Origin of the sequence: Acinetobacter sp. YH12131, from assembly GCF_013418635.1 — a bacterium.
Taxonomy (GTDB): domain Bacteria; phylum Pseudomonadota; class Gammaproteobacteria; order Pseudomonadales; family Moraxellaceae; genus Acinetobacter; species Acinetobacter towneri.
Genome location: NZ_VPBQ01000001.1, coordinates 461,373 through 561,945, shown reverse-complemented (window position 1 = coordinate 561,945; position 100,573 = coordinate 461,373). Strand labels below are relative to the sequence as shown.

At 38.2% G+C, this 100,573-nt stretch carries 74 protein-coding genes, 4 tRNA genes, 13 pseudogenes and 1 other annotated feature (1 of these 92 running past the window's edge); of the genes and pseudogenes, 22 read left to right on the top strand and 69 right to left on the bottom strand.

The window, feature by feature from the left end; all coding sequences use genetic code 11:
• The 8 genes and pseudogenes from FTU66_RS02675 to FTU66_RS13600 form a co-directional block, all read right to left on the bottom strand.
• Positions 1-1,169: BapA prefix-like domain-containing protein (locus FTU66_RS02675; protein WP_180112247.1), on the bottom strand; the 1,169-nt coding region annotated here is incomplete at its 3' end.
• A gap of 47 nt (positions 1,170-1,216) precedes the next feature.
• Positions 1,217-1,600, bottom strand: a complete 384-nt coding sequence (locus FTU66_RS13610) for an OmpA family protein (protein WP_373683963.1) — start codon at positions 1,598-1,600, stop codon at positions 1,217-1,219.
• Positions 1,601-1,963 (bottom strand): hypothetical protein, encoded by a 363-nt coding sequence (locus FTU66_RS13605; RefSeq protein ID WP_257222038.1) that lies wholly within the window; start codon positions 1,961-1,963, stop codon positions 1,601-1,603. It lies immediately after the preceding gene.
• Between the two features lie 305 nt (positions 1,964-2,268).
• Positions 2,269-2,616, bottom strand: a complete 348-nt coding sequence (locus tag FTU66_RS02665) for a PD-(D/E)XK nuclease family protein (RefSeq protein ID WP_180112246.1) — start codon at positions 2,614-2,616, stop codon at positions 2,269-2,271.
• 58 nt (positions 2,617-2,674) lie between these two features.
• Positions 2,675-3,040: pseudogene (locus tag FTU66_RS02660) on the bottom strand (IS30 family transposase); the annotation flags it as partial.
• A 5-nt stretch (positions 3,041-3,045) separates the two neighbouring features.
• Positions 3,046-3,312, bottom strand: a pseudogene (locus FTU66_RS13765) (transposase); the annotation flags it as partial.
• Positions 3,288-3,588, bottom strand: a pseudogene (locus FTU66_RS13760) (transposase). The pseudogenes FTU66_RS13760 and FTU66_RS13765, both read right to left, overlap by 25 nt.
• Before the next feature lie 25 nt (positions 3,589-3,613).
• The gene (locus tag FTU66_RS13600) at positions 3,614-3,895 is read right to left on the bottom strand and encodes a transposase (protein ID WP_180112245.1); all 282 of its coding nucleotides are present in this window, start codon (positions 3,893-3,895) and stop codon (positions 3,614-3,616) included.
• Between the two features lie 56 nt (positions 3,896-3,951).
• Between FTU66_RS13600 and FTU66_RS02645 the strand changes: the two are divergent.
• Positions 3,952-4,240 (top strand): annotated as a pseudogene (locus tag FTU66_RS02645) (transposase); the annotation flags it as partial.
• 148 nt (positions 4,241-4,388) lie between these two features.
• Here FTU66_RS02645 and FTU66_RS02640 read toward each other — a convergent pair.
• The 4 genes from FTU66_RS02640 to FTU66_RS02625 are packed head-to-tail and all read right to left on the bottom strand — an operon-like array spanning position 4,389 to position 17,878.
• Positions 4,389-6,683, bottom strand: coding sequence for a dynamin family protein (locus FTU66_RS02640; RefSeq protein ID WP_180112244.1), 2,295 nt, complete (start codon positions 6,681-6,683; stop codon positions 4,389-4,391).
• 14 nt (positions 6,684-6,697) lie between these two features.
• Entirely contained in the window at positions 6,698-10,777 is a 4,080-nt protein-coding gene (locus FTU66_RS02635) for a dynamin family protein (protein WP_180112243.1), read from the bottom strand.
• Between the two features lie 15 nt (positions 10,778-10,792).
• A complete protein-coding gene (locus tag FTU66_RS02630) occupies positions 10,793-13,846 on the bottom strand; it encodes a tetratricopeptide repeat protein (protein WP_180112242.1) in 3,054 nt (1,017 codons plus the stop codon).
• Between the two features lie 9 nt (positions 13,847-13,855).
• Positions 13,856-17,878: a dynamin family protein gene (locus FTU66_RS02625; protein WP_180112241.1), complete on the bottom strand. Its 4,023-nt coding sequence runs from the start codon at positions 17,876-17,878 to the stop codon at positions 13,856-13,858.
• Between the two features lie 403 nt (positions 17,879-18,281).
• Here FTU66_RS02625 and FTU66_RS02620 point away from each other — a divergent pair.
• Positions 18,282-19,068, top strand: a pseudogene (locus tag FTU66_RS02620) (integrase core domain-containing protein).
• Positions 18,557-18,670 (top strand) — a sequence feature (AL1L pseudoknot). Its footprint overlaps the pseudogene before it by 114 nt.
• A gap of 40 nt (positions 19,069-19,108) precedes the next feature.
• Here FTU66_RS02620 and istA read toward each other — a convergent pair.
• The 22 genes and pseudogenes from istA to FTU66_RS02510 all read right to left on the bottom strand — a co-directional run.
• A pseudogene (gene istA / locus FTU66_RS02615) lies at positions 19,109-19,786 on the bottom strand (IS21-like element ISAba8 family transposase); the annotation flags it as partial.
• Positions 19,787-19,872: 86 nt separating this feature from the next.
• Positions 19,873-19,998 (bottom strand): annotated as a pseudogene (locus FTU66_RS02610) (transposase); the annotation flags it as partial.
• Positions 19,999-20,032: 34 nt separating this feature from the next.
• Complete coding sequence (locus FTU66_RS02605; RefSeq protein WP_005090826.1) at positions 20,033-20,467, bottom strand: hypothetical protein; 435 nt, start codon at positions 20,465-20,467, stop codon at positions 20,033-20,035.
• A 17-nt stretch (positions 20,468-20,484) separates the two neighbouring features.
• Positions 20,485-20,847, bottom strand: coding sequence for a hypothetical protein (locus FTU66_RS02600; protein ID WP_227515218.1), 363 nt, complete (start codon positions 20,845-20,847; stop codon positions 20,485-20,487).
• A 57-nt stretch (positions 20,848-20,904) separates the two neighbouring features.
• Positions 20,905-22,137 (bottom strand): beta-ketoacyl-ACP synthase, encoded by a 1,233-nt coding sequence (locus tag FTU66_RS02595; protein ID WP_127799697.1) that lies wholly within the window; start codon positions 22,135-22,137, stop codon positions 20,905-20,907.
• Positions 22,137-22,862, bottom strand: coding sequence for a 3-ketoacyl-ACP reductase FabG2 (locus FTU66_RS02590; protein WP_005090831.1), 726 nt, complete (start codon positions 22,860-22,862; stop codon positions 22,137-22,139). Before FTU66_RS02590 ends, FTU66_RS02595 begins: the two co-directional genes overlap by 1 nt.
• On the bottom strand, positions 22,859-23,296 hold the full coding sequence (locus tag FTU66_RS02585) for a hypothetical protein (protein ID WP_005090833.1): 438 nt from the start codon (positions 23,294-23,296) through the stop codon (positions 22,859-22,861). The genes FTU66_RS02590 and FTU66_RS02585 overlap by 4 nt, the downstream gene beginning before the upstream one ends.
• Positions 23,293-24,489: a beta-ketoacyl-[acyl-carrier-protein] synthase family protein gene (locus FTU66_RS02580; protein WP_104221728.1), complete on the bottom strand. Its 1,197-nt coding sequence runs from the start codon at positions 24,487-24,489 to the stop codon at positions 23,293-23,295. The genes FTU66_RS02585 and FTU66_RS02580 overlap by 4 nt, the downstream gene beginning before the upstream one ends.
• A complete protein-coding gene (locus FTU66_RS02575) occupies positions 24,482-25,039 on the bottom strand; it encodes a DUF3261 domain-containing protein (protein WP_114392602.1) in 558 nt (185 codons plus the stop codon). The genes FTU66_RS02580 and FTU66_RS02575 overlap by 8 nt, the downstream gene beginning before the upstream one ends.
• Positions 25,029-26,330 (bottom strand): NAD(P)/FAD-dependent oxidoreductase, encoded by a 1,302-nt coding sequence (locus FTU66_RS02570; protein WP_178319151.1) that lies wholly within the window; start codon positions 26,328-26,330, stop codon positions 25,029-25,031. The genes FTU66_RS02575 and FTU66_RS02570 overlap by 11 nt, the downstream gene beginning before the upstream one ends.
• 18 nt (positions 26,331-26,348) lie before the next feature.
• Positions 26,349-28,673, bottom strand: coding sequence for an MMPL family transporter (locus tag FTU66_RS02565; protein WP_180112240.1), 2,325 nt, complete (start codon positions 28,671-28,673; stop codon positions 26,349-26,351).
• Complete coding sequence (locus tag FTU66_RS02560; RefSeq protein ID WP_234115011.1) at positions 28,648-29,235, bottom strand: outer membrane lipoprotein carrier protein LolA; 588 nt, start codon at positions 29,233-29,235, stop codon at positions 28,648-28,650. The genes FTU66_RS02565 and FTU66_RS02560 overlap by 26 nt, the downstream gene beginning before the upstream one ends.
• Positions 29,236-29,296: 61 nt before the next feature.
• The gene (locus FTU66_RS02555; protein ID WP_005090845.1) at positions 29,297-29,716 is read right to left on the bottom strand and encodes a thioesterase family protein; all 420 of its coding nucleotides are present in this window, start codon (positions 29,714-29,716) and stop codon (positions 29,297-29,299) included.
• A gap of 9 nt (positions 29,717-29,725) precedes the next feature.
• On the bottom strand, positions 29,726-31,258 hold the full coding sequence (hutH, locus tag FTU66_RS02550; protein WP_178319148.1) for a histidine ammonia-lyase: 1,533 nt from the start codon (positions 31,256-31,258) through the stop codon (positions 29,726-29,728).
• Positions 31,259-31,263: 5 nt separating this feature from the next.
• Entirely contained in the window at positions 31,264-32,178 is a 915-nt protein-coding gene (locus FTU66_RS02545) for an acyltransferase (protein ID WP_127799709.1), read from the bottom strand.
• Positions 32,179-32,195: 17 nt separating this feature from the next.
• On the bottom strand, positions 32,196-32,930 hold the full coding sequence (locus tag FTU66_RS02540) for a glycosyltransferase family 2 protein (RefSeq protein WP_070153995.1): 735 nt from the start codon (positions 32,928-32,930) through the stop codon (positions 32,196-32,198).
• 13 nt (positions 32,931-32,943) lie between these two features.
• Positions 32,944-34,605, bottom strand: a complete 1,662-nt coding sequence (locus FTU66_RS02535; protein ID WP_131261655.1) for an AMP-binding protein — start codon at positions 34,603-34,605, stop codon at positions 32,944-32,946.
• Between the two features lie 78 nt (positions 34,606-34,683).
• On the bottom strand, positions 34,684-35,238 hold the full coding sequence (locus FTU66_RS02530) for a septation protein IspZ (protein ID WP_005090850.1): 555 nt from the start codon (positions 35,236-35,238) through the stop codon (positions 34,684-34,686).
• On the bottom strand, positions 35,235-35,483 hold the full coding sequence (locus FTU66_RS02525) for an acyl carrier protein (protein WP_005090852.1): 249 nt from the start codon (positions 35,481-35,483) through the stop codon (positions 35,235-35,237). Before FTU66_RS02525 ends, FTU66_RS02530 begins: the two co-directional genes overlap by 4 nt.
• A 9-nt stretch (positions 35,484-35,492) precedes the next feature.
• Positions 35,493-35,753 (bottom strand): phosphopantetheine-binding protein, encoded by a 261-nt coding sequence (locus FTU66_RS02520; RefSeq protein ID WP_005090854.1) that lies wholly within the window; start codon positions 35,751-35,753, stop codon positions 35,493-35,495.
• Positions 35,746-36,549 carry a 1-acyl-sn-glycerol-3-phosphate acyltransferase gene (locus FTU66_RS02515; protein ID WP_151730684.1) on the bottom strand — a complete coding sequence of 268 codons (804 nt, stop codon included), beginning with the start codon at positions 36,547-36,549 and terminating at the stop codon, positions 35,746-35,748. Before FTU66_RS02515 ends, FTU66_RS02520 begins: the two co-directional genes overlap by 8 nt.
• Positions 36,543-37,163, bottom strand: a complete 621-nt coding sequence (locus FTU66_RS02510; protein ID WP_151730686.1) for a beta-ketoacyl synthase chain length factor — start codon at positions 37,161-37,163, stop codon at positions 36,543-36,545. The genes FTU66_RS02515 and FTU66_RS02510 overlap by 7 nt, the downstream gene beginning before the upstream one ends.
• A gap of 205 nt (positions 37,164-37,368) precedes the next feature.
• On the opposite strand from FTU66_RS02510, the pseudogene FTU66_RS02505 reads away from it, so the two are divergent.
• A pseudogene (locus tag FTU66_RS02505) lies at positions 37,369-38,232 on the top strand (IS3 family transposase); the annotation flags it as partial.
• On the opposite strand, the pseudogene FTU66_RS02500 reads toward FTU66_RS02505, so the two are convergent.
• Together FTU66_RS02500 and FTU66_RS02495 are read right to left on the bottom strand one after the other, a co-directional pair.
• A pseudogene (locus FTU66_RS02500) lies at positions 38,231-38,613 on the bottom strand (transposase); the annotation flags it as partial. The pseudogenes FTU66_RS02505 and FTU66_RS02500 overlap by 2 nt on opposite strands.
• Positions 38,614-38,776: 163 nt before the next feature.
• Entirely contained in the window at positions 38,777-39,442 is a 666-nt protein-coding gene (locus tag FTU66_RS02495) for a flagellar biosynthesis protein (protein ID WP_070153988.1), read from the bottom strand.
• A 326-nt stretch (positions 39,443-39,768) separates the two neighbouring features.
• Here FTU66_RS02495 and FTU66_RS02490 point away from each other — a divergent pair.
• Positions 39,769-40,044: pseudogene (locus FTU66_RS02490) on the top strand (integrase core domain-containing protein); the annotation flags it as partial.
• Between the two features lie 245 nt (positions 40,045-40,289).
• Here FTU66_RS02490 and FTU66_RS02485 read toward each other — a convergent pair.
• The 15 genes and pseudogenes from FTU66_RS02485 to FTU66_RS02415 all read right to left on the bottom strand — a co-directional run bounded on the left by FTU66_RS02485 (position 40,290) and on the right by FTU66_RS02415 (position 67,931).
• Positions 40,290-40,775: a hypothetical protein gene (locus FTU66_RS02485; protein ID WP_178319146.1), complete on the bottom strand. Its 486-nt coding sequence runs from the start codon at positions 40,773-40,775 to the stop codon at positions 40,290-40,292.
• Between the two features lie 143 nt (positions 40,776-40,918).
• A complete protein-coding gene (locus tag FTU66_RS02480) occupies positions 40,919-47,212 on the bottom strand; it encodes a DEAD/DEAH box helicase (protein WP_178319145.1) in 6,294 nt (2,097 codons plus the stop codon).
• Between the two features lies 1 nt (position 47,213).
• On the bottom strand, positions 47,214-50,582 hold the full coding sequence (locus FTU66_RS02475) for an STY4851/ECs_5259 family protein (protein ID WP_178319144.1): 3,369 nt from the start codon (positions 50,580-50,582) through the stop codon (positions 47,214-47,216).
• 131 nt (positions 50,583-50,713) lie between these two features.
• The gene (locus FTU66_RS02470) at positions 50,714-53,776 is read right to left on the bottom strand and encodes a type I restriction endonuclease subunit R (RefSeq protein ID WP_180112239.1); all 3,063 of its coding nucleotides are present in this window, start codon (positions 53,774-53,776) and stop codon (positions 50,714-50,716) included.
• Positions 53,764-55,806, bottom strand: a complete 2,043-nt coding sequence (locus FTU66_RS02465) for a DUF262 domain-containing protein (RefSeq protein WP_180112238.1) — start codon at positions 55,804-55,806, stop codon at positions 53,764-53,766. The genes FTU66_RS02470 and FTU66_RS02465 overlap by 13 nt, the downstream gene beginning before the upstream one ends.
• A 3-nt stretch (positions 55,807-55,809) precedes the next feature.
• A complete protein-coding gene (locus tag FTU66_RS02460) occupies positions 55,810-57,207 on the bottom strand; it encodes a DUF262 domain-containing protein (RefSeq protein ID WP_178319141.1) in 1,398 nt (465 codons plus the stop codon).
• Between the two features lie 39 nt (positions 57,208-57,246).
• Positions 57,247-58,425, bottom strand: a complete 1,179-nt coding sequence (locus tag FTU66_RS02455) for a DUF4268 domain-containing protein (RefSeq protein WP_178319140.1) — start codon at positions 58,423-58,425, stop codon at positions 57,247-57,249.
• Positions 58,426-58,482: 57 nt separating this feature from the next.
• A complete protein-coding gene (locus tag FTU66_RS02450; protein WP_180112237.1) occupies positions 58,483-59,778 on the bottom strand; it encodes a restriction endonuclease subunit S in 1,296 nt (431 codons plus the stop codon).
• Between the two features lie 8 nt (positions 59,779-59,786).
• Positions 59,787-62,153: pseudogene (locus FTU66_RS13710) on the bottom strand (N-6 DNA methylase).
• A 166-nt stretch (positions 62,154-62,319) separates the two neighbouring features.
• Positions 62,320-62,583, bottom strand: coding sequence for a DUF4258 domain-containing protein (locus FTU66_RS02440; RefSeq protein ID WP_178319137.1), 264 nt, complete (start codon positions 62,581-62,583; stop codon positions 62,320-62,322).
• Between the two features lie 12 nt (positions 62,584-62,595).
• On the bottom strand, positions 62,596-63,870 hold the full coding sequence (locus FTU66_RS02435; protein ID WP_168418602.1) for an N-6 DNA methylase: 1,275 nt from the start codon (positions 63,868-63,870) through the stop codon (positions 62,596-62,598).
• A gap of 10 nt (positions 63,871-63,880) precedes the next feature.
• Positions 63,881-64,480 (bottom strand): restriction endonuclease subunit S, encoded by a 600-nt coding sequence (locus FTU66_RS02430; protein WP_168418603.1) that lies wholly within the window; start codon positions 64,478-64,480, stop codon positions 63,881-63,883.
• Positions 64,481-64,633: 153 nt separating this feature from the next.
• A complete protein-coding gene (locus tag FTU66_RS02425) occupies positions 64,634-65,641 on the bottom strand; it encodes an HNH endonuclease domain-containing protein (protein WP_178319136.1) in 1,008 nt (335 codons plus the stop codon).
• Positions 65,634-66,218 (bottom strand): class I SAM-dependent methyltransferase, encoded by a 585-nt coding sequence (locus FTU66_RS02420; RefSeq protein WP_180112236.1) that lies wholly within the window; start codon positions 66,216-66,218, stop codon positions 65,634-65,636. The genes FTU66_RS02425 and FTU66_RS02420 overlap by 8 nt, the downstream gene beginning before the upstream one ends.
• Positions 66,219-66,296: 78 nt before the next feature.
• Positions 66,297-67,931: an HNH endonuclease gene (locus FTU66_RS02415; RefSeq protein WP_168369582.1), complete on the bottom strand. Its 1,635-nt coding sequence runs from the start codon at positions 67,929-67,931 to the stop codon at positions 66,297-66,299.
• Between the two features lie 585 nt (positions 67,932-68,516).
• Here FTU66_RS02415 and FTU66_RS02410 point away from each other — a divergent pair.
• A complete protein-coding gene (locus FTU66_RS02410; protein ID WP_180112235.1) occupies positions 68,517-69,266 on the top strand; it encodes a metallophosphoesterase in 750 nt (249 codons plus the stop codon).
• A gap of 369 nt (positions 69,267-69,635) precedes the next feature.
• On the opposite strand, the gene FTU66_RS02405 is transcribed toward FTU66_RS02410, so the two are convergent.
• The gene (locus FTU66_RS02405) at positions 69,636-70,331 is read right to left on the bottom strand and encodes an IS1 family transposase (RefSeq protein ID WP_180112234.1); all 696 of its coding nucleotides are present in this window, start codon (positions 70,329-70,331) and stop codon (positions 69,636-69,638) included.
• Between the two features lie 81 nt (positions 70,332-70,412).
• Between FTU66_RS02405 and FTU66_RS02400 the strand changes: the two genes are divergently transcribed.
• Both FTU66_RS02400 and FTU66_RS02395 read left to right on the top strand, forming a co-directional pair.
• Positions 70,413-70,790 carry a TM2 domain-containing protein gene (locus FTU66_RS02400; RefSeq protein WP_178319131.1) on the top strand — a complete coding sequence of 126 codons (378 nt, stop codon included), beginning with the start codon at positions 70,413-70,415 and terminating at the stop codon, positions 70,788-70,790.
• Positions 70,791-70,853: 63 nt separating this feature from the next.
• Positions 70,854-71,786 (top strand): IS5 family transposase, encoded by a 933-nt coding sequence (locus FTU66_RS02395; protein WP_180112233.1) that lies wholly within the window; start codon positions 70,854-70,856, stop codon positions 71,784-71,786.
• A gap of 343 nt (positions 71,787-72,129) precedes the next feature.
• On the opposite strand, the gene FTU66_RS02390 is transcribed toward FTU66_RS02395, so the two are convergent.
• The 4 genes from FTU66_RS02390 to FTU66_RS02375 all read right to left on the bottom strand — a co-directional run bounded on the left by FTU66_RS02390 (position 72,130) and on the right by FTU66_RS02375 (position 78,783).
• On the bottom strand, positions 72,130-75,534 hold the full coding sequence (locus tag FTU66_RS02390; protein ID WP_180112232.1) for a site-specific integrase: 3,405 nt from the start codon (positions 75,532-75,534) through the stop codon (positions 72,130-72,132).
• Positions 75,531-77,825 carry a hypothetical protein gene (locus FTU66_RS02385; RefSeq protein ID WP_010111316.1) on the bottom strand — a complete coding sequence of 765 codons (2,295 nt, stop codon included), beginning with the start codon at positions 77,823-77,825 and terminating at the stop codon, positions 75,531-75,533. Before FTU66_RS02385 ends, FTU66_RS02390 begins: the two co-directional genes overlap by 4 nt.
• Before the next feature lie 23 nt (positions 77,826-77,848).
• Positions 77,849-78,361: a hypothetical protein gene (locus FTU66_RS02380; protein ID WP_010111314.1), complete on the bottom strand. Its 513-nt coding sequence runs from the start codon at positions 78,359-78,361 to the stop codon at positions 77,849-77,851.
• A 215-nt stretch (positions 78,362-78,576) separates the two neighbouring features.
• The gene (locus tag FTU66_RS02375) at positions 78,577-78,783 is read right to left on the bottom strand and encodes a helix-turn-helix domain-containing protein (RefSeq protein WP_010111312.1); all 207 of its coding nucleotides are present in this window, start codon (positions 78,781-78,783) and stop codon (positions 78,577-78,579) included.
• A gap of 721 nt (positions 78,784-79,504) precedes the next feature.
• Here FTU66_RS02375 and FTU66_RS02370 point away from each other — a divergent pair.
• Together FTU66_RS02370 and FTU66_RS02365 are read left to right on the top strand one after the other, a co-directional pair.
• A pseudogene (locus tag FTU66_RS02370) lies at positions 79,505-80,040 on the top strand (IS21 family transposase); the annotation flags it as partial.
• A pseudogene (locus FTU66_RS02365) lies at positions 80,025-80,429 on the top strand (transposase); the annotation flags it as partial. The pseudogenes FTU66_RS02370 and FTU66_RS02365, both read left to right, overlap by 16 nt.
• 345 nt (positions 80,430-80,774) lie before the next feature.
• Here FTU66_RS02365 and FTU66_RS02360 read toward each other — a convergent pair.
• A tRNA-Ile gene (locus tag FTU66_RS02360) sits at positions 80,775-80,851 on the bottom strand.
• 138 nt (positions 80,852-80,989) lie between these two features.
• The gene (locus FTU66_RS02355; protein WP_154320842.1) at positions 80,990-81,133 is read right to left on the bottom strand and encodes a hypothetical protein; all 144 of its coding nucleotides are present in this window, start codon (positions 81,131-81,133) and stop codon (positions 80,990-80,992) included.
• 306 nt (positions 81,134-81,439) lie between these two features.
• On the opposite strand from FTU66_RS02355, the gene FTU66_RS02350 reads away from it, so the two are divergent.
• Together FTU66_RS02350 and FTU66_RS02345 are read left to right on the top strand one after the other, a co-directional pair.
• A complete protein-coding gene (locus tag FTU66_RS02350) occupies positions 81,440-82,018 on the top strand; it encodes a 1-acyl-sn-glycerol-3-phosphate acyltransferase (protein WP_180112231.1) in 579 nt (192 codons plus the stop codon).
• 99 nt (positions 82,019-82,117) lie between these two features.
• A complete protein-coding gene (locus FTU66_RS02345) occupies positions 82,118-82,867 on the top strand; it encodes a YebC/PmpR family DNA-binding transcriptional regulator (protein WP_070155957.1) in 750 nt (249 codons plus the stop codon).
• Positions 82,868-82,952: 85 nt separating this feature from the next.
• Here the strand turns inward: FTU66_RS02345 and FTU66_RS02340 are convergent, their stop codons facing one another.
• Positions 82,953-83,423 carry an Lrp/AsnC family transcriptional regulator gene (locus FTU66_RS02340; RefSeq protein WP_004971430.1) on the bottom strand — a complete coding sequence of 157 codons (471 nt, stop codon included), beginning with the start codon at positions 83,421-83,423 and terminating at the stop codon, positions 82,953-82,955.
• Between the two features lie 489 nt (positions 83,424-83,912).
• Here FTU66_RS02340 and FTU66_RS13585 point away from each other — a divergent pair, with 489 nt between their 5' ends.
• Positions 83,913-84,368, top strand: coding sequence for a hypothetical protein (locus FTU66_RS13585; protein WP_257222033.1), 456 nt, complete (start codon positions 83,913-83,915; stop codon positions 84,366-84,368).
• On the top strand, positions 84,274-85,098 hold the full coding sequence (locus FTU66_RS13580) for a hypothetical protein (RefSeq protein WP_257222032.1): 825 nt from the start codon (positions 84,274-84,276) through the stop codon (positions 85,096-85,098). The genes FTU66_RS13585 and FTU66_RS13580 overlap by 95 nt, the downstream gene beginning before the upstream one ends.
• Before the next feature lie 79 nt (positions 85,099-85,177).
• On the opposite strand, the gene FTU66_RS02330 is transcribed toward FTU66_RS13580, so the two are convergent.
• On the bottom strand, positions 85,178-85,942 hold the full coding sequence (locus tag FTU66_RS02330) for a glutathione S-transferase family protein (protein WP_004971433.1): 765 nt from the start codon (positions 85,940-85,942) through the stop codon (positions 85,178-85,180).
• Between the two features lie 268 nt (positions 85,943-86,210).
• On the opposite strand from FTU66_RS02330, the gene ychF reads away from it, so the two are divergent.
• The gene (ychF, locus tag FTU66_RS02325; protein WP_004971435.1) at positions 86,211-87,302 is read left to right on the top strand and encodes a redox-regulated ATPase YchF; all 1,092 of its coding nucleotides are present in this window, start codon (positions 86,211-86,213) and stop codon (positions 87,300-87,302) included.
• Positions 87,303-87,429: 127 nt separating this feature from the next.
• On the opposite strand, the gene FTU66_RS02320 is transcribed toward ychF, so the two are convergent.
• Positions 87,430-87,921, bottom strand: coding sequence for a hypothetical protein (locus tag FTU66_RS02320; RefSeq protein ID WP_026438320.1), 492 nt, complete (start codon positions 87,919-87,921; stop codon positions 87,430-87,432).
• A 119-nt stretch (positions 87,922-88,040) separates the two neighbouring features.
• Between FTU66_RS02320 and FTU66_RS02315 the strand changes: the two genes are divergently transcribed.
• From FTU66_RS02315 to dapC, 5 genes are all read left to right on the top strand, one after another.
• Positions 88,041-88,778, top strand: coding sequence for an AzlC family ABC transporter permease (locus FTU66_RS02315; RefSeq protein ID WP_171062558.1), 738 nt, complete (start codon positions 88,041-88,043; stop codon positions 88,776-88,778).
• A complete protein-coding gene (ygaH, locus tag FTU66_RS02310; protein ID WP_004971441.1) occupies positions 88,775-89,122 on the top strand; it encodes an L-valine transporter subunit YgaH in 348 nt (115 codons plus the stop codon). Before FTU66_RS02315 ends, ygaH begins: the two co-directional genes overlap by 4 nt.
• A 181-nt stretch (positions 89,123-89,303) precedes the next feature.
• The gene (gene purT, locus FTU66_RS02305; protein ID WP_180112230.1) at positions 89,304-90,521 is read left to right on the top strand and encodes a formate-dependent phosphoribosylglycinamide formyltransferase; all 1,218 of its coding nucleotides are present in this window, start codon (positions 89,304-89,306) and stop codon (positions 90,519-90,521) included.
• A gap of 27 nt (positions 90,522-90,548) precedes the next feature.
• Entirely contained in the window at positions 90,549-93,215 is a 2,667-nt protein-coding gene (glnD, locus tag FTU66_RS02300) for a [protein-PII] uridylyltransferase (RefSeq protein ID WP_178865516.1), read from the top strand.
• Between the two features lie 20 nt (positions 93,216-93,235).
• A complete protein-coding gene (gene dapC, locus FTU66_RS02295; protein ID WP_180112229.1) occupies positions 93,236-94,405 on the top strand; it encodes a succinyldiaminopimelate transaminase in 1,170 nt (389 codons plus the stop codon).
• Between the two features lie 73 nt (positions 94,406-94,478).
• Here dapC and FTU66_RS02290 read toward each other — a convergent pair whose 3' ends face one another.
• Together FTU66_RS02290 and msrB are read right to left on the bottom strand one after the other, a co-directional pair.
• Positions 94,479-94,958 (bottom strand): glutathione peroxidase, encoded by a 480-nt coding sequence (locus tag FTU66_RS02290; protein ID WP_096902294.1) that lies wholly within the window; start codon positions 94,956-94,958, stop codon positions 94,479-94,481.
• Positions 94,955-95,374 carry a peptide-methionine (R)-S-oxide reductase MsrB gene (msrB, locus tag FTU66_RS02285; protein WP_096902313.1) on the bottom strand — a complete coding sequence of 140 codons (420 nt, stop codon included), beginning with the start codon at positions 95,372-95,374 and terminating at the stop codon, positions 94,955-94,957. Before msrB ends, FTU66_RS02290 begins: the two co-directional genes overlap by 4 nt.
• 153 nt (positions 95,375-95,527) lie before the next feature.
• Here msrB and FTU66_RS02280 point away from each other — a divergent pair, with 153 nt between their 5' ends.
• Both FTU66_RS02280 and gloB read left to right on the top strand, forming a co-directional pair.
• Positions 95,528-96,763: a pyridoxal phosphate-dependent aminotransferase gene (locus tag FTU66_RS02280; RefSeq protein WP_168419418.1), complete on the top strand. Its 1,236-nt coding sequence runs from the start codon at positions 95,528-95,530 to the stop codon at positions 96,761-96,763.
• Between the two features lie 209 nt (positions 96,764-96,972).
• A complete protein-coding gene (gloB, locus tag FTU66_RS02275) occupies positions 96,973-97,704 on the top strand; it encodes a hydroxyacylglutathione hydrolase (RefSeq protein ID WP_180112228.1) in 732 nt (243 codons plus the stop codon).
• A 41-nt stretch (positions 97,705-97,745) separates the two neighbouring features.
• On the opposite strand, the gene FTU66_RS02270 is transcribed toward gloB, so the two are convergent.
• Positions 97,746-98,018: a hypothetical protein gene (locus FTU66_RS02270; protein WP_096902295.1), complete on the bottom strand. Its 273-nt coding sequence runs from the start codon at positions 98,016-98,018 to the stop codon at positions 97,746-97,748.
• A gap of 418 nt (positions 98,019-98,436) precedes the next feature.
• Here FTU66_RS02270 and FTU66_RS02265 point away from each other — a divergent pair, with 418 nt between their 5' ends.
• Positions 98,437-98,640, top strand: a complete 204-nt coding sequence (locus tag FTU66_RS02265; RefSeq protein ID WP_004971452.1) for a hypothetical protein — start codon at positions 98,437-98,439, stop codon at positions 98,638-98,640.
• A 244-nt stretch (positions 98,641-98,884) separates the two neighbouring features.
• Here the strand turns inward: FTU66_RS02265 and FTU66_RS02260 are convergent.
• The 5 genes from FTU66_RS02260 to FTU66_RS02240 all read right to left on the bottom strand — a co-directional run.
• Positions 98,885-98,969 (bottom strand) — tRNA-Leu (locus FTU66_RS02260).
• Positions 98,970-99,005: 36 nt separating this feature from the next.
• Positions 99,006-99,079, bottom strand: a tRNA-Trp gene (locus tag FTU66_RS02255).
• A gap of 33 nt (positions 99,080-99,112) precedes the next feature.
• A tRNA-Leu gene (locus FTU66_RS02250) sits at positions 99,113-99,197 on the bottom strand.
• A 117-nt stretch (positions 99,198-99,314) separates the two neighbouring features.
• Entirely contained in the window at positions 99,315-100,166 is an 852-nt protein-coding gene (locus FTU66_RS02245) for a protein kinase (protein WP_180112227.1), read from the bottom strand.
• Positions 100,156-100,573 carry the end of a DUF3336 domain-containing protein gene (locus tag FTU66_RS02240; protein WP_096902519.1) on the bottom strand. The gene runs 1,112 nt beyond the window's last position, so 418 of the gene's 1,530 nt are visible here — the last part of the coding sequence; its start codon lies off the right edge, out of view — the gene reads right to left on this strand; it ends in the stop codon at positions 100,156-100,158. The genes FTU66_RS02245 and FTU66_RS02240 overlap by 11 nt, the downstream gene beginning before the upstream one ends.

The following is a 100,573-nucleotide window of genomic DNA, read 5'->3' as shown; positions in this document are numbered from 1 at the left end:
CTGGTGTCACTCAGTTTCACCGTCACGGTGGCGTTTTCTTCGTCGGACGTGGTGAACGTCGCCACCACCGAGCCTACCGCGTTCTCTGCAGCGTCTTCGGTGAAGTCGTTGACTTCTGTAATCGTGATCTCAGGCGCATCGTTGACCGCCTCCACCTTCGGCTCGACTGTCGCGACATTACCATCAACGGTGCCGTCATTCGGCGTCAACGTAAATGCTGGCAGTTTCTCACCGCGGTTGACCAAGGCCAGACCCGCTTGCGTCAACACCACCGTGTTGCCATCCAGCTTGTAGTTGGTGGTGTCACTCAGTTTCACCGTCACGGTGGCGTTTTCTTCGTCGGACGTGGTGAACGTCGCCACCACCGAGCCTACCGCGTTCTCTGCAGCGTCTTCGGTGAAGTCGTTGACTTCTGTAATCGTGATCGTTGGTGCATCATTAACCTCTGTCACCGACGGATCGACGTTGGCAGCCGTGCCGTTCACCTCGCCGTCATTCGGAGTGAGCGTGAATGCAGGCAGATCCTCACCCTTGTTGACTAGGGCCAAGCCGGCCGCAGTCAAGACCACGGTGTTGCCGTCCAGTGCGTAGTTGATGGTGTCACTCAACGTCACCGTTACCTTATCACCGTCTTCGTCGTTGGTGCTGAACGTCGCTACCACCGAGCCGACCGCATTGCCAGCGGCGTCTTCGGTGAAGTTATTCGTCTGTGTAATCGTGATCGTTGGTGCATCATTAATAGTATCTTTCTGAATATTTTTATCATCATTATGGTCAATAATCGCAGCACCACCAACAACACCCGCACCCACCAACCAAGGTAACAATCCAACAAGCTTACTGCCTTCAACTGCTGGCAATAATGCTTCTAATCCTGAAATTTCTTTAAAACCAGAAAGACCATCAAACCAATAAAGAACACAACCATCTTCTTCAAAAACTAAATCTGATGTAACCCCTTCCGCATCTACAACAAAGAAGTTCTCAATAACAATAACTTCTCCATTTTTGAGCTTTAAAATTAAATTATTTCCATCACGAATGAATTCCGCAACATCATCACGATTCATTTTTGTATGAACAATGCTTGATTCTGACAAAACAATACGTTCAGCATGAACACTTACTTTATTGAGAGAGTCTTTTTCAATAACTATAAAATTACTCATCACAGATCCAATACATAAATTAAATAATTCTTAAACTTAAAAGCTAATTACTTAGATAAGCCCGTAATTTCAACCGTGACTCGACGATCTGGTTGCAAACATGCATGTAATGCTTCTAGCTGCTTTACATCAAAACAGCCATTGGTCACTGGTTGACGTTTGCCTGCACTTGCTGTCGAAATCACATTCCCTGCCACACCATTTTGAATCAATAGGTTACGCACCGTATCTGCACGTTTTTGCCCTAATTGATTGTTATAACTATCATTTCCCAAACGATCTGTATGGCCAACTAACTTGATTTGACTCACAGAAAAGAAATTGTTGCGAATTTGCGATGCAACTTCTAGTACTTCTTGACGACCTTTTGGTAATAAATAATTCAAAGAAGAACCGTCAAATTTAAATAAAGTATCTGCTGCTAGATCCACTCAAATTGTATGCTCCTGTGCAACAACATGTGGTTTTACCTCACAACTTAATGGCTGGCCATTATTGGCAATAAAAGGCATACCATCAGCTTTGACAGATAGGACTAATTCATTGCTCGCTAACTTCCCTACGTTCAAGTCAATATCACAACTCTGGCATGATGCTTCAGTGCAGTTTTTCACTTTGAAATTATACGTCTCAGGTTTTAATGAATATTGAGCCGAATTATTTATATAAAAATTTCCAGCTTTAATACTGTCGATATAAAATTCAATTGGGCAATTTTGATTCCCTTCTGTGTCGTCTGCACATAGAAAACCATCTCTTGTAACATTAAGCAATGTCGAGTAACCAGCCTTCATTTCCTAAAAACCGCAACTCCGAGGGATGCCTATAATTTGATACACAAGCAGTTCCACCCATACATATTAAAACTAAAAGCAATAAAACCTTATACATTAACAACTCTCCGCAACACATTAATAATTAACATAAAGCCTCCATCATTAATGTGATAAAATTCACACTTCTTCATAATTATTGCACATTTGCATTGAATATGTATGTAATTTACAATTTATTTAACACGGCTTTGTTGCATAAATATGTAAGCAACTGATTTAAATAAATTTAATTTTGGATCAAAAAATAATCAAAACTTTTAAAATCATATAGTTATGAAATCTTTGTGCAACAAAGCCGTTTCAATAATTAAATCAATACGTTTTCCATCTAATGTACATACTTCAGTTTCAACTGATATGAACTCACCAAAAGTTGCTGGGTCTTTATTGACATTCTTTGCAATGCAATCAATTAATCCATTAAAAAATAAAGTATTTAAATTGTGGACTTCTAAAGGATTTAAGAAAAAAGAAAGGAGCTCAGTCGTTGGATTTTCATAATACTTACGACTAGCTGTGTCAAAAAAATTCTTTTCCCGCATATCTAATTTATAAGTTTTTGCCTTATTTAGCAGCACTTGTAATGCATTAAGTGGGTATTGGTCTAACATATCCTCAAAGTTCCATTACATGATTATTTGAAAGATAATCTTTTATTATCAGGCGGATTCAAGCGGCAAGTGCAACAGTATAAAAACCAGCCATAACTTCACTCGGTGTATACCAACCTAGTGTTTTTCTAGGACGATGGTTGAATGCAAATTCTATCTGCTCTATTTGTTCGTTTGACACGTCATCAACCGATGATGATTTTGGCAGATATTGACGGATTAAACCATTCGTATTTTCATTTCTAGCTCGCTAAATAGATTTAGAGGGATCAGCAAAATACGTCTCTATGTCGGCATCAGTAGTTCTTTTGTGTTCGGAAAATTCCTTGCCATTATCAAATGTCACACTATAAGCATGGCTCATTCGTAAACGATCTAATGCACAAGTAATCGTTTGAGAGGATGCTCTCGTTGAACCTAAATGAGCATTGTCCATTTTTCAGAAGCCTGTTGAATGCCAATATATAGCAATTTCAGCAGGCTATTTTCATTTGGGAAAGCTCCCTTAGTTTTGGTTAGTTTCCTGAATTCGCGATGTACTGCCTCAACCGCATTGATGGTATAAATCGGCTTCCTTACAGCTTTCGGATATTTGAAATAGGCACTAAGCAAATGCCATTTTTCACGCCATGAACGAATGACTTTCTCGTATTTATCACGCTATTTGGCTTTCAGCTCATCCAGCGCCATTTCAGCTTGTCTGTAATATTGGTAATGGCACCCTCGGAAATATCCAGTGCATAAATATCCGCAATATGTTTTTGAATATCACGGTAGTTCATGCCGAGTGCAAGTAGCGAAATGACTTTACTGTCGATCTCTTCAGAGAGTTTGGTTTTTCTTGACGAGTTGAGGCTCAAAATCACCGGTACGATCACGAGATGTTTCCAACTCAAATGAATCGAAGGATGATTTTACGGTCTTGCCAGAGTAACCATTCCTGCGATTGGATGGTTGAGGATTTTCTTCCAGATAGTTTTCACACCAAACCCAATAACTAAAGTTTTATCCAATTCCGTGCTGTTATGGATTTCACCAGAGCTAACTGCTTTGAAAAATTACCCCAAGCCTGACAAGCTGCCTCCACAATTATTTCATAATTTGCATAACACCTATTGGATAGCCAATGTTGGTTGATGTACTGCCAAACCTGCTCAATCGGATTAAGCTCTGGTGAATAAGGCGGTAACTTTAAGATCGTCACATTGGGTAAATTGTAGCTTTCTTGATGCCATAATGCTCCATCCAGCACAACCAATGCATGACGACCTACAGGCACAACTTTACTGATCTCTTGTAGATGTAATTTTATGCAATCTTGAGTTTGGACAGAAATGGGATGACAAGTACCCGCAGATCAGCAAATCATGGCAAGCGAATTGGGCGAATCTCAACACGTTCTTCGCTTATCCTATGGATATTCGCAAAGCGATTTACACGACGAATGCGATTGAATCATTGAACAGCGTTATCCGCCATGCAACCAAGAAAAGAAAAATCTTCCCAACTGATGATTCCGTGAAAAAAGGTGGTATATTTAGCAATTATGGCAGCAAGCAAAAAATGGACGATGCCCATTCAGAATTGGAAAGCTGCCATGAATCGCTTTAGTATCATGTTTTAAGAGCGTGTAACAAAGTATTTTTAAAACTGTATTTACACAGAATTATTTACAACCTCCTACTATTCATATTTTTTAATAGTGGAGTTAATAAAAATAAATCAACAAGCACAATAATTATATAAATATAGATTAGTAACTTATATAGAAACTAGCCAAATTCAAATAATTGTGATTTAAATAAATTAAGACCCTTTATGCTTGCTTCTTTTTGCTGAATATCGAACATCATACTATCTAAATTTTGCTGAATTTCATTAATAATACGATTCACTAAGATTTGTTGAAGATCATCAAAATACTCCTGAATATCCTGCTGTATTCCCTCAGCAAGCTGCATGATATGCTCAGAAAGTTGCTGAACAGCATTTTTATGTGCTTTTTTGAGTGAATGGATTTGCTCATTTGTTACATGGCCTAGACCAAAATTTGACACTAAACGATCAGTAATTTTATCTATATCGATTTCTAATTTTGGTGGAGGAAACTGTGAAAGACATTCACTGACTTGAACTTTAAAAAAATCTAGATCAAAATCGGGATCACTGGTATCAAACAAATTGATTGCTGCTAACGTTACATTTTTACGTATTGTCGATATATCAACAATTTCTGTTAATTGCATTTGTAATGCAGCAACTGAGTTTTGTGCAAATAGTTCCAGTTGTTCAATACTGTCTTGAACACGAGCATAAGGTGTAACGATGATTTTTTCACGATGACCATATCCACCTAAGCCAAACTCCCTTGCAATCTCAGCCCAAAATCCTTCTTTTTTAAACTTTTCAAACTCAACTCTTTTTTCTTCCAAAGTCTCAATATTCAAAAACTGATATTGCTCAACCTTTAATTGTTGAATGAGTACATTGAGTTTATTTTTTATATTTAAGGATTCATCATTAATCACCAAATCAATTTTCGACTTACCACGTTGAAGATGATATTCCGTCGCTTGTTTTTGCTTCAATAAGCTTTCGATACTATTTTTTTCTAACAACTCTATCTTTTGTTCAATATATTTACATAATTCTACGCGAATTGCTTCCACCCTTTGAATAAGTGCATTTTCTAAATTTTCTAATTTAGCCTGTAATAATTCATGTTTTCTTAGCTTTTGTTGGCCAAGTAACACATGAAGCTTTTGCAAATTAGAAAATTCTCTCAACTGCTTCGCTTCAAATGTAAACTGCGTATCATGACATAATGCATCGTACTGTTCCTGTAATTCAGGATTCAGTTCTGGCAATCCTTCTGCAATACGCCATGATAATGCTGAGATTAACTCTGGCTTAGTTTGATTGATGACATTCAGTAAAGCTTTTGATGCAGGATCTAAATCGGGATTATTCAAATGTTGGGAAATTTGTGCCTCTGCCATTTGCTGAACTTTTAAGTCAAGCAATTGCATCATTGCAGCAATCGTTGCTTGTGAACGTACTTCAATAGGATATTTTTGTGCCATTAACTGTGCTTTGATTAAAATATCTCGATCCATACGAAAGACTAAGTCACGTTGTGAACCAATCAAATAGACTGCTTTGTTATCAATCCCTGCTGAAGTTAATTGTTCTCGTAACAATTTTAAATCAGCAACCGTCAGAAACTGATTAATAATGGACAATAAAAAGACAACATCACATTGCCCTAAGAATTCACGGGTTTGTTGCCCACGAGAAATCACAGGGTCATTGAAGCCTGGGGTATCGTAGACCTCAATTCCTTGCAAACGCTTATCATCAATGTATATAGAAAACATTTTAGTGATAGCCGTATACTCTCCTTGGCTACCTACATAATTTTTAAGTTGCTGAGCCAGATCTTCTAAACTTTCAGCATAAATCCGCTTTTTAGTACCTAAATATTCACGCAGGTTTAGATTATTTGCCATCTGTACCAATTCATGGCTTGAACGAAGTTCAGGACTAATCTTACTTTCTATGAGTAGTGAAGATGCTTGTACTTGTGGCTTTAAAGATGAACTTAACTTACGCATTTGACCAAATAAGCTCTTTGGTGCTTGCTCTTGCTGCTCAGTAATTAGTTCCTGTTCGATTTTTTCATATTGTGCTTGATATGCGTGTGCTGATTGTTCTATACCATTCCAATCTTGAATACTATAAAACTCAATTTCAGCATACGGCTGTTCTGCATATGCTAATCGTGTTAAAGCTGCAGTCATGGGTGTTGCTGCTTTAGGTAGTACATCAATTGGAAATAATAAAGCATTCAAAAATGAAGATTTTCCAGCCTTCATTTGACCAACAACCGCAATTTTTAAATTACGACCTTCTTGCTGAGCTGCTTCGATATTTATTTGATAATTTTTCTTTAAAAGTCTTAACTCAGATAAATAACGCTCTACATCATTAGAAAATAAAAGATTTTGATGCTTTTCAAGAATAGTTTTTAAATGGTTAATTGAGGATTCAATATTTGGTACGTGCACGATATTATTCAATTTTAAAACTCTTCTCTTTTAATAAACTTATCAATACTACTTTGCAAAAAAACCTTATAACTTTCATCCATATTTACTTTCGCCTCTTTACTTACATAAATATGTTGACATGAATATATCACCTCATTAGAAGAAGACTTCTTAAGATTTAGTAGATAAGCAGACAAACTATCTTTACTCTTTGTAAAAGTATATATTTCATCATCAGCTGAATCGTGCGTATGCCAGACTAGTGTTTGATTAAAATAATGATTAATATTACTTTTCACAACATTTATATTTTCACTTAACTCCACAATATCAGAATCAACCATTACTTCACTAAAGCCTTGCGCGGCAGTCCATGATTTAACTTTTGCACCAAATAATGATATTTCTTCTAATGGCTTATAAATACTTTCGTAATAATCACCTGAATAATCATCAGGATTATTTACTAATTTAAAATATTGCTTAATCTGAATGTTATTATTCAAATCCTGTTTTCCAGTACCATCTTTCAAACCTAAGCATTTGAGAAAATCTAAATCATCCTCTTGATTCGAGATACTTGCTAATAAATTTTCATCGCTAAATAGTTCAAATTGGGTATCCGTATAACGATAAGTGAGTTTACGATGATGTGGAATCACTTCACGATTATCATTTAATGCTGTACCTTCTTGCTCGATAATAAAATCAAAAATTCCTTGATGTTCTGATGATTCATCAAATTGATACTTAGAAGTAAATTTACTTCCAATATAACCCTCACCTTCTTCAAGTTTCATTGAATCATGTGCAATATTTCGAATTTGCCCTTCTTGTTCATCAATCAAAATTAAAAATGGCTCTTCTAAACTTATCCCTGATCCTACAAGTCGACTTGTTAATAACAGCCCTTGTTTATTCGTACCAAATGAGATGACATTACCCGATAATTGATCAACCATTGAATTATCTGTTCCATGACCAATAGTCAAAATGGTATTTTCCTCATTTCGTGCAACTAATTTATAGCCTTCTCCTTGCTTTTTAAATACAAAGAAATCTATAGGAGCTTGACAGCCGTTACATACGTTTTTTCCTTGATCATAATCACTGAGTACTGGTACTAGATATCGAGTTTCGTTATCTAAATTTTTATACTCATAAGTACCTTGTATATGAATATCTTTGTCAGAATGTGGATAAAATTTAGAAATTAACTCCGCATGATTATAGATATCCCAAATATCCACAAACGTATCCTCTGCAATATAAGTTTCTCTACCATCTATGTCTTCGCTCACCCATAAACTGACAATACTATTTTTAATCTGTTTTAAAATTTCTGGATGCTTATACGCTGTATATCCAGCTCCTGAAATAACAGCGATATATATAGACAAAATTAACCACTGAATTCTTAAACCCTTGGTTGGGTTTAAATAAAAGTCAGTAGGTTTTGGTCTTAATACTCCAAATAAATAAAATAAATTATAAGGTAATGATGTGATTTTTTGAGCAGGTACAATCTTATGGCGAGCTACATTTTTTAATATACTGTAAGGCTTTTTATTGCTTTGAGATGGAATAGCAGCAAAGTTATAACTTGCAACATCCAATCCATCACGATGCCCTTTTTCAAAGTAATAGCTTGCTTCTTTTAAGTTTTTCTTTACTGAATATCCGAAGCTATATATCAGACCCAAAACGTAACTTGCTTCGCCACCGTGAGTTTCAGCGATAGGATACAAACGTGAAACAGCTTTTTCATCCCCTTTAACAGCAAATGTATAGCAATATTGTGCAATTAGATTTCGATCTTCCTCAGATTTTACCAACTTATGTTGATAAAAATCGATAAAGTACCACCGAGCTTGCTTATTACCCTTCTCAGCACATACTCGAATCCACTCATATGCTTTTCTATTATTAAAATTCACCGCTTCTAGACTAATTGCTTGTGCCGGATCATCAACTGTAGCTGTCTTTTCTAGATATTGAATATACGCTGATTGTAGGTCTTGACGATTGCTTCCTCGAGATAAATTCCGTAATGCTAAAACTGCTTGAGGTAATTCCTCTTTTGCTTTCATAATCAGCCAATTTAAAGCATCTGCTCTCTTCAGCTGAATTGCTTCTAAATAGTACTCAATTGCATGGTCTATATCTTGTAATTGATTTTCATAAAGCTGTGCGACACAGATAAAACCTTCAGCAAACTTATTTTCTAACGCTAATTGTATTAACGCATCTAAGGCTGGAAGATAATCATCTTCAACTAAAGCTTTATACTTATTAAATGCTAAATCAATATTTTTTGGATAACACAAACCTATCGCGTGTAATTTAGCAAGTTGGAACCTAATTTGTGGACAAGAGGATTCATGCTTTTCTAGCCACTTACGTACGGATACTTCCCCCACATACTTGCTCATGATTCCAATAGATTCGTCTATTTCCCCGCGAGCAAAAAGAATTTTTGCATAGGTAAATTGGATTTCTAACTGGCGAGATTGCAATGCAAAATGTTTTCTAAAAGATTGAAAAATCTCTATTGGACCGCTTAAAGACTGTTGGTAATACCACTCAATTGAAGGTTGACATAGAAACTGTTGTACTAAAATTTGGTGATACTGTTCTGCTTGTAACAGATCATGTTTATAATCTTCATAATAGTTTGCAAGCTTTTCTATTGCATATTGATAACCTTGATCTACCCAATGATTTAGAGCCTTCAGACTCGACTCATTCCCTGCAATTAAAGCCTGGATATATTGATCAATTGCATAATCTAAATCTTTTTCAACCCCCTCACCCCGTTCATACATACCTGCCAATTTATATTGAATATACGATGAATTATTTTTTTCATTTTCCAACCAATTTAAAGCATCTGCCAGACCCAAACATGCAGCTTCAACCATAAAATTAATTGCATCGTGTTGTTTATGCTGATCCAGTTGAAGCTTTGCATAATCAAAATATAAACTACTTTGACTTTCTACAAGCTGTTTAATATGACGCTTATATAACGATCGCTTTATACGTTTCTCATCTAAATTTTTTTCAAGTTCTTGAGATAAATCTAACGGTAATTTTTTTTGTAGCTTTTGCTGATGTTGAATGAATTGCTTTAGATCTTCAGATTTACTATCTAATCCTCTAATCAAGTCTTCAATAAATGTAATGAGCTTTTCAAAGCTACTTTCATTTTGGATAGGTGTATTAATTTTTTCTAGCCATACATGAATATCGTCACCTAAAAGCATCCGACCTTTTACCGAATGAATCGGAGCAGCCCAAGCCATAATCCCTTCGATATGAATATTTTCACGCTTAAGATTAGCTTTTATTGATTCTAAAATTGATGGAAGCTCTTTGCTGGTTACTAAATCAGACTGTGTGACAACTATAAATATTGGTTTGTGGATCCCAATCTGTGATAAAAACTGTAAATCATCCTCTCTGATCGTGCCATTTTTAGCACTCACTAGCCAAACAAGATGATCGACTTGCTTCAATTGATCTAATGCAATTTTCTCATCTGTTCTGCTTTGATGTTGGCTGTCTGCTTTGCTATAACCGGGCGTATCTAAAAATGTGAGATGCTGCCATTTGAATCTCTCTAACCCTACGTATATATGTGCTAATAATTGGGCTAACTGCAGGGGCTGTTCTTTTGAGTTAGAATCAAATAGATGACTTAATTGCTGTATCTGTTCTAGCGATAACTCTAAATTCTGCTGAAAGAAATTCTTTGCTAAATAAGTAGTTGTTTCACTATATCCCAGATAAGTTGGTACAGCAGTACAAGGTTCCAAAGCTTCTGGTAAATAATCTATATTTAAAAACGTATTTAAAAATCTAGATTTTCCAGCGCTAAAACCTCCACCAAAACCAATAACTTTTTTCTCCTCAAGATAATAATTAGAAAGCGACTCGTTTAAACAAATAACTAATTCCTTAAACTTTTGCTCTTTCATCAATAGACTTTGAGCATCAGTAATCCCGATAGTTTTGTTTATTTGTTGCTGTAAATCATTACGTATAAAACCAGTTCTGAATTCAGAATTTAAAATCGTTGATAGAGTATTTAGTATAAGAGGTTGATTCATTGTAAAAATCCAGATTTATAAACTTTGTAAATATTGAAGCGCTTCTTTATGGCCTTGATCTGCTGCTTCTCTAAGCCACTTTTTAGCCAAATTTAGATCTTTACTAGTACCCCAACCCTCTATATAACAACCTGCTAAATTATATTGTGCTTCTATGTGTCCATTTTTTGATGCTTTTACAAAATACCGAAAAGCTTTATTTCTATTTCCTTCAACCCCCATACCATGTAAATACGCACAGCCCAAATTAAAATAAGCATCAATATGCTCTTGCTGACGTGCTAATTCAAACCAATGAGCTGCCTGATACTCATCTTTTGGAGTACCAAGTGCATGGATATAACATAATCCCAGCATATTCTGAGCATCACTATTTCCCTGTTCTGCAGCTTGTACAAAGTATTGATAAGCTTCCCTTTTATTTTCTTTAACACCTACTCCATTTAATAAACAAATACCGACGTTATACTGTGCCCCAGCATATCCTTTATTTGCTGCACGCTCATAACACTCAAATGCTTTAGTCGGATTTTTCTGCACCCCCCAACCATAGGAGTAACATCGGCCTAAATTATTTTCAGCATCAAAAAATCCAAGACTTGCTGACTTTTCATACCAACCAAATGCTATTTTTTCGTCTTCTAAAGTTCCCCAACCATTTAAATAACAGTTCCCTAGTTGATTTTGACTACTTGGATGGTCTTGCATAGCCGCCTTTTTGTACCACTGAAAAGCTAAATTTAAGTCCTTTGTTACTCCACTTCCATATTGGTAACAAAAAGCTAGGTTACTCTGCGCTTCAGAGTAATTTTGATCTGCCGATTTTTGGAACCAATGAAATGCATAATCATTATTTTTTTCTACACCCCAACCATAAAAGTAACAATCACCTAAACTATTTTGGGCTTTGGCATGACCTTGTGTAGCCGAATTTAAAAAATAATCAAACGCCTTTTTATGATTTTTTTCAGTGCCGCGCTCATTTAAATAACACCAACCCACAGAGTATTGTGCAGCAGCATGATTTTGCTCAGCCGCTTTTAAATAGTAATTAAAAGCTTGATGATCATTTTGAGTTACACCCCAGCCATTTAAGAAACAATCACCTAATAAATTTTGACTATCACTATTATTAAATTCTGCTGCCTTTAAAAGCCATTCGACAGCAATTCCATCATTAATCGATGTGCCATGTCCATAGAGATAACACCACCCTACTGAATATTGTGCAGGTACAAAACCTTGCTCTGCTGCTTTCATATACCAAAGGAATGCCTGCTCATCATTTTGCGCTATACCCCAACCATACAAATAACAATCCGCCAACAAATTTTGTGCATTTACATTATTTTGCTCAGCAGCTTCTTTTAAATAGTTAAAACCTTGTCTTTCATTTTCAGCTATTCCCCAACCATATAAATAACAGCAACCTAGATTAAATTTAGCATCGCTATTTTTTTCAGATGCCTCTTTGAAGCATTCAAATGCTTTTTCCTCATTCGCCGCTATACCTTGACCTCTTAAGTAGAATTCACCTAATTTATTCATTGCATATTCAGAATCACTTTTTGATGCAAGTTGATACTCTTGAAATGCCAAAACAAAGTCTTGTACACAGCCAAGACCCTGTTCATAACAGATTCCTAATAAGTTATGAAAGTAACTGTTATTAGGAGAATACTTACTTGCGGCTTGGATCCACTCAAAACGCTCCTCTAAACTCACATTTTTAAGCTCATCAAAATGGTTAGCGAGGATTAAAATAATATCTTGAATGACATCCATGCCTTGTTGATTTAGATCTTTCAGATACTGTAATGCTTCAGAATAAAATCCATTCTCTAAAAGCATTTGCGCTCTTTGATAGTCAAATTCTTGCTTCTGTGCTTCATTCTCAAAATAATCTTCTGGCAATATATTCTTAAATAAATGAGATATTGCATCTACATTTTCTATAAATTGTTCAATTAAAATTTTACTGGTTTGAAAATCGCTACGTAGTTCTTTTAAAGTTTCTTGAGCTAAGTTTTTTTCGTATGTTGAAAATTCATCCTCATGAAGACAAACTTTAGTATATAACTGGATTTCACTTTGTAATTGCTCAATTTTTTTTCGCAATTTCTCTTTTAATTGCAGCAAAATAAATTTTAATTTTTCAACACTATGATTGATAACAGGACGATTGTGTGTATTTAACCAATCACATAAATTTTTTCCATATAGTGTTTTCAGGTTTTTCTGGAAAATACTTATACCATCTAATTTTGCTACATGACTATTTAAAACCTTCATCATTAAATCTTGTTGTTCAAGATTAAATTGTTCACCCACCCAAAGCACAATATATGTCTCGCTAAACAAATTATCTTTAACAAGAGTACAGAGGTCAGAGAAGTCATCCATCGACTGACAAGGCAACAGGATAATTTGAGCTTGTTTCGCTTGTTTATATTGCTCTAAATCACTCTGATGCTGGACTGTTAGGCTCAAATCATTCCATGGCCAAGCAGAAGACCCAACAAAGCTTTCTGAAATCAATTTATTATAATCATCATAAATATCAACTAGCTGTAGTTCATATATGTCTTTCTGAACAAACTTTATTTTGTGTCCCAAGTAATTTACGAACGTAAGTTGATTTTCCGAATGATAAAAGTAATGTTGTGTAAAGTTGGTTGAAATATGTGTGCCTAGCTCACTAAGATCAATATTGATCTGTTTGAGAAAGTTTTTAAAATCTCTCGTGTCAAAAGTAGTCGGTATCTTTAGTAATATTTCGTTTTTATTCACTAATTCAGTATGCAAAATATTTCGTATAATTTGATTAATTAAACTATCAATTCTTCCTGAACTTTCATCCCAAATTTCATAATCAATTTGAACTAATAAGGACAATATCGATTCTTCGATAGAGGTTTTAATTACCTTAATCGTATGTTCTTGCTCTGAAGGTATTTGAGGTTGTACCAATAACTTCTTCACTAAATTAATTTTTGGCTGTAAGGTCGAATCAACTTCTGTCTCGATTTCATTGGGAATATCAAAACTAAAACTCGCAAAATCTTGCATGGTAATTCCTTATTGCTCCAACAAATATTGAGATGAAATTTCTTTCGACTGGTTAAGTAGGTTTTGCATATTTTGACAAGCTACTGCAACACGCTGTTTTAGTAAGTTACGCTGTTCTAAATCAGTAGATAACTGGGCTTCTATTTTTTCAATATTTTCATTTTGATCAGCAAGATACTGTTCAAGATCAAGATAAATTTGCTCAAAGCAATGTTTGGTTTGCTGTTTTAATTGCTCTTGGATAGAGCTTAGAAGCTGAATCGCAATGCTATTTAAGTGCTGATCAACCACTTGACGTGCTTTTTCTAATTGCTGTTTTTCAGCAAATAGAAATCCACCTATTAATCCTGGTAAAACTAAGAAAGGTATTGTTACACCTAAAGCCAATGCCGCAATTCCACCTGCAACACCGCCAAGTACGGCTGCTTCCTTTGCTCGACTTTGTTCAAGTGTTAAATGTGCAATATGATTTTTTTCATTTAATTCATGTAGCTGTGTCAAATCGACTGCTGTATTTAATTTCGTAGCCGATCGATGTATCACTGGGTGTAAAAACTGCTGTGTCGCAAGTTGAAAAGCATTTTGTATATCGGCCTGGATACTAGCCTGTAATTGTTGTGATTGTTCAACGACGAGGTCGTAATAATACAAGCGACGGCTATTGAGTACCTGCTCAATCGTATTCATTACATCTTGGCTAATACGAGTATCAACCAATCTTAATAACATATTTTTTTCTTTCTCATACTGTGATCTTAACTCTGTTTGAGCATTTATAATCTGTTGTTTCTTATACTCTAATTGCTCTCTAGATTGATCCAAATCAAGCTGTTGTTGCAAACTCTTATGAGCAACACTAATAAGACTTTCTATTTGCTGTTTGAAACATTCTGAAAATATTTCTGATTTATTTTCCTCAATATAATTCAAGATTTCTGCAAAACCTTTTAAATCACCTTGATGTGCTGAACATCCTCTTACTAAGGAATAATCCAAATCAATCCCTGCTTGTTGTGCAACTGTTTGCCGTACTGACTCACGTTCTGCTTGCGCGATCAGATCCTCTTGGCAAATGAGTAACGATAGTGGTTTACCAAACATATATTGGCGCGCTACAAATTGTTGTTCTGCTTCACCTAAATGGGTTTTGGATACACACAAAATAAAACTACTATGTGCTGTTCCTGAATACCGAATGAGTGCTTGTTCATGTGAACCGATATTAGATTCAAGTCCTGGGGTATCAACTAAGACTAAATCTGGATGTTGTGCTAATACAGCATTGTGTAAATACATTTCTACATGATGAATCTTATCAATGTCTAAAATATGCTGTGCTCTCAATGTTTGGTAATGTGCCAACTCATATTCAGTTGATATAGATTCTTGCTCAGTTCCACTGACCACAATGACCTTTTGTTCACTATATTCAGCATAATGAAATTCTGTTGGATATGAAGTACATGCTCTTAAATCTGTGCTTTGAATATTTTGCCCTAACCATGAATTCAATAACGTGGACTTACCAACACTGAATTTCCCGATCAATGGCACCGACAATTTAAAGCTAGTAATTTGTTTTTTAAGCTGTTCAATTTGCTTTTTTAGGGATTGGGATATAATTTTTTCATCAACTAAGCTTTCCATCTCTGCCAATGCATCTAACCAACTCTGGCGTTGTTGATCGATTGTTGTGATTCGATAAGGTGTAAATCCTGCAGATTTTAATTGCCAAAGTAAAAATAATGTTAAATCCCAAATCGATATCCCTTTAATAGACTCGACATGCTTTAGATATAGATCATTTACTTGATGACTATTTTGATCAAAATTATCACTCTTTAAATGATTAAAAATCATTAAGGATGACTCTTGACCCTCTTCTACCTGCTTAATTTGTTTTAATTGATATAATAAATTTTTCTGTAAATCAGGTTGATCTCTAAAGGAGAGCAAGAATATTGATGGGTCTAAATCTTCAATACCTACTTTTTCTAAAAATGCCTGCAAGTAAAGTAAATCTCTACCTTTCCACATGCCTTCCGTTTGATGAATAAAGTTATTTACCGCATTACATAGTCTAAGTTCTTTTGACATTTCACTGAAACGCATTCCATGTATTGTTTGTACATGACTCAAATTCAACCAATCTTGCAATAAGGAGTGTTTTTCAAGCTTAGAAATACGTTTTTCATGTCGATTAATCTCTTGGCGTAATGTTTGATAGCCTATAGACATTGAAACATAGATCTTTTGGAAAGCATCTTGATATTCTTGTTGCAAATAAGTGAGGTTATGCTGAATTAATTTTAGCTGAGTTTGTACAATAGCAATGAATTCAATTGAAAGGCGCTGTTCAGATTGCAGTCCTTGTAGCATCCGCAATGCTGCCATCTGTGCAGTGAGAAGTGCACGCGTCTGTTCATTCGATTCATTCTGTAACTGCGCTGGGTCAAGAATTGCTAATTTAATTTTCTTTAAGAAATGAATCGAAGATTTTTTTACATTGTCCTGAGGCCCCAAAACATTTAATGCATCAAGAGCTGCGCTTTCTATAATTTGTCGATTATTTTGATTTTCAATTAAGAAATGATCAACACTTTGTTGAACTTCGAATGGGCTCTGTTGGGTAATTAATAATTTAAGGTTTTTTTCACTTAATTGAGAAATCATCATTTGACCCTCTACATCCGGAATATTAATTTCATCAAGTTGGTGATTTTCTCTAATGACATCATTAAAATTATTCATATAATCTTGATTAGCCTGATTGTCTTCCCCTTTTTGGGGTCTCTGATTTTTTTCATTCATTACTGCTTGATAACTCGTGCATGCCAATTGCCATTGCTGAGTCGAAATCTGTGCAGCTTCATTAACTGTACGCATCCAGCCACTTGCCATCTGTTCAAATCCATGTTCAAACCATCGGCTCTGTTGCATGTTCTGAAATAAAAATTGTGCTAGTACAGGAGCAAGCAAACCGATTGGCCCTGCTATCGAAACTGCAGCAGTCACCAGTAAGCTTTGTAGGCCACGATTTGCGGCAGCTTGCTGAATTGCCTGCCAGAATGTTTTTTCATTAATTAATCCATTCTGATAAGCTGTATAGATCTCTTTTACATCCCAACAAAATGTGACTAAAAATGCTGCTATACCTGCATTCATTTCAGTCACAAGTGTTAGACCACCAGCAGTAACAGCCTTTAAACTTCCTACTTGTATATTATTTAAAGTTTGATTTTGTCTTAAGTCTGCCATCAAAGCGGAACTAGCCGTATCGACTGTCAAATCACCTTGACGTATTTGGTTAAGTGTTTTTAGTAAAACTGGACCTAACTCAATAGCACTAACAAATGCCACCGCTGTTATCGAACTACCGGCAAACTCACCTGCACCATCTATAAAAGAATGCTGTTGCGCAAAAAATGGGGTTTCACCAGATTGTAATGCCTGCTTGCCAGCATGTGCTTCTGCATAACTTAACGGTAATGATTCAATACCATTTGTATCAACTATCCGATCTGTAAAACTGATTTGGCTTAAGGCTTCATATTGGTCTATTTGACCTGATGTTTGTGCTTGTTCTAAATGTCGTTGATGTAGCATTGAAATTTCATGATACTGATCACTTGGTACAATAATCTGCTGACCAGCATATTTTGCGACTAGTGCACCGGATTCATCAGTAAATAATTTTGCCCCAGCTGCATAGCTTTGTTCCGCTGTTGCAAAATATTTTGGATTAAATGCCAGACCTGAATCAGTAGTAATATCTATTGAACCAAATTCACGGCTGTTAACTAGATGTGCACGATCGTCTTGTGCCGAATTTGCTTGGTTTACGTTATAACTAGCCGCATGATGAGTTTCAGCAAAATATCCAGCTCCGCCAAATTGGTTATTAGTAATTTGCGATGAATTTGTCGAAAAATCCTGCCATGCACTGTTTTCTGCATCTCGTATATTTTTATCTTTTAATACATCATCTGCTAAGAAATAGCTTATTCCTGTTGAATTGTCTAATTTTGTCATTATCTAAAACATACGTGAAATATAATTCAATTATATATTTTAAAATAAAATGAAACATCTAATTTTTAATTATTTATTTCCATAATTTAGCGTAATTAAAGGCTCATCGTAGCTTTAAACCAATCGGGTAACATAAAATTGTAGGGTGATAACAAATCCAATAAAAGCCAACTTCATCTCTAGTTAAATTAAATCCAAATGTTTCACCCATTTTCCCAGGTAATCCTCTCATAAATTTCAACAACTAAAGATTACTACTGTAATCTTTAGTTCAATATTGATTGAGAAAACCAACTCAATTCAAGTTGCTTTTTATGCCAGTCTACAATCCTATAAAGAAGAGAACTTAATAGTGAACCGTACCGGGTTTGTCGGAGACTCAATATTCTGAGAGACTATTCCGATGAAAAAACCAAACTATACCCCCGAAATTAGAGACAGAGCGGTTCAATTACTAATTGAATCTGAAAAAGATTATCCTTCTACTTGGGCAGCAATCACAGCTATTGCTCCTAAAATCGGTTGTACTCCTGAAACATTGCGTGTTTGGTATTTAAAGCATATGGATCAACTAAATCCTGCCAAAGTACAACAGATATCTGACCAAGAAAAAATGAAGCAAATGGAACGTGAAATTAAAGAATTAAAGCGTGCCAATGAAATTCTACGCAAAGCAGCCGCTTTTTTCGCCCAGGCGGAGCTCGACCGCCCTCACAAATAATGGTGGATTTTATCCATAATAAAGAGCTGTACGGAGTCGAGGCGATTTGTAGAATTTTACTGATCGCCCCTTCAACCTATTATCGGACTCTAGATCTCTGTGATGAGAAGCATTGCACGATCGAGGCATGCCAAAGAATGTGATTCATCATTCCGATAGAAGTGTTCAATATCTTTCTATTCGCTATACCAATCGTTTTGAAGCAGCAAATTTACGAGCATCAGTCGGTACAACGGGTGATTCATACGATAATGCTTTGGCTGAAACGGTGAATGGCTTATACAAAACAGAGGTGATTGAATATCTAAAAGCAGATTGGCAAGGTTTAGCACATGTACAACTTGCGACACTAAATTGGGTAGATTGGTTCAATAAAGAGCGTGTACATAGTGCACTAGGTTATGTATCGCCTTTTGAGTTTGAAGCAATGTACTATGATAAGGTTAACACGTTAGGTCAGGTGGCCTAACTTAAATAAAAAAGTCTCCGACAAACCCAGTACGGTTCAGTGCACGGTAGGGCTTACATACGCGAGGACGAAAGCTATATTTCTTGGCGCAGTCGAGCAGTTTGGGATTCCATTTATGCTGCCCCTCCTGATAGGCATCCCGTTCAATCATGATCGTTTTAGCGTTATCAAACAGGATTTCTTGAGGTACTCCTGCAAAAAACTGAAATGCATTTTCTAGACCATCGATCCATGCATCCGTACGTTCATGATCATAAAATTTCACGAAAGTCGCTCTGGAATACCCTAATGTTGCGACAAAAGCTTTTAAAGTCGTGCTGTTACGTCGAATCGTGGTGAAATCCACTTGCATTTGTTGGCCAGGTTGGGTTTCAAAACGAATGATCGGTTCCGGTTGAGCAACTGGTTTTAATGTTGCAAGATATTCCCTCAAGATCCTGATCTTTCCTGGATATCCCAACCCTAAAATTTCCTGGTAGAGCACAACAGCAGGAATCCATTCAGGATGAGCCGCGTTTACACGTTGGAGTAAATAGGGTTTATATGGGTCAAGGATACTTATTCTAGGCTGTATACGCTGATACTGAGGTGTGGTGTTTTGCCGTAAATATTTACGTACGGTATTTCTGGACACCCCCAGTTCACGACTAATGGCTTTAATAGATTTACCTTGCTGATGAAGTATTTGGATTGTCACTGCTTGCTCCAAAGTTAACATGTTGAGCAGTCCAAAATGACCGCTATATTAACCAAGGGGGGGGCAGTTTTTAAATGCCATTAGGGGGTCATTTTTACACTGCCGCTAACAATGGTGACCGGCGCTTGATCGGCATGCAGCACCTGCTGTTGCAGAACCACCTCTTTTAAAGCATTGGCCAAAGGTTCCAGTTCCACACCGCAGCGACCAATCCAGTCAGATAAGGTCTTTCTCTTGTTTCTAGAAAGACCATGCTATCAGACCATATTAGAACTTTACTAAGTCACCTTTTAATGCCACCCCTGCTAATGCCGTACCTTTCGCACATTGGTAAGTCGTGGTGCTACGTGTTTCATTGGACTTATAGAAACTCACCAGATTGGTCACCGCATTGGCGCCTTTGGCTTTGGCTGTATTTTGAAATTGAATCAATGCCGAACGAAGTACATGATCACATGAACTTTCCGCAGATTTGGCAAAACCATTGGTCTTTTTATTGGTCACTAAGCCTTTTTCAATCACCTTACCGCCCGACTTGGTTCCCGCCAAATAAAATTTTACTGAACCATCCAAAACCCCATCAGCAACAGCACGGCTTACAGCTTCTTGGAAATTGAAATCATGCATTTGGTCAGCTGCATGTGCTGATGTAAATGCAGCTAGCCCCAGAATAGCTGTGAAGCCAAATTGCTTAATATTCATAGTAATTGCTCTCTTATTTAATTTAACGTTTTTGAAAGTTGTGTAAATACCGAATTATCTAAACGTGCCTTCCATGCCATCGCATTTTTATGAATTTTATTACCACGTTGATCGAGATTACGGCTACCTGTAATTTGTGAACTGACTTGATTACCTGAGATGAGATAGGTTACTTGTAAATAATGGCTACGACGGGTTAAACCCGCAACTACCTTTGTCTGATCTGCCTGTTCAACTACCCAACCAGTGCGCGCATTTTGCCCAACACCAAGTCGAATATTGTTCACAATATCAGCCGCAGTCGCATATTTTGCTGTCATTAATTGCCGCTGCGGATAATCAGAAATTTTTACAGTACTACAAGCTGTTAATCCCAGCATACTCACTGCTGATAAGATATATAGTGTTTTTTTAAACCCCATTTTTTACCCTCTGTTTCAGTTATGGTCTATATTATTTTTGAAAATTAATGATGTATTAATGCCACCAAAGGCAAAATTATTCGTCATAATAATTTTTGCTGACATCGGGCGAATATCACCACAAATATAATCTAATTCCGCACACGCAGGGTCAATGTTATCTAAGTTTAAAGTTGGCACGAATTGATTACGTTGCATCATTTCAATGCTGAGCCATGCTTCAATTGCACCACATGCACCTAAAGTATGACCAAAATAGCTTTTTAATGAACTGATTGGCTTTTGACCCAATATACGCACAGTTGCTTGTGATTCAGCAATATCACCCTGATCAGTCGAAGTGCCATGTGCATTAACATAATCAATATCCGCAGCAGTAAGCTGTGCATCTTTCAGTGCCAATTGCATACAGCGTCCCATCATCTCAGAATCAGGTCGCGTCACATGCTGACCATCAGTATTGCTACCATAACCGATGATCTCAGCATAAATAGTCGCTCCACGTGCTTGAGCATGTTCATATTCTTCTAAAATCAAACAGCCTGCACCTTCACCAACAACCAAACCATCCCGATTTGCATCAAAGGGACGCGGAGTTTTCTCTGGATGATCATTTTGAACGCTGGTCGCTAACAGTACATCAAACACAGCTGAACCCGCAGCGCTGAGCTCTTCTGCTCCACCTGCAATCATCACAGTTTGCTTGCCGTATTTAATCGCTTCATAAGCTTGTCCAATGGCCATCGAACCGGAAGTACACGCACTTGAGGTCGGCAGCGTTAAACCTTTTAGCCCAAAATACACCGTCATATTGACCGCGCTGGTATGTGACATCATACGAATGTAGGTCGTGGCATTGAGTTGACTCATATTATGCTCAAGCAACATGGTACCAAACTCACGCACAGCATCCACACTGCCCGCAGAAGAACCAAAAGCCACGCCTGCATCGCCACTTCTTAAGATATCAGCATGGAGTAAACCTGCGTCTTCCAATGCTTTTTCAGCACATACCGTGGACATTAAGGCAACACGCCCCATACCACGAGTAACTTTACGGTTAAAATGCTTCGGTACAGTAAATGACTCAACTGGACCAGCTAATTTACTACGTAAATCAGGATAGATCTCCCAATCGGGCATATAGCGAATGCCACTTTTACCGAGTGTAAACTGCTCAAAAATTTGCTCTGCGGTTTCACCCAAAGAAGTAATCCCAGACATGCCTGTTACAACAACACGTTTCATTAGATCAGGCCTCCATTAATTGAAAGCACTTGGCGGGTGATATAACTGGCATCATCACTACATAAAAACTTTACCGCTTTAGCGACTTCTTCCACCTGCCCCATACGTTGCATCGGAATCATTTTCAAGGCATGTTCTTTGACTTCCTCTGTGACCATTTCGGTTTCTATCAAGCCCGGAGCCACACAGTTCACCGTAATTTTGCGTTTTGCCAACTCTAGTGCCAATGCTTTGGTCGCACCAATTAAGCCTGCTTTGGCAGCACTATAATTGACCTGACCACGGTTCCCCATAATTCCAGACACTGAAGATAATGTCACAATACGTCCACCCTTTTTCAAGCGGATCATTGGCATCATCAATGGTTTCAACACATTATAAAAACCGTTCAGAGAGGTCGAGACCACGTCATCCCAGTCTTCATCAGTCAGTGCGGGGAAAGCACCATCACGGGTTAATCCTGCATTCAGCACTGCACCGTAAAAAGGGCCATGCTGTGCTATATCTTGCTCTAAAATAGCGGCAATTTTTTCACGCTCATTCACATCGAACATCAGTACATGACTGGCCTGTCCAAGCGCTTGAATTTCCTGAGCCACCGCTTCGGCCTCAGACTGTCTTGAACGGGCATGGACCGTGACATCAAAGCCTGCCTTTGCCAACTCCAAAGCAATCGCTTTACCTATCCCACGACTCGAACCCGTGACTAAAATTCTTCTGTTCACACTAATTTTCCGATGATTTCATTCATATTTTCAGGCTCAAATACGCTCAACATGGCGCTGAACCGATGTTCTTGATATTCAATTTCACAATGAAACTGCCCCAAACCCTCGTGCAGATAACTTTGTTCTACTCGAATCCGCACGGTTGTGCCCAAACTAAAATAGGCACAAGGCAACTGCATTTTACGCGTTCCCAATAAAAAGCCAATTTTCGGTGGCAAGCCCTGAGTTTTTCCTTTATAACCGGCATAGACGCTAATGGTCTGCGCCATCAACTCAATGCTGCTCCAGGTGGGCAAGCCTTCTGGCTCACAAAACATCAAATCAGGTGTGATGTGAAGTTCTGCAATAGCAAATTCATCATTGGCTTCAATCAAATGGCTCACGAAAACCATCGGTTTTGCATGTGGAATAAACTGTACTGCATCCATCATGGTAAAGCCTTCCCAAAAATTAAACTGATATTACTGCCACCAAAAGCAAAAGAATTACTCATCGCATAGCGAATCGGTGCAGCTAAATGCGGTGTAAGCACATAGTTTTGCCCAGCCAAAGCATCGTCCAATTCACCTGCATGATGTAGCGGTAACCAGGATTGATCTAATAAAACCTGTTGGCAAATAAAAGCTTCGATTGCACCCGCGGCCCCTAGACAATGTCCTGTTTTATGTTTGGTGCTGCTTACGGCCACAACTGTATCTGAGAAAACGGTCTGTACCGCTTTAATTTCCATCGCATCATTTTGCGGTGTAGAAGTCCCATGTAAGTTCAAATATCCAATATCGCCTGCTTCAAGCTGTGCTGCGTCTAAAGCTTTTTGCATCGCCTCCGCAGCCCCTATTCCTTCTGGATGCGGTGCTGAAATATGCCATGCATCCATTGACTCGCCACTCGACAACAACATCACGGGGGCAGGCGCATTGGACAGTAAAAACAATCCTGCCGCTTCACCAATATTAATGCCGTCACGGTTGGCTCCACAGGGCTGACAAATTCCGTTCGATAAGCTTTCTAAACTATCAAAACCATTTAAGGTTAGCTTGCATAAGGTGTCAACTCCACCTACTAAGACAGCATCAGCCAGATCTGCATTCAGCAGACGTTGCCCCGCCGCCAGTGCTTTAGCTGCCGAGGAGCAAGCGGTAGAAATGGTATAGGCTGGCCCTTCCCAGCCCAAATACTGTTGTAAGGCTTCCGCTAAACTGCCCATTTCTTGTTTTTGGTGCTGTACAGACTGCGGTACAGACTGTTGAAACTGGACTTTTAAGACAGACTCATTATCCGCGATGCCTGAGGTTGAAGTACCGACAATCACAGCAAGACGTTGTTTAGCAAACTGTGCTGTATAAGCATGAATTTCAGTTTCAATTTGCGCCAGAGCCGTCAGCGCAAAGCGTAGATTCCGTGAGTCTACACCGTTCAAGCTTTCAGGCACTGTTTGAACTAAGGTTTGATCACATGCGCCGACCCAGACCGAACGCCCCGCAATCAGATCTCCTCGTTGCGATAGGGTATTTTCAGGGTTGGTCAAGGCATGTTGAAGCTCAGCGGCATTTTGTCCCAAAGCCGACAGCGCCGCACTGAACTGAATACCCACGGCTGAAACATGCTGTAGATTTTTAGTCATGATGGTCACCTTGATCATCTTCTAAAGTATTGCTCACCGTGCTGATCATCATTTGATAAGGCACTTGCAAATTATCCAGTTTAATTGCTCCTTCATTTTGCTGAATTTTCAACACGGGTTGCTGCTGTATATAAATGGTATCGTCTTTCTGGACGACCGCATTTTGAGCTGTATGTAAGGCAGCAAAATTTGGATATGTGGCATAGAGAATATCACGCACTACATAATCAAAAGGTAATCTTTTCATTGGATCAATGCGCTGTTCAGCTTCGACCTTTTGACCATCAAAACTGAGCTTAAACAACTGCTGTCCTGTGAGGCTAAGCGCTAACATATCAAGCGACTGCCCCCGTTGTTGCTGATACAGTAAAAAGCTGAAACTCTGGGTTTTCCACTGTACTTCGATTTGATCTTGACGTTGATAATTTTGCGCAACCCACTGTGGGGTCGCGAGCCCCTGCGCCTTGGGAATCAAGCTTTGGCAGGCATTACAAAGCAGAGCACTGGCTAAAACCCAACTGACAGTTTTAAAACGCAGCTCAAGTTTCATCAGTTAGCGACTCTTTTTGCGGTTGTTCTTCTCGGCAATATTCGGCCAAAGTGCTCAAGCGTTGCTTGGCATTACGATGGATCGGGTTGCTTGCATCCCACGCATAACCTGCTAGCAAGGAAGCAATCATACGGCGGATTTTTTCATCCTGTTGAGTCGAAAATACCACATCCTGAAACTCACCTGAATACCATGATTCGACATAGGCACGGAACACTTGAATGCCTTTACGTAGCGGTTTTTCATATTGCTCCATCCAGTCTACCTTCTGACCTTGCAACACTTGCTCGACCAATGGCACAGCTAGACTAGACGATTTTAAGGCAATAGTTACCCCTGAAGAAAAGACAGGATCGAGGAACTCACCGGCATTGCCCAGTAACGCGTAGTTTTCAGATGCCAAATGTTTAACATCGGCAGAGTAGCCCACCAAAGTACGTACAGGAGTATCATGCTTAGCGTGGCGCAATAAATGCGACAAACTGACATCATCGGCCAAAATACGTTTTTGCAAGGCTTCTAAATCATAATCTGCACTGCCGTCATATCCATATCTTTCAAAGAAATCTTGCTCCGCAACGACGCCAAATGAAGACCGCCCGTCGGCAAAAGGAATTAGCCAATACCACGCACGATGGTCTTTTTCATGCACGGTAATTAAGATTTTCTCACGGTCAAACTCAGGGTCATCCAACAAACCATCTTCAATATGGGTAAAGACCGCACGGCGTACTGGAAAGTCCGATGGACTTTCTAAGTCGAGAAACTTCGGCAAAATTCGGCCAAAACCACTGGCATCCAATAGAAATTTGCCTTGAATTTGGTAGTTGTTGCCTTGCTCACCTTTCACCGTCAAAATCGGTTGTGTAGATGCCACATCGACCGCCAAAACTTCATGACCAAAACGGATATCTGCGCCCATTTTTTCGGCTTGCTGTGCCAAAAGCTGGTCAAAGTTGGCACGTCTTACCTGCCATGTAGTGCCTGGACCTTCGCTAAACTTTTGAGTAAAGTCATAAAAACTGCGCTGCGTACCTCTTAAAAAAGCCGCGCCATTTTTAAACTGAAAGGCATATTCATCGGCATGTGCGCGAACGGTCTCCAACAAACCCGCTTCTTCCAAAAACACCATACACTGCGGCAATAAAGATTCACCAATGGAAAACCTCGGAAAATATTGCTTTTCGATGACCGTGACGTGGTAACCTTTTTGACGCAGCAAAGCTGCAGCCGAGCTGCCTGATGGTCCCGCCCCAATAATTAAAACATCTGTCTGTTGCATGGTGCTCATTGCACTGTACCCTTTGACTCAGCTCTTTGGCTGATATTGTTGAACCACCACATGTTTCGCATCGGAGGATGTAAAAATTGTGGCATAAATAAATGAAAAAATAACGCCCAGCAACACTGTTAGGCCAAAACTGTGAATGGCATAAGTATGACTAAAGGACAGCAAACCAAAACCAAAGAACGTCGACATCATGCACAGAAACAAAGCCATACCCACCACTTGTGGATGATCATGTCCATGGCGGTAGAAAATAGCATAATCCACCCCAATTCCAATGATCAGGAAGGTACCCATAATGCTGAATAAATTAATCTCGACACCCAGCCATGCTTGAATCGCAAACGTGGTCATTAAGGCCATGCTGACAGGCAACACCAAAGGCAGAATGGATTTTTTGCCATACAGTGCCCCTAAGCCAATGGCTAAAATCAGCAAAGCGCTGAGTAATAGCCACTGTGCCTGCTCACGGTGTTGTTTAAACAATTCAGACAGTTGATGAACGGGGCGTAACAGTTGTACATCCGCATTTTCAAGCTGTTGCACGGCTTTGACGTCATGCACATTTTGCAGCATCACCAAACGTTGTGTCGGACTCATCTGCAAAAAATGCAGAGGATGATCTTTAAAGACCGCTTCGGTCAATAACGGTTGGTCTTTTAAATGCGCTTGCCAGTTTAAAATATCCGCTGCGTTGAGCTGCAACGCTTGCGCATATTCCACTAAAGCCGGCTGAGGAATCGCCTGTAACATTTCAACATTCTTTTTTTGCTGCTCAAGCGATGGAATCCACTGCCCTAAAGCTTGAACAGCATCCAACTTGCCAGCCTGTTGCAAGGACGCAAGCTCTGCCAGTAGTTGCTGTTCGCGCTGCTCCAACTCTGCTGAGCTTCTGCCCCGTACCACAAAGTATTCGCTGCTTTGCTGCTGCATAAAACGAGAACGATTATATTGATCTTCCTGCTTTAAAGTGGCATCCATACTTTGTAAATTACGGATGTCATCATTGCTTTTCAGCAAGGTGAGACTACTACCCGTCACCAGTACAATCAATGCAATCATGCCATAACGTAGCTTGTTGTGGCTCTGCACATAACTACGCGCTTTGCCAATAAAGCCCAGTGCACGTATCGCAGGTTCCGCATTCAGCGCAGGCAAACGTGGCAGCAATAAAATACTGGTCACCCATGCGGCACTCAGTCCAACCATAGAAAAGACTGCAATCTGTTTAAAGCCCGGAAATGGGGTAAAACTAAGCACCACATAGGCCAATAGCGTGGTCATTAACCCCACAAATAGACTCGGCAATAACGGCTTTAGAACAGTAAATCCATCGATCTGTCGGTGCTGAGACTGCATGGCCATGAAGTAAAATGAAAAATCGACACAGACCCCAATCAGACTGGCCCCAAAGACCAGTGTCATCAGGTGAATTTCGCCAAAAACCCAATAGGTCACAGCAAAGGCCACCAAGCTGCCTGTGCCGACTGCAACCATTTCCGTCAGCATGGGTCGTATCGAACGGAAGCCAAACCAGACTAGAAGCAAAATCCCGATGGTCGAACCCACTCCAATGGTGGAAATTTCCTCTTTGGCAGAGTTAGTGCCGAACTGTGCAAACAGCAGCGTACCTGTCCAGTGCGGTTTGACCTGCAACTGGTTGAGTTGCTGATTGATATTTTGGATAAATGCAGCGGTCTGCTCTTGGTAGGCAATGTTATAGGGGCTATTATTGAGCTGAAGTACCATCAGGCGCGAGATGCCCTGCTCATCACGAATCGTGGCAAAGCCCTGCTCTAAATTGATATCGGCATTGCTTTGTAAAGCACCTAACCCCACTGCATAGCGCGGAAACAACAGCAAAGGATCTTGCTTGAGCATTTCAGCCGTGATTGGCATGCCCGGACTCATCAGTTGTAATAAGCCCTGCTCTGTCAGTGCGGTATGATCCTGCCCTTGCAAAATCTGCTGATCTGACTTGGATAATAGCCCTGCTTTGTGCTGATACAGTGCTTGGGCAAATTGATCGGGGTCAAGCTGTGGACGAACAGGTAAAAACAGTTGACTTTGATTAGCTTGGGTTTTAAGTGCTCGTGTTGCCTGTTCTAATTGCTGATCCGTTTTGGCATCCAACACCACAAAAACTTTATCATTTAACTGCTGACTCACATATTGCTGTGCTTGTTCCAGATGAGCATCTTGATGAGCCTCAGGCAGCAAAGCAAAGATATTGGTTTCAATCTTAATGCCTTTATTCAGCCAAGCCGCGCCCAGTGCCAAAGCAATGACACACAGCACCAACAACCACAGAGCGCTAAATTTATTTTGCCAATTGGAAAAGCGCATTTTCCGCAGCCGTTAAAGTTTGAGGTTGAGCCGTTTGCTGGCTAAAACGAATGATGGTGCGGTTATTGGCTTGTTCCAAAATGGTAATACGGTCCACATAACGCTGACCTTGCGCATCGACTTGGACAAAAAGCTTTTTAAATAGACTGCTTTTCGGCGTTAAGCTGACATTCCACTGCGTTGGGCTATAGTTGGCGGACACCACATTAAAGTTCTTAGCGAGTGCTGCTTCGTTACCCGACATAAATTGTAAAAACATCGTTGCAACAGAGCCATATGGAGTTTTGTCGACTTCAATTTGACTGGAAGTACGCTGCGTCTTTTGTATCAACTTACGCGGTGTCACCACCAAATCGGCTTTGACTGGACTTTGAATTTGCCACAGCACGCCTTGGTTTTTGCTGAACAGCACCGTGCCTTTAGACACATAAGTTTTATTCAGAGCTGCCAGTTTTTTCTGCTGCTCAAATTGGGCACGCACCACAGGCGTTACGCCAAGCTGAGCAAATACCTGCTTCAATTCAGTATTTTGTGCATTCGCTGTGGGAGCAAGCAAAGTCATCACACTGGCTGTACACGCAACTAAAATCATCTTAGAGAATTTGTATCGAATCATGCTTGCATTACTCCGCCTTAAACTCAGGCCATGCATTTAAACAATCCAACAACACCTGTGGGGATTGAAAACACATTTCACGTTTTTCAATATGAACTGCCACTTGCGAAGTAAAGCCCTTGGTCAACTTTCTACCCGAGACCGCATCAAAAATCAGATATTCAATTTTCAAGCGATTTTCCCACTCTTTTAAAACAGCGCGCACACGAATTTTCTGTTCAAATTCGATGCCTTGCACATAGCGCACATAGCTTTCAATGACAGGCCATGCATAGCCCGAGTCGCGCATTTGGTTATAGTTATAGTGAAATTGATCTAACAGTTTGCAACGTGCAATTTCAAAATATTTTAAATAATGCCCATGCCACACCACATGCATGGTGTCGACGTCATGAAAAGGCACTTCAATAATTACATCAGCATACATGCTCATTTCCTATAAATATTGAACAGCAATGCTGTCTAACAGTTCTAAATGATCAAAACGATTGACCAGCGTTTGAAGCTCTTGTTGCAAAGGACGATCTTCCGCTACGTAGGTGAAGCTCTGAAGCACCCAGTGTTGAAATGCTCTTAAAACAGGGCTGAGTTCTGTATCTACACCTTTAAGTTTAACTGCTTGAACTGCTGCACAACTGAGTGCTGCAATCACTTGTTCGGTCAGAGTAATGACACGGCTAGCATCACGTGCGGCAATGGTGCCCATACTGACTTTGTCTTGATTATGACATTCGGTTGAACGTGAGAAAATCGACGCAGCGAGTGTCTGTTTCAAGGCTTCTGCCGTCCATGCCGAAACCCCGATTTGCACTGCTTTAAAGCCATGATTCAACGGTAACCGCTCAGGACTTGAACCAGTTAAATTACGCGGTAAACCATTGTTCATTTTATAGTCCACCAACTGCGCCAACTGACGATCCATCAAGTCAGCAATATTCGCGATCATAATTTTCAGGCTGTCCATGGCTTGGGCAATATGTCCGCCATAGAAATGTCCACCATGCAGTACCCGCAGGTTCACTGGGTCAATCAAAGGGTTGTCGTTACTTGAATTCAGCTCATTTTCAATAAACTGACGCAGCCAGACTTTAGAATCTTCAAATACCCCAATCACATGCGGCGCACAGCGCAATGAATAACGGTCTTGCAGACGTGAACTTTGGTGTTCGGTTTGTACTTCACTGTTTAACCAGTCGCGTAACTGCGCTGCAATATGTTGCTGTCCTGGATGTGGTTTCTGCGCAAATAGGACTTCATCAAAATGGCTTGGATTCCCTTCTAAAGCCAAGACATTCAGGGCAGTAATCAAAGTACTGGCAAAAGAAATCTGTTCGGCCTTTTTATAATTCAGGCAGGCAATCGCGGTCATAACCGCTGTACCATTCATCAGGGCTAAGCCTTCTTTAGGACGCATCACCAAAGGCTGTATACCTTTTTCGGCATACACTTGTGCAATCGGCACAATCTGGTCTTGATAGTACACATCACGCTCACCGACCAAGGCCCCAGCGATATAAGACAAAGGGGTCAAGTCACCACTGGCACCGACCGAACCCTCCGATGGAATCACCGGAATCACATCTTCATTCAGCATCCAGACCAACCGCTGCAACAAGGTATGCGAGACACCCGAATAGCCGCGTGCCAAAGAACATAAACGGACCACCACGACAGCACGTGCGGTAATTAAGTCTAAGTTTTGCCCCATGCCGCAGCCATGAAAACGCGACAAATGCAGCGGCAGCTCATGCACTTGGTGGGCTGGAATTTCAATCAAGCACGAGTCTCCATAACCCGTGGTCACGCCATAAATGACGCCTTCGTCTTGCAACAGCTGATCGAGGAAATCTGCACCGCGTTGAATTAATGCTGTCCATTCAGCAGAGTTAGGCAATACCACCTGTTTTTCTTTACGCGCTACAGCCAAAACATCTTCAATACTGAGCGGAGTTTCCCCAACAATTAACACAAGACTTATCCTTTATTCCAAAAATTATAAAAATTAAACCATTGATAGGGCGCTCGTATGCAATGCTGTTCCAACAGTTGCACATACTGTCTTGTGGTCTGTTGCATGGCCTGTAAACGCTCTTTACGCGGCCAGTTCAACTGCTCCGCCACTTGATGAATATGCACTTCAAAATGTGTATCAACTCGATAGCAAAACACTGCCAACACAGGAGCTTTCAATAAGCTAGCCAAGATCCAAGCGCCTTGCGGCCACAGCGCTTGCTCTCCTAAAAAAGCAACCGATTGTACACGATCTGACTGCACGGGTACGCGGTCTGCTGCCACAATCACCCATTCACCTTGATCCAACTTATCCTGTAAAATCATTGCTGTTTCAATTCCCAACTCATCCACCGAAACCAAATTAACATCGGCATGTTCATTCAGTTTTTTTAAAAATGCATTGAACTTGGTAGCATGTTTTTGATAAACCAACACATTAATTTTCTGCGGATGCTCTGCTTTGACGGCGCGCAGCAATTCAATATTGCCAAAGTGTGACACCACTATCACCACACCTTTTTGATAGTGCGAACGAAAGTGCGCATGACCATGCAGCTTTAAGTTCTGCTCAGGAATGTGCCCGAGCCAGCCCTCAATTTTATCTAAAATACATTCACCAAATTGCATCAAATGCGTATAGCTGTGCCAAAGCTGCGGCTCAGCCTGAAACGGCGACTGCGCACCTGCAAAATGATGCAATTTTTTTAAGTACAACAGTGAAGCCTGACGCGCAGTATTGGAAAAGAGCCAGTACCATAAAATCACAAAGTATAAGATGACTCGGCACAGCCAACGCCCACCCAAACGGTAGAAACCCAGCATCAGCATTAGCGGTAACATCCCGCCCCGTTCTTTCACGGCGCTCCATTTCTGCATATATTTCTCTGACCGCCTTAACCTTTGACTTTCTGATAAATCAGTTTGGGGAACCGCAGCAGCATGCCACCCAACAAGCGGCTGTGCGCGCGCGCCATGCCCAAATTGTCACGCCACACATCAAAATGTGAAATACCACCTTCAGGATAAATCACATGCGTGGGCAGATTAATAAACGGCACATTGTCCCATTTCAAACGCACTAAAATTTCCGAGTCAAAGCCCATCCGCGGTTGAAACTTGGCAGTGTTTAGAATGTTCACTGTCTGCGCTAGAGGATAGACACGAAAGCCACACATGCTGTCTTTAATCTCAAAAGACAGACTGTTAATCCACACCCAAATATGCGTTGCATAACGGCCATAGAGACGTTTTTTGGGAACAGTCGCATCAAAGATCGGCTGACCAATAATCATGGCTTCGGGGTGCTGGATAGAGGTGTCTAAAAAGCGTTGCACATCCTGCCAGTCATGTTGTCCATCGGCATCGAGTTGCAAGGCATGGCTATAACCGCATTGAAAGGCATGCTTGAGCCCCGTGATCACCGCCTGCCCTTTCCCTTGATTGTGGGTATGTTCAACCAAATCGACCCTTGGATAGTCCTGCGTAAGCTGATGTAATACCGCCGTACAATCGGCATCACTGCCATCATTCACCATAATGATGGGTAACTCAAAAGCGCTTAAATGTGACAGTAACGCAGCCAAATAATGTGGATGGTTATACACAGGAATCACAAAGCAGTGTTTCATTTTTTCTCTCGGCTTAAACGTCTGAAGGGATAGCAAACAGCAAACGTCCTGATGCCAATATTTTGTCATGATTTTTCAGCTCAAAACTGACCTTATGCGCTTTACGGCTGAGCACCAGTTCCACCGTATGATAGGGTTGGATCAGTCCTTGAAATTTTAATTGCTCAAAACCATTGCACCACAGTAAATCCACCCAATTTTGTTTGGCAAAATGCTGGATAAAACCAATTTGCCCTACGCCCGGATAAATCGGAAAGTTCGGAAAATGCCCTTTAAAGCATTCCAGCTCAGGCACAAACTCCAAAGCATAACTGATCTGCATATCCTGAGACTGCTGTGTCAATACCACAGGCAAGGTCATCGGCAGAAAGAGTGATTTTAAATACTGTTTATTCAGCTTCGATTGTGCATTTTGTGGCATTTGCGTTAAGAACCGCCACTGCCGCGGAATCGCGATACTTTCCAGCTTCTGTTGTAATTGTTTTTTCAGCTGTGCGGTAAAGGCAGCTTTGCCCTTTTCGATAAGCAGCACCCTTGCATCCACTGTCAGCACCGCTACCACCGCCAAAATCTGACGCTGTTCTTTTTCATGAATTAAAACATGGCACTGCTGTATTTCTGCCAACTCAGCGATTTTCACTTCAATCGCATCGAGACTTAACCGCTTTTCTTCGAGTTTGACAATACGGTCCAAACGCCCCAATAGTTGGAATGGACTTTTGGGATTATTTGCATCCACGACCTGCACTTTATCTCCAGTCAAAATCCAATCCATGCTAAAGGCATGATTGGTTTTAACGGCTAACTCTTGTTGCTCGGCGCAGTTAATTTCGACATTGGCAAAGGGAGTCCATAGCGCATCATCTGCCTGACGGTGAGCAATCCCGCCTGTTTCAGAACTACCAAACACTTCGGTAATGGGACGGTTCAGCAAAGGACGCACGCCTGCATCCAACTTTCCACCAGAGGAATAGACCCGATGGCAGTCTTGCAACACTACATCTGTGGTCCAGCGCTTCAACAATGCAGGACTTGAAATGAGGTAATTGGGCAGTTGCAAATGGGCAATTTTCTTTTGAAGATCAACCACATCTTCAGGGAAAGCCAATTGTTTCTGATAGAAACTGCGTCCACTGGCTAAAGGCCACAACAACTTAAACAGCAAACCATAAATATGTTGATGGCTCACCGTAGCAATCGCGATCGCCTGCTCAGGCAAATCAAAACTGGCTTCTAAACCACAGACTTCATTGAACAATTGTTGCAAGGTGCGCGGAATCTTTTTCGGCTGCCCTGTTGAGCCCGAAGTATAAAAATACAGCTGTGCCTGATTGAGAAAGGTAGCATCAAATTGAAGCTCAAAAGTTGGCGTGGCTGTCGACGGCAAACGTTGTAAAAAATAAATCTGCTGTTCAGCCAATTCTTTTTCTAAGTCACTGACCCGATGCGGCGGCAACAGCACTTGCTTACCTGCTTGTAAGGCTGCAAACAACAATACTAAAAACTCATAACTGTCTTCTTGCCAAAGCGCCCATACTGGCTGTTCCAACTGCTGAATTTGCGTAGCCTGTAAAGCTACATCCAACCAAAAAGTGTGAAAGGAAACAAAACTTGAGTCCGCATGAATACACAAGGGACGCGATGAATGGAGATGGTGTTGAAAATGACAAGACATAAAATTTGTTTTTAAAAACCGTATTTCTAATCGCTATAGTTCGAGACCACTGTTTCAGCTGCCCTGACGGAAATGCTGTTATTTCTGTGCCTGATGCAGTCGTTGCTGGCGTTTACGCAACACAAATTCACCCAGCAATAATCCACCCATCAAGACATAAGAGATCAAGCCGTTATACATCACCCAAATTTTCATCGGTGCAAAGAAAACAGTGATCAGGGCAATGACCGCATTGATGCAAAAAAAACCACACCAAACTTTGGTCACTTGACGGGTCCATTCGACTCCTTCTTCTGGCAGATTAGGCTCTGCCAAACGTGCAAAACGCTCAATCATTGAAGGCGGTCGAATCAAGGTGCTGGCAAAAATAAACAGCGCCCCAAGACTCATAAAGACAGGATAGAGTTTAAGCCACGCATGATCTTTTAAAATCAAACTCAGCCCGCCACATAAAATGGCAAAACCTGTCAATGGCCACAGCAGGGCATTGCCCTTACTCAAGAGACGTAAAATGCCCAGTACAATCAATACCGCACTGACCCAGACATACTGTCCATGTGCCAAAGCATAAGCGACAAAAAAAGGATAGAGGATCAAACCGATCCCTGCTACCCCTTTTAAGATGTTGTTCATGCAACTGACATATTCTGAATCACGACCACCACATCTTGAATGGTGCGCACATTTTTAAAATCTTCAGGGTTGACTTGTTTGCCTGTCAACTCTTTAATTTTTACCACCAAATCAATGGCATCAATACTGTCAACATCGAGGTCTGAAGCTAGGTTTGACTCTAATTGCACATCTTCAGGCGCAATTTCAAACAACTCTTCCATCCATTCACGTAATTTTTCTAACACGGTTTCTTGTGCAAGCATAGCAACCTCTTATGCTGTTTTCTGTGCTTCAACCAAAGCCACTAAGCTTTGAATTGATTTAAAATGTTCTTTGGTTTCTGCAGACTCTGCATTCAAATGAATGCCATAACGTTTTTTCAATGCCAAGCCTAATTCAAGGGCATCAATCGAGTCCAAACCTAGACCATCGCCAAACAAAGGCGCGTCTGTATCAATGTCTTCAATACTGATGTCTTCAAGGGCAAGGACATCAATAATCATTTGCTTTAATTCATCAGCAAGATTAGTCATTTAGGGATAACTCTTGGTTAAAAAACCATTGTAATTGTTGATTTAATTGACGTACATTTTTTGGATTAACCGTTACGTCATCCAATACGTCTTCCACTTGGATCGCATCCAAGACTTTTACATGGATATGAAAAGGCTGTTCTGGAATGTGATACCATTTTTCGTTTTTGGTGAGTGTCGAGGGCGTACAGCTAATTAGCACAGGCCGAATCGGTACCCCTGCCCTTAGTGCAATATTGGCTGCGCCGCGCTGAAACACGTTCAACTGCTCACCTTTTGCTGTTCTTGTTCCCTCAGGAAAGATCAACAAGGACGCGGCATGATCCTGCTGCAATTTGTGTACACAGTCCTGAATAAATTGTTCAGAACCCGCATTTAAAATATATCCCGCACTTTGCACAGGACCTTTGGTAAATGGATTTGACCACAGTGCCTGCTTAACAACACAGTTTGCTTCCTCCATTAAACCAATTAAAACCACCACGTCAATCAGTGTCGGATGGTTAGCAATCACCAGCTCTTGTTGGCTGTGCTGTAGCTTATCTAGACCTTCAACCGTATAGGTCATAATGCCCAGTTTTACCATCATCTCCGTAAAACCTTTGAAACTGTGCTTAATGACTTTTTGAGTGCGCTGTTTGCGAACTTCTGGGTCTTGTGAACTCAACTTGACGATTGGTGCAATCAAACCACCAATCGCCACGCCGCCTAAGCCAAAGCTGGCAAAGCTAAACCCTGTCGCTCCAACGCGCCATGCATAGTTTGCTTTTTGCTTGATGCGATTTAATTTCAGCATTTCATCCACGCTTCAGATTCAGTTTGCTCAGGATTAGTCCAAAACGTGTTAAATGCTAAAGCTTGCTGATAGGCTGGCGTTGCATTCGTATGCTTTGGCGTCAGTATCAAATTTGCAGGCGCTAATGAAATCATCGCTGCCATCGCAAAAGCAGAAAATGGTTGATGCTCGATATACATTTCTGGCAAGGCTTCATCGTAATACACCAGCAAAACATGACCGGCTTCAGGTATTGTTTTTAGCCACGCATAGGCTTCAATCAACCCATCATTCCACGAACCCGCCAAACTGGTCGCAGGGGTCGCATCCTGACATAAAATGGAATAAAGCCCGGAAATTGCATTATGCACCGAGGTTGAAAACTGCGTTGGTGAAGGCGTTTGCTCGCTTAATACATCTTCTAAGATATTTAGTGTTTTTGATTCATCGCCATATTGCGACACCCACACAATATAATCGACTTTGTGTGTATTTAAAGTCTGTATTGCACTATTCATAGCCAGCTTTGCTAGGCGCGATAAGCGCCGGCGTTGCATCGCAGGAATGTGTTGTATAGCTGATAACACTTGATCAATCGAACTTAGATTTAAGTGGGACACGTGGAGTTGCATCATCATGATCAGTAATTAAAAAATTGACAATTATCAGGTGTGTAATTATAACACCGAGTTAAATTTTTCACAAAAAATAACAAAACCATGTTGTTTTCAAAAATAAAACTGTGAAATCCATTCAATTATCAATTGCTGTATGCTGAAAAAACAGGAGGTTTTAACTTGGTAAACTATACATACTCATCAGGAGTTTACCATGAGCTAGAAACACAAGACGTATACGGTAGAACTTAAATCTGAAGCCATCAAAGCATTAGAAGCCAATCAAGGCAATGTATCCGAAACAGTTAGAGAACTCGGCATTTCCATGCAGACCCTTTCGCATTGGAACAATAAGGCAAAGGCAGGGACTTTAGCTGGTACTAAACAGTATTCACCTGACCTAAACGCTTTGCTCGAAGAAAATAAGCAACTTAAACAAACAGCTTAAATCCGCTGAAATGGAACGTAAATTTCTAAAAAAGGCAGCAGCGTACTTTGCCAAAGTACGTCAGTAAGGTACGCCTATATGAAATCGCAAAAACACTGATTGCCGATTATTTTGATGGCACGATTACTTCATGTATTAGTTTCACACTTTTATAATTGGCTAAAACGAGGTGTGAATAAACGATTAGTTCAGCGAAATCAACAAACAAATTTGGTCAAAATAGCGCACAAATAAACGAAACAGAGCTATGACTATATTCGCTTAACCAAGCATTTACAGGCTCAGGTCGTAAAAATTAGTACATATGCAGTATGTCAGATAAAAAAGTTAAATCAGCTGCATTGTAAGTACCACAAACGTTTCAAAAGAACGACGAACAGTGACCATAACTGAGCGATCTATCCAAATTTGCTTGAGCAACAATTCTCAATGATTAAACCAAACCAAGCGTGATTGAGTGATATTACGTATATATGGACGACTGAAGGCTTGTTGTACTTAATAGTTGTAAAAGACGTTTACACGAAACAAGTGGTTGGCTACAGCTTAAATGAGCGTATGACAGCCAAGCTTGTTTGTGATGCATCGAATATGGCTATTCACAATCAAAAACCAGCTAAGGACCTCATTGTACATTCACAAACTTCATGCCTGTAGAGTCTACGAGTAGATGAAGCCCATCACTGTTTTTCTGATAACTAATTGCAATATCAATATGCTTTTGTCTTCTACAAAGCATACTGTAATCTGGTGCTGTCCAATCCAATCCGCAAAGTTTAATTAAGTTTTGAACAAAGCCAGTAACCCTGTGTAAAGTGAGTCTAAATAGAGATTTGATCATCAAATACATTGAATCGCTATGTCGGAGTAAGTTTTACTTAGACCTTATTTGCCTTGCGGTTCTGCATGCCATTGTGTTTTTGGATCGAACCAAATGTCAATATTCCCACGATTAAAGAGTGCTTGGTTATATGCTGACCAATTGGTTGTGCGGTAGATTTTGTATGTAAGCTTCTTCATTTGAAAATTATATTGCTGAAAAAGCCTTTACAGATAGGTTTGTGCAACAAAGCCTATGTGAAGTTGAATGTAGACTGGGAAATCTAACAGATAGATAAAATGATAAAGCTCTTCTAAAAGAGCTTTATTCTAAGAGTCTATAATTTGGATCTAAAATGATTTATTAGGGGGTAACTTTAGGCAAAGATAAAATTAATTTAGCTTCATAGTCATTCAAAACATTATCAATATTTTCAATCCATTTTGTACCATTGGCTACCTGTGCTGATCTAACAACTTTGCTGTAAACGTGAATAGGTTCAGCTGGCGATTTCTTCGTATTGAAGATATCGGTATCAATTTCAGAATGGATTTTAATAGATGCAAATCCTGGCTGGAACCAAGACCAGAATTTATTAATTTTAATATTCAAAACTAGGTCTGCATTCGCCCGATTGGCAGCATTATCTTCAAGAACTTCATAGCCTGATTTCTTAAGTGCTAGAGTTGTACGTTTCTTTAATAATTCAGAAACCGTTTCTTTCTCTAAAAGAATATCACCTAAAGCTTTTCCATAACCGTTACGCTTTCGAGCTACAGCTTTTGCTTTTTCTTCAGCCGTAGCCTTTGCTAAACCACCTTTTAAAGATGGGATATCAGCAGTTGGTGGTTTATCTTGAAAAGACCTTTCATCTTCAACAAGTGCAATAATCACTTTTTTAGAATTACTGGCCTCTTGTGTAGAAACTTGATTAGAGGTTGGAACTTGGATAAGTCCACGAGATGTTGCACATCCTGAAAGTGTAGTGATTAACAACCCAAAAGTTAGTATAAGAAAAAAATGTTTCACAAAAATCCCTCAATATTTATATAGTTAGGTAAAACTTCATAAATATAAAGAAATAGCGCAAAGATTGAAAGATAATTATTCGTATTAGTGGGAAAGTGTTTAAGTTTTGAACCGTACCGGGTTTTTCGGAGACTTTTTTATTTAAGTTAGGCCACCTGACCTAACGGGTTAATCTTATCATAGTACATCGAGCACCATATCTGTATTCATCCGTGTAGATACTTTCCATCCAATAATTGCTCGTAAGAACACATCAAGCTAACAAAGGAAAGCCACCTCTAATGGCTGCTTAACCTCTACTTTTAACTTCGGTTATTTATGGGAGGATTACCGAAGCAGCAAATTTACGAGCATCAGTCGGTACGACCGGTGATTCATACGATAATGCTTTGGCTGAAACAGTGAATGGCTTATACAAAACAGAGGTGATTGAATATTTAAAAGCAGATTGGCAAGGTTTAGCGGATGTACAACTTGCGACATTAAATTGGGTAGATTGGTTCAATAAAGAGCGTGTACATAGTGCACTAGGTTATGTGCCACCTTTTGATTTTGAAGCAATGTACTATGATAAAATTAATCCGTTAGGTCAGGTGGCCTAACTTAAATAAAAAGTCTCCGACAAACCCGGTACGGTTCACTTGCACAGACTAAAAGTCTTAGGTCTATTACAAACTCTACAATTTGCATATAGTGGAAGCTAATCACTACAACCTCCAAGATACAAGGTCTATTATTTGTGAACGATGATCTATAAGCTAATTAAAGGGTAAATTAATTACACATAATTAAGCAGCGGCAGTCATCAGAATAATGAAATGGGCAATTGTTTTGATCGCTAGCCAAATCATATTACCCTTGAGTTACAACTTTTCCATTCCTTAGCCAATTTAACCCAAGCTTTATTTTCTTTTGACCAGATACGTCTACATAATTCGGTAAGATCATCAAATTGCCGATCTACAGCTCTTGAAACCCCATATTCCCAATGTCCTTCATAAACCCGTGCTTTGGCTAACTCGAATATTCGATCTGCCAAAGCAACATGTTCTTCCACAAATTGTTGTTCTATGATTTCATCATGTGCAAATTTTTGCAAACACGCTTCAGATTGTATGATTAAATCTTCTGTTTCCCCAATCCATAAGGCAAAGCATCGATCTGCGCTTAAACAATCAATAAGTTGTTTAAAGTTTTCAAGTTTCGTCTTAAATGCAAGATTCGCTTTTATTAATGATTCGAGGTATATGAATCGCTCTTCAAATGCATAAGGGTCAATATTTAATGTATCTAAGTAATCTTTAGATTTACGGTGTAGGCCAATTGGTCTCATTTTCCCTCTCATTTTCTGTATATACGACACAGTTAATTGAAATTATTTATTTCACATCTATGGAAATGCTATTCAATTTGAATAGCCAATCTAAAGTAATAAACCATCACTTGTATTTTTAATCGTAAACTTTTCACACATTATTATATTGAAACAGCTACAACTAAATCACCTTCTCTCTTTTTGACATAAATGTTCGTTGGATTCTGCTCACCATTTTTAACAACTAAAAACTTCTGTAAATCTGTAAGTCCATTCGCAACACTTATAAAGTCCTTTTGGGCATTAAAATAGACATTTCGTTGTGACAATTTATGACTCTCAAATAATCTCCAATAGCCAAGCCCCTGATCGAGCTGAATATCAAATATAGTCCCCGACTCAAAAGTTATAGTTAAATTTCGCTTGTGATACAGAGCCTTACCATTATCATAGGTCATTAAATCTATTTCTTTTTGGGATATATCTAAATTATCAGTTAATAGTTTTTCAAAAACCTTCTCAAATTGTTTCACACTATGGTAATCATGATGAAGGATCGTTGGTAAATCTTTTGTCTCATCATCAGAAATAACTGTCTTAATCTTCAACTGACCAATATTTCCAACTTGATCCTCAAGCCCCTTTAACCAACTAACAATTAACAACATATTGCTAGCTGACTTGATATAACGATCTGAATACTCAATACTTTTTATAGTTTCATTCTGGCAAATTTCTCCGAACTCACTAGTACTTTCAGCAACCAAATTCCAGAACTTACGACCAAAGCTACATAAATCAACATTCAATTGATCAAGAAGATCTAATCCCACAATCGAGCTTTGATTTTTTTCCACTAAAGTTGGTAATGTTATGACTTTCTCACTCAGTAACTTATAAGTTTCACTAACTCCAACTATGGCATTTGTATTCAACCACTCTTCATTTGGTATACGACTATTCATATCAGGACTAACAACTGTAACAATACGATCTGTCAAATATAGTTGTGCCACAATAGATTGATGAATATTGTCACCTTCAACAAATTGTACATTAAAGTGTGTTTGTAAAAATTTCAGCTCAGCCAAATATGCTTTAGAATCTATGATAGTTTGTGGTACAGAAATATCGATTTCTAAACTTGTATCCTCTGCCCATCTAGCAATTGTTTTTTTAACACTAGGAGATAACAACTCCCAACTATCAGATTCTCCACCCCAATTCAAAATTAGTTTCTTAGCACCTAATGATACATGGTGTTCAATGCATTCTTTCAAGCTATATGGCCAATATTGTGCACCAGAGAAGAATGACAATTCTTCAGTAGAAATAAAGTTTTTATAGTTTGCACCTAACCACTTTTTAGCATCATGACGATTTAACAAACTGTAATGATGTCGTGACTGTGAATCCAAAAGACAATGAGCACAAACAGACTCACAATATTTCGGACATTCAAGCTCATCGACCATACTAGATAATAACGACTCAATGTGACGAGGGGCTGAACTCGCAAATCCTGCTCCACCACTAATGACGTCATACACCTGAATAGCTGTAATCTGATGATTACCATCTAATAATATTGGACGCTTACCATATCCCAATTCATTAGCTGATATACCTAACTTTTTCGCTAATGCTTTTCTGAAAGCCACAGCCAAAGTAAATGCTATACTTTCATTTTCTTTACTATCTGTAAGATATTCATTACGTTCAGGGTGATGTAACACCAATTCAAAGATATCTGTAGTCATATAGCTACCTAGATGTAAATCTTTGATTAAACGCTCACTGCCTTCACAGAACTTTCTTTGCCCATTTTCTCGATCATGTTTAGATGGTTTTAATGGATAATGTTTCTGCTCTGGTGAAAGAGACAATGGAAATTTTTCCTTTTCCTTTTGGGATTCTGCTCGACCACATTCAAGGCACACAGCATAACCATGCCCATATAAACCTGAACTATAATTAAATACATGCCCCGATGTATCGGCAACCATAAATCCTAAGGCACTATTCGGCAAACTTAATCTTGCCCCCTTACCAGCAATCCAAGGGGTTTGGACAGGTATGAAGGTTTGTGTTGTTACATCGTTACTAGGTTCTTCATAAAAATCATGAACGAAACCAGTTGGCTGCAGAACTTTACGTTGCTCATTTATGCGAATTTTTTCACCGCAACTTGGATTATCACAGTAAACATTATTAATATCGACTGCACTATCTGTATTAAATCCATTTTGACCGCAATGTACACAGCGCCATGCCAAATCAAATTTCTGTGCTTCTTTTGCATCAGAACTATGAATATTATGCCAAGCTAATGATATCCCTTTGGATTTAAAAACCCTTCCGTCCAATACAATTTCTGAACCCGGCGCATATTCTCGAATAGCGACAGCTAAATTTCGACTTGGCATATCACGTAATAAAGACACATTATCTTCTCTAGACTTTCGTTGCTTTTCAGCATCTCTATCTTGCTTTTGACGTATGTAGTCAATGACATTGGTCGTTTCAAATGATGCAATATCAGTTGGGAAGCCATACCCTGGTAGAAAGCATTTAGCAGCAAGTTCTCTTAATAAATATTCATCACAGAGTCTACGCATTTCAATATTTAATCTATAAGCGTAAGCACTACCTTTCACTGCTTCACTTATCTGTATTTCAAGACGCTTGTATTCCTTTAACCATTGATCACGCATTTCAGATATTTTTTGGACAGTGTTACCTAAAATGCTTTCAATCGAATCAAAAGACAAATCAGTACCTTTAATTAATTTTTCTAGCGCATAAGAACATGTATAAATATTGGCTTTTAACCAATTAATGAATCGATTGCAAACAGAAATATCTTCGTCACCATTTGCTAAATAAAACCACTTCAAATTTAATTTAGTTTTTTCAGCATCTGTATTTCCAATCTCATTTTTTAAAAAGAATGAGAGATACATGGAATTGACATGCCTTTGGATCAATCTCTTGGAGTTTAAAGCGACATAAGGTGCCGGGATACTAGTTTCAAAAGCCCATTTAGGGTTATGAAATACTTGTTGATCATGTGGATTCGACTTACAGATTGTGTAAGAAAGTGCTCTTGATTCTTTACTACGACCCGCACGACCCGCACGTTGTAGATAATTTGCAGGATGCGGTGGTACGTTATTCATCACCACTGCTGAAATACCGCCGATATCAACCCCCATTTCCATGGTGGTTGAACAGTTCATTACATTAACTTCACCTGTTTTAAATCGCTTTTCGTAGTCTTGTAATCGGTCACTTGCTTGCTGTGCTGAATGTTCTGCAACTCGATAGTACATACCACCTTCAACAATTCGATCACAAAGATCATTCCACAAATTTAAAGAGCGTAGCTCCTTAATTGTCTCATCATTAGTAATTAAGTCACGGATGTATTGAACGTTGTCATGATGGTCTTTATTGGAACTAAACACTTTCAAATTCGGCATTTTAATCTTTTGACAAATGAAAGCCTCTTTACTTTTTGGAATACCCATCGGTAGATATGGGGTAATATCTTTGAATGTAGTATCCATTAATCTATGTGTAACTGGGCAAATGAACGCTTGCTCATTCAAAGAAAATTTGAACTTTTGTGGTCTAATGAAAAATTGACCATTATCATTTTCTAAAATAGCCGTATCTTGAGTTAAAACTTTCCAAGCACATTTTAACCATTCATCGGCGATATCTATATCTATTGGAGCATTTAAATCTAATTGTGCGCCTAAAGCTAATAACTTCACCAAACGATTATTCTTTCGCTTAGATGCCAAAGGCCATTGTTTACTAAATTTATCTTCTGTAAATTTTGAATCGGGTCCAAACAATCGTTTAGTAACAATTTTCCTCCCCATCCAATTTGAAATACTTCTATCTATATGAATGTAGTAATACTCTCGCACATAGAAATCTAGAACGACTTTTAAAAAGTCCTTCCAATCTTGTAAGTTAAGGCCTTTTGATTCCCAATATAAAGGAACACTTGTAACTTTTTCTAATCCACTATAACCAACTTTTACCAACCCCAACGTTTCAGTACTATTTCGATTACGTGGACGTCGACTAAATTCACTCAACAATAACATTGAGATCAATCTATGTGGTCCTTCAGTTTGATCTCCAAATACTTCCGGAGAGTAATACTTCATCGCATTCAGTATTGAAAAGTTAAAATCGGATAAAGCTGTAAGCTTCTCGATCATCTCTTTCCATGAAATCGAACTTTCGTCTGAGCTGTCTAATTTCAATAGCTCCTGTTGAAGCAATGTCAAAATCATCTTCTTCTTTGGATCATGTTTTATTTGTTCAATTTCCCCCTCAATTTCCTCTCGAGACATCTCTCCACCCGATAAATCAGGTAGGTTTTTTAACATTTCCACCACAGCCCCCCTTAATCTTGAACGCTGTGCTTCCTGTTGCATCTGTACAGACATTCTTGCGGTGCCTTGGCGACTATCCGTAAATGTAATTAAACGACGTCCAAATGAAGGTAAGCTTTGAGGCGAAATGTTCGTAACACCATTTTCTTCTAACTCTTTAATCGTAATATCTGGACAAAACTCTAAAATTGTCGGCACTGCTTTAGTAACATAGAACGGAGCGCCAAGAATACTTCTATTTACAGGTAAATAACCCTCTTGTGTTACTGATCCACAGTTATGGCATTCATTTGATGTGGCAAATAGATTAAAGTCTTCTTCCCCTGGAAATTTTTCAATGCCCTTTTTATCAAGGCTCAGCATCTCCCCATGACCGTTAACAGTGAGCAATAATGAACTGTAATCGAGTAATTTATTCGAGTTAGCCTTAAGATCGCCCTCATCAAGCTCATCCTCATCTGTTAGAAGAGAAAATTCATCAATTTTAGCCTCTCCAACTTGTTTCAATTGGCGCCCATGCATGGAATCAACCAATTGTCCCAATAAATGTGGCGAATTGCATTCTTTACAAAAAGTAAGTTCTAGTATTGGTGATTTACATTTGCATTCTTGTTCACACGTTGCATATACATTACCGTATGGCCATTTTTTTAATGCTGTACCCTCTTTTTGATCACAATGAGGATTAATACAACTCCACAAGCCATGCGTAATTCTTTGCAAGAAGTGAGCTCGTACTTTTAGGAAAGCCTCTTCTTTTTCTTGCGCTTTTGTATTTGTTAGTAAGTCAATCCAAGCAATAATTTCGACTTGATCCACTGAAATAGCATAGTCGGCATTTAATTTTTCTTTAATTTCCAAAGATGTTAATGGCTTATAACTTTCTGTACCTTGTTGAACAATGATTTCCCGAATTGCTCGTGCTGTTTGATTCGATTCTAATGCTTCAAAACGTTTAGCACTAACTTCTAAATCACTCTCAATTTCAGATAATTCTTTTAAACTGAGTTTATTGTGATTCGTTTCAAGTTTTAATTGTGGGACTGCACGCCGGCCACCTATCACTTCGATTTGACTTTCCTCAATACCAGCCAACTGAGATAAATAGGTCTTTAATTGTTGTTCTGCATTACTGTCAGCAATGGTTGCAGAAGTTGCGACAAATCTTACATCTTTGGCCTCAACACCAAAGGCCTCTAAAACACGTCGTAACTGCAAGGCAAGCTCTGCTGCCTGTGATCCAACATAGCTATGAGCTTCATCTAAAACAATCCAACGCAGGCTTTTCTTTGCTCTAGATTTTTCAATAATCGGTGCATCAATTTGACGCACCATGATATATTCCAACATCGTCCCGTTGGTCACCAAAATTGGTGCAGGGCTTTTCCTCATCAATTCTCGTGTTAAGACTTGATAAGGACGCTCCTTTTGCAATGTTCTTTTTGAACTCTCTGATTCAGGTGTATTACCGTTATACAAACAGTATCGTAACTTCCCACCGAAGTGCTGAGTCCAAGCACTTAAGCGCTCCTCCTGAGAATTAATCAACGCATTAAGCGGATATAAGAATAGAGCATGCACACCTTCCAACGGCGCATTGATATTTTCGCTTAATTCAAATAAATCATTCAGAATTGGTACCATAAAACATTCTGTTTTACCTGAACCTGTACCAGATGTGACAACAATTGATTTTTTATCCGCTAATAAGTTTTTCCAACTTTTTAGTTGATGTTCAAAAGGCTTAAATTCTGCCCCAAAGCGATAGCGACCATTACTCTGCGAATCCAAAGCACTTACAACTGACTTCGCTAATAATTTTCCACTCAACTCTGACATCGTCACCGGTGATTGTTTCCAAGCAAAAGTATGCTCAAAAACAGGTGGAGCTAAAAATGAAAATTTTCTTCCCGGAAGCTGAGACATTTGTTCAGCAAGGTGTTCTCTTAACTCAGGATCGTTGATCCCTAATACGCTTAACGTTGATTCTTTTGTACGCTGACATGCTTGCTCTAATAAATCGGAATAATAAGGTTGCATATTAGTGAGCCTTTAAATTTAATAAATAAGATGTTGTTATTTCAAAAATTGAGTTAAACCAAGACTGGTCAAAATCACGGATCTGACGAATCTTATGATGAGTTAAACTATTTGATTTATCTTCAAGCACAAAACTGGTTAGACCTACATTTTTTAGCGCAAGATAAATTGGCAAAAGAATAACTGATGCATGCTGTGGCAAACTGACCATAGGTTTTAATGGAAGATTTAGATTATCTTTTTCAAACCACGCTGTGAGTTGTTGCTGGAACCACATTGGCCACAATTCGCCTTCAGGCTGGTATCTCAATAAATTCTGAAGATAATGACCGTTAACAATATTATTCAACTGATTCTGCGTTAATCCATTTAGAACTGGCTCATCAAAATAATAAGCTTCTAAACTTTGATTTAGCGTTGAAATGTCTTGAGATAACTTTGCATATCTCACTTTCAGCGTTTTTTTAACAATTGCCTCAGGGATACCTTGACTCACATAAAGTTCAAAAGTTTTAGAGATTGCATTTTTCCAAGCTTTAGCGGGGATTAATTCCCATACTAAATCGAATTCTCGTTCGAAGCGTTGATAAATATCATGTTCAAAATCAAGTAACCATATCGCCAGTGCCAAACATGATGGATTTCTTACCAAATCCTTCCACACTTGAAATGTGACCAACGGTAAATGGTTGTACTTCGAATATAAGTGGTAAAGATACAGCCATCCAGAGTTTTGCAAATCACTCGCCATAAGTTCTAAGAAATCTACAATACTATTTGGGTTAAATGTTGGATGATAATCACGTACGGCAGTATGTAGCGTATCCGCAGATTCAAAAGATAATGAATCTTCACTTATCTGCTGCGCTATGAATTTCGGTCTAAATTTAATCGATCTTTCATCTCTAGGAATAATTAAACATGGACCCACATTACTCAATCTTGGTAATTTATACTTACCTGTTTCAACCCCTTCAGTTGTAACTGGTTCGAGTGGTAAAACGGCCTGTTCAGGTTGGTTTAAAACCATGATGACTGGATCAATCACTTGTGAACCTGAAAGATTCAAACCACTTAAAAAATAATGACCTTGTTCATCTATTTCAAACTCGGTTTGATAATGTTTAATCTGATAATTTAAAGCTTGTTTCCCACCAGTGACTTCGAGAATAATCCGTGCATCTAAATCTTTTGTTAATGCCAATAATTCTTCTATTTCAGCTCGATAATGAATAAGTGATTCTTGATGTGGTTTTCCACTCACCAAAAACTTCCAGTTGTAGTAAGGGGCATCAATATCACGGATATGACTACTTTTTAGCCTGATTGTCATCCGAAAATTGGTCGGCTTATTTTCTGGTGCATATAGACATAATCTTGAACCGAGCAAATCATCTACAGTTAATATTTTTTGTTTAATCGGCTGGTGATTCCCGTTATAGAGCGTTGCACCATGTGACGGAAATGGTAGTAATAAATCTACTTGATCTCCCAAATTCAGCATCAAATTAAGTTTGATATTTTCAGGTGGATGCTCATTGCATTTTAGATGATATTCATAACCATATTGCCCATGTATATCATCATTCAGTTTACGCGCCTTAAAGCTCACTGCTTGATGATCAGCAGTGATTCCTAAACAAATGATATTACTTTTGGTTAGAAGACGAATATCTGCTTCATTAGGGGTATCTCCTGCCAACAATTCAATTTTTAGGTCTTCAGGAAAAATTACAACCTTACGCCGCAATACCACATTTTGTGCGGTATTTTTAATAGTTAAAGTCTTTACACCATATCCACTAGAACCTACATGATGAGTTAAAAGCTTTTGTTCTGCATAAATAGCTAAACTATCATTTTTTGACTGCAAACCAGTTTCTGTATAACGTGCCTTAGGTCTTCCTAAAAAAGCCAACGCAGGTACCGTAGGCCAAGTAAACTTCGTACCAAAAAGATCTACAAGTTCTGATTTTTCGTGATATTTAGAGCATTGAATCTGATATTGCTCTTGATTATCACCAATAATTTCAATATCACCTTTTACCTTGTAAACATGCTGGCCAAAAGCATTCGACAAATGCCCAGTGACACAGTCCTGAGAAGTAAATTGATATGATGGCGGTAAGAGTAAAATAATTTCCGATTCTGCTGTTTTGAATGAAGCCTGCCCAATAAATGGACAAAGCTCTCCTTCATCCTGTGCAAATGCAACAGGAACACTACCGATTTCTAAACAAGTTTGAGGTAATTCTTTTTGATAAAGAATCTGATCTTTATTTTGTAGCGACAAAATCAATCCATGTTGATAATTCTTTCTCGTAATAATGCGCGTTTGTGCACCTATACGTATATTCACTGGCTTATTAGCCTCAGGCCTTGCCATAAACGTTGCTGTGCCAAGTTTAGCTAACGGTTCATGTGCTTCATACAACACAATTTCTACACGAGGAGGAATTCCTTTAACATCCTCCAAAGTAATTTCTAGTGAGTTGGGCAGGAAAACTTCAGTTAATATTTGATTAGAATTACGGTTAAAGAAACTCGTACAGGATAAAGCATCCTGTTTTGTTTTCATTTGCTTCAATTCAGTACTAGAGGTAACGAGCAACTGATTTAAAAACTGTTCCGCAACACTACTTTCTAATGGTAGAGGAAATGCCTCCCTCCACTTGGGGAAATTTACGGATAAATAAGCTGCTGGATTATCGGTATTGTCTAATTCATGCGTTTCAACTAAATGAACCAGATGTTCTGCCATATCTGAAATAAGCACTCGTGTTTCATGTTCCTTGAATGCTTGAGGCAGATATTGAGTATACGCTTGAATCAATTGGTCATTTATTTCTGGGTTATAATGTCTGTAGTGACTAAACTGCGCCACAATTCTTTTAAATACAGTCTGATAATGATTACCTTTCTCCATTAAAAGGTTTGAAGGGAATCCACCCTCTTTAAATGCAGAACCTAAATAATTGGTATGATTTGAACCTTCAAATTTAAGGATTGGACGTTTCCAAAAACATTCTAAGCCTTGCTGAACCACATAGCGAATATCATCCAAAGGTTGAAAGCCCAGTGCATCATATACAGGCCCCCAACTCCACCCACTTTTATACTCTCGACGAAACCATTCCGAAACAAATAGTGTAAAAACTGCACACCATTCACGACCAGGTTTATGGCTTTTTTGATCTTGTTGGCTATATCTCAGCGTACGCTTTAGGTCTTGATATTCTTCTAGGGTAATATGATAGCTATACAGGGGATGACTTGTTGGCTCAGTAAGTTTACGCGACTCAAAAATTCGCTTAAGAATATGTCTAGCACTCAATTGCTCCCCTAATATATCAGATGCTAACAACTCCATAATGCCCCCATTATTATTCCCTACTTCAAATTAAATAATATAATCTATTCAATGACCTATATAAACCTAATGGCGTCATAAATTGTCGCTTAGATGGGTTAATTTTCATTATTTAACCCATATTTTAAGAATTACCTCATAACACCCTGTTGCAGACTATATTTCCATGACATTCTAAATGCAGTATCTTTTGAATAATGCTTATACATATCCATATCGATTTTTCTTTGACGAAGCATGATTTCATTCATAATCTTGTCAAAAGCTAGATCTTTAGTATGCGGATCAGGATTATTCAGATACTTACTTTCGAAATCAGCATGTTCTTTTATCTGTTTTAAGATATTCACAAATTTTACTTTTTGCTCTTCAGGCATTGCAGCCCAACCTCCAAACCAGCGTTCATTAAACGTTTTAATGATTTCATCTAATGGGTCTTCTTCAGTTTCACCGCCATGAGCACCACGAGGATTCGAATTTGTCGGATCTAGAACTGTCTCTTCAGCATCTAACTCAATTTGCTCATTCAGTTTTTTACGCTGTAATCCATATGAGTTTAAATCAACTGAGTTTAACAACTCATCCAAGGCATCCGCTTCGGGATCTTCAATTTTGAGTTTCGGAATCAAGAACTTTAAGAACCAATACAGCTTTTCCCATGCTGGAACTTCATATGGCAAAATTGAAGCCATCTGTCCATAAATCTTCACGTATTGCTTTGCCTTGATCTTGAAGTCAGCTTTATCTTCAGGAGTGAGTTCTAATTCAGCATCAAAACGTGCCACGGCGATATCAATCATCGGGCTTAATTTTTCTGCATCGACTGAATCGAAATACTTCGTAGCGAAATCTTCCACTTCAGTAGATTCATATACTCCAACAGTATCCAACTCATCTTTTAGTTCGTTGAGTACATTAATATCAGTCGCTTGTGACAACGTAGTCGACGTGTAGAAACGATCAAATGATTGTTTGATATCTTCTATCTCATTGAAGAAATCGAGCACAAAGAGATCTTCAGTTCTCTTACCTAATTTAGGTGCAGAACGATTTAAGCGAGACAGCGCTTGTACGCAGAGTACATCGGCCAACTTTTTATCAACGTACATCGTACATAGCTTAGGCTGATCAAAACCAGTCAGGTATTTGTTCGCAACAATAAGCAATCGATACTGATCTTCATTCACGCCTACAGGCTTCTTGTCACCCACATAACCACGATCAAACATATCTTTGGTATCGTTGTCAGAGAATCCATTGAGAATCGCTTCTGAATATTCAATACCATCTACTTTCTTCTCACCAGAGAAAGCAATAATGGCTTTAAATGGATACCCTGCTTGCTCAAGCAAACGGTCAATCGCTTTGTAATAACGGATTGCAGACTCAATATTTTGAGTCACTATCATCCCTTTGGCCTTGCCTTTTAATTTCTTGGTATTTACCACATGCTGAATAAAATGATCCAGCATCACTTCAGCTTTGATATCAATGGTCTGTTGAGTTTTCTCCACATAGCTTCGTAAGGTTTTCTGCGCTTTTTTAGTATCGAATAACGGATTGTCTAGAATAGACTTCTCAATTTCATAGAAGCTCTTATATGTCGTGTAATTTGACAAGACATCTAAAATAAACCCTTCTTCGATTGCCTGTTTCATCGAATACAGATCAAAAGGTTTAAAGGAACCATCTGCTTGCTTTTCACCAAACTTTTCTAAAGTCGTGTTTTTTGGCGTTGCAGTAAAAGCAAAATAGGATGCATTGCCTTTCATCTTACGTGCCAACATCGCACTTAAGATTTTATCTTGAGCATCTACACCATCACTGTCTTCATTGGCTTTACCCATGACTTCATTCATTTTGTCATGTGCAACACCCGATTGAGAGCTATGCGCCTCATCAATGATCACAGCAAAACGCTTTTCACTTAAGTCTGCAATTCCATCAATAATAAAAGGGAATTTTTGAATCGTAGTAATAATAATCTTTTTGCCATTTTCTAAAGCAGATTTCAGCTCTGAAGACTTATGGGCATGTACCATAATATTCTTAACTTCTGAGAATTCCTTGATGTTCTCTTTAAGCTGTTTATCCAGAATACGGCGATCCGTCACCACAATCACTGAATCAAATAAGGGATGTTCTAGCCCTCGGCTTCCTGCAATGTCTTTTTCTACTGGGTAGGCTTCAATCAACTGAAATGCTGCCCATGTAATCGAGTTTGACTTACCTGAACCTGCGGAATGTTGAATAAGATATGTCTGCCCTACGCCACGTGTTGAAACATCATGAATGAGACGGCGTACTACACTGAGTTGATGATAACGTGGGAAATACAGATTCCTTTTATCTAATAAGGTTTTCTCATCACCATCTAGTCGTACGAAGTGCTGAACGATATTTGCCAAACTTTCTTTTGAAAGTAGCTCTTTCCAGAGGTATGCTGTTTTATGCCCCTCTGCATTTGGCGGATTTCCTGCACCTGCGTTATGGCCCTTGTTGAAAGGTAAGAAAAAGGTATTCGCTCCAGCCAACTTCGTAGTCATATAGACTTCATCGGTATCGACAGCCATATGTACAATACAACGAGCAAAGCTCAATAAGGGCTGTGTGATATCACGATCTTGTTTATATTGCTTTTGACCATGATGACGCGCATTCTGCCCTGTCCATTCATTCTTTAGTTCAAAAGTAATAATCGGAATACCATTTACAAATACCACCATGTCAATTTCTTGTAATGGATTGGCTTTTGAGTAACGTAATTGGCGAGTCACACTGAAAATGTTCTGCTTGAATCGGTCTTTAATCTTCTGAGAACTACTTGCCAACGGCGCTGGGTACATCAACTGAAAATGCGCTTGATCTACGGCGAGACCTTTTTTCAGTAGATGAATCACCCCATGCTTACGGATCATTCGATCAAAGCGTTCATAGATTTTACGTTGCCAATCGTGTGGATTAAATTTTTGAATCTTTGCCAGTTCATCAGCTTGTGTTTGTTCTAAGAACTGCCAGAAATATTGGGTATCTAAGGCATACAACATGTCAAAATTTGCAGGTGAACCCGATACAAAGCCATGATGAGGTAGAGAAATATCGGTTAAACCTGCTTTAACATTTTCGAGGCATGTTCCAGTCAGCGCTTTTTCAATTGCCATTTCCAAAGCACGTTCGTTAGTTAAACTGACCATGTCATACCCTCACCCTTATAATGTTGTTCCAATATATTCAGCATATCTTGCTGATGTTCAATAATCGTATGGATATCTAGCTCTTTACTCTCGCTGTCTAAACGGTCAAATAAGTTCTTTAATTTCAATGAATCATAAATAGGCTTCTCATAGAAATCTGCTCTTTTGACACGAATAGGTTTATTGCTATATTCTGAATTCTGACTCGGGCTAAGCAATGCCAAATTGCCAAAAGCATGCAAATATTGGTCGTCTAACCCTAAGCTATATTTTTCATTCTGTGGATGTATATGTTCAATCGAATTCTTGGAGCTAATACGATAGCCTTTAAACTGTTTTTGATCACGACATTGCATGAAATTATCGAACTTGATCGCTTTCCATAATATGTATTCAAGTTTCTGAAACCAATAATGTTTAAATCCAGTGCCTTGAGGTGTATTTAAATTTGCTTTGATATTATCAAAAGAGTCCTTTGCAACTTCTACCCCTTGGGCCAACAAATAACTTGCTTGTTTCTGAGTCTGCGTTGTTAAAGAAAGTGTATTGTCAATTTTCTCAAGAATGCTCAATGCTTCCTCATCACAAGCCTTTTCACCACGCTGTTCAAAGACTTTTAGCAGTTCCATTAAATATGGCGTCAACCAATAATGTGCATTACGGTCAGTTGTGAAAATACAAACGCTTTGCAATTGCTGTAGTGCCGAATACTCTTGTTTTGATCTTGGATAGGAGTCATTTTTATCAAGTGCTGATATATAGGTTAATACTAGCTCCTCTGATCGACTCTCTTCATCTTCTATCCACCTTACCGCAAAGCGATCAAACAAATAACGAACTTGCCATAAGGTCTGTATAAATGCCTTAATATCAACTTCATCTGCTTCTTCTAGAAAATCATCAAAGATTTCTTGAAGTTTTGCTCCTGTCATTCGTTGCTGAATATCTGTACCTAAGTTTGCTTGAATTTTATAAATTCTTAAGGCGTGAATCAGTAATAAATCAAAACTTAAAAAAGAACGAAAAGCATAATTAATTTCTTCATTCCCTAGGCTTTTTACTACCGGCTGAGTCTCTTTTTGAAAGCTGATATTTTCATTATTGATGTCTGATTTAAAATCATCAAATATCTTAGAAATTGAAAGATCTAGCTGTTCTACTTCAGATGAAATTCGCAAGCAGAGGAAAGCCATTTTTGATGGCTGATATTTAACTAAATCAGCAAAGCTCAATTTTCGCCAACTTTCTATGCTGATTTTCCCTTTGAGTAATCGTTCAAAATATTGATTCATATTTTGGCAGATATCCCATATTTCACTATAAAGGACTTTATCTGTATTTATCTTTTTAAAGATTTTTGCTTTTACCAAGTCTACAGGCTCTAACTGAACACCTGCTGTATTCATACTGGTAAATATCTTATTCAAATCTGTATCAGTAGGGACGATGTTGTTTACCCAAGTCACATGGTGGTAAACATAATCTAGATATCCAATTAAAACACCTTGATTTTTCAGTGATTCTAAATACTGACGAATAACAACTAAGCCTTGTTCAATTTTTTCAAGATATTCATCTTCTTGGGCATTGAATACATGCTTTGCCATAACCTTGGCCAATCCAGAATGTTCTTGCAAAAAAGCTTGTACATTTTCTCTAATTTCAAAATGTAATCTTGGTTGTTTTTGAATACTCGCGACACCTAGTATTGGATGCGTTATTTTTTCTGTTAAGCTCATACAAGCTAGAGAAAATAGCATCAGAGTCGTCGTTCGTTGTTGTCCATCAATCAACTCGAGTACATCAACATTTTCATTTCCTAATACGATGTTTCTTCGAGCCGTCAGAATGCTTCCCACATAATAATGAGGTTCTTCAAGTATATATGCTGAATGAATATCTTCTAATAGTCGTTTTATTTCATCGCTTGTCCAAACATAAGGGCGTTGGTAACTCGGGATAATGAATTGATATTTTTGCTCTACGACACGTTGAAGCGTCAATAATTCTGTATCTACACACTGATTCATTTCTTACCCCAAATTCTTTATTTTCTGCGTTAGCTGTTCGAAAAAGCCCTGTTGTATTTCTTCGTTTTTCAAATTCAGTTCAAAGTGCTTTATAGTTTCTTGAATAAAGGTTTTTTTGAGGGACTTTTTAGTCTCATCCAGATCATACTCCGTAACCACAAAATTCAAACTATCTAAATGTTTAAAAGAATCTTCGGGTCGATAAGCCATCACCAAATGATCTAATAGTTGATTATCTTTGAGCAGTTTAGGTACGCTCTCCGCTTGTACTCTAGTCTTATTCGTTGCTCTTGGTGAATAGGCCACACGGAAAAACTTTTTCGCAAAAATATCTAATTTGTATTCACCAAATTTGCTTACATATAGCATGATGCCAATGGCATATAACTCTGCTAAAAAATGACATCCTTTTAGCTGTTTTAACCACTTTGTAAATTGGTAATACTCTGCTAGATACGCTACATCCAAGTTTTGGTAATACTTTAAATACAACTGATTGTAGTATTCTAAGTATGAAATGGTATTAATCCCTGCATTTAATGGTTGTCTGAAATGGTAACTGTTGGGCGTGCTGATCTGTGAGGAGCGATTGACAGGGTTATACTCTGTGCTGATTTGGCTATAAGCAATATCTTCTGTACCTTTTTGGGTATTCTTTGAAAATTCTTCAATAATGGCATTTTTAATTGCGACTTTGTTTTTATAGTAAGGGATGTCTCTGAAGTTGAGAACATTCCAATATCGCCCTAATAATAATCTCCATACCGTCTCAGAAAACTCCCCCAAGCTTTCCCATTTTTTGGCATAAAACGTTTGGTGTTTCTTTTGTTGTTCTGAATTAATCGCACGAAGATGATATGCCTTAATAATATCGATACCAGATAAGCGAACACCGCCTGTATTTTGCGTTTCAAAGAATTTATAAGCATCGTCTTCTGATGTTGTAACCACCAATGAAACAACGACCTTTTCAAGATCAATAGTTTTTTCCCATTTATCTTTAATCGAGTGTAGATAGGCTAAATTGCGTCGGATATGCTCAACACTCACACTCGAGTGATAGCTTAAAGTGACATCTTGCAGTTGTTCATTCAAGTAGCCAAATAACGTTAAACTGGTCAACCTTTGCTGACCATCAATAATATTCAACTCTGTATCTTTGGCATGTAAGATAATACTGCCTAAGTAGTAAGCACTGCGTTTCGATTTTTTCTGATGCTCTTCAATATCAGTAATGAGTTGATCCAGTTGTTCTGCATTCCAAATATATGGTCGCTGATATTCAGGTATCTTCAATTTACCTTGTATATCTGCTTGGTCTTGAACCTGAATATTTCCACCACGAAGCAACTGTGCCACATTGCACACTGCTACTTTAATCAACGCTTGTGATTCTGACACAACCTACCCTCAATTTTAAATTTTTAGATCTATGTTTTCTTACTTAATCACTTGATACGCTTCATTCATATATGGCTTAAAGGCTTGCTCAAGCTTTTGTATATGTTCCAAATGCCATGCAATATGACTTTGCCATAAGTCCTGATTATGACCATCGGTATTCAAAATAAACTCAATCCGAGATGATTTCTTAGCATCTAATCTTAACCACTCTAAAGGCTGACCAAATTTGCGCTCAATTTCGTCTTTACGTTCATAGAAGAAATCAAAGAGCTGTTTATTCTCCACGGCGTCCTTTCTCGCAAACTCAATATCTACCCGTATCGCTTTCTGTAATAAAATCAAATGGTAGTTACATTGAGAAATACCCGTTGCTGAACTCAACCAATGATCAGTCTTCGGGCTAATATTGTTATAAAGCGAATTTTCGCTTTGTGAAAAATAAGCAAGCAATTGCTCCCAATATTGGTAGCGTATATCGGTATGATCGGCTTGTTTTACTTTGGCAATGGTTTCTTCATCTTCCTTACGCGTGAGTCGAACCATATATTCCGATGCTTCAGGGACAGGAATAATTTGCTGAATGTCCACCAACAATTGTTCGTCTAGTTTATATGGCGAAACTTTGACGCATTTCAGATCAATTTTACGGTCAAGCAACCACAGTGCTGTGTTAGTTACTTCTTTACGAAACTCCCCCGCCACCAAGATAATACGCTGGCTATTACGTGGATTAAGTGTCGTAATCGATACACCCATTTCCTGATGTTCTTCTAAAAAGCGTTCAATCAGTATTTTAGCTGTGTTTTTGACTTGGTCGGCATCAAATGCATGATCATCCAAATCTGCATATACAGGTTTATTTTTAATTAAATATTTTGCAAAGACGTCTTCGATGTCATCTGAAGTAAATGGCGCTACATAAGAGGCATACTTGAGTGCCTGCCACACGGCGTCACGTCCACTGTCATCTCGTTTGTTTTCAATCAGTACAAGCTGTCCTTTCGTGTCTAATGCCAAAAGGTCTAGGCGTTCGCCTGTTCCATCAAAGCCATCAAATTCTTTTTGGATAATCAGTAGTTCCTCACCTAATGCTTCAGGGTGGCTCACCAACCATTCTTGTAAGTCATAACGCTCAGTAAGCTGTTGTTCGCTGAGTTTTGTACCATTTAATGGTTTCAGTTTTTTATTGGTTGTGTCTACTGTATATAAGCTCATATTCCCCCCCGAAATATTAAAAAACCTAGCCAACCGAAGTTCGCTAGGTTTCATTTTTTATGCCACTTTAATTTTGCCTGTCACAGCATCGTTAATGAGCGTGGTTTTATATTCTTTTAGCTTTTCTATTTGATTCGCTAAATTTTCGACTGCAAGCTCAATTTTTGAAATCTGACTTTTAATGCTCGCAATAATTTCATTTTGTTCATCTAAATTTGGAAAACCAAGTTTCATATTAAAGAACATATGCCCGTAAAAACGTAATCTTGATGAATGAAGCCCCGTGGAGACACGATTATAATGTTCAAGATATTTTGTCGTCTTCAGTAGATACTCTAGATATTCTGGATTAAAGGTATTATCTATTTTTTGTCTATATACACCATATGAGGGACTTACAATACCATCATAATCAGATACACCTAATGCCCCCATCCATGCCCACATGATATTCATGACTAAATCATGTCTTTTACATACCTTAGAGCCTGAATAATCTTCTGCCATAAACATCGATACATTTTTTTCAGATCGAGGTGTCACACCTGTTAAATGAGAAACAGATAACAACTCCTCATTCCCAAAAACAGATCGTTCTTCCACCTCTTTAAATAAATACTTTGCTCTAACGACATTCCAATGCTCAGGAATTTGACCAATCCATTCCACACCTGAATCTTTCATCGGTACATTTGGATCTAAACCTTGAGTCACTGCTTTTTGAATCACAATTTGCTTACGTTCATTGAGTAAAGCAATTTGTTGTTCTTTAATCGCAATGGCTTCATCAATTGTAAAAAGCTTTTCATGCAGAAATTTTTTAATACTGTCTATTTCTCTTTCAGGTGGAAGAGGAATAGAAATACTATTTAGATTTGATATCGTGAGCTGATTAATCGTTGAAGTTAAGAATGTTCCAGACAGCCTTTTAAAAATATCGCTATTTAAAATATAAAATAAATAGTGATTGAAATGTCCTCTAAAAACTGTCGTAAAGGCACCAAATGAATAATTTGAATCATCTTTAATATACGCGCATTTACCAATCAAATCTCTACTGCCATTTCTAGAGCAAATAAGAATATCATCTGCTTTTAGAAACAGTTTTGAGGGAACTTTTGACTTGACATAAACGTTATCACTTTTATCAAGTACAAATTTCCCTTCAAAAATATTTGAAGATCGAGCAACTAAGGTGCCTTCCTCAACCGAACATAAATCATTAGGACTATACGTTAATCCAATAATCGAGCTACCAATATATTTTAATTTCTTTACTTCCCAGTGATTAGGAATTTCCCCAATCCACTCCACACCCGAATCTTTATAAGCATCATATTTTTCAAACATCATACTTCCCCTTAAAGACCCAAAATCTGTGCAATCAAACCATCGGCTTGCTTCTCAAGACTTAAAATATCCTGAGCCACCTCTTCTAAAGAACGCAATGGCTTATGCTGATAGAAGTATTTATTAAAGCTAATTTCATAACCAATCTTCACAGAATCAAGATTAATCCATGCTTCAGCCACATGCGGTTTTACTTCATCTAAGAAATACTGATGAATCTGCTGTTTTAACGGTACAGATTCACTATCACGCAAATCGCTATTGCTTTCATAGGTGGTGAACTCGCCTTTTTTCGCCGTTGCATAATAGCCAAAATCAGCCAAATCTGCTTCTGTACAACCCAAGTGTTCAAGTAAATCAGCAAGCTCAGCGTCATTCAGCTTCACAACTTTTTTCACCACTTTTTCTGCATTTTCGTCATACCAACTCACCGCATTTGAAATGTTGTTCTTTTCAGAATTTGACAGCTTAATCTTTAACGCTTTAATCGCTTCATCGACTTTTTTCTTAAACAGATTAAAGTCTGAAAACTCATCTGTGCCGACCTGTTGCATAATGCTAAACGCATTGTCCAAGACTGTTTTTAATGCATTCCAATGCTTCACATCAAACAGCTTGGCTTGGGCTTTGTTGTTGAGGCTAATCTCTTGATCTTCACACCAAGCCAAGACTTCTTTTTTTACAGCATCAAGCTTGGCTTCGGTATAGATGTCATCACCATAAGTGCTATACATATATTCCATTGGCTCAGACAAAGACTTATCAAAACGTAAGCCTTGCAAACGCTCTGCACTAAACTGTGCACTACGGCGGTCTGGGCGCTCAATATTGACCTTGTAATAACCAAAATCTTGGTTATCAAACACCTTACTTGCGATACCAATAGGATCATTTTGCGCATCAAGCTGACGCTCTACATCTTGACTTGCAAGGTAAGTCTGCATAATTTCCGTAATATGTTCAGGGGCAAATTCACAGTTTTTATTGCCTAAGTTTTTACGCAACTTGCGGAACATCAAACTTGCGTCAATCAGTTGTACTTTGCCTTGACGATGCTTAGGTTTGTTATTCGATAACAACTAAATATAGGTGGTAATGCCTGTGTTATAGAACAGGTTATTTGGCAACTGTACAATCGCATTCAATAAGTCATTTTCGATGATATAACGACGAATATTACTTTCACCGCCACCCGCATCACCCGTAAATAAGCTAGAACCGTTATGAACTGAAGCAATACGACCTCCAATGCCGTTATGCTCAGGCGATTTCATCTTATTGACCATTTCCATGAGGAATAAAAGCTGACCATCACTTGAACGTGGTGTGGCATCACAGCTTTCTTCATTGCCCCAATAATCTTTTAATTTCACAATGAAGCGTGGATCAATCACATCTGAACCATCTTTAATATGCTTTTGCTCAGATGCCCAGCTCTTACCATACGGTGGGTTAGACAGCATAAAGTCAAACTTGGTGCCAACAAATTCATCTGTTGTCAGTGTTGAACCAACACGAATATTTTCAGGGTTATTACCCTTAATCATCATGTCTGACTTACAGATTGCATACGTCTCGTCATTGATCTCTTTACCATACAAAAGCACATCACGGTTGCCATTTTCAACGCTATAACGCTCTTCAATAAAGTTTTGTGCTTCGGTCAACATCCCACCTGAACCGCATGCAGGGTCATAGACAGTGATGGTTAAAGGTAATTTTTCCTGAATTGGGTCAAAGACAAAATGTGTCATTAACTCAATCACTTCACGTGGAGTAAAGTGCTCACCCGCCTCTTCGTTATTTTCTTCGTTAAATTTACGAATTAATTCTTCAAAGACATAACCCATACCTAAGTTAGTCAATGCAGGTAAACGGTAGCCGTCTGGATCAACTACATCTTCAGGGGTTAAGTTAATGTACGGCGATAAGAATTTCTCGACCACATCTAACAGCACATTTTTATGTGACATGTGGCGGATTTGAGCGTACAGGTTAAAGCATTGAATGATTTCTTTAACGTTGTCGCTAAAACCTTCCAAATATTCTTCAAAGTTCGCCAGTAAAATTTCAGGGTTATTTGATGCCGCGGTATACAGTGAACGTAATGTCCATTTAGAAGTATTATAGAACACATAGCCTGATGCTTCTTTAAGTGGCTCATCATCAAACTCGGTGAGTTCCATTTCGACTTGTTGGTAGCGGACTTCTTCGAGTACTGCATCTTTGGTCGGCTCTAATAAAGTATCCAGACGGCGTAATACCACCATCGGCAAAATCACATCACGATATTTACCACGTACATAGACGTCTCGAAGACAATCATCAGCGATAGACCAGATAAATGAAACCAATTTGTTATGAACTGAATGATCCATATTTCAACCTAAAAATACATATTTTGTAATACCTTACATTTACTCAAACTTATTTTACTTTTGAATAAGCTTTAGTAAATGGCCGGTTTTTTCGCTTAACGACATAAATTGTCGCCAATTATTAATTCAAAAAACTTTCTTATGCTCGAGACTTTTGAACCGCACCTTAATACGCCATATTTCGGCTATCGTAATCATAAGTCGTGAGCAAAGCTTCTCCCTCTGCGACTACAACTACACCACCTTTATCTCTGAGTCGCTTAGCAACTTTCAATTGAGCTTCAAGTTCATGAATTTTCTCATTCAATAATTTACGATTCAGGAACCATCGATCGCCTTGGATGACACCATGATCTAAAGTAAAGTTGATCATGTCTTTGGTAATGCCACGCTGTTGTGATCGTTTTTGAACATGCTTGGTATCGTACATGACAGCTCTCCTTTAAATTTGGCTCAACAACTGATTAAGCTTAACTTTCGCTGCTTGATATTCCTGTTCAAGCATTTCTAATTTCGCTTTCTCTTTCGCTAAATCAAACCTTGTGACTTCAATTTCATTGATAAAATATTTATTGAAACTCAAATTCATGTCTTTTGAACGAATTTCATCTACCGTCACAATCTTACAAATATCAGGATCATCTTGCCCATGGAATACTGACGCAATATGTTTAATCGATTCCTCTGATAGGATAGGACGTAAAACGGTTCGCTGTTTTACATGGTCACTAATATCGATCATTTTGATCCCATCATGCTGTTTTGCTCCCTTATTCAACACCAACAAAACTGTTTCAATTTTGGTATGTTGCATAAAGCCTTTAGGTAACAAAATAATCGTATCAATCCAATCATTTTCTAAAAGCTCAGTTCTCAAAGCGAGATCATAGCCCCCTCGAAACAACCACCCAGATGGAACTTGGATAAACGCTCTCCCTGTATCATTTAACTGATATAAGGCTTGCTGAATCCATGCACTATCTGAGGCATTGGTTGGCATGGCTTTAAATAGTTGTCTTAAATACGGCGTTGTTTTTATTGCATTTGGATTAATTCGTTCTCCAAATGGCGGTGTAGTGACAACTAAATCAACTTCGTTGGACAATTCGTTTTCAGTTAAGGAATCTTGAAGTTGGCAATTCAGTTTTTTACCTGCTAATTTAAAAATTACTTCTGCAATAGCAATCGGTAACTGATTAATATCTCGTAGATAATACTCTTCAGCATTTAACTGCGATGCAACTAAGCCTATACCACATGCCCCATCATAAAAACGCTTAATAGGTTGGCTATCAATAATCGCTAAAACAAGGTTTGCTAAATTTTCATTACTCGTAAAAAACTCATAATAAAATTCATTAGACAATAAGGTTGGCAGCTCATGGGCAAGTGCCTTGCCATATGCTTGTTGGTTATCATAAGCTGAAGAGGCTTCAATAAATGTTCGAGTTAAGATAGAAAATTCAACCTCTTCAACTTTATCAGAGAGTAAGTGATGAACAAACTTTAAGTCAGAATGGTGTAAGAATTTCTGCAATTCTTCTTTTACTTTTGCCTTACTCAACTTCTCGAAGGATGCAGCAAATTCGATATCAACAAAAGAAACATAAGCTGCTAACGTCAGTAATTCAGGAGCATGTTCTGCTTTTTGGAACAGATGCAACGCATCTAAGCTTTGTTTAATACGTGCTTTTAAATCAAATTGATTCGTTTTCATGTTTAACCCCTCACACCATCAATTGCTGTAAACTAGCTTCAACGGCAATAAGCTGTTGCACTTTGAGCTTATCTAGAAGAGTTAAAGCCTCAATATTTGCATAAAAAATAGAAGTGATTAATTTTTGATGTCCTATCTCAGGAATAGAGATTTCTAAATTTTTAAGACCTGCAATAGATAAACTGCGTACAGTCGATCCAATTGCAATCTCGTCCATCAATGCCTGCCCATGACCACTATTAATAAAACTCACTAGTACTTCAGCTAATATCTTCTCTCCACAACGAATCACAAATACATTCGGGGATGCAATACTAGGAATATTCAAGTGATATTCTTTCAATAGGGCTGCACGAAAGTTCGTTCCTCGTGCCATCAGTAGAATGTCTTGATCCTGCAATATATGACCTTCCAAACGGCTTTGCTCGACATAAACCTTTTTCAGCTCACTGTCTTTCAATTTCACTAGCCCATTTTCCGATAGGTTATTTCCAGTTAAGCAAACAACTTCTACAAAGCCTGGTTTTGCCTCTGACATCTCTCGCTGATTTGCAGCACTCAATCCTGATTGAATAGATGCTATATCTATTAATTTCTTCTTATCACCCATATATACCTCCAAGTACGTTTTCAGTCGTATTTTGATTACGATCAATATTTCATTATTCGAATTTAGATCTTTTTTAATACGATGTCAATCGTACTCAAGGTAATATTTTTAAAGAATTATTGGTTAAAATTTAAGAGATTGAAATTTATATTTTTATTTTTTAAAAAATATATAATTATTTTCTCTAGCCTGATTATATGCCCACTCAGCCACCTTATGCGACCGCTCTTTATCCGTCAAAAAACCGAGCACTGATATCCGGTCAACAATAATCAAATTCTGCTCTTCATTTCGCTCCTGCCATTTATGCAAAAACTCATCAGATGCGAGTAGATTACTTTTCTTAGAATTACAGCTTGAATCTGCCAACACGAAGTTATGACCTGTATCTGAGGGATACATAGACCATGGAATGAAATGATCAACGGCGTAATTGCCATTGCGCATCGGTTTATTGCAGTAGAAGCATTTACAGTCCTGTAGCTCGACCAACACATTAGCCACAGCATTTAATTGGTTCCGACTCGGCTCAAACATGAATTGTTCAAGATTCGGCAACTGATTCAAAATAGGTGCATTGCTGCTGTTCTTACGGATATAGTCAATCCAACGTTTCTGGCAAAGCTCTTCGATGATTTCACTGAACTGTCGTAAGCAAAACATGACTTGAGGCAAAAGGATGAGCTGCTTTCCACACCGATCAAGCTGATATAAAAACTCAAAATTTTGACCATTGATATTTTGCAAGTAGCGGACTGGCATGTCTTTTACAGTGCGAGCGACATCTTTAACTAGCTTCAACCACACCAATGAATCTCGTCTTAATAACCCCAAAGAAGAGTAGCTTTGCCGAAGCTGTATAATGCGATTCACAATGGCAGCTTGTTTACCATTGTTCTGATTTAAAATCAGCTGCCCTTCATCATTAAAGGTATAGGGTACCGCTTGCTTCCAATACAGCTCGATAAACTTCTCAGCGATATCCGTATATTCGAGTGATAGACTCTCACCTGAATCTTCACCTTTTTCAATAGCTAATCGGCCTAGGCTAATCAGCAATGCAAATTTATAGGTGCTACTAAAACTACCCGACTGTAAAATCAGCTGAATATTTTTTAGAAATTTAAGTTGTTCTTGTGCAGTAGGAATAAAGTCAGGCATGTTTTTTCCAAAGTACATTCAGCCATTTTTCTTGTCGATCAGGTCGCTGATCTACTGTAATCCACTGTTTTAATACCCTAACCCCATTCAACTGGTCTAACAATTCCTGAGCCTGCTCTTCATTTAAGTCAGTAAATGCTCTACCGCCTTTTACTCTATCTGCTGTTCCATATTTAAAAGACATATAGCACACACCGCCACGGCGTAATGCAGCATGAACACGTTTTAAAACATCAGGGAGTCTATTACGAGCACAATGTAGTAAAGAGGCACATGCCCATACCCCATCATAAACATCGTGCATATCAAGCTCATAAAAACTTTGCTGCTGAACAGCGATACCAGTCAGTTGGCTCGCTCGTTCGACCAATACTTCAGAATAGTCGATAGCATCAACTTGATAGCCTTTATTTTTAAAAGCCAAAGTGTCACGCCCTGAGCCACAGCCTAAATCCAGGATCCGTGCTGAATTTGGCACCTCAGCTAAAAATGGTTGGTATAGGCTTTCCATATCCACATACAACGTGGCTTGTAAAAATTGATCTGCGTATTGGTTGTAATAGTCTATTGTTTTCATATTGGTTGCTTAGGCTAAACACTGACCCCAGTCTACTAAAAAACAAAAAGATAAGGGAGCATTTGCTCCCTTATCTTTTTAGTCAAATAAATCTGCTCTTACTTCTTCCAAAGTACGATCCGACTTGAAACGATTACATATAGGATGAATAATTGCTCCATTTTCTAAAACGCCGTAACCACCTTCTGCTTTCGATTCTCGATGATCTACTTCAGTCGATTTAACGTATAGAGCACTATCACATACTTCGCAATAGCTCCATGTTTTCTTTTCCTCACGTTGATACAGATTTCTTTTGGTAGCGAGTGAAAAATTTAGAGGTTTTTTCTTCTTTGATGGTCTTACTGATTTCACAAAGCTCACAACATTATCAACAATGCTTTCATCATAATCGCCACCAAAACGTTCAAGGTAAAAATCGTTAAAATTAATATAATCAAATGATTGACTCATCGAAAGAATGACGGTGTTCAAACAAACTTCATCTTCAAAATCTAAATCCATATTTAGTCCAATACAGATAAAGGCTTGATACACGTTCTTCAATCGCTCATGTGATCTGATTCCGCTACCAAACTTACCTACAGTTTCTTTGATCGCCACAGGAATTTTTTCAATTAAACTTTCAACACTACGGCGTGCTCGGGTAAAACCAATAAAATCTAACTTCTTATTCTGTATTTCAAAACTGCCTTCTTCAATTTCAAAGACGATAGAGAACCAGGCCAAAAAGGATGTAACTTGAAATCGATTATCTTTATAAAAATATAGTTTCGGGTGTAAACCTAAACTTGGAATTCCAATGCTAATTTCTGGTGTAGCGATACGACACAGCACAACTCTGAGCTTTAGTATTAAATTTTCTACACGCTGACCTTGGTCTATACTGATAGTATTCTGACAAGCATCACCAAACATCATATTTAGGAGTTCATTGACTAGGCCTATTTTTTTACCGTGTGCTAAATCTGGCTCTAAAAGTATCATCTTAAAAAGATGATCGTGAATTTGCTCACCTAAAGCGATTACTTCATTTATCCGCTCGTAATTCAGTTCAGCTAAGTTGGATTTATTATCGTTTATGTAACAACACGCATAAATCACATAAAAAGCATCACTCCCCCTATTCTGTAAATGATACTCCTCATCTGGATCTAACCGTTTCGTATCTGAGTTAATCGAACAAAAGGCTTTCCGAGCCTCCTCAGGTGTCCCAATTACTTCAATAAAATTAATTTTGGTTGATTTTAATTTTTGCTGAAACTCAGAATCACTACATAACTCTTGAAAATCAGCTAATCCACCTAATCGATGACGAATCTGACGAATATCTCGCTTTTGTGACGGCGTGAATTTTGGAGCTCCAACTACCTGCTCATCAATAAAGTATCTTTTGATCCAAGCATAAATGATTGAAATCCTATGCCCACCATCGATGATATAAATATTGCCAGCAGCATCTTTCCAATAGCGAATGCATAAATTGACATTACGATCATTCAAACAATCTAGAATGAACTCCTCAATTTCAGTAGGACTCCAACATTCTGTGGAACGTTGATTATCTGCCTTATATAATTTATCTAGAATTTCATGTTGAGCGAAATCATAAAGTGATAACTCAAAGTTGTTGTGTTGATTTGAGTGCGACATTTCGTCAAGCAACATCATTTTTCTTTGAATAATATTGGTTAATAGCTTAGTACGGGCCATTTTATTTTCTCTAGGCAATACTTCTCTATATCTCGTGTAATTACGAAATTATGAAGTCATTAATTTAAAATTTAAGTAGGTTGTTAGAATTAAAACAGGTGATTAATTCAAAAGTACTTTTTTGCTAGAGATAATAAAAATAGGGATGGGATAATTTTTCATTTGAAGCCTCGTTGATTAATTGTTGTTTGCCAACACCCTTTCCACGAGATGGAGGCAAACCAAATAGGGTGTGGAAATACCGCTCAACGAAACGGCCAGTCAAAGACTGCCCTACTTGGCTTACCATAAAAGCGCCATGTAGACACAAAAGAGCCACTAAAAGCGACTCTTTAGTTCGTTGAGTAACAGGTTTCCACGCCTGGTCACAGATTTTGCTGTAACATCTTTATCTTATTTGCATAAATTCAATTGGTCAAATTTTATGATTAATATTTGATCAATTGATTCAAAAAATTAACTATATTCTTTAAGGGTTATGAATACAGATGAGTATCTTATAATTTATACAACATTTCGTTGATGTAAACTGATTAGAATAAAACTCTATATATTTGAGCAGCGTGATTTAATAAAGGAAGTAGATTGAAACTGCAAATCTTATCAGACACCCACAATTCTCAATATGCTATACTAGATGAAGCTGACGTGATTATTCACGCTGGGGATTTTTCGAATCGCCTGAGTGGTGCTATTGAATTTGCAGAAAAATGTAAAATACTGAATAAGAACTTTATTTTTGTTTTAGGTAATCATGATTATTACTGCTCAAACTACAATTTAGTCGTAGACTTTTTAAGAGAAAATTATCCTCAAAATGCTCTGCTTGATGACAACCATATCAAGATACAGGATAAAATATTTGTTGGCGGTACATTGTTTACGAACTTTCGTTCCAACTCAACTCGTACAACCACTAACGAACTGCAAAAATTTAAAGAAGATGCTGAACAATCTATTTATGATTTTGATCAAATCATGATAAGTAGCGATAATCGAACTATAACAGCTGATGACTACATTGCACTATTTCAACGATATCATCAAAATATTATGCAGTTTAAAGGGCTAGACAATGTAATCGTCATTACCCATTTCCCTCCTCATTTAGCCTGTCTTGATCCGTATTGGGGTAAACATCCTGTTGCATCAGCCCTTAATCCTTATTTTATAAATGACTTGGATGTTAAAGGCTTTAAACTTTGGATTTCAGGGCATACGCATACATCAGTTGATGCTGTAGTCGACGGATGTAGATTATTGATCAATCCTTTAGGCTATCCACAAGAGCAAGGAAAAAATGGGTTTAGAGAAAATTTGATCATCGAAGTTTAAATTGTCATACTCGTATTAAACCAATTCAATCCAACTCTAATGTCAAATTTCCTGTAGGATTGATGATTTAGATTCTACGCCATGAACCAGGAGAAATTCATGTCAATTCATTTAGATTCAGAAGATGATAGAAGGAATAAAATTGCAGATCAAATACTTAAAGATCTACTCGAGATCAATAAACTCCAGCGTATTTCCATTAAAAAAAATGAAAGCAGATCAAAATGGTATTTTCTATGTAGAACAAGAAATCTCAATTGAGGACTTACTCAAGAAGTTCTAAGTTTCTCTCATTAAGATAACATCATAAGCTTTAAGGTATTAAAAACTGGTGGTGTTTCAAAATGTATGCTGATCATTTTAACACCACTATACAAACCCATGATTAATGTAAAAAAATCCAAGATTGAAAGCTTTTACATGATTCAATACCTTCTTTGAAAAACAACAGGTTTTTCTTACTGCTCGTTTAATTCTGTGCCTTAATCGGCAATTATTGCCTTCTATTCCTACCGTATGAAATTTACCTTGATGATCGGGTTTAAATATTTTGATGAAACTTTCCCAGTGATCACTCGACATACAATCATAGGTAATGTTTAACTCTTCAATACGCTTTTTTAACCTTTGTGCTGTAATCGCATCTCTTCCACCCCATACAAATGCAACGATTTCTCCACTGTTTCGATCGTAAACATATTGCAACCAATGTTTACTCTTTTTATCGCCTACAAATGTCCAAAACTCGTCTACTTCTAAGCACTTATAGTGAGTTTGCTTTGGCTTAATTTCATAATTAGACTGTGTTAAAGTTTTAAGAATCTTACCTATACTAAAACTTGTGATTTTTGAAATATCACGGATTCCACAGCATCGAGCCAACATGAACAAAATTTGCTTTACAGCATTTGAATGACAGTCTAAATACGTCAAATTATGATCACCTATAAACTGCCTATTACATTCTTTGCAACAGTAGTTTTGCTTGCCATCGCGTTTAATGCCATTCTTCTTTATACTTGTACTCTGGCATCGAGGACAATGAAGTTCTATTTCGATTTTCACACATTTAAATATAACCGAATTGTGCCTCGTTGCCGCCTTTTTAAGTAAGCATACTTTTTAGAACACCACCAGGTAATTATCATGAATAATGAAACACAGAAGCAAATTTTATTAGAGACGATGATCAATAACCAAAAAAAATCTATCGCTATTGCATATATTCTATTAGTTTTATTCAATATTTTAGGAATTCATAGAATGTATCTAGGTAGATGGCTGTCTGGATTATTAATGTTGGGACTTACAATTTTTACATTTATTTTTCCATTTGTCTCATCTACATTTGATCCTACTATAAGTACTACTTTTATGGGTCTTTTAATTTTCTGGGTGATCCTCGATATTATTCTTATACCTATTATAGCTAAACATCATCAAAAAAAATTAAGAGAAAAATTAAAACGTGAAATTGATGCAAATCCAAGTCTAAATACATTAGATCAGGTACAGTCATCTTAATATCAATAACGGCTTTGTTGCATAAACCTCTGCTAAAAGCTTATTCAGCAATATAATTGCTAGATGAATAAGCCCGCACCTAAAATTTATCGTACAACCAATTGGTCCTCCTACAATCAAGCTTTAATCAATCGAGGAAATATCTCGATCTGGTTTGACCCTGCGACCCAATGGTATGCACAATCAACAGGCAAACCAGGACGAAATCAAACCTATTCCGATTCAGCAATTCAATGCTGCCTCATGATGAAATCTCTATTTCGGCTCTCTTTGCGCATGGAGACAGGCTTTGTTCAAAGCCTTATTAAGCTCTGTGGCTTAAATTGGACCGCACCCGATTATTCCACGCTCTGTAGACGACAAAAGCATATCGATATTTCAATTCGTTATCAAAAAAGCAGTGATGGACTTCATCTACTCATCGACTCTACGGGGTTAAAATTTTTAGGTGAAGGCGAATGGAAGCGTAAGAAACATCAGCCAGAATATCGTCGCCAATGGCGTAAATTACATATTGGGATTGATGCTGAAACCCTGCAAATACGTGCGGTTCAGCTGACGACAAATAATGTCAGCGATTCACAAGTGCTGGGGGATTTACTTGATCAGATCCCTGAAGATGAGCAAATTGATTCGGTCTATACGGATGGGGCTTATGACACGAAACACTGCCGGCAGGTAATTTCCGATCGGCATGCACATGCGGTGATTCCACCCAGAAAAAATGCTAAACCCTGGAAAGATACTAAGCCTCACTCACTAGAGCGCAATGAATTACTTCAAACGGTTAAACATTTAGGCAGGACACTATGGAAAAAATGGTCGAGCTATCATCGTCGCAGTTTGGTGGAAACCAAGATGCATTGCATCAAATTATTGGGGGATAGACTGACTGCAAGACATTTTCAAAGTCAGGTCAATGAAATACATGCACGTGTAGCAGTATTAAATAAATTCACGGAATTAGGTAGACCGCATACCCGAGTTGTCACTTAAATTTGAACGGCTTGGGGGAAATTCGGCTTTTGAATGTTTATGCAACAAAGCCATCAATAACTAAAGAATAATCTTGATTGAATCATTAGGTTTGTTGCTTAATCTGCTAAAAAAAAGCCAGATTCAAATAAACAAAATCCGGCTTAAACCGATTCGATCATCAAGGGTAGAATAATTCGATACTATTAAACATGAGGATTAAAATGCTGATTTTTTTAATTCAACATATGGTTTTAGTCCTCATATTTTTAAGCCCATTTCCTATCTACTACTCTGATTATTTAACATTTTTCGGAAACAAGCCATATCTACTAATCCTCACATAGCGACTACACTAGCAAAACTATGTAATCAAGCCAGAACTCTGCTTCATATTTCTCTGACGATATACACATAGTAAAAATAAAGTGCTAAAGATTTTTTGGCATGAGTTGTCCTTAAAATTCTTATTCTTAATTTCTACATTCACACCTTTTTTACTCTTCGCTTTTTTTAGTTCTACTTCAACTTCCTTCCAAGTTTTGGAAACACTGATTCTTTTATCAAATGCAGATGGATCCACTTTTCCTAGTTTGCCTAAGAACCTACTAAATTCCTGGTAATCTTTTTCACTCTTTATATAAACTTCCATACGTGCATCAATTAATCGTATACGGCGCTGAAAGTAATCAAGTACAAAGCTATCACTCATTAAACAATTGAAACACTGATAATTTTCAACAACTAATAAATTAGCTGTCTTATTCCGGTTTATATGCCTTAATAATCGATCTAGAGCACTTGGGGATTTCTGAACCTTCTTATGTTGAAAGTGACGATTTGCATAGAGTTTTACAGCTATTTTACTCCCTATTGTACTGATTAAAGTATCCTCCTCTCTACCTGATAGAGCGTTCAAAATATGATTGAAGCTTGCCATAAGCTGACGTCTTACCATCATGTCTTGATCTTCTTCGATCACCTCTTGCTCTGCGACATAAGTAATAAAACGATCTGGAAATATCATTTCTTGAATTATTCTCGAGCTTGAATTCAATTTTTCTACAATACTTTTTAGAGTAATTTTTTCTGTCACTTGCGATGTATTTAACTGTTTACTAAATAATTTAACCGGCAATAAAGCTCTGACTATTTTTGCAGATACTTTACTCTCTTCTATACATTGCGCATCAGCAACCAATAATGGTCCAAAATGTAAATAATGATTTACCGTCATTTCAATAGAAGAATGCCCCATAAGATGAGCAAGCTTCCTCCATACATCAGTACGAACATCAGCATGATCTAGACTATAAAGTAGATAGCTTTTAATTTTGTGAACTTGTTCTGGTGAATAATCAGTCCAAGACCTGATCAATGAATCTGTTCCTTTCAAAATTAAGGAAAGATTAGTCGCAGCAGTGTGCCTAAAGCTGTGAAATGAATAGTCGTGTCCTTGGTTCAACAATAACTGATCAAATATCTTCTTAATCAATTGACTCACAGATCGAGGTGAAATACTCCCACCCTCTTCAGAAAAAATCAAACAATCTTTGGCACCTAATGTATTTTGATTAATAGGCACCTTCATTTTTTTGTTAATCAAATGAATAACTGACATTAACTCAGCTTTAGTCAGTAATTGATCCAGGCACATTCCCCGTTTTGCATTAGTGGTTTTAATCTGACGAGTATAATTATTGTGGATAAAAATTTTGCAAATTTCATGTTTTTCATTGATAAAATAATAATGAGGATCGTAACCAATTGTTTTATATTCAAAATTTATCATAGCTAAATCACTTAACTTTAATCCCAAAATTTCATTGAGTCTTAGCCCCGTTCTATACGCAAGGGTACAAATGACTTTAAGTATGTTCTTCTGGTCTTTGGTCAACTGAGTTTGGACAGCTATTAAATTTTTAAATTGATTAAACATTACTGGAGTAACATAGGACGTTCTACACACTTGCAAATCAGTTGATTGCAGTTGATCTAAATAATTAACACGAGGAGCACCAAAATTACGTATTAAGCTATTGTGAAATTTTTTTAGATTACTTACCGCATGCCCATAACTATTATGTTTAATCTCCCTCCCATTTTGTGAATGTTTTCTGTTTTTCTTGCTACGATCGCCAATGGATTTGACAGCCAAAATATGACTGTAGATCTCTTCAAATTCTTCTTCATCTATGGCTTGAAGGTCTAAATCATTACTCACAACATATAGAAAAAGTTCGTCAATAAATGATGATTTATAGGTATCTAAAGAACTCAGCTTAATACCTTTTTTATTTTTACCAGAGTCAATCGATTTTATTTCTTTCAGGCACTCCAAATACCAAGTAATCACCACAATCTGAACACTAACAAGAGCGATATCTTTTGACGAGCTATATTGCTGGGAAGAATAACTGTTTTGAAGCAAGCTAAGATCCTTTGAAAATTCAGCTATAACTTCACTCACACTCACGTTATTAACATCCAAGTTTCTTACTAAACTCTTTTTAATATCTGCGGCACAGTGATAATCAGTATTCAAATTTCGAATCTGCTCCAACTTAGCCTTCTTCAATTCCGTATAGTAAAAATTATCTACAACAGCTTGATTGATGCTCTTTTTTTTAGACGTCTGAGTACTGTGATGTTTATCAATTCCTTCCAGTGCTTTTAAGGATGAATAAGAAAGCGCCGAGTAATTAAAAACTCCCTTAGATAAAGCAATAAGAAAACCATCTAATGTATTTTTCGTTCCAAAATATTGCACGTAATCTAAATGATCAAAAAGCTTATATCTATTCTTTGAAAAAATTTTAATAACAGCATGTTCGTGATCTACATCTTGTAAGCCCGATAAGATTTTTTGATCTAACATTTCCCTATTTAGATTGATTATAGAATCAATCAATTGCACCAATTCTTGATCTACTTGTCTTTTTTCTGGTTGTGTTTCTAACTCAATCTCGTTTACAAGTCGAATCAACATCAAAAAACTCATTGGGGTCAGATAAATTTGTTTAACTTGGTATGATTTTTCATCATAAATTAAATTTGCATAAGACGAATTTTCTAGAGGATAACTATATAAGCAAGCAAATTTTGAAATATCTTTACCATATACAGATACAAGACCACCAGATAATTCAAATGGGGAAACTCTATCATTCGAATATGTTTCCCTCACTGATTTTAAAATTGAGAGCAAATCAGCTCGTGTCCGACATCCACAGTCAAAAATGAGAGCCAATAAGAACTGACGAAGTAGAAATTGTTTTTGTTCGAATGTCGCATACGGATTGAATTTACTTGTCTTAAGCCAATGCGGTAATTGCTTTTGCCAAAAATCATACAGCTTTAGCTTAAAATCATGTAATTCCCTTCCACTCTGCAGTTTAGTTTGCGTAGATTCAATATCTTTGATATTAGGTGGGAAAGAGCTGGTTTGAATCAGTGGTATATCATAATTACCAGCCAACCATTGTATCTTTGATTCAACCTCATGTTTATTTTGAACACATAAATCTGACCAATATTGCCATCCAGCTTTTAACTCATCAGCATCCAATTTTAGTGATTTGAAGTATTTATTAACTTTGGCTCTCGCCTTATATATCTTCTCTTTAATTTTATCGTCAAGCTTAAGCTTTAAATTATGCTCCACAACCTCTTCAACTAGCATATTTGAAATACTTTCAAATATGCTCTTTGCCATAGATTCCAATTCTTGCTTTAATTTTGAAAATCTCTCTAATTTTTCATTATTCATAAAGAAATCCCCACAGATATGAGTTCAAGATCTTTAAAAAGCTTGCTTAAAGCATCCTGAATTTGAGTTTTGTAAGCATATGGCTGTAAAGATGATGATTTAGAAAATCCAATTTCACCTTGTTGATCATGCGCATACCATGACTTGAAAACTGCATCTGGCAAATCAAGGGTATTTCTTACAAAATGTCGAATCCAATTGGGGTATAACGGCCCTATTTCAGGGAAGTTCTGTGCAAGGTAAGAAGCCACATCTTTCTGAGTTAAAGGACTTATTTTTATATTCATGAATCCTGCATTTTTCTTCCAATAATGAAGATAGTAGTTATCCTCACTTTTAGTTAACATCCCTGAATCCATAAGGTCTATAATGAATTTTTCATAAAGCTTTAATTCGTTAGCAAAAAATTCAGTTAGTGGTGAAAAGCGGCCATGACGTCGTGATTGGCTATTTTTATCATGAATGTAGACTATGCCTGTAATGAAGTCATAGTTCTCCTTGATACTCGATGCAGCAATTGCTGGGCGTGCTCCTGAGGATAAAAGACAACAAATCCAAATCCAGACACTGAAAGCATTAAATCGTTCTTCAATTGATTTCTTATCCCTCAATACCTCAATGACCTGGTTGTTCAGTGAATTTAAGAATTTTTTCGCCTGATTAAATGACCAAGCTCGCTGACTTCCTACACGTTCATCACTTTTAGCTTGAATGAATTGAGGACGATCTAGCACATGACTCTCATGTTTATTCTGAAACCAAAGCCATACGTATTTCTCATACGAATCATTTAACTGTTTATAAGAAAAACCACCGTATGCCAGATCAGGTTGATGTGAAACTTGTTTACCAATGAGAAAATTCTTTTGTAAATCATCTTCACAAATTCGATGTAAATGAAATGAAAGCTGCGAGGCGATATGAGTAACAGATAGATTTCCAATACAATAACCAAAGAAACACTCTTTCAAATACTGATTAAAATCGGTGTTTGTATAGCCACTTAGTTGCGCTTTTTTGATTCGATCAATCCACATTGCAGGAATTTGGAATGTCCAACTGGAATGTTTATTCTGCCTATTTCCTTTTTTTGCAATTTCTCCCTCCAACTTTTTATTAACATCGGCATCGACGGTCCATAAATAATAATCACGACCAGAAGAATGTTTTAATTTCTTAATTTCAAAAAAGTAATCAATATATTGAAAGACAACAGCACTCATTCCTGTACATAATGACATTAAGAAACAGGCAGCCATGGCAGATTTTTCTATGTCTTTATTGTTCTGTAGTTCGTCATGTAAGACCTGATAAATAACTTTCAAAAAAGGTGGGTCAATATAATAAACATTACTCACAGTCGGTTCGTGTACATGATCGAGGTATCGACGCAATACTTGATGATCAACAAAAGAGGATACTCTGCGTGTACTCTCATCTTGACTAAAATCATATTCACGTTTTTTTATATCTTCATTTTCATCATCATCATCCTTTGCACGAGCATCCGAATAATCCGAGAAGCCTTCTGTGATCAAAGGTGGGGCAATGAAACTTAAAATAGAAACCTCTGTTTCCTCAAGTGAGGGTTGAGCTTTTTTTCTATTCACCTGTACTTTTTCATCATAGTAGAGATTTTCAACAGCCACCCTATATTCATCTAAATAGCGATTTAATGATTTTTCAATCTGATTATTTTTCTGTGCATTGAAAACTAGACAAGTAGCAATTGTTCGGTCTTTGTGATGTTTAGCATAATTACTAAATTCTTTTTTCGAAAGCTTTAATGGATCAACATCTATAATTGCTCTAAAATAGAAAACAAGATTGGTTAATACATCATCTACACATTTATCAAAGTTTTTACCCACCACTCTAAGTAATAAGTACAATGTATAGTTTATTCGTTGGACTTTTAATTCTGAATCATCAAGCTTCAAAAGCAATCCAGACAAAAACATTACATAATTTAAAATTTCAAAAGTTTTATTATTTATCTCAATTCGAGTACCATTATTTAATTTTTTAGAATTATTGCATAGCATCGAGACACTCAAAAACCCCAATATATGCTTATATTTAGTTCTTTGCTGATATCTGCAAATATTAAAATACAACATCTCACAGCGATCTATTAGAATTTCAAAACTATCTTTATCTATAAAACTCAAATGAAAATCTTGAACATACTCAAAATTTAAAACCGCTATTCTTTCACTATATCCAGAAATTTTTTTCTCAAAATCATTACAATAATTTTCAAGATCTTCCTGATTTAAAATTTCACTCATTTTAATTAACTCCAAAATAACTCTTAATATTCATTGAAATTCTTAGGCAATTTAAAAAATTTCACAAAATCACTTTTATATAATTTCTCATGATTAGAATATCCACGTTTTTTAAACACCTCCTTATTAATATAAAACCTTATTTCCATCTTATCTTTTTGGTTTAAATATTCAAAAATCCTGTTAAACAAATAATTTCTTGATTCCTTCTTAATTGAAGCACTTTTTAAATAATGAAAAAGCTCGAACCAAAAAACATAACTTGTTTGAGCCTCAACCCAAACCTTCTGATCTTGCTTGATCGAATCCGGTAAATAAGCACATGCTGTTTTAAAACATTCAAGATCGTCACTGATTCGTTTTGCAATTGAAGTAAGTATTTGGCCTTGGACCTTCTTTTGCAGGGTTACACTAGAGCCAGTTTGATTAAGTACAGTCTTAAGTATGTCCAATTGAGTTTTTTCAACCACAATCTTCGAGTGACTCGTACTACGATGTTTGACTTTTTGCTTTGATTTTGAATATTTTTTGGACATTATTAACTCCAAATCCTACCCTATAAAAATTTCATTAAGACTTTTTTTGAGCATGACAAGCCTAGAGCCTAAATCTAAATCCAATTTAAGCTGATGATATTTCTTAAAAAATAGGTATATAAATTTTATGGATGAGATAGTATTTCTTGTTATTGTGTGCTTTTTACCTCTAAATAGAGTGAACGCCAATAGCATGAAAAACTATCTCAATTTTTCTAGACTTCTTCTTTGACACAAGCAAATTTATAGACTTCTGCTTTACTCCATCGAAGACTGCGACCATGCCTAATAGGACTTATTGGTCCGTTTTCATACAATGCCCATTTACGTAATGTTTGTTCTGCATACCCTAATAAACGAGCAGCCTCACTAGTAGATAGCAATAATCTATCTTGAGTAATTTGTTTAACTTTATGTTTCATGTTGATTAAGATATCTGGTTTAATACATTTACATAAAACTAAATTTTTTAATTAATTTATATATATATATCTGATTTTTTTATGATCCTATACTACTAAATAAAATTTTAAAAATTAACAAAACAATTATAATATTGATTTATATAAGATATTTTTAAAAAAAGTATGAAACAACAAAAGTCAAACGAGTACCTTCTTAAGGACAGTCAATCACATCTATCTTCAACACCACTCAATTCCGAAGAATTACCACACATAACCACCTTATAAATCTCAATTCATTATCCACTTTCTTATTAAATTTAAAATATCAATCAATAAAATATATAAATTTATAATTTTTAAAAACTAATAAAAAATATTCACAATCTTATTGAGTAAATGAAATTTTATAAAAAAACCATTATATTAAACACATAATTTTAATTATCATTTAGTAATCAGAATTTTTTTGCCATGGTGCTCAAACCAGATTATTTAAAAGTACAATTTCTTAATGAATAAGCTTATACCTAAAATTTATCATACAATTAATTAACCCCATTATGACAACATCTCAATAGGTTAAGTTAATATATCAATTGGGTTTAATTATAATATTTTAGCGGCAGTGTAAAATATCCCTATAACGGCATTTAAAAACTGCCACTAAGTTAATATAGTAGTCATTTGGAACTGCTCAAATATGTTAACTTTGGAGCAAGAAGTTACAGTTTAAACACTGTATAAACAAGGTTTATTTAAGGTAATGAGTTGAGAACTTGCGGAATCTAAAAATACCGTGCGTAAATATTTACAGCAAAAGTCCACACTACAGTATCGGCTTACAACCTAGAATAAGTATTCTTGACTCATATAAACCTTATTTTCTTGAACGCGTAAATACTCCTTATCCTGAATGGATTCCTGCCGTTGTACTCTACCAAGAAATTTTAGAGCTTGGATATCTAGGAAAGGTCAGGATCGATCTTAAGGGAATATCTTGCAACATTATAACCAGTCACCATACTGAAACCCTAAACTGCTCGACTGTGCTAAAAAATATGGCTTTCGCCCCAGCATATGTAAGCGCTACTCTGCACAAATCAAGATAAAGTTGAACGCTTTAATGGATACCTCAAATCAAGCTTTATTGTGTTATTAAAAGCAAGCTTGAAGACTTCGAGTTTACTGTTAGATGTTGATTGTTACCAATGGCCCCCTATTGGCCGGTGGCTGCATGAAACCGCTGTCAATCAGCGGATTCATGCCACTACTGTCAACAACATAGTCAACCGATCATGCAACAACTGTATTAATGGCTCAACCAACACCATCTAACGCGGCTATCGAGTTCTCTAACTGTTCGAACGATCAACTACAGCTTAAAACGCTGGCAGGCACTCTACCGCTATCTGGTTGATGGTAACTTACCAATCAACCTAAGAAGCATTACTTCGTAAGGGATCGAAAATCAGATGTGTCCGTAGGCCTTGGGGCGTAAGAACTGGTTGTTTACTGACTCGCTGCGCAGTTGTAAGTGAGCGGCTAATATGATACGCCTCATTCAGTCAGCAAAGCTGAAGGGATTGGATTCCTATGCCTATTTAAGTGATATGCTAAAAAGGCTGTCAACACATAAAGTGTTCCGACTAGATGAATTATGACCACACTGCTGGAAATCTAACTTAATTAAAAAATAACTATGAGGTTCAGCGGACGCTTACGTAGAAACTTGTAATAAACTGATCTAAAAAATGGGATCATATACATCATAATTCGTATCTCAAAGTATTGACTTAAATTGTGATTAAGCCATGCCAGAATTAGATCGCCTCCATACCCATGTTGTCACTTAAATTTGAGTAACTACAGGAAATTCTATTTTTCAAGTCTTTATACAACAAAACCAGTTAAGAATAATGTTGATTTAAGCTGCTTACCATTTGCTTACTAGAATACAAAAACAAAAAAACCACTTAGGATTAGTACACCTAAGTGGTTGTTTTATATGGTGGGCCCAGACAGACTTGAACTGTCGACCAACGGATTATGAGTCCGCTGCTCTAACCGACTGAGCTATAGGCCCTATAATTGAATTTGTTATATTTCAACAAGTTCAAGCGCAAAGAATACTAGCGAAGATTTTTTAAAAACACAAGCCATTTTCAGAAATTGCTGTATAGATAGTCAGCAGACGAATTTGATTATTATTGAAATATAAAAACTACACCTTCACTTTCCGAAACATTGCCCGATGCAACTTTAAACGCTTCTCTTTACGCACTTCTAAAAACAACTCAAACATTGACCATACCAAGACCAATAACAACACAGTCAATGCCACAAGAAAAGTCGTCAAATAAGCCACTTTAGTATCCTTCCATGATGCGTGGAATAGTGAAATGATGAATAGAATCATAGCTAATTACGACCAAAGTCTAATGATTTACAAATCATTTGAATAGTGCATTTTTGCTCAATTTAAGACTTAATTTCTCTCAATTCATATATTTTTAATATTAAAAACAAAGTATTTAGAGTTAAAACCAATAAAAGATATAACGCTATATCAACTGCATCACTTGAGATTGCTATATTTCAAACAATTTTCTGTTGACTCTTATATAAAACAAGCAGAAATTATGCATTTCCAGATTCATCAGCTGTTACATCTATGTTGAAAAAATTTATAGGCGAATCCGCATTCAAACTTGCAGGATGGCAATATCAGGTAGAACCCAACGTCCTCGAAAATAAACAAGTGATCGTCGGTTTTGAACACACTTCAATGATGGATGCAATCCTCTCGCTTGCTCTATTCCAAATTTATGATATTAAAATTCATACTTTAATCAAAAAAGAGCTTTTTAAAGGGCCACTTAAACCTATTTTAAAAAAAGTCGGCGGCATTCCAGTAGACCGTAAATCTAGTAAAGATATCGTGTCGCAAATGGTCGAGCTTTTTGATCAAAATGAACATTTCAATTTGGTCATCGCACCCGAAGCAACTCGCGCAAAAACAGGTGAAGCCCGCAAGCCAATTCGTACGGGTTTTTGGCATATTGCCAAAGCAGCCAATGTGCCTATCATTTTAATGTATGCCAATTCACAAACCAAACAAGGTGGGATTTTTGGCAAAATCTATCCGACAGATTTAGATCACGATATGGCACTTATCCAACAATTATATAAAGAACAAGTGGGCTTAGATATTGTCATTCCTGAGCCAAAAACAACTCAAAGCAACACTTAAAAAACCTAAAACTCTGCCCTTTATCTAAAAAAAGGGCTTATGTTAGAATGGGCGCAATTTTGATAGGCATACTGCCAATCTGTAAGGAGCATAGTTCGCATGGCGGGTCATTCCAAGTGGGCCAACATTAAGCATCGTAAAGCCAAACAAGATGCTAGTCGTGGTAAGTTGTTTACCAAATTTATTCGTGAATTAACAACTGCTGCAAAGCTCGGCGGTCCAGATGCGGCAAGTAACCCTCGTTTACGTGCTGTTGTGGAAAAAGCACTTTCAGTTAACATGACACGTGACGTCATTAACCGTGCCATCCAGCGTGGTGCAGGCGGTGAAGATAACGACGATCTTAAAGAAGTAACCTATGAAGGTTATGGTGTAGGTGGTGTTGCGGTTATTGTAGAAACCATGACAGACAACTTAAACCGCACCGTGCCAGATGTACGTCACTGTTTCTCTAAAACTGACGGTAACTTAGGCACCAATGGTTCTGTAGCATTCCTATTCACCAAACGTGGTGAAATTTCATTTGAAGATTCATCTTTAGAAGATCAAGTGATGGAAGTGGCTTTAGAAGCTGGCGCAGAAGATATTGAAGTGTCTGAAGATGGCATTTTGGTTATTACTACGCCAGAAGCTTTTGGTATAGTTCAAGATGCGCTAACAGCAGCAGGTTTGAAATCTGACAATGCTGAAGTGGTTATGAGTCCATCGACCAAAGCAGAAATTACAGACATCGATCAAGCGAAAAAAATTATGAAAATGATTGATATGCTTGAAGATTTAGATGATGTTCAAAACGTATATACCAACGTTGAATTCTCTGATGAAGTTTTAGCACAATTAGACGCATAATCGGTCTAACTGCAATTCCTAAAAACGCACGTTCTCGTGCGTTTTTTTATAGATCCAGTCAAAATAATTCTAAGATTCTAATAAATTAAACTTTATTTAATAAACCATGACAGTTTAAAACATCATATTCTTTAATCACAAAGCTAGAATGCAAACCTGCCACATGCTCAATTTTACCAATCCGTTTTAATAAAATTTCGCTGTAATTTTCCATATCTCGTGCCACAACCTCTACAATAAAATCTGCAGTCTGTCCCGTCACCAAAAATGCACGTATCACTTCAGGAATACTTTCCAATTCATCCAAAAATTTAGCAAAAATATCGGTATCGTGTTTGCTCAAAGACACCTGCAACAACACATGCAAACTAAAGCCCAGTTTTTGATAATTAATTTCACGCTTTAAACCTGAAATAATTTTATGATCGATCAGACTTTTAATACGGCGATGCACCGAACTTACCGACAGATTAACCCGCTCGGAAAGTTCATTCAAATTGACATCTTCATTGCTTAAAATTTCTAAAATATGCTTATCGTAGCGATCTAATTCCATTTTTCAAGCACTCAATCTAATCAGATAAAATTTAAACTCATGCTGCCATTATACTTAAATTATTTTGCAGACTAAGCATCTTTATCGAAAATTATTTTCCATTATTAAAGCAAAATGTTTATGATTCAACAGATCACCGCTTATCGTTTTGAGCAACTTAACAGACAAACGGAACAGCTTTCTAATTTATTGATTTTCAAATTTTTAAATTTAAAAAACTCAACAAAACAACGATTCTACTCATAAATTTTCACAATCCCGACCGTCTATCTTTTACAAGTGTATAGAAATGTATTAAAACAGATGCGCTCGACAATAAGCACAATGCAGCACAACAAAACCAATATAAATACAAGGAATCGTCATGGCTTTTAAATCTCTAAGCTTGCTGAAAATAAAATTAGCTCTGTATTTACCGTAGAAACTCAGACCAGCTCTTTATTCGATGGACTCTTAAGTGGTGGCTCTTTAAGCAATACCTTTTCTGGTTTGCTTGGCAGCCTGACTGGTTCGACCTCGACCACACCTACCTTAGATTCTTTATTAAAAAGTTTACTCTCTGGCAGCAGCTTAGATAGTTCTAGCCTAACCAATCTAATTAGCCAATTTTCAAGCTCAAATACCAAGTTAGATATCACCAGCTTAATTAGCAAACTAACACAATCCAATGGCGGTAGCTTCGATATTGCTTCCATCACCAATTTACTCAGTGGCATGATTGGCAGCAATGCAGGTGATTTAGATATTACGAAACTCACCCAATTAGTGAGTGGGTTAATCGGTGGTAATACGGGTAATCTTGATATTGCTCAAATTACTCAATTGGTCAGCGGTTTGATTTTGGGTAATAGTGACCTCGATATGGCCGCTCACACAACTGGTTGGTGGTTTAATTGGCGGCAATACTGGCAGTTTAGGCGGTATGGATTTTGGTGCTATCGCTGAACTGGTGGGTGGTTTAATCCAAGGCAATGGCGATCTTGATATTGCTCAAATTGCTCAACTGGTTAGTGGCTTGATTGGTGGCAACATCGGTGGAGGTTTAGGCGGTCTAGATATCGCAGTGATTGCTGAACTTGTAGGCGGTTTAATCCAAGGCAATGGCGATCTTGATATTGCGCAAATTGCTCAACTGGCAAGTGGCTTGATTGGCAGCAATATCGGTGGCGGTTTAGGCGGTATGGATATCGCGGTCATTGCTGAATTAGTAGGCGGTTTAATGCAAGGCAATGGCGATCTTGATATTGCACAAATTGCGCAACTGGCAAGCGGCTTAATTGGCGGTAACATCGGTGGTGATTTAGGTGGTCTAGATATCGCTGCTCTAGAACCAATTCTTGCGTTGCTTAATCCTGAAGGTCAGCTTGCAAGTGACTTTGATCTAGGTGGTTTATTAAATAATCTGACTGGAGATACAACTGGTGGTTTCAGCTTAGATGGCTTGAGTGATGGTTTTGACAACTTAATTTCTGGTTCAGATTTTAACATCAGCGACTTACTGCAAGGTGCGTCATCTACAACCAGTTCAGAGATCAATATTGATAGCTTAGTCCCTGCATTAGGCGATGCATTTGGCAATTTAACTGGTGGCACATCAGACACTCAATTTGATTTAGCTACCCTGCCAAATTTGGTACAGACTTTTGATTTGAATAACTTAAATTCTTTGTTCTAATCCTTGGTTTTAGGTTTTTATACATCAGTATCCAAAAAATACGCGCAGATTGCGCGTATTTTATCTGAGGCGATAACATTTAAATACCGCGCCAATCTACACGTGCATTACGCTCAGTTTGATAAATACGAGAAACATATTGCCCTAAAGGTAAATCCAGCAAATATTTTTTATAATCTTTAAATTCTTCAGAAATCACTTCATCATGTTCTTTTTCCCACGGCGTTCCAGAAATTTCCAAAATAGGTGCAAGCATCGAACACACTGAAATATCGGCTAAACCTAAACGCTCACCCACAAAATAACGCCCGTAATTATCAATCAAATGCTGATTTAAAATGACAATTAATTCATCCATCCGCTGTTTGGATTCTGCAACTTTATCTTGATCGAGCTGATAGCCCTTAGACACCAAGGCTTTAATAATTGGCTTGGAATATTTAGAAAATTGACGCAAATAGCCTTTTTCGCCAATTAAAATTTCCAAAGGTTCTTCACTTTCAGATAATGCATGCGCCAATCCCCAACGACGCACATGCTGGCCCAATTCATCAGCCAAAGTATTTATCGCCAATGCATGTTTATATTGTTCGGCATCACTACGCAACAAGGCATGTTCGGGATAAACATCGTCCAGATAAAAAGCAATTTGAGTCGAATCTGCTATCCAGCGATCTTGATCACGTAAAATAGGTAATTTATTTTGCCCTGTTTTTAATTGGGCAAAAGCGCGATGCACGCCTGGAATTAAGTTTTGCGCATCATAATCTAACTCTTTATGATCCAATAACCAGCGAGCTTTCTCACAAAAATGAGACAAAGGAAACTGGTATAAGATGCGCATAAAATCTCCATATTTAAAATTTTGATATCCAAAGCAGTATCAATACTGTGCTTGTCATACTTTAGTCATAGCCTCTTATAATTACAATGTACTTTTTATTCAAAATTCAGGCGAAACAGTCAGCAATTCAAAATCAATTCCGAAAAGAAATTCAACGTACAGCATCAAGCACGCTAGATTGGAGAAACATCTGTCCGATGACCTGACTTTATCTGCCCTTTCATGTAAAATCGTGCCTAATTTTTAAATAACACGTTGTGAGTTATTCATGGGTTTTAATTGTGGTATTGTGGGCCTGCCAAACGTTGGTAAATCTACGCTTTTTAATGCTTTAACCAAAGCTGCAATTGCAGCGGAAAACTTCCCGTTCTGTACCATTGAGCCAAATACAGGCATTGTACCTGTGCCAGATTCACGTTTGGACAAATTGGCGGAAATCGTAAATCCGCAACGTGTATTACCCACCACGATGGAATTTGTGGATATTGCAGGTTTGGTTGCAGGTGCATCTAAAGGTGAAGGTTTAGGTAACCAATTCCTTGCCAACATTCGTGAAACTGATGCGATTGCGCATGTAGTTCGTTGCTTTGAAGATGAAAACGTCATTCACGTAAATGGTAAAATTGACCCATTAGATGACATTGCAACCATCAATACCGAACTTGCGTTGGCCGATTTAGAAACGGTGAGCAAAGCCATTACACGCTTAGCAAAATCTGCCAAAGGTGGCGATAAAGAAGCCGTAGCGACCAAAGCCGTTTTAGAAAAAATCCAACCTTTACTGGATGATGGCAAGCCTGCACGTGCAGCCAATTTAGATGACGATGAACGCAAATTGGTTCGTGGTTTTGGTTTATTAACCTTAAAACCAACCATGTATATTGCGAACGTGGCAGAAGATGGCTTTGAAAATAACCCGCACTTAGATGCAGTCAAAAAACTTGCTGCAGAAGAAAATGCGATTGTGGTGCCTTTATGCAACCAAATTGAAGCCGAAATTTCATTACTTGAAGATGAAGACCGTGCAGAATTCCTAGAAGCTCTTGGTATGGAAGAACCAGGGCTGAACGTAGTGATTCGTGCAGGTTATGCGCTGTTAGGTCTGCAAACTTACTTTACTGCAGGCGTACAAGAAGTCCGCGCGTGGACAGTGAAAGTAGGTGCAACTGCACCACAAGCAGCAGGCGTAATTCACACTGACTTTGAAAAAGGCTTTATCCGCGCAGAATGTATTGCTTATGAGGATTTCGTACAATACAACGGCGAAGCAGGTGCAAAAGAAGCAGGTAAATGGCGCTTGGAAGGTAAAACTTATATCGTACAAGACGGTGATGTTTTACACTTCCGTTTTAATGTTTAATTGTTTTTATGTTTAGTTTTAGAACAATGCTTACAGCCGAGCATTGATTCAATAAAAAAACCTCGATGCTTACATCGAGGTTTTTTTATGGGCGATTCCGCATCACATTAATGCAGAACAACCTCAATTAAGACTGCACCACATTGCCCTTTTGTTTCGGGTCAGTATTGCCCAATTCAGGATGCGCCAAAGCATCAGCACATTGTTTTTTATCCCGTTCATAATCAGCTTGTTTTTGTGCAAGACTGCTTGAACTGTCAATCGTCGCACGTGCCCAAATTTCCAAACTGGTCAAAGCCTTACGACACAGCGCATATTTCCCTTCCGTTACAGAGTCGGTCATTTTGACATTAATACGCCAGTCGGTACTTAATTTACGGGCAGGTTTGCGGACTTTATCTTCAATTAAGTTACGCTGTTTACGATACACGTACGGCTCAACTTCATTCATTAATTCCCACGCGGCTTGCGCATACACAGTCGCATCATTGGTGAGTTTTGGCGCAGGCTTAATTTCTACTGTTTTTTGCGGGTTGTTGTCATTGCTACACGCTTGCAATAACAGGCTACTGCATAACATTGAAGCAAGCAGGATTACAGGTGTTTTCAATTTCAACATATCGGTTCGCCCATACAAACAATTCGGCATCATGCTAATGAATTCAAGTATAATACACAATCTTCATTTGACCCATCGTTCAACTTTCTCCCACAAGGTGTGTCGTGTCCGTACACAATATTCAAACTGCGCCCGCAGCAAGTTTTTGGCAAGGTGCAAAAGATAGTCAGGCGATTATTTTCACCTATCTGCCTGTTTCTTTTGCTTTTGGTGTTTCTGCAACTCAATTCGGCTTTAGCGCATGGGAAGCCTTATTTTTATCTTGCTCGATGTATGCAGGGGCGAGTCAATTTTTAGTCGTTGCCTTATTGGGCAGTGGAACTTCAATCTGGATGACCGCATTAACGGTAATCGCCTTGGATATTCGACATTTACTTTACGGCCCGGCCTTACAAAACCTGATTCAAGATCGTTTAAACCTAAAAAAAACTGCAATTTGGTCATGGGGTCTGACCGATGAAGTTTTTGCCTCAGGCATGATTAAACTGTCACAGCGCCGTCAGGAATGGTCTGAATCATGGATGCTTGGACTGAGTTTATTTAGTTGGTTGTCTTGGGCATTAGGCTCTTTGTTAGGCGGATTATTTGCCGATCAAGTCACTAAAATGCCACAGTTTTTGCAAGCGGCGCTCGACTTTTTACTGCCCGCTTTATTCCTTAGCTTCTTATTGGCAGCATTTGAAAAGAAACACACCTTTGTCGTGGGAATCACCATTCTAGTATCTGCCGTAGCTTGTTATTTTATTGACTTATCTGCTGCAATTTTTATTGGGATTTCTTCAGGTATTTTGGCGGGATTATTTAAACACTATGTTTTAAAACAACCCGACCCTGAACATACAGGAGCAAAATCATGAGTTTAGAAATTATTTTGGTCGGTATTATGGTCGGTATCGCAAACTTCGCCTCACGTTTTGGGCCATTTTTTGTGATTCAAAAGTTTCAACAAGGCTCGCAACAACGTGGTGCTTTATGGCTTAAAATCGCTTTAGGCAGTATTGGTATTGCTGCAATTAGCTCTATGCTTGTGGTTGCAACCTTGCCACCTTTGCTTGAAACACCCAATAAAAGTTTTGCGATGTTAATTGGCTTTTTAGTACTCACAGGTTTGTATTTTAAGTTTAAGAAAATCGTCCCTGCCACGCTTACCGCAGCCATCACCTATGGTTTAATTTATACCTATGTGCCATTTTCGTTCTAATGTTGCTGAAATTTAGAGGTTGAATCGTCCAAATGAGCTATTTCAGGATTCAGCCCTAATTACTATAAAGCACTGAATGCAATACAACGAGATGACAAAATCATGATTTTATTGCAAACAGGGCTTAACTCATGGAACAGTTCTGCTATGCTAAAAGCCCACTTTAGCAAGGACGATTCACATGAGCGTGACCATTGGTACTCCCCTTCAATCTTCTGCTTTCAAGGTTTTGCTATTGGGTTCAGGGGAACTCGGTAAAGAGGTGGTAATTTCACTGCAACGCTTAGGCGTAGAAGTACATGCCGCCGATCGCTACGACCATGCGCCAGCCATGCAAGTCGCACATTATGCTTATACTTTAAACATGGCAGATGCCACAGAATTAAAACAACTGATTGAAAAAATTAAACCTAATTTAATTGTGCCTGAAATTGAGGCCATTGCGACATCAGTTTTACTTGAAATTGAAGCGCAAAATATTGCAACAGTGATTCCATCTGCCAAAGCGGTAAATTTGACCATGAACCGTGAAGGCATTCGTCGTTTGGCTGCAGAAGAATTAGGTTTGCCGACATCCGCTTATCGCTTTGCCAATTCTCTCGAATCTTTCCGCGCTGCATGTGATGACATTGGTTATCCAAACTTTGTGAAGCCTGTGATGTCATCTTCAGGCAAGGGACAATCGCGTGTCACCTGCTTTGATGAAGTTGATGCAGCTTGGGAATATGCCCAGACTGGCGGGCGCGTCAATCAAGGCACTGTGATTATTGAATCACAAATTGACTTCGATTTTGAAATTACCTTATTAACCGTACGTGCTAAAAACCCAGAAACTGGTGCGATCGAAACTTCATATTGCGACCCAATTGGTCACCGTCAAGATGCAGGCGACTATGTAGAAAGCTGGCAACCTCAAGCCATGAGTGATGCTGCCTTGACTGAAGCCAAACGAATTGCACACAAAGTGACTACTGCCTTAGGTGGTTGCGGTATTTTTGGTGTAGAGCTGTTTGTGAAAGGCGATAAAGTCTGGTTCAGTGAAGTATCTCCACGTCCACACGACACAGGTTTGGTGACATTGGCTTCACAATTCCAAAGTGAATTTGAATTACATGCCCGCGCGATTTTAGGCTTACCTGTCAATACCACACGCCATAGCGTTGCAGCCAGTGCGGTGATTTATGCAGGTGTCGATGCAACGAATCTTTCATTTTCTGGCCTGAATCTTGCATTAGCAAATCCCGATACAGATTTACGTTTATTTGGCAAACCTGAAGGTTTTGAGCGTCGTCGTATGGGCGTTGCCACTGCACGAGCAGAAACCACAGAGCAAGCGCGTGAGCTAGCTCAGCATACTGCGGACACTGTTCGCGTACATTTAAACGAAAATCAAAATTAAGCTCGTCATTGCATAACGGAATTGTCCATGATCATTACATTACCCTTGCTGAATTATGTAAAAAGCAACCATGACATTCAGGCCATTAACCAATGGCGCACCGATGTCGAAAATCAGCTACAACAATGTTTTGAAAATGGACAATCCATTCGTGAAGTGATTTTGGCGCGTTCTAACCTGATTGATGAAGCGCTCACTTTCTTATGGCAACATGCTGAATTAGACAAAACCGATTTAAGCCTATTTGCGGTAGGTGGCTATGGGCGCAAAGAAATGCTGCCCTATTCAGATGTCGATATTATGGTGTTATCGGAAGATGCAATTACAGCAGAACAAGAACAACTTATTTCGACCTTTATTTCATCTTTATGGGATGTTGGCAATTTCAAACCTGCCACCAGCGTGCGGACTATTCAGGACTGTGTGATTCAGGCAACCAGTGATTTAACTGTTGCAACTGCCTTGATTGAAGCGCGTTTAATTACAGGAAATCAGCAGCTTGCCAAATGGCCGCGTCGTATTGTTTCGCAAACTTGGACAGATAAAACCTTTTTTGATGCCAAAATGGAGGAGCAAAGCAAACGTTACGCGCAGCACAATGACACCGAAAGTAATTTAGAACCTGATATTAAAAATGCTCCAGGCGGTATTCGTGACATCAACCAAATTGGCTGGATTGCCAAACGCCATTTTCGCGTCAATCGTATTTACGACTTGGTGCATTTAGGTTTTATTTCAGAATTTGAATTGGGTGTACTTGAAGAAGCCGAAAGCTTTTTATGGGAAATCCGTCATCATCTCCATCGTTTAACCAAACGTGATGAAAACCGTTTATTGTTTGATTATCAACGAGATATTGCAGCAACTTTTGGCTATGTTCGAGAAGAAGGTAAACCGCAAAATTACCCGATTGAACAATTTATGAAGCGTTATTATCGCTCTGCACAGCAAGTTTCCACTTTAAATGAAATGTTGCTGGCCTATTTTAATGAGTCGGTCATTACCCCGCGTTTGCCTAATTATGAACGTAACATTGAAGAAATTAATGAAAATTTTAAACTGGTCGATGGCAAACTTGCCGTGCAGCACCACAAAATTTTCTCAGAAAAACCAAGCGCAATTTTAGAAATTTTCTATTTATTGGCCAATCGTCCTGAAATTGAAGGAATTCGCGCACGAACACTGCGCCTGCTAACACTTGCAGCCAAGCGTATTGATCAAAGTTTCCGTGATGATACAACGCATCAAGCGCTGTTTATGGCAATTTTGCGCTCACCGCACCGCTTGTATAATACCTTGGTGACTATGAAACGCTTAGGTGTATTGGGCAATTACATCCCCGCTTTTGGTCAAATTACAGGTTTAATGCAATACGACTTATTCCATATTTATACAGTCGATGCGCACATTTTACTATTACTCCGCAATTTAAGCCGCTTCAAAGAACCTGAATTCGCGAAAGATTTTCCTGTGGTCAGTTCGGTATTTCAGCGTTTAGCCCGTCGTGACATTATTTATTTGGCTGCGATTTTCCATGATATTGCTAAAGGTCGTCGTGGTGATCACAGTGAACTTGGTGCGGTAGATGCGATTGAGTTTTGCCGTAAACACGGATTTACTGAACGTGAATGTAACCTTGTGGCATGGTTAGTCAAAAATCACTTGTTGATGTCAGTCACAGCACAGAAAAAAGATATTTCTGACCCCGATGTGGTCAAGGAATTTGCCGAAAAAATGGGAGATATGGAGCATTTAGATTATCTCTATACCTTAACGGTTGCTGATATTAATGCGACTAATCCAACACTCTGGAACTCATGGCGTGCATCCTTAATGCGCCAACTTTATACGCAAGCGCGTGATGTCATTCGCTCAGGACTTGGGCGTCCCGTCGATTATCAAATGCTCATTGAAGACACCAAATTTGCGGCAAGCGAGTTACTGGTTAAAGATTTTGAACTCAGTGCTGTTGAAAAAGTCTGGCAAGAACTGGGCGATGAATACTTTATTAAAGAATCTGCCGATGAAATTGCATGGCATACCCGCGCGATTTTGGAGCATGGCGATAATCCTGCACCATTAGTGCTCATGCGCGCGCACCGAAAATCAGCACAAGACGCAGTACAAATCTTTATTTACACGCAAGACCAACCCAACCTATTTGCCACAACTGTCGCTATTTTAGACCGCATGAACCTTGACGTTCAGGATGCACGAATTATTACTGCGACCAAAGCCTTTAGTTTGGATACTTACGTGGTCTTAGACCGTTTTGGCACACTCTTAACAGACCCTGAACGTGAAGAAATGGTGATTGAGGCTTTAGTGAATGCCTTGAGCCAGTCAGATAAATATCCGGGTCTGATGCAACGCCGCATTCCGCGTCAATTACGTCATTTTGACATTGAAAATACAGTAGAAGTGACTTTCAATGCAGCGCTGAATCAAAACATGGTCGAAATTGCCACACTAGATCATCCGGGGTTACTCGCCAAAATTGGCGGCTTGTTTATGATGCAAGGCTTAGATATTCACTCCGCCAAAATTGCCACCCTGGGCGAACGTGCCGAAGATATTTTCTTCGTCACCAAAAAAGATGGCAACCCAATGACAAAATCTGAAGCAGATACCTTTGCAATCCAGCTCAAAGCTGCTTTAGATGAGGCCTCTAATCAGGTCTGTGGTCAACATTAACTTCAATTTACGGAACATCCATGAACTCAAGTTTGTCCTTATTACATCCTTACCCTTTTGAAAAGCTAAACAAACTATTTCAGGACGTACAACCTGCAAATTTGCCGTTAATTCCACTGTCTATTGGCGAACCTAAACATCCTGCACCTGAATTTGTCAAACAAGCCATTATTGATAATTTTCAGCATTTATCGACTTATCCGAACAGCAAAGGTCTGCCTGAATTACGTCACAGCATTGCCCATTGGCTGACACAACGCTTTCATTTAAAACAAGTTAACCCAGACACTCAAGTTCTCCCCGTTTCAGGTACACGTGAAGCGATTTTTTCCTTTGTACAAGCCTTGATTCGACGTGAAGATGCGCCTTATGTAGTGATGCCCAATCCGTTTTATCAAATTTATGAAGGGGCAACTTTATTGGCAGGTGCTCAACCCTATTTCATCAATTGCACCGAAGACAATAATTACTTGGGTGATTTTGATGCTGTACCTGCAAAAGTCTGGGAAAAAACTGCTTTATTATTTGTCTGTACACCAGGAAATCCAACGGGTGCTGTCCTTTCAAAAAAACAATTTAAAAAGCTGATTGCCCTGTCAGATCAATATAATTTTGTCATTGCATCTGATGAATGTTATTCAGAATTATGGTTTGACCAAGCGCCTACAGGTTTACTGGAAGTCTGTGCCGAACTTGGACGCGATGACTACAAAAACTGCATCGTATTCCATTCTTTGTCTAAACGCTCAAACTTACCCGGCATGCGTTCAGGCTTTGTTGCGGGCGATGCCAACTTATTAAAACCTTATTTGCAATATCGTACCTATCATGGTGCGGCAATGCCTGTACAACATCAATTGGCATCTATTGCAGCTTGGGATGATGAACAGCACGTTGAAGATAATCGTCAACAATATCGCGCCAAGTTTGAATTATTCCAAACGGAACTTGGGCATTTACTGCCATTAAAAAAACCAGATGCAGGTTTTTATTACTGGCTCAAAGTCGACCATGATGAAAATTTTGCCAAAATATTGATGGAAAAAGCCCATATTAAAGTGCTGCCAGGTCGGTATTTATCTCGTGAAACCGCACAAGGTAACCCGGGTGAAAACCATGTTCGCTTAGCTTTGGTTGCAGATTTGGCGCAATGTGAACAAGTAATTCAACGTCTTAAAGCGATTTTATAAGTTAATGATTTCAATTAAATTTAAGGCGATCATCTGATCGCCTTAATTATCTTACTTGCACAAGCGCAAGCCTTTATCGTAAAGCCTTTTCAATTTCCGCCTGCAAATCTTCAGGTTTTGTGGTCGGAGCAAAACGGTTCAACACCTTGCCATCTTTGCCAATTAAAAACTTGGTGAAATTCCATTTAATTCCGTTGCCCAAAATACCTTTACTGTTATTGGTCAGGTAACGGAAAATCGCATGTGCTTCAGGACCTTTCACATCAATTTTGCTAAACATTGGAAAACTGACACCATAGTTTTTTTGGCAGAAGCTCCCAATTTGCTCATTGGAGCCTGGATCTTGCCCACCAAACTGATTGCACGGAAAGCCCAAAACTTCCAGACCTTGGTCTTTATATTGTTGGTATAACTTTTCCAAACCCGCAAATTGAGGCGTAAAACCACACTTGCTGGCTGTATTTACAATCAACAAAACCTTCCCTTCATAATCGCTAAAGGCTTTATTTTGTCCATCTAACAACTCAGCTTCAAACTGATAAATGTTGGTCATGGATAATTTCCCTCATCATTTTTTTCTTGTGTTTTGAGTTCTAAAGAAGCCGAATTGACACAATAGCGCAATCCTGTTGGCTGTGGACCATCATCAAAAACATGCCCTAAATGTGCGTCACAATGATGACAAACAATCTCAGTACGCTGCATGCCATGCGAACCATCCTGATGTTCTTCAATCACCCCAGGCTGGATTGGACGATAGAAACTTGGCCAACCGCTACCGCTGTCATATTTTGTTTCAGATGAGAATAGCGCTGTACCGCAACAACGACAGGTATAAATCCCCTCTTGTTTAGTATTCCAATATCTCCCCGTAAAAGCAGGCTCCGTGCCTTTTTGACGTGTAATCCGAAATTCCTCTGGTGATAACTCTCTTTGCCATTCTCGGTCTGTTTTATTGAGTTTTCCCATCACTAACTCCTTTAAATCTTTGACATTCAGTGTCATGCTTCAGTACTTCCATTTTTACGCTAGACCTTGCAAAATATCTAGCTAAATTTCAGCATAGATTGTGATATTTCAGTAATCTATAATTTATTTATCTTCTAATCATTGGATGGAACTATGTCCGTACTAGGTAACACGACTCCGCGCGAAATAAAAAAATCATCAAAACTTGAGCATGTATGCTACGACATTCGCGGACCTGTGTTACGAGCGGCCAATGAAATGGAAGAGGCCGGTCATAAAATTATTAAACTGAATATTGGCAACCCTGCCCCATTCGGTTTTGAAGCGCCACAGGAAATTATTAATGATGTCGCATTGAACTTGCCTAATGCGATTGGTTATACCGACTCCAAAGGGATTTTCCCTGCGCGTAAAGCGATTTGTCAGTACTATCAGCAAAAAGGCATTTTCGATATGCATGTCAATGATGTGTATATCGGCAATGGTGTGTCTGAACTGATTGTTATGGCGATGCAAGGCTTATTGGACGATGGCGATGAAATGCTGGTACCAATGCCTGACTATCCATTATGGACAGCTGCGGTGAATTTGTCGGGTGGTACTGCTATTCACTATAAATGTGATGAAGAAAACCACTGGTACCCAGACATTGCCGACATGGAAAGCAAAATCACGCCAAATACACGTGGTATTGTCATCATTAACCCGAACAACCCAACAGGTGCGGTTTATCCGCGTCATGTTTTAGAACAAATTGTTGCACTGGCTAAAAAATATGACCTGATTTTATTTGCCGATGAAATTTACGACAAAATCATTTATGACGGTATTGAGCACGTTGCTGTAGCTGCACTGGCAGGTGATCAGCTCTGTATTTCATTCAACGGTTTGTCTAAATCATATCGTATTGCAGGCTTCCGATCAGGCTGGATGGCCATTACAGGCAATAAATCACGTGCCGCAGACTACATTGAAGGCTTGGACATGCTTGCTTCCATGCGTCTGTGTGCCAACCACCAGGCACAATATGCGATTCAAACAGCATTGGGTGGTTATCAATCTATCAATGACTTGATCCGTCCAGGTGGTCGTTTATATGAACAGCGCAACATTGCTTGGGAAATGCTAAATGAAATTCCAGGAGTGTCATGTGTGAAACCTGAAGGTGCGATGTACTGCTTCCCAAGATTAGATCCAAACGTCTATCCAATTGAAGATGACGAAAAATTAATGTTGGATTTACTTAAAGCCGAAAAAGTTTTGTTGGTTCAAGGTACAGGTTTTAACTGGCCAACGCCTGATCATTTCCGTGTCGTGTTCTTGCCTGCAGAAAATGAATTACGTGAAGCAATGACACGTTTAGGTCGTTTCTTGGCAAAAATCCGCTAAGATCAAACCGAATCTCTGTTTTAAAATGCCGTGTTGATCACGGCATTTTTTATGGATTTGATTTTTATTTCTATTTTATCTTTACATCTCTTGTTCATCATCAAGTGGTCACATAGCAAAGCGATACTCAGACACTTGGGGATACACTTTTACACGCCCGCAAAAGCATGCTGTAATAGCCACAAGCGATTAAGTTTCAGGAACTGAGCATGCACTACCAAGTTCATCTTATTGATGCGCAGAAACCATCACAAAACTATATTTGGTTGCTTGAACATTGTGCCAGCAAACAAGTGGTGGTGGTTGACCCTACCGATGCCAAACCTGTTGAAGATTTTTGCCAAAATCATGGTTTAGAGATCGCGCAAATTTGGTTGACGCATTGGCATCAAGATCATATTGGCGGTGTGCCTGAACTCATTGCAGAACGTAATTTACCTGTTTATGGGCCACGTGAAGAATTGAGCAAAATTCCGTTTATCACGCATCCTTTACAAAACCAAGACCATATCAATTTTCATGATTTACAGGTCGATGTTATTGCCGTTCCGGGACATACCTTGGGGCATATTGTGTATTTTATAGATGCGTTGGATGTATTGTTCTGTGGCGACACTTTATTTGCGATGGGCTGTGGGCGTGTTTTTGAAGGTACATATTTGCAAATGTATCAATCTTTAAACCGCTTGGCAGCGCTGCCTCCGCGTACCCGAGTATATTGCACCCATGAATATACATTGGCGAATGCACAATTTGCACTGCATGTAGAACCCGACAATGTTGCCATTCAAGAGCGTTATCAACAAATTGAAAGTTTACGCATGCTTAATAAACCCACTTTGCCAAGCAGCATCGAACTAGAACTGGAAACCAATCCATTTTTAAGAGCCGAAAGTGTCGAAGAATTTCAGAAATTACGTGAACTCAAAGACAACTTTTAAATTGATGCTTTGATCATAAAGCATCTGATATTTCTCTCGGATTATAAAATCTGATTACTGGCAGCAAACTCATCTAATTGAGTTTGCGTCACCACACGCACAGCATTCATTTCATCGACCCGCACCAACAGCAAATTGGACAATGCAGGCTGATAACGGCGTGCGCTGCCAAAAGGCGTATAATCCACTTTGGATTGTGAGGAAAACAGTAACCAATCTTCATGCCCGAGCATCACAGCAACAGGCTCTAGTCCTTGATTTTGCATCTGCTTCACCATGCACTCCACCTGCTGTTGAATTGTTTGTGCGGTCATGTCTATTTCCCAAATCTTCAAACTCAACCATAGTATAAGCTAATGTCTATTAGGTACCGACATGCTCCATACTAATATCCATTGCATTAAATTAAAGCTTGGCATAAAAAATGGATAATCTTTATGTGTTAATGCTGAAAATAAATACAGCCTAAAATTAAAAATCATTAACAAAATATTTCTAAGTCATCTTTTGGCAATATATCTAAGACCTTAAAATTAATTACGCCACCTCAGTTAAAATAATAAATATCAATAATTTACAAATAAATAATTCTTTTAAAATATTCTAATTGCTTAAAAGGACTTTAGATTTCTAAAAATCAGTGAAAAAAATGTCAAAGAAATACATTTCTGCCCTTTAAAAATTTAGGAAATATCCCTATTAATAATTAGATGAATGGATAGGAGTTCTCTCGTGAAAAAAGTTGTTAAAGCAAAAAATTTAATTGCGTTTCGTATTTGGTTAGAAAAATTAGGTTATTCAGTCAAAAATTTGGCGGATGGTCACGGTTTCACATTTAGCTTTCAAAAAGAGTATGGTTTGGTCACTTGCGAGCTTTCTGGTAATGCTTTAGCAATGAAATTAGGCGAGGAATTTGAAGACCATTTAAAAGCATAAGTACTTATACAATATAGATAAGTATGCAATAACGGTTGAACTTGATAGGATACAAAAATAAAAATTCAAATCGTATTTCATCAACATTTAAAGATGATCTTGCCCATAACCTGTTTATGGGCTTTTTTTTATACTGAACTTTAAATCTTAAAATACATCTAAGCCTTGTCAAAGAGATGCAATGATTTAAAGCTAAAATAACAGGCAATAAAAAAGCAAGGTCATTGCCTTGCTCTTTAATGTATGGTGGGGACGGAGAGACTCGAACTCTCACACCTCGCGGCGCTGGAACCTAAATCCAGTGCGTCTACCAATTTCGCCACGTCCCCAACATCGGGTACCAACTGAGTTGTTGGATTTTAATTTGGCAGAGGATCAAGGATTCGAACCTTGACGAACGGTTTTGGAGACCGTCATGCTACCATTACACCAATCCTCTGTAACTTAAAATCAAGCTGACTTGATATTTAAGTGGTGGGGACGGAGAGACTCGAACTCTCACACCTCGCGGCGCTGGAACCTAAATCCAGTGCGTCTACCAATTTCGCCACGTCCCCGATGGCTGTGTATATTATAGAGATCACTTCCTGATGACAAGCCTTTTTTATAAAAAAGCACAATGACTGTTTAAATAAAAAACAAAAAACTATTTTTTGATTTTTTCTTAAGCATATTCAGCCACTAAGCCATAATTTCAACTCTGCAATACTCGTTGCACGCTGCGAATAGGACTTTGCCAACATGTGATTCAGCAGTGGTAAAAATGCTTGTAGATGCGTAGAAAGTTGGATATGCAATCTTTGACAATGTAAATACGCCCAATCGTGGTAACTATTTGCCTGCAAGCGTTGTTGCGTTAACCATTCATAAAAAATAATGCCTAAAGCATAAATATCACTTTGTGCAGTTTTGAGCTGTCCGTGAAATAATTCTGGTGCCATATAACGTGGCGTTGCAGTCATCCCCTGACATTGAATATCTGCAATTTGCTGTACTTGCTCAAAATCTAACAGTTTGATTTGCCCATCCAACTGCACAATATGTTCAGCTTTTAAGTCAGCATGAATCCAACCTAATTGATGTAATGCTTCCACTGCTTCAAAGACACGCAAAAATATGTGTTTAATCGCTTCTGTATATTCAGGTAAATTACCCATCATAAAAACAGCTTGCGCTTCAGGTAAAATTAAAGCACGTGAATAGACCTGTGAATAATGCGATGAAATGTCATGTGAATTACCCTGCGACTGAATATGAATGGGTGCAGCATCCATCAATTCACATGGCAATAAAAAAGATAAATATGATGATTGCGCGTACTGTTTATAAAAGTTCCATTCTTGTGCAAAACCCTGCTCTACTGTCGCATGAACACCTTGTTGTTGGGCTTTCAGCCAATAAAACTGCCCTTGATGTTCAAAACGATAGATATGCCGACCATATTGCAAACTTTGCGCTTTACTGCGCAACTCGAACTGCGCAGTATCTAGCTGTTGAACATCCAAATTTAAAACATTAAACAACACTTGCGCCAGTGCGCATTTCTGCTGCGACTTCGGTGGATACCTCTATTTGAGGTGCATTTAATAATTCTAAGCAATGTTGCAAAGTTTTACCGACACGTGCATGCGTTTCAATCGATGAAATTTTCGGCCAAGTCGCACGCTCGCCTTCACGCTGTAAAATTTTAAATAAATGTGGTTTCGGGTTTTGCAACATATAGCTGTAATGACGCAGGTTATAGCTTCCTACAATATTCACATCACCATAATAGCGTTGATCGACAATGCCATAGCCATGATCTAGCAAACGACGCACTGGCGGTACAGCTCCTGCGCGCTCACGTACAAAATCCATTACCCCACGACTAATGACTTTGCCCTGACGACGAATAATCCGTTCTGGCCAACTCAGCATATCTTTACGATAACGC

Excerpts from the sequence above, each read along its gene's own strand:
- FTU66_RS13605 (WP_257222038.1), bottom strand. The coding sequence starts at position 1,963 with ATGAAGGCTGGTTACTCGACATTGCTTAATGTTACAAGAGATGGTTTT.
- FTU66_RS02665 (WP_180112246.1), bottom strand. The coding sequence starts at position 2,616 with ATGTTAGACCAATACCCACTTAATGCATTACAAGTGCTGCTAAATAAG.
- FTU66_RS02635 (WP_180112243.1), bottom strand. The coding sequence starts at position 10,777 with ATGAATCAACCTCTTATACTAAATACTCTATCAACGATTTTAAATTCT.
- FTU66_RS02630 (WP_180112242.1), bottom strand. The coding sequence starts at position 13,846 with ATGCAAGATTTTGCGAGTTTTAGTTTTGATATTCCCAATGAAATCGAG.
- FTU66_RS02625 (WP_180112241.1), bottom strand. The coding sequence starts at position 17,878 with ATGACAAAATTAGACAATTCAACAGGAATAAGCTATTTCTTAGCAGAT.
- FTU66_RS02605 (WP_005090826.1), bottom strand. The coding sequence starts at position 20,467 with ATGAATATTAAGCAATTTGGCTTCACAGCTATTCTGGGGCTAGCTGCA.
- FTU66_RS02600 (WP_227515218.1), bottom strand. The coding sequence starts at position 20,847 with ATGCTGGGATTAACAGCTTGTAGTACTGTAAAAATTTCTGATTATCCG.
- FTU66_RS02595 (WP_127799697.1), bottom strand. The coding sequence starts at position 22,137 with ATGAAACGTGTTGTTGTAACAGGCATGTCTGGGATTACTTCTTTGGGT.
- FTU66_RS02585 (WP_005090833.1), bottom strand. The coding sequence starts at position 23,296 with ATGATGGATGCAGTACAGTTTATTCCACATGCAAAACCGATGGTTTTC.
- FTU66_RS02580 (WP_104221728.1), bottom strand. The coding sequence starts at position 24,489 with ATGACTAAAAATCTACAGCATGTTTCAGCCGTGGGTATTCAGTTCAGT.
- FTU66_RS02575 (WP_114392602.1), bottom strand. The coding sequence starts at position 25,039 with ATGAAACTTGAGCTGCGTTTTAAAACTGTCAGTTGGGTTTTAGCCAGT.
- FTU66_RS02570 (WP_178319151.1), bottom strand. The coding sequence starts at position 26,330 with ATGAGCACCATGCAACAGACAGATGTTTTAATTATTGGGGCGGGACCA.
- FTU66_RS02565 (WP_180112240.1), bottom strand. The coding sequence starts at position 28,673 with ATGCGCTTTTCCAATTGGCAAAATAAATTTAGCGCTCTGTGGTTGTTG.
- FTU66_RS02560 (WP_234115011.1), bottom strand. The coding sequence starts at position 29,235 with ATGACTTTGCTTGCTCCCACAGCGAATGCACAAAATACTGAATTGAAG.
- FTU66_RS02555 (WP_005090845.1), bottom strand. The coding sequence starts at position 29,716 with ATGTATGCTGATGTAATTATTGAAGTGCCTTTTCATGACGTCGACACC.
- FTU66_RS02545 (WP_127799709.1), bottom strand. The coding sequence starts at position 32,178 with ATGCAGAAATGGAGCGCCGTGAAAGAACGGGGCGGGATGTTACCGCTA.
- FTU66_RS02540 (WP_070153995.1), bottom strand. The coding sequence starts at position 32,930 with ATGAAACACTGCTTTGTGATTCCTGTGTATAACCATCCACATTATTTG.
- FTU66_RS02535 (WP_131261655.1), bottom strand. The coding sequence starts at position 34,605 with ATGTCTTGTCATTTTCAACACCATCTCCATTCATCGCGTCCCTTGTGT.
- FTU66_RS02530 (WP_005090850.1), bottom strand. The coding sequence starts at position 35,238 with ATGAACAACATCTTAAAAGGGGTAGCAGGGATCGGTTTGATCCTCTAT.
- FTU66_RS02525 (WP_005090852.1), bottom strand. The coding sequence starts at position 35,483 with ATGCTTGCACAAGAAACCGTGTTAGAAAAATTACGTGAATGGATGGAA.
- FTU66_RS02520 (WP_005090854.1), bottom strand. The coding sequence starts at position 35,753 with ATGACTAATCTTGCTGATGAATTAAAGCAAATGATTATTGATGTCCTT.
- FTU66_RS02515 (WP_151730684.1), bottom strand. The coding sequence starts at position 36,549 with ATGCTGAAATTAAATCGCATCAAGCAAAAAGCAAACTATGCATGGCGC.
- FTU66_RS02510 (WP_151730686.1), bottom strand. The coding sequence starts at position 37,163 with ATGATGCAACTCCACGTGTCCCACTTAAATCTAAGTTCGATTGATCAA.
- FTU66_RS02485 (WP_178319146.1), bottom strand. The coding sequence starts at position 40,775 with ATGAGACCAATTGGCCTACACCGTAAATCTAAAGATTACTTAGATACA.
- FTU66_RS02480 (WP_178319145.1), bottom strand. The coding sequence starts at position 47,212 with ATGCAACCTTATTATTCCGATTTATTAGAGCAAGCATGTCAGCGTACA.
- FTU66_RS02475 (WP_178319144.1), bottom strand. The coding sequence starts at position 50,582 with ATGGAGTTGTTAGCATCTGATATATTAGGGGAGCAATTGAGTGCTAGA.
- FTU66_RS02470 (WP_180112239.1), bottom strand. The coding sequence starts at position 53,776 with ATGGTCAGTTTAACTAACGAACGTGCTTTGGAAATGGCAATTGAAAAA.
- FTU66_RS02465 (WP_180112238.1), bottom strand. The coding sequence starts at position 55,806 with ATGAATCAGTGTGTAGATACAGAATTATTGACGCTTCAACGTGTCGTA.
- FTU66_RS02455 (WP_178319140.1), bottom strand. The coding sequence starts at position 58,425 with ATGAGCTTATATACAGTAGACACAACCAATAAAAAACTGAAACCATTA.
- FTU66_RS02450 (WP_180112237.1), bottom strand. The coding sequence starts at position 59,778 with ATGATGTTTGAAAAATATGATGCTTATAAAGATTCGGGTGTGGAGTGG.
- FTU66_RS02440 (WP_178319137.1), bottom strand. The coding sequence starts at position 62,583 with ATGTACGATACCAAGCATGTTCAAAAACGATCACAACAGCGTGGCATT.
- FTU66_RS02435 (WP_168418602.1), bottom strand. The coding sequence starts at position 63,870 with ATGAAAACGAATCAATTTGATTTAAAAGCACGTATTAAACAAAGCTTA.
- FTU66_RS02430 (WP_168418603.1), bottom strand. The coding sequence starts at position 64,480 with ATGGGTGATAAGAAGAAATTAATAGATATAGCATCTATTCAATCAGGA.
- FTU66_RS02425 (WP_178319136.1), bottom strand. The coding sequence starts at position 65,641 with ATGCCTGACTTTATTCCTACTGCACAAGAACAACTTAAATTTCTAAAA.
- FTU66_RS02420 (WP_180112236.1), bottom strand. The coding sequence starts at position 66,218 with ATGAAAACAATAGACTATTACAACCAATACGCAGATCAATTTTTACAA.
- FTU66_RS02415 (WP_168369582.1), bottom strand. The coding sequence starts at position 67,931 with ATGGCCCGTACTAAGCTATTAACCAATATTATTCAAAGAAAAATGATG.
- FTU66_RS02400 (WP_178319131.1), top strand. The coding sequence starts at position 70,413 with ATGAATAATGAAACACAGAAGCAAATTTTATTAGAGACGATGATCAAT.
- FTU66_RS02395 (WP_180112233.1), top strand. The coding sequence starts at position 70,854 with ATGAATAAGCCCGCACCTAAAATTTATCGTACAACCAATTGGTCCTCC.
- FTU66_RS02390 (WP_180112232.1), bottom strand. The coding sequence starts at position 75,534 with ATGAATAATGAAAAATTAGAGAGATTTTCAAAATTAAAGCAAGAATTG.
- FTU66_RS02385 (WP_010111316.1), bottom strand. The coding sequence starts at position 77,825 with ATGAGTGAAATTTTAAATCAGGAAGATCTTGAAAATTATTGTAATGAT.
- FTU66_RS02380 (WP_010111314.1), bottom strand. The coding sequence starts at position 78,361 with ATGTCCAAAAAATATTCAAAATCAAAGCAAAAAGTCAAACATCGTAGT.
- FTU66_RS02375 (WP_010111312.1), bottom strand. The coding sequence starts at position 78,783 with ATGAAACATAAAGTTAAACAAATTACTCAAGATAGATTATTGCTATCT.
- FTU66_RS02350 (WP_180112231.1), top strand. The coding sequence starts at position 81,440 with ATGTTGAAAAAATTTATAGGCGAATCCGCATTCAAACTTGCAGGATGG.
- FTU66_RS02345 (WP_070155957.1), top strand. The coding sequence starts at position 82,118 with ATGGCGGGTCATTCCAAGTGGGCCAACATTAAGCATCGTAAAGCCAAA.
- FTU66_RS02340 (WP_004971430.1), bottom strand. The coding sequence starts at position 83,423 with ATGGAATTAGATCGCTACGATAAGCATATTTTAGAAATTTTAAGCAAT.
- FTU66_RS02330 (WP_004971433.1), bottom strand. The coding sequence starts at position 85,942 with ATGCGCATCTTATACCAGTTTCCTTTGTCTCATTTTTGTGAGAAAGCT.
- ychF (WP_004971435.1), top strand. The coding sequence starts at position 86,211 with ATGGGTTTTAATTGTGGTATTGTGGGCCTGCCAAACGTTGGTAAATCT.
- FTU66_RS02320 (WP_026438320.1), bottom strand. The coding sequence starts at position 87,921 with ATGTTGAAATTGAAAACACCTGTAATCCTGCTTGCTTCAATGTTATGC.
- ygaH (WP_004971441.1), top strand. The coding sequence starts at position 88,775 with ATGAGTTTAGAAATTATTTTGGTCGGTATTATGGTCGGTATCGCAAAC.
- purT (WP_180112230.1), top strand. The coding sequence starts at position 89,304 with ATGAGCGTGACCATTGGTACTCCCCTTCAATCTTCTGCTTTCAAGGTT.
- glnD (WP_178865516.1), top strand. The coding sequence starts at position 90,549 with ATGATCATTACATTACCCTTGCTGAATTATGTAAAAAGCAACCATGAC.
- dapC (WP_180112229.1), top strand. The coding sequence starts at position 93,236 with ATGAACTCAAGTTTGTCCTTATTACATCCTTACCCTTTTGAAAAGCTA.
- FTU66_RS02290 (WP_096902294.1), bottom strand. The coding sequence starts at position 94,958 with ATGACCAACATTTATCAGTTTGAAGCTGAGTTGTTAGATGGACAAAAT.
- msrB (WP_096902313.1), bottom strand. The coding sequence starts at position 95,374 with ATGGGAAAACTCAATAAAACAGACCGAGAATGGCAAAGAGAGTTATCA.
- FTU66_RS02280 (WP_168419418.1), top strand. The coding sequence starts at position 95,528 with ATGTCCGTACTAGGTAACACGACTCCGCGCGAAATAAAAAAATCATCA.
- gloB (WP_180112228.1), top strand. The coding sequence starts at position 96,973 with ATGCACTACCAAGTTCATCTTATTGATGCGCAGAAACCATCACAAAAC.
- FTU66_RS02270 (WP_096902295.1), bottom strand. The coding sequence starts at position 98,018 with ATGACCGCACAAACAATTCAACAGCAGGTGGAGTGCATGGTGAAGCAG.